Source organism: Achromobacter aloeverae (assembly GCF_004121055.1).
Taxonomy (GTDB): Bacteria; Pseudomonadota; Gammaproteobacteria; order Burkholderiales; family Burkholderiaceae_B; genus Bordetella_C; species Bordetella_C aloeverae.
Genome location: NZ_PYAL01000001.1, coordinates 515,591 through 630,933 on the forward strand (window position 1 = coordinate 515,591; position 115,343 = coordinate 630,933).

Annotated in this window: 84 protein-coding genes and 1 tRNA gene (2 of these 85 running past the window's edge); 38 read left to right on the plus strand and 47 right to left on the minus strand. The window is 66.8% G+C overall.

Annotated elements, in window-relative coordinates:
- The 4 genes from C7R54_RS02290 to C7R54_RS02305 all read left to right on the plus strand — a co-directional run.
- Positions 1-235, plus strand: the final stretch of a protein-coding gene (locus tag C7R54_RS02290; RefSeq protein WP_129148567.1) for a formate dehydrogenase beta subunit. The gene continues 1,427 nt to the left of window position 1, outside the view; only the last 235 of its 1,662 coding nucleotides appear in the window; its start codon lies beyond the left edge, outside the window; the stop codon is at positions 233-235.
- 25 nt (positions 236-260) lie between these two features.
- Positions 261-3,131, plus strand: a complete 2,871-nt coding sequence (gene fdhF, locus C7R54_RS02295; RefSeq protein WP_129148568.1) for a formate dehydrogenase subunit alpha — start codon at positions 261-263, stop codon at positions 3,129-3,131.
- A gap of 16 nt (positions 3,132-3,147) precedes the next feature.
- Complete coding sequence (locus C7R54_RS02300) at positions 3,148-3,420, plus strand: formate dehydrogenase subunit delta (protein ID WP_129149405.1); 273 nt, start codon at positions 3,148-3,150, stop codon at positions 3,418-3,420.
- 139 nt (positions 3,421-3,559) lie between these two features.
- Positions 3,560-5,227 carry an OFA family MFS transporter gene (locus C7R54_RS02305; RefSeq protein WP_129148569.1) on the plus strand — a complete coding sequence of 556 codons (1,668 nt, stop codon included), beginning with the start codon at positions 3,560-3,562 and terminating at the stop codon, positions 5,225-5,227.
- Positions 5,228-5,314: 87 nt separating this feature from the next.
- Here the strand turns inward: C7R54_RS02305 and C7R54_RS02310 are convergent, their stop codons facing one another.
- The 4 genes from C7R54_RS02310 to aceE form a co-directional block, all read right to left on the minus strand.
- Positions 5,315-6,538 carry a J domain-containing protein gene (locus C7R54_RS02310; RefSeq protein WP_129148570.1) on the minus strand — a complete coding sequence of 408 codons (1,224 nt, stop codon included), beginning with the start codon at positions 6,536-6,538 and terminating at the stop codon, positions 5,315-5,317.
- 65 nt (positions 6,539-6,603) lie between these two features.
- Positions 6,604-8,403 (minus strand): dihydrolipoyl dehydrogenase, encoded by a 1,800-nt coding sequence (gene lpdA / locus C7R54_RS02315; RefSeq protein WP_129148571.1) that lies wholly within the window; start codon positions 8,401-8,403, stop codon positions 6,604-6,606.
- Positions 8,404-8,415: 12 nt separating this feature from the next.
- Positions 8,416-10,098 (minus strand): dihydrolipoyllysine-residue acetyltransferase, encoded by a 1,683-nt coding sequence (gene aceF, locus C7R54_RS02320; protein WP_129148572.1) that lies wholly within the window; start codon positions 10,096-10,098, stop codon positions 8,416-8,418.
- An 11-nt stretch (positions 10,099-10,109) separates the two neighbouring features.
- Entirely contained in the window at positions 10,110-12,818 is a 2,709-nt protein-coding gene (gene aceE, locus C7R54_RS02325; protein WP_129148573.1) for a pyruvate dehydrogenase (acetyl-transferring), homodimeric type, read from the minus strand.
- A 259-nt stretch (positions 12,819-13,077) separates the two neighbouring features.
- On the opposite strand from aceE, the gene C7R54_RS02330 reads away from it, so the two are divergent.
- From C7R54_RS02330 to C7R54_RS02355, 6 genes are all read left to right on the plus strand, one after another.
- Positions 13,078-14,832: a PAS domain-containing sensor histidine kinase gene (locus C7R54_RS02330; RefSeq protein ID WP_129148574.1), complete on the plus strand. Its 1,755-nt coding sequence runs from the start codon at positions 13,078-13,080 to the stop codon at positions 14,830-14,832.
- A complete protein-coding gene (locus C7R54_RS02335) occupies positions 14,829-15,455 on the plus strand; it encodes a response regulator transcription factor (RefSeq protein WP_094854200.1) in 627 nt (208 codons plus the stop codon). The genes C7R54_RS02330 and C7R54_RS02335 overlap by 4 nt, the downstream gene beginning before the upstream one ends.
- Positions 15,452-16,300, plus strand: a complete 849-nt coding sequence (gene folD, locus C7R54_RS02340) for a bifunctional methylenetetrahydrofolate dehydrogenase/methenyltetrahydrofolate cyclohydrolase FolD (RefSeq protein ID WP_129148575.1) — start codon at positions 15,452-15,454, stop codon at positions 16,298-16,300. Before C7R54_RS02335 ends, folD begins: the two co-directional genes overlap by 4 nt.
- A gap of 104 nt (positions 16,301-16,404) precedes the next feature.
- On the plus strand, positions 16,405-18,480 hold the full coding sequence (locus tag C7R54_RS02345) for a M3 family metallopeptidase (RefSeq protein WP_129148576.1): 2,076 nt from the start codon (positions 16,405-16,407) through the stop codon (positions 18,478-18,480).
- 1 nt (position 18,481) lies between these two features.
- On the plus strand, positions 18,482-19,090 hold the full coding sequence (locus C7R54_RS02350) for an SCO family protein (RefSeq protein WP_129148577.1): 609 nt from the start codon (positions 18,482-18,484) through the stop codon (positions 19,088-19,090).
- Positions 19,091-19,204: 114 nt separating this feature from the next.
- Positions 19,205-19,453: a GlsB/YeaQ/YmgE family stress response membrane protein gene (locus C7R54_RS02355; protein ID WP_129148578.1), complete on the plus strand. Its 249-nt coding sequence runs from the start codon at positions 19,205-19,207 to the stop codon at positions 19,451-19,453.
- A gap of 106 nt (positions 19,454-19,559) precedes the next feature.
- On the opposite strand, the gene C7R54_RS02360 is transcribed toward C7R54_RS02355, so the two are convergent.
- Entirely contained in the window at positions 19,560-20,471 is a 912-nt protein-coding gene (locus C7R54_RS02360; protein WP_129148579.1) for a LysR family transcriptional regulator, read from the minus strand.
- A 90-nt stretch (positions 20,472-20,561) separates the two neighbouring features.
- On the opposite strand from C7R54_RS02360, the gene C7R54_RS02365 reads away from it, so the two are divergent.
- Positions 20,562-21,338, plus strand: coding sequence for an NAD(P)H-dependent oxidoreductase (locus C7R54_RS02365; protein ID WP_129148580.1), 777 nt, complete (start codon positions 20,562-20,564; stop codon positions 21,336-21,338).
- Positions 21,339-21,362: 24 nt separating this feature from the next.
- On the opposite strand, the gene C7R54_RS02370 is transcribed toward C7R54_RS02365, so the two are convergent.
- The 3 genes from C7R54_RS02370 to C7R54_RS02380 all read right to left on the minus strand — a co-directional run bounded on the left by C7R54_RS02370 (position 21,363) and on the right by C7R54_RS02380 (position 24,409).
- Positions 21,363-22,781, minus strand: a complete 1,419-nt coding sequence (locus C7R54_RS02370; protein WP_129148581.1) for a dihydrolipoyl dehydrogenase — start codon at positions 22,779-22,781, stop codon at positions 21,363-21,365.
- A gap of 248 nt (positions 22,782-23,029) precedes the next feature.
- Positions 23,030-23,764 carry a glutathione peroxidase gene (locus C7R54_RS02375; RefSeq protein ID WP_129148582.1) on the minus strand — a complete coding sequence of 245 codons (735 nt, stop codon included), beginning with the start codon at positions 23,762-23,764 and terminating at the stop codon, positions 23,030-23,032.
- A 444-nt stretch (positions 23,765-24,208) separates the two neighbouring features.
- Positions 24,209-24,409, minus strand: a complete 201-nt coding sequence (locus C7R54_RS02380) for a heavy-metal-associated domain-containing protein (protein ID WP_129148583.1) — start codon at positions 24,407-24,409, stop codon at positions 24,209-24,211.
- A 181-nt stretch (positions 24,410-24,590) separates the two neighbouring features.
- Here C7R54_RS02380 and C7R54_RS02385 point away from each other — a divergent pair, with 181 nt between their 5' ends.
- Positions 24,591-26,888: a heavy metal translocating P-type ATPase gene (locus C7R54_RS02385; RefSeq protein ID WP_129148584.1), complete on the plus strand. Its 2,298-nt coding sequence runs from the start codon at positions 24,591-24,593 to the stop codon at positions 26,886-26,888.
- On the plus strand, positions 26,885-27,274 hold the full coding sequence (cueR, locus tag C7R54_RS02390) for a Cu(I)-responsive transcriptional regulator (protein WP_129148585.1): 390 nt from the start codon (positions 26,885-26,887) through the stop codon (positions 27,272-27,274). Before C7R54_RS02385 ends, cueR begins: the two co-directional genes overlap by 4 nt.
- A gap of 45 nt (positions 27,275-27,319) precedes the next feature.
- Here cueR and C7R54_RS02395 read toward each other — a convergent pair whose 3' ends face one another.
- Both C7R54_RS02395 and cadR read right to left on the minus strand, forming a co-directional pair.
- Entirely contained in the window at positions 27,320-27,898 is a 579-nt protein-coding gene (locus C7R54_RS02395) for a nitroreductase family protein (RefSeq protein ID WP_129149406.1), read from the minus strand.
- Between the two features lie 118 nt (positions 27,899-28,016).
- The gene (gene cadR / locus C7R54_RS02400; protein WP_129148586.1) at positions 28,017-28,451 is read right to left on the minus strand and encodes a Cd(II)/Pb(II)-responsive transcriptional regulator; all 435 of its coding nucleotides are present in this window, start codon (positions 28,449-28,451) and stop codon (positions 28,017-28,019) included.
- Positions 28,452-28,526: 75 nt separating this feature from the next.
- Here cadR and C7R54_RS02405 point away from each other — a divergent pair, with 75 nt between their 5' ends.
- On the plus strand, positions 28,527-31,055 hold the full coding sequence (locus C7R54_RS02405) for a heavy metal translocating P-type ATPase (protein WP_129148587.1): 2,529 nt from the start codon (positions 28,527-28,529) through the stop codon (positions 31,053-31,055).
- 14 nt (positions 31,056-31,069) lie between these two features.
- Here the strand turns inward: C7R54_RS02405 and C7R54_RS02410 are convergent, their stop codons facing one another.
- From C7R54_RS02410 to pdxR, 8 genes are all read right to left on the minus strand, one after another.
- Complete coding sequence (locus C7R54_RS02410; protein ID WP_129148588.1) at positions 31,070-31,834, minus strand: GntR family transcriptional regulator; 765 nt, start codon at positions 31,832-31,834, stop codon at positions 31,070-31,072.
- Positions 31,835-31,844: 10 nt separating this feature from the next.
- Positions 31,845-33,287 (minus strand): AtzE family amidohydrolase, encoded by a 1,443-nt coding sequence (locus tag C7R54_RS02415; RefSeq protein WP_129148589.1) that lies wholly within the window; start codon positions 33,285-33,287, stop codon positions 31,845-31,847.
- Entirely contained in the window at positions 33,284-33,493 is a 210-nt protein-coding gene (locus tag C7R54_RS02420; RefSeq protein ID WP_129148590.1) for a DUF4089 domain-containing protein, read from the minus strand. The genes C7R54_RS02415 and C7R54_RS02420 overlap by 4 nt, the downstream gene beginning before the upstream one ends.
- A 50-nt stretch (positions 33,494-33,543) precedes the next feature.
- Positions 33,544-34,365, minus strand: coding sequence for an ABC transporter ATP-binding protein (locus C7R54_RS02425; protein WP_129148591.1), 822 nt, complete (start codon positions 34,363-34,365; stop codon positions 33,544-33,546).
- Positions 34,366-34,368: 3 nt separating this feature from the next.
- Positions 34,369-35,211: an ABC transporter permease gene (locus C7R54_RS02430; RefSeq protein WP_129148592.1), complete on the minus strand. Its 843-nt coding sequence runs from the start codon at positions 35,209-35,211 to the stop codon at positions 34,369-34,371.
- A 3-nt stretch (positions 35,212-35,214) separates the two neighbouring features.
- Entirely contained in the window at positions 35,215-36,228 is a 1,014-nt protein-coding gene (locus C7R54_RS02435) for an ABC transporter substrate-binding protein (RefSeq protein ID WP_129148593.1), read from the minus strand.
- A gap of 21 nt (positions 36,229-36,249) precedes the next feature.
- The gene (gene atzF / locus C7R54_RS02440; protein WP_377813580.1) at positions 36,250-38,007 is read right to left on the minus strand and encodes an allophanate hydrolase; all 1,758 of its coding nucleotides are present in this window, start codon (positions 38,005-38,007) and stop codon (positions 36,250-36,252) included.
- 301 nt (positions 38,008-38,308) lie between these two features.
- Entirely contained in the window at positions 38,309-39,790 is a 1,482-nt protein-coding gene (gene pdxR / locus C7R54_RS02445; protein ID WP_192903603.1) for a MocR-like pyridoxine biosynthesis transcription factor PdxR, read from the minus strand.
- 229 nt (positions 39,791-40,019) lie between these two features.
- Between pdxR and C7R54_RS02450 the strand changes: the two genes are divergently transcribed.
- The gene (locus tag C7R54_RS02450; RefSeq protein WP_129148596.1) at positions 40,020-41,282 is read left to right on the plus strand and encodes a 4-aminobutyrate--2-oxoglutarate transaminase; all 1,263 of its coding nucleotides are present in this window, start codon (positions 40,020-40,022) and stop codon (positions 41,280-41,282) included.
- Positions 41,279-42,754 (plus strand): NAD-dependent succinate-semialdehyde dehydrogenase, encoded by a 1,476-nt coding sequence (locus C7R54_RS02455; RefSeq protein WP_129148597.1) that lies wholly within the window; start codon positions 41,279-41,281, stop codon positions 42,752-42,754. The genes C7R54_RS02450 and C7R54_RS02455 overlap by 4 nt, the downstream gene beginning before the upstream one ends.
- 101 nt (positions 42,755-42,855) lie before the next feature.
- Here C7R54_RS02455 and C7R54_RS02460 read toward each other — a convergent pair whose 3' ends face one another.
- Entirely contained in the window at positions 42,856-43,632 is a 777-nt protein-coding gene (locus tag C7R54_RS02460; RefSeq protein WP_129148598.1) for an AraC family transcriptional regulator, read from the minus strand.
- Between the two features lie 265 nt (positions 43,633-43,897).
- On the opposite strand from C7R54_RS02460, the gene C7R54_RS02465 reads away from it, so the two are divergent.
- The 3 genes from C7R54_RS02465 (at position 43,898) to xth (ending at position 46,253) form a co-directional block, all read left to right on the plus strand.
- Positions 43,898-44,710, plus strand: a complete 813-nt coding sequence (locus C7R54_RS02465) for a sulfite exporter TauE/SafE family protein (protein ID WP_129148599.1) — start codon at positions 43,898-43,900, stop codon at positions 44,708-44,710.
- A gap of 176 nt (positions 44,711-44,886) precedes the next feature.
- Complete coding sequence (locus C7R54_RS02470; RefSeq protein ID WP_129148600.1) at positions 44,887-45,288, plus strand: coiled-coil domain-containing protein; 402 nt, start codon at positions 44,887-44,889, stop codon at positions 45,286-45,288.
- Positions 45,289-45,473: 185 nt separating this feature from the next.
- On the plus strand, positions 45,474-46,253 hold the full coding sequence (gene xth, locus C7R54_RS02475) for an exodeoxyribonuclease III (RefSeq protein WP_129148601.1): 780 nt from the start codon (positions 45,474-45,476) through the stop codon (positions 46,251-46,253).
- Positions 46,254-46,285: 32 nt separating this feature from the next.
- Here the strand turns inward: xth and C7R54_RS02480 are convergent, their stop codons facing one another.
- The 4 genes from C7R54_RS02480 to C7R54_RS02495 all read right to left on the minus strand — a co-directional run bounded on the left by C7R54_RS02480 (position 46,286) and on the right by C7R54_RS02495 (position 54,666).
- Entirely contained in the window at positions 46,286-51,220 is a 4,935-nt protein-coding gene (locus tag C7R54_RS02480) for an autotransporter-associated beta strand repeat-containing protein (RefSeq protein WP_192903570.1), read from the minus strand.
- 408 nt (positions 51,221-51,628) lie between these two features.
- The gene (locus tag C7R54_RS02485) at positions 51,629-52,438 is read right to left on the minus strand and encodes a GntR family transcriptional regulator (RefSeq protein WP_129148603.1); all 810 of its coding nucleotides are present in this window, start codon (positions 52,436-52,438) and stop codon (positions 51,629-51,631) included.
- Entirely contained in the window at positions 52,435-53,640 is a 1,206-nt protein-coding gene (locus C7R54_RS02490) for an amidase (RefSeq protein WP_240039341.1), read from the minus strand. The genes C7R54_RS02485 and C7R54_RS02490 overlap by 4 nt, the downstream gene beginning before the upstream one ends.
- 15 nt (positions 53,641-53,655) lie before the next feature.
- Positions 53,656-54,666 (minus strand): polysaccharide deacetylase family protein, encoded by a 1,011-nt coding sequence (locus tag C7R54_RS02495; protein WP_192903571.1) that lies wholly within the window; start codon positions 54,664-54,666, stop codon positions 53,656-53,658.
- A 345-nt stretch (positions 54,667-55,011) separates the two neighbouring features.
- Between C7R54_RS02495 and C7R54_RS02500 the strand changes: the two genes are divergently transcribed.
- The 3 genes from C7R54_RS02500 to C7R54_RS02510 are packed head-to-tail and all read left to right on the plus strand — an operon-like array spanning position 55,012 to position 59,653.
- The gene (locus C7R54_RS02500; protein WP_129148605.1) at positions 55,012-56,196 is read left to right on the plus strand and encodes an ABC transporter substrate-binding protein; all 1,185 of its coding nucleotides are present in this window, start codon (positions 55,012-55,014) and stop codon (positions 56,194-56,196) included.
- 35 nt (positions 56,197-56,231) lie between these two features.
- Positions 56,232-57,110, plus strand: a complete 879-nt coding sequence (locus C7R54_RS02505) for a branched-chain amino acid ABC transporter permease (protein WP_129148606.1) — start codon at positions 56,232-56,234, stop codon at positions 57,108-57,110.
- A complete protein-coding gene (locus C7R54_RS02510) occupies positions 57,107-59,653 on the plus strand; it encodes a branched-chain amino acid ABC transporter ATP-binding protein/permease (RefSeq protein ID WP_129148607.1) in 2,547 nt (848 codons plus the stop codon). Before C7R54_RS02505 ends, C7R54_RS02510 begins: the two co-directional genes overlap by 4 nt.
- A gap of 113 nt (positions 59,654-59,766) precedes the next feature.
- Here the strand turns inward: C7R54_RS02510 and C7R54_RS02515 are convergent, their stop codons facing one another.
- The 8 genes from C7R54_RS02515 to C7R54_RS02550 all read right to left on the minus strand — a co-directional run bounded on the left by C7R54_RS02515 (position 59,767) and on the right by C7R54_RS02550 (position 79,207).
- Positions 59,767-61,749: a bifunctional diguanylate cyclase/phosphodiesterase gene (locus C7R54_RS02515; protein WP_129148608.1), complete on the minus strand. Its 1,983-nt coding sequence runs from the start codon at positions 61,747-61,749 to the stop codon at positions 59,767-59,769.
- A gap of 18 nt (positions 61,750-61,767) precedes the next feature.
- Complete coding sequence (locus tag C7R54_RS02520; protein ID WP_129148609.1) at positions 61,768-62,451, minus strand: transglutaminase-like cysteine peptidase; 684 nt, start codon at positions 62,449-62,451, stop codon at positions 61,768-61,770.
- Positions 62,452-62,515: 64 nt separating this feature from the next.
- Complete coding sequence (locus C7R54_RS02525) at positions 62,516-72,898, minus strand: retention module-containing protein (protein ID WP_129148610.1); 10,383 nt, start codon at positions 72,896-72,898, stop codon at positions 62,516-62,518.
- Between the two features lie 110 nt (positions 72,899-73,008).
- A complete protein-coding gene (locus tag C7R54_RS02530) occupies positions 73,009-73,638 on the minus strand; it encodes a helix-turn-helix transcriptional regulator (RefSeq protein ID WP_129148611.1) in 630 nt (209 codons plus the stop codon).
- 34 nt (positions 73,639-73,672) lie between these two features.
- Positions 73,673-75,094, minus strand: coding sequence for an HlyD family type I secretion periplasmic adaptor subunit (locus C7R54_RS02535; RefSeq protein ID WP_129148612.1), 1,422 nt, complete (start codon positions 75,092-75,094; stop codon positions 73,673-73,675).
- Between the two features lie 2 nt (positions 75,095-75,096).
- Positions 75,097-77,271, minus strand: a complete 2,175-nt coding sequence (locus C7R54_RS02540; protein WP_129148613.1) for a type I secretion system permease/ATPase — start codon at positions 77,269-77,271, stop codon at positions 75,097-75,099.
- Positions 77,249-77,467, minus strand: coding sequence for a hypothetical protein (locus C7R54_RS02545; protein WP_240039342.1), 219 nt, complete (start codon positions 77,465-77,467; stop codon positions 77,249-77,251). The genes C7R54_RS02540 and C7R54_RS02545 overlap by 23 nt, the downstream gene beginning before the upstream one ends.
- A gap of 6 nt (positions 77,468-77,473) precedes the next feature.
- Positions 77,474-79,207, minus strand: a complete 1,734-nt coding sequence (locus C7R54_RS02550) for a TolC family outer membrane protein (RefSeq protein ID WP_129148614.1) — start codon at positions 79,205-79,207, stop codon at positions 77,474-77,476.
- A 776-nt stretch (positions 79,208-79,983) separates the two neighbouring features.
- Between C7R54_RS02550 and C7R54_RS02555 the strand changes: the two genes are divergently transcribed.
- Together C7R54_RS02555 and C7R54_RS02560 are read left to right on the plus strand one after the other, a co-directional pair.
- Positions 79,984-80,059: transfer RNA gene (locus tag C7R54_RS02555), tRNA-Ala, on the plus strand.
- Positions 80,060-80,226: 167 nt separating this feature from the next.
- On the plus strand, positions 80,227-80,418 hold the full coding sequence (locus tag C7R54_RS02560) for a plasmid stability protein stbC (protein WP_204524278.1): 192 nt from the start codon (positions 80,227-80,229) through the stop codon (positions 80,416-80,418).
- 305 nt (positions 80,419-80,723) lie between these two features.
- On the opposite strand, the gene C7R54_RS02570 is transcribed toward C7R54_RS02560, so the two are convergent.
- The 7 genes from C7R54_RS02570 to C7R54_RS02600 all read right to left on the minus strand — a co-directional run bounded on the left by C7R54_RS02570 (position 80,724) and on the right by C7R54_RS02600 (position 88,944).
- Positions 80,724-81,722, minus strand: a complete 999-nt coding sequence (locus tag C7R54_RS02570) for a Bug family tripartite tricarboxylate transporter substrate binding protein (protein WP_129148615.1) — start codon at positions 81,720-81,722, stop codon at positions 80,724-80,726.
- A gap of 252 nt (positions 81,723-81,974) precedes the next feature.
- Positions 81,975-83,174, minus strand: a complete 1,200-nt coding sequence (locus C7R54_RS02575; RefSeq protein WP_129148616.1) for a chromate transporter — start codon at positions 83,172-83,174, stop codon at positions 81,975-81,977.
- A gap of 23 nt (positions 83,175-83,197) precedes the next feature.
- A complete protein-coding gene (locus tag C7R54_RS02580) occupies positions 83,198-84,184 on the minus strand; it encodes a chromate resistance protein ChrB domain-containing protein (protein WP_240039343.1) in 987 nt (328 codons plus the stop codon).
- A gap of 164 nt (positions 84,185-84,348) precedes the next feature.
- The gene (locus C7R54_RS02585) at positions 84,349-86,634 is read right to left on the minus strand and encodes a phosphocholine-specific phospholipase C (RefSeq protein WP_129148617.1); all 2,286 of its coding nucleotides are present in this window, start codon (positions 86,632-86,634) and stop codon (positions 84,349-84,351) included.
- A gap of 67 nt (positions 86,635-86,701) precedes the next feature.
- A complete protein-coding gene (locus tag C7R54_RS02590; RefSeq protein ID WP_129148618.1) occupies positions 86,702-86,893 on the minus strand; it encodes a hypothetical protein in 192 nt (63 codons plus the stop codon).
- A 238-nt stretch (positions 86,894-87,131) separates the two neighbouring features.
- Positions 87,132-88,001 (minus strand): LysR substrate-binding domain-containing protein, encoded by an 870-nt coding sequence (locus tag C7R54_RS02595; RefSeq protein WP_129148619.1) that lies wholly within the window; start codon positions 87,999-88,001, stop codon positions 87,132-87,134.
- Positions 88,002-88,221: 220 nt separating this feature from the next.
- On the minus strand, positions 88,222-88,944 hold the full coding sequence (locus tag C7R54_RS02600; RefSeq protein ID WP_158021129.1) for a hypothetical protein: 723 nt from the start codon (positions 88,942-88,944) through the stop codon (positions 88,222-88,224).
- A 343-nt stretch (positions 88,945-89,287) separates the two neighbouring features.
- Between C7R54_RS02600 and C7R54_RS28790 the strand changes: the two genes are divergently transcribed.
- The 6 genes from C7R54_RS28790 to C7R54_RS02630 are packed head-to-tail and all read left to right on the plus strand — an operon-like array spanning position 89,288 to position 94,464.
- Positions 89,288-89,557 carry a phosphopantetheine-binding protein gene (locus C7R54_RS28790; RefSeq protein ID WP_158021130.1) on the plus strand — a complete coding sequence of 90 codons (270 nt, stop codon included), beginning with the start codon at positions 89,288-89,290 and terminating at the stop codon, positions 89,555-89,557.
- Complete coding sequence (locus tag C7R54_RS02610; RefSeq protein ID WP_129148622.1) at positions 89,554-90,123, plus strand: 3-hydroxyacyl-ACP dehydratase FabZ family protein; 570 nt, start codon at positions 89,554-89,556, stop codon at positions 90,121-90,123. Before C7R54_RS28790 ends, C7R54_RS02610 begins: the two co-directional genes overlap by 4 nt.
- Positions 90,120-91,337, plus strand: coding sequence for a beta-ketoacyl synthase N-terminal-like domain-containing protein (locus C7R54_RS02615; RefSeq protein WP_129148623.1), 1,218 nt, complete (start codon positions 90,120-90,122; stop codon positions 91,335-91,337). Before C7R54_RS02610 ends, C7R54_RS02615 begins: the two co-directional genes overlap by 4 nt.
- Positions 91,334-92,311 carry a hypothetical protein gene (locus C7R54_RS02620; protein ID WP_129148624.1) on the plus strand — a complete coding sequence of 326 codons (978 nt, stop codon included), beginning with the start codon at positions 91,334-91,336 and terminating at the stop codon, positions 92,309-92,311. Before C7R54_RS02615 ends, C7R54_RS02620 begins: the two co-directional genes overlap by 4 nt.
- Positions 92,304-93,590 carry a GNAT family N-acetyltransferase gene (locus tag C7R54_RS02625; RefSeq protein ID WP_129148625.1) on the plus strand — a complete coding sequence of 429 codons (1,287 nt, stop codon included), beginning with the start codon at positions 92,304-92,306 and terminating at the stop codon, positions 93,588-93,590. The genes C7R54_RS02620 and C7R54_RS02625 overlap by 8 nt, the downstream gene beginning before the upstream one ends.
- A 13-nt stretch (positions 93,591-93,603) precedes the next feature.
- Positions 93,604-94,464 (plus strand): crotonase/enoyl-CoA hydratase family protein, encoded by an 861-nt coding sequence (locus C7R54_RS02630; protein ID WP_275669686.1) that lies wholly within the window; start codon positions 93,604-93,606, stop codon positions 94,462-94,464.
- 50 nt (positions 94,465-94,514) lie between these two features.
- Here C7R54_RS02630 and C7R54_RS02635 read toward each other — a convergent pair whose 3' ends face one another.
- From C7R54_RS02635 to C7R54_RS02650, 4 genes are read right to left on the minus strand one after another with little or no spacing between them, the layout of a single operon-like run.
- The gene (locus C7R54_RS02635; RefSeq protein ID WP_129148627.1) at positions 94,515-95,948 is read right to left on the minus strand and encodes an amidase; all 1,434 of its coding nucleotides are present in this window, start codon (positions 95,946-95,948) and stop codon (positions 94,515-94,517) included.
- Complete coding sequence (locus C7R54_RS02640) at positions 95,941-97,575, minus strand: dipeptide ABC transporter ATP-binding protein (protein ID WP_129148628.1); 1,635 nt, start codon at positions 97,573-97,575, stop codon at positions 95,941-95,943. Before C7R54_RS02640 ends, C7R54_RS02635 begins: the two co-directional genes overlap by 8 nt.
- Positions 97,572-98,411 (minus strand): ABC transporter permease, encoded by an 840-nt coding sequence (locus tag C7R54_RS02645; protein ID WP_129148629.1) that lies wholly within the window; start codon positions 98,409-98,411, stop codon positions 97,572-97,574. The genes C7R54_RS02640 and C7R54_RS02645 overlap by 4 nt, the downstream gene beginning before the upstream one ends.
- Entirely contained in the window at positions 98,408-99,385 is a 978-nt protein-coding gene (locus C7R54_RS02650) for an ABC transporter permease (RefSeq protein WP_129148630.1), read from the minus strand. The genes C7R54_RS02645 and C7R54_RS02650 overlap by 4 nt, the downstream gene beginning before the upstream one ends.
- Before the next feature lie 146 nt (positions 99,386-99,531).
- On the opposite strand from C7R54_RS02650, the gene C7R54_RS02655 reads away from it, so the two are divergent.
- The 3 genes from C7R54_RS02655 to C7R54_RS02665 all read left to right on the plus strand — a co-directional run bounded on the left by C7R54_RS02655 (position 99,532) and on the right by C7R54_RS02665 (position 102,746).
- A complete protein-coding gene (locus tag C7R54_RS02655) occupies positions 99,532-100,305 on the plus strand; it encodes an IclR family transcriptional regulator (protein WP_129148631.1) in 774 nt (257 codons plus the stop codon).
- Positions 100,306-100,507: 202 nt separating this feature from the next.
- Positions 100,508-102,133 (plus strand): ABC transporter substrate-binding protein, encoded by a 1,626-nt coding sequence (locus C7R54_RS02660; protein ID WP_129148632.1) that lies wholly within the window; start codon positions 100,508-100,510, stop codon positions 102,131-102,133.
- A 301-nt stretch (positions 102,134-102,434) separates the two neighbouring features.
- A complete protein-coding gene (locus tag C7R54_RS02665; protein WP_129148633.1) occupies positions 102,435-102,746 on the plus strand; it encodes a DUF2513 domain-containing protein in 312 nt (103 codons plus the stop codon).
- Positions 102,747-102,890: 144 nt separating this feature from the next.
- Here the strand turns inward: C7R54_RS02665 and C7R54_RS02670 are convergent, their stop codons facing one another.
- Entirely contained in the window at positions 102,891-103,952 is a 1,062-nt protein-coding gene (locus C7R54_RS02670; protein ID WP_240039344.1) for a tripartite tricarboxylate transporter substrate binding protein, read from the minus strand.
- Between the two features lie 231 nt (positions 103,953-104,183).
- Complete coding sequence (locus C7R54_RS02675; protein ID WP_129148634.1) at positions 104,184-106,040, minus strand: phosphoenolpyruvate carboxykinase (GTP); 1,857 nt, start codon at positions 106,038-106,040, stop codon at positions 104,184-104,186.
- 387 nt (positions 106,041-106,427) lie between these two features.
- Between C7R54_RS02675 and C7R54_RS02680 the strand changes: the two genes are divergently transcribed.
- On the plus strand, positions 106,428-107,447 hold the full coding sequence (locus tag C7R54_RS02680) for a CorA family divalent cation transporter (protein ID WP_129148635.1): 1,020 nt from the start codon (positions 106,428-106,430) through the stop codon (positions 107,445-107,447).
- A 33-nt stretch (positions 107,448-107,480) separates the two neighbouring features.
- On the opposite strand, the gene C7R54_RS02685 is transcribed toward C7R54_RS02680, so the two are convergent.
- Both C7R54_RS02685 and C7R54_RS02690 read right to left on the minus strand, forming a co-directional pair.
- The gene (locus tag C7R54_RS02685; protein WP_129148636.1) at positions 107,481-108,455 is read right to left on the minus strand and encodes a Bug family tripartite tricarboxylate transporter substrate binding protein; all 975 of its coding nucleotides are present in this window, start codon (positions 108,453-108,455) and stop codon (positions 107,481-107,483) included.
- A gap of 71 nt (positions 108,456-108,526) precedes the next feature.
- Entirely contained in the window at positions 108,527-109,705 is a 1,179-nt protein-coding gene (locus C7R54_RS02690) for a M20 aminoacylase family protein (RefSeq protein WP_129148637.1), read from the minus strand.
- Between the two features lie 354 nt (positions 109,706-110,059).
- On the opposite strand from C7R54_RS02690, the gene C7R54_RS02695 reads away from it, so the two are divergent.
- The 3 genes from C7R54_RS02695 (at position 110,060) to C7R54_RS02705 (ending at position 113,607) form a co-directional block, all read left to right on the plus strand.
- A complete protein-coding gene (locus tag C7R54_RS02695) occupies positions 110,060-110,887 on the plus strand; it encodes a DeoR/GlpR family DNA-binding transcription regulator (RefSeq protein ID WP_129148638.1) in 828 nt (275 codons plus the stop codon).
- Entirely contained in the window at positions 110,884-112,482 is a 1,599-nt protein-coding gene (locus tag C7R54_RS02700) for a glycerol-3-phosphate dehydrogenase/oxidase (protein ID WP_129148639.1), read from the plus strand. The genes C7R54_RS02695 and C7R54_RS02700 overlap by 4 nt, the downstream gene beginning before the upstream one ends.
- Before the next feature lie 126 nt (positions 112,483-112,608).
- Entirely contained in the window at positions 112,609-113,607 is a 999-nt protein-coding gene (locus C7R54_RS02705) for an aldo/keto reductase (protein WP_129148640.1), read from the plus strand.
- 148 nt (positions 113,608-113,755) lie between these two features.
- On the opposite strand, the gene C7R54_RS02710 is transcribed toward C7R54_RS02705, so the two are convergent.
- Positions 113,756-114,667 carry an AraC family transcriptional regulator gene (locus tag C7R54_RS02710; RefSeq protein ID WP_129149411.1) on the minus strand — a complete coding sequence of 304 codons (912 nt, stop codon included), beginning with the start codon at positions 114,665-114,667 and terminating at the stop codon, positions 113,756-113,758.
- Between the two features lie 210 nt (positions 114,668-114,877).
- Between C7R54_RS02710 and C7R54_RS02715 the strand changes: the two genes are divergently transcribed.
- Positions 114,878-115,343: the 5' portion of an oxidoreductase gene (locus tag C7R54_RS02715; protein ID WP_129148641.1), read on the plus strand. It continues 368 nt past the right edge of the window; 466 of the gene's 834 nt are visible here — the first part of the coding sequence; its start codon is at positions 114,878-114,880; its stop codon lies off the right edge, out of view.

Here is a 115,343-nt window from a genome sequence, read left to right on the forward strand (position 1 = left end):
TTGCCGCATCGGTTCGACCCGCGGCATGGAAACGCTGGACCGCATCGCCGCCGGCGGCGCCGACCATGGGAAACAGGTGGTGCTGCTGCGCGACCTGTGCGACACCATGCTGGGCGGCTCGCTGTGCGCACTGGGCGGCATGGCGCCCTATCCCGTGCTGTCCGCGCTCAATCACTTCCCCCAGGACTTCGGTCTGGACAAAACAGCGCCGGAAACGGCACGCCAGCCGGCCTGACGGCCCCGCACCGGAGACAACGATCATGCTGGAAACTGTCGTCAAACGAGAACGCGACTACGGCACGCCCGCGCGCGTCGCGGAAGAAATGGTAAGCCTGACCATCGATGGCCAGGAGATCCAGGTTCCCGCCGGCACGTCGGTGATGCGCGCGGCCGCCGAGGCCGGCATCAATATCCCCAAGCTGTGCGCCACCGACAGCCTGGAAGCCTTCGGCTCCTGCCGGCTATGCCTGGTGCAGATCGACGGCCGGCGTGGGTACCCGGCGTCCTGCACCACGCCGGTGGAAGCCGGCATGGTGGTGCATACCGAAACGCCCAAGCTGCACGAACTGCGCCGCGGTGTCATGGAACTGTACATTTCCGACCATCCGCTGGACTGCCTGACCTGCCCCGCCAACGGCGATTGCGAACTCCAGGACATGGCCGGTGTCGTGGGCTTGCGCGACGTGCGCTACGGCTACCAGGGCGCGAACCACCTGCAAAGCGCCAAGGACGAATCGAACCCCTACTTCTCCTACGACCCTTCCAAGTGCATCGTCTGCAATCGCTGCGTGCGCGCCTGCGAGGAAACCCAGGGCACCTTCGCGCTGACGATTTCGGGCCGCGGCTTCGACTCGCGCGTGTCGGCGGGCCAGGACCAGCCCTTCATGGAGAGCGAATGCGTGTCCTGCGGCGCCTGCGTGCAGGCCTGCCCGACGTCCACGCTACAGGAAAAGACCGTCATCATGATGGGCCAGGCCGAACACTCGGTCATCACCACCTGCGCCTACTGCGGCGTGGGGTGCGCCTTCCGCGCCGAGATGAAGGGCCAGGAAGTGGTGCGCATGGTGCCGTGGAAGGACGGCCAGGCCAACCGCGGCCACTCCTGCGTGAAGGGCCGCTTCGCCTGGGGCTACGCGACGCACCAGGAGCGCGTGCTCAAGCCCATGATACGCAAGCGCATCAGCGACCCCTGGCGCGAAGTCTGCTGGGATGAAGCGATCGCCTACGCGGCCTCCGAGTTCAAGCGGCTGCAGGCCGCGTACGGCCGCGATTCCGTCGGCGGCATCACGTCCTCGCGCTGCACCAACGAAGAAACGTGGCTGGTGCAGAAGCTGGTGCGCGCCGCCTTCAACACCAACAACGTCGACACCTGCGCCCGCGTGTGCCACTCGCCCACCGGCTATGGGCTGAAGCAGACCCTGGGCGAATCGGCCGGCACCCAGACCTTTGACTCGGTGATGCAGGCCGACGTGGTCGTCGTGATGGGGGCCAATCCCAGCAGCGCCCATCCGGTATTCGCCTCGCGCCTGAAGAAACGCCTGCGCCAGGGCGCGCGGCTGATCGTCATCGACCCGCGCCGCATCGAGCTGGTGAGTTCGCCGCACATCAAGGCGGACTTCCATCTGCAGGTGCGGCCCGGCACCAACGTCGCGCTGCTGTCGTCGCTGGCCCATGTCATCGCCACCGAGCACCTGATCGACGAAGCCTACGTGGCCCAGCGCTGCGAGAAGAAGGCCTTCGACGAATGGCGCGCCTTCGTGTCGCTGCCGGAGAATTCGCCGGAGGCCATGGAGGCCGTGACCGGCGTGCCGGCCGCCGCCGTGCGCGGCGCGGCGCGCCTGTATGCGACGGCCGGCAACGGCGCCATTTACTACGGCCTGGGCGTGACCGAGCACAGCCAGGGTTCGACCACGGTCATGGGCATCGCCAACCTGGCCATGGCCACCGGCAACATCGGCCGCGAAGGCGTCGGCGTGAATCCGCTGCGGGGCCAGAACAACGTGCAGGGCTCCTGTGACATGGGTTCGTTCCCGCACGAGCTGCCGGGCTACCGCCACATCTCCGACGACACAGTGCGCGGCGAGTTCGAGCGGGACTGGGGCGTGACCTTGCAGCCGGAACCCGGCCTGCGCATTCCAAATATGTTCGAGGCGGCGCTGGGCGGGTCCTTCAAGGGGCTTTACTGCCAGGGCGAGGACATCGTCCAGTCCGACCCCAACACGCAGCACGTGGCGGCGTCCCTGGCGGCCCTGGAATGCCTCGTCGTCCAGGACCTGTTCCTCAACGAGACCGCCAAGTACGCCCACGTCTTCCTGCCGGGCTCGTCCTTCCTGGAGAAGGACGGCACTTTCACCAACGCCGAGCGGCGGATTTCGCGCGTGCGCAAGGTCATGGAGCCGAAGAACGGCAAGGCCGACTGGGAAGTGACCGTGGCCTTGTCCAACGCGCTCGGCTACCCCATGAACTACCGCCATCCCTCGGAGATCATGGACGAGATCGCGCGCCTGACGCCCACCTTCGCCGGCGTCACCTACGAGAAGCTGGACCGCCTGGGCAGCCTGCAATGGCCCTGCAACGACGAGGCGCCGGAGGGCACGCCCATCATGCACATCGACGAGTTCGTGCGCGGCAAGGGGCGCTTCATCATCACCAAGTACGTGCCGAGCGACGAACGGAGCACCCGCAAGTATCCCCTGCTGCTGACCACCGGCCGCATCCTGTCCCAGTACAACGTCGGCGCCCAGACCCGCCGCACGCCGAACGTCATGTGGCATGGCGAGGACGTGCTGGAGGTGCACCCGCAGGACGCCGAGGACCGGGGCATCGCCAGCGGCGATTGGGTGGGCGTGCAGAGCCGGGCCGGTGAAACCGTGCTGCGCGCGGTGCTTACCGACCGCGTGCAGCCGGGCGTGGTATACACCACCTTCCATTTTCCGGAGTCTGGCGCCAACGTGGTGACGACCGACAATTCCGACTGGGCCACCAACTGCCCGGAATACAAGGTGACGGCGGTGCAGCTGGTCCGGGTGTCGCAACCGTCGGAATGGCAGCGCCAGTGGAGCCGCTTCACGGACATCCAGCAGAAGCTGCTTGCCGAACGCGAACCCGCCCCGGCTGCCGCCGGCAAGTAAACCTATCTTCTCGACCATGGACCCGCACAACCTGATCCGCATGGCCAACCGCATCGGCGATTTCTTCGAAGCGATGCCGGACCGCCCCGAAGCGCTGGAAGGCATCGCCGGCCACATCCAGAAATTCTGGGAGCCGCGCATGCGCAATGAATTGCTGGCGTTCCTGCGGCAGCACCCCGATGGCGTGGATGGCGACGTCCGCCTCGCGCCCATCGTGCTGCAGGCCGTCACGCAGTACCACGACCGACTGCTGCCGCGCACCGCGGCGCGGACGGCGGGCACGGCCTGAACCGACGGCGCCCGGCTCACCCATCCGGGCGCCCCGGTCCAGGCCGCCATACAACCGCTACCTTCCCATGAAGCACCCGAGCACTCCGTACCCACGCCTTGCCGCATTGCTTGTATGAACGACAATTAAAGGAAATAAGATGAATACGGCAACCACGCTAGACCTGCCGGGTTCGCGACCCGGATTCCTCGACAAGGAACGCACCATCGCCGGCCCCGGCTTCAGCCGCTGGCTGGTCCCCCCCGCTGCCCTTGCCATCCACCTGTGCATCGGCATGGCCTACGGCTTTTCCGTATTCTGGCTGCCGCTGTCCCGGGCGCTGGGCGGAGCCGCCCCGAAAGCCTGCGGCGCCGACGTGAGCCTGTTGGACGAGCTTTTCACCACCACCTGCGACTGGCGCATCTCCAGCATGACCGGGATCTTCATCCTGTTCTTCGTGGTGCTGGGCTGCTCCGCCGCGCTTTGGGGCGGCTGGCTGGAACGCGCCGGCCCGCGCAAGGCGGGCCTGGTATCGGCCCTGTGCTGGTGCGGCGGGCTGGTGATCTCCGCGCTAGGCATCTACGTGCACCAGTTGTGGATGCTCTGGGTCGGCTCCGGCATCATCGGCGGCGTCGGGCTGGGGCTGGGCTATATCTCGCCGGTCAGTACGCTGATCAAGTGGTTTCCGGACCGCCGCGGCATGGCGACCGGCATGGCCATCATGGGCTTCGGCGGCGGCGCCATGGTCGGCGCGCCGCTGGCCAATGCGCTGATGCGCCACTACGCCGGCCCGGGCTCGCCCGGCGTGTGGCAAACCTTCCTGACCATGGCCGCGATCTACGCCGTCTTCATGGTCGCGGGCGCGCTGGGCTACCGCGTGCCGGCCGCCAACTGGAAGCCGGAAGGCTGGACCGCGCCGGCCGCGCAGACGCGCAACGCCATGATCACGCACGGCCACGTGCATGTGAAGAACATCTGGAGCGTGCCGCAGTTCTGGCTGGTATGGCTGGTGCTGTGCCTGAACGTGACCGCCGGCATCGGGATCCTGGGCATGGCGTCGCCGCTGCTGCAGGAAGTGTTCGGCGGCCGCCTGATCAACCAGGACAGCCTGGGCTTCGCGCAACTGAACAAGGAACAACTGGCCGCCATCGCGACCATCGCCGCCGGTTTCACCGGCCTGCTGAGCCTGTTCAACATCGGCGGCCGCTTCATCTGGGCGAGTCTCTCCGACAAGCTGGGCCGCAAGATGACCTACGCCGTGTTTTTCGTGGTCGGCATCGTGCTGTACGCCTCGGTGCCGTGGTCCGCCCACAATGGCCACCTGGCCCTGTTCGTCGGCGCCTTCTGCATCATCCTGTCGTTCTACGGCGGCGGCTTCTCGACGGTGCCGGCCTACCTGGCCGACCTGTTCGGCACGCAGATGGTGGGCGCCATCCACGGCCGCCTGCTGACCGCCTGGTCGGCCGCCGGCATCTTCGGCCCCATGCTGATCAGCTCCCTGCGCGAATACCAGTTGTCCATCGGGGTGCCGCGCGCGCAGGTGTACGACATCACCATGTACATCCTGGCCGGCCTATTGGTGCTGGGCCTGCTGTGCAACCTGGCCATCCGTCCGGTCAACCCCAAGCATTTCATGACGGACGAGGAACTGGCCACCGAGAAAGCGCTGGCCCATGAACGCGCCTCCGCGACCGCCGTGCATGGCCAGGGCACCAGCACCTTCCGCACGCCCGCCATCCTGGTGCTGTTCGCCTGGGCGTGCGTGGTGATCCCGCTGGCCTACGGCTTCTGGGGCACGCTGCAACAGGCGGTGGTGCTGTTCCGGTAGATCGCTGCCTTGCGGCAGCCGCCGCCAGAGCAGCGGCTCAGCGGCTCAGCGGCTGCCAGGGAAGTGCGTCAGCCCCTGGCCCAGGGACTAGCGCGCCCGCCATTGCGGGTGGGCGCGCAGATCGCGCAGCCAGTGCTTCAGGCGCTCGATGTCCTCCAGCAGGCGCAGCTCCGCTGACAGGGTGCGTATGTCGTCGTGCAGCGAGGCGATGTCCTTGCGCAGGCAGCGCAGGACGCTGTCCGGGGTGACAGCGGCGGACGGGCGGATGCCGTAGGCGCGCCGGTAGTCCTCCTCGACGTGGCGGATTTCCTCGTCAAGGTCGGCCAGCTGCTCCGTGAGGATCTGGTTGTAGTGCTGCAAACGGTCTTCGCTGACGCCGTTGGCCGTGCCTTGGCCGACCTGTTCGACCTCTAGCCGCAGCGACAACAGCTTGAGCAGATCCCGTTTCTCATAGGCACGGTTGGCTTCCTGCATCAGCGCCGTCTTGCGCACCCGCTCTTGCGGATCCGGTTCGCGGTCGGGATGCAAGGCGCTGGCAAGTTTGCGGTAGACCTCGCGCAAGGACTTGCTGGCTTGCGCCCGCGCCGCTTCCAGCAATGCCGCCGCCTGATGCGGCGACTTGCCCGCCGCATCAGGCGCTGCGTTCTCGAGGGATTTTTTCCGCGCGGCCTGCCGCGCCGCCCTGGCCTTTTCCTTGGCGGCTTCCCGAGCCAGGCGCGCCCGCGTCTCCGCCTGCTCGTAGCGCTGGAATTCGTCGCCGAAGGTATCGCTGAAGTTATCGCCGAATTCGTCACTGAATTCATCACCGAATTCATCGCTGAATTGGCCACTGATCGGATCGGCACCGGGATCACTCCCAGGGTCGCGCTGCTCCGGATCGACCGGCGGCGCCTGGACTCGCCGCGGTCCGCGCTTTCCACGGCCGGCCGCTTCTTCGTCCGCCCCGGCGTGCATGTTGTGGATGGCCTTCAGGCCAGCATCGCCGCTCTCGGCGACCAGGGGCTCCGCCATCCAGGCGATCAGTTCCGACAAGGCCCGCCGTTCGCTTTTGGCCAGGTGCCTGCTGTCGTACGCTTCGTTGAGCCGATAGACCATCTTCACGCGCAGGTCCGTCGATTCACGCGCCAGCGGCAACAACGATTCGACGTACTGCTTGTGAAAGACGGACTGCATGGTTTCCCACGCGCGCAAGCAGGCGCGGCGAGCCTGGATCTGTTCGGTCAGGGACCGGAACAGCTGTTGCGCGGCGGAAAGATCGGCCTCGCCGTGACCGGGCAAGAGATCCACTGCCCGTACGCTCGCCTTGTCCATGGAAGATGCCCGTCCGCCGCGACGCCGGGGGGCAGCACCTGTGCGCCCCCCAGCCCGCCTGCTTCTTACTTCTTCTTCACCGGCGGCAGGTCCGTGCAGACCCCTTCGGCCACTTCCGCGGCCATGCCCACCGACTCGCCCAGCGTGGGATGCGGGTGGATGGTCTTCGCGATATCCACGACATCCGCGCCCATTTCCACGGCCAGCGCCAGCTCGCTGATCAGGTCGCCGGCATGCGTACCCACGATGCCGCCGCCCAGGATGCGATGCGTTTCCGCATCGAAGATCAGCTTGGTGAAACCCTCGTCGCGGCCATTGGCGATGGCGCGGCCGGAGGCTGCCCAGGGAAACACGCCCTTCTCGATCTTCACGCCCTGTTTCTTGGCATCGTCCTCGGTCAGGCCTACCCAGGCCACTTCCGGATCGGTGTAGGCCACCGCCGGAATGACGCGAGCGTCGAAGAAGGATTTCTCGCCGAACGCGGCCTCGGCCGCCACATGGCCCTCGTGCACCGCCTTGTGCGCCAGCATGGGCTGGCCGACGATGTCGCCGATGGCGTAGATGTGCGGCACATTGGTGCGCATCTGCTTGTCGACTTCGATGAAGCCCCGATCCGTCACCGCGATGCCGGCCTTGTCGGCGCCGATCTTCTTGCCGTTGGGGCTGCGGCCGACGGCCTGCAGCACCAGGTCGTAGCGCTGCGGTTCCTTGGGCGCGCCCTCGCCTTCGAAGGTGACGTAGATGCCGTCCTTGCGGGCTTCCGCGCCGACCGTCTTGGTCTTGAGCATGATGTTGTCGAAGCGCGGCGCATTCATCTTCTGCCACACCTTCACCAGGTCGCGATCCGCGCCCTGCATCAGGCCATCCAGCATTTCCACCACGTCCAGGCGCGCGCCCAGCGTCGAGTACACCGTGCCCATTTCCAGGCCGATGATGCCGCCGCCGACGATCAGCATCTTCTTGGGGATGCTGCGCAGGAGCAGCGCGCCGGTCGAATCGACGATACGTTCGTCATCGGGCAGGAAAGGCAGGCGCACGGCCTGGCTGCCCGCCGCGATGATGGCGTTCTTGAAGCGGATGGTCTGGCTCTTGCCGTCGGCCGCCTTCACCGTCAGGTGATGCGGATCGGCGAACTCGCCAACGCCGGTCACCACGGTGACCTTGCGCATCTTGGCCATGCCGCCCAGGCCGCCGGTCAGCTTGCCGACCACGCTGTCCTTGAAGCTGCGCAGCTTGTCCAGGTCGATCTTGGGCTCACCGAAGGTAACGCCGTGATCGGCCAGGGCCTTCGCTTCCTCGATGACCGCCGCGACGTGCAGCAGCGCCTTCGAGGGTATGCAGCCCACGTTCAGGCAGACGCCGCCCAGCGTGGAATAGCGTTCGACCAGGACCGTCTTCATGCCGAGGTCGGCGGCGCGGAACGCGGCCGAATAGCCGCCGGGGCCGGCGCCCAGCACCAGCATGTCGCATTCCAGGTCGGCGCTGCCCGCGTAGCTGGACGCGGCCGGCGCGGGCGCGGGCGCGGCATTGGCGGCCGGCGGCGGCGCCGGCATCTTGGGGGCTTCCGCGGCGGGAGCCGCCTTGGATGCCGCGGCCGGGGCTGCATTGGACGCCGCGGCGGCATCGGCCGCCTCCAGCTCCAGCACCACCGACCCCATCGCCACCTTGTCGCCGACCTTCACCTTCACCGACTTCACCACCCCGCCTTGCGACGACGGGATCTCCATCGATGCCTTGTCCGACTCCACCGTGATCAGGCTTTGTTCCGCCTTGATCGTGTCGCCGGCGGACACCAGCACTTCGATGACTTCCACTTCCTTGAAGTCGCCGATATCGGGTACCTTGATTTCCACCGTATTGCTCATAGGGCTCCCCGGTTACAGCGCGATGCGGCGGAAGTCGGCCAGCAGCGCGCCCAGATAGGCATTGAAGCGGGCCGCGGCGGCGCCGTCGATGACGCGGTGGTCATAGGACAGCGACAACGGCAGGATCAGGCGCGGCACGAACTCGCTGCCATTCCACACCGGCTTGCGGTCCGAGCGCGACACGCCCAGGATGGCCACTTCCGGCGCGTTGATGATGGGCGTGAAGTGCGTACCGCCTATGCCGCCCAGCGACGAGATCGAGAAGCAGCCGCCCTGCATTTCGGCCGGCGACAGCTTGCCGTCGCGCGCCTTCTTGGCCAGTTCGGAAGTTTCCTTGGCGATATCGAAGACGCCCTTCTTGTCGGCGTCGCGAATGACCGGCACCACCAGCCCGTTGGGCGTATCGGCAGCGAAACCGATGTGGTAGTACTGCTTGAGCACCAGGTTGTCGCCGTCCAGCGAGGCGTTGAACTCGGGGAATTTCTTCAGGGCCGCGACCACGCCCTTGATCAGGAACGCGAGCATGGTGACCTTGATGCCGGCCTTCTCGTTCTCCTTGTTCAGCGTCACGCGCAGCGCTTCCAGGTCGGTGATGTCCGCTTCGTCATTGTTCGTGACGTGCGGGATCATGACCCAGTTGCGATGCAGGTTGGCGCCGGAAATCTTCTTGATGCGCGACAGCGGCTTGGCTTCGACCGGACCGAACTTGGCGAAGTCGACCTGCGGCCACGGCAGCACGCTCAGGCCACCGCCGGCCGCGGCCGGCGCGCCCGCGGCGGCGGACACGCCGCCAGCCAGCGCCTGCTTGACGAAATTGCGGACGTCGTCCTGCGTGATGCGGTCCTTGGGGCCCGAGCCCTTCACGCGGGCCAGGTCCACGCCCAGTTCGCGGGCGAACTTGCGCACCGACGGCGACGCATGGGGCAGTTGGCCGGGCTTGAGCGCGGACGCTTCCAGCGCGGCGGCCGGGCGGGACGCCGCCTGGGCAGCCTGGGCCGGCGCGGCCTCGGCTTTGCTTGCCGAAGCCTGGGCCGGAGCCGCCTCGGCCTTGGCCGCGGCAGCGCTGTCCGCCTTCGGCGCGGCGGCAGGCGCGGCGCCGCCGCCCTCGACCACCAGCAGCACGGAGCCCTTGGACACCTTGTCGCCCACCTTGACCTTGATGGACTTGACCACGCCGCCTTGCGACGCGGGGATCTCCATCGACGCCTTGTCGGACTCCACGGTGACCAGGCTTTGCTCGGCCTTGATCGTGTCGCCGACCGCGACCATCACCTCGATGACTTCCACTTCCTTGAAGTCGCCGATATCGGGCACGGTGACTTCAGCCTCGCCACCGCCCTGGGCCGGCGCGGCGGCCGGCGCGGGCGCTTCGGCCTTGGGCGCGGCGGGGGCCGCGGCAGCCTGGGCCTTGGGCGCTTCGGCGGCCGTGGCTGCATTGGACGTGGCGGCGGCGTCACCCGCCTCCAGCTCCAGCACCACCGACCCCATCGCCACCTTGTCGCCGACCTTCACCTTCACCGACTTCACCACCCCGCCTTGCGACGACGGGATCTCCATCGACGCCTTGTCCGATTCGACCGTGATCAGGCTTTGCTCCGCCTTGATCGTGTCGCCGGGCGCCACCAGGACCTCGATGACTTCCACTTCCTTGAAGTCGCCGATATCGGGTACCTTGATTTCCACCGTATTGCTCATCTGTCTGACCCTCAGGCGTATTGGGGGTTGGCTTTATTGGGATCGATGCCGTACTTCTTGATGGCTTCGGCGACCTTGGCGACCGGGACCGTGCCCTCGTCGGCCAGCGCCTTCAATGCCGACAGTACAACGAAGTGGCGATCCACTTCAAAGTGCTCGCGCAGCTTGGAGCGGAAATCCGAACGGCCGAAGCCGTCGGTGCCCAGCACGCGATAGTCGCGGCCCTTGGGCATGAAGGGGCGGATCTGGTCGGCGAACAGCTTCATGTAGTCGGTCGACGCGATGATGGGGCCCGTGGTCTTTTCCAGCTGCTGGGTCACGAAAGGCACCTGCGGCTTCTTGTCTTCCGGATGCAGCAGGTTGTGGCGCTCGGCATCCAGGCCGTCGCGGCGCAGCAGCGTGAAGCTGGTGACGCTCCACAGGTCCGAACCGATGCCCCAGTCCGCTTCCAGCAGTTCCTGGGCGGCCTGCACTTCGCGCAGGATGGTGCCGGAGCCCATCAACTGCACGCGCTGCTTGCCCTTGCCGACGCTCTTGAGCTTGTACATGCCGCGCACGATGCCTTCCTCGTCGCCGGCGGTCAGGCCAGGCTGCGGGTAGTTCTCGTTCATCACGGTCAGGTAGTAGTACACGTTCTCCTGGTTCTCGACCATGCGGCGCAGGCCGTCCTGGACGATGACCGCGAGTTCGTGCGCGTAGGTCGGGTCGTAGGGGACGCAATTCGGAATGGTCGCGGCCATCAGGTGGCTATGGCCATCCTCGTGCTGCAAGCCTTCGCCGTTGAGCGTGGTGCGGCCGGCGGTGCCGCCGATCAGGAAGCCGCGCGCCTGCATGTCGCCGGCGGCCCAGGCCAGGTCTCCGATACGCTGGAAGCCGAACATCGAGTAGTACACGAAGAACGGGATCATGATGCGGTTGTTCGTCGAGTAAGACGTGGCCGCGGCGATCCACGAGCTCATGGCGCCCGCTTCGTTGATGCCTTCCTGCAGCAGCTGGCCGTCGGCGGACTCCTTGTAGTACATGACCTGGTCCTTGTCGACCGGCACGTACTTCTGGCCTTCCGGCGCGTAGATGCCGATCTGGCGGAACAGGCCTTCCATACCGAAGGTGCGCGATTCGTCGGCCAGGATGGGCACGACGCGCGGGCCCAGCTGCTTGTCGCGCAGGATCTGGTTCAGCGTGCGCACGAAAGCCTGGGTGGTGGAAATCTCGCGCCCTTCCTGGGTCGGTTCCAGCACGGACTTGAAGGCGTCCAGCGCCGGCGCCTTGAGCTGCTCGTCGGCCTTGACGCGACGCGCGGGCAGGTAGCCGCCCAGCGCCTTGCGGCGTTCATGCAGGTACTTCATTTCCGGCGAATCCTCGGCCGGCTTGTAGTACGGCAGCTTTTCCAGCTGGTCGTCGGGGATGGGAATGCCGAAGCGGTCGCGGAATTCGCGGATCGAGTCCAGCTCCAGCTTCTTCTGCTGGTGGGTGGGGTTCTTGGCCTGGCCCACGTGGCCCATGCCGTAGCCCTTGATGGTCTTGGCCAGGATGACGGTGGGCTGGCCCTTGTGCGCCGTGGCGGCGGAGAAGGCCGCGTACACCTTGTGCGGATCGTGGCCGCCGCGATTCAGGCGCCAGATGTCCTCGTCGCTCATGCGCGCGACCATGGCCAGCAGCTGCGGGTGCTTGCCGAAGAAGTTCTCGCGCACGAACTTGCCGTCATTGGCCTTGTAGGCCTGGTATTCGCCGTCGACGGTCTCTTCCATCACGCGGCGCAGGATGCCTTCCTTGTCGTGGGCCAGCAGGGGATCCCAGTAGCCGCCCCAGATCAGCTTGATGACGTTCCAGCCGCTGCCGCGGAAGTCGCCTTCCAGTTCCTGGATGATCTTGCCGTTGCCGCGCACCGGACCGTCCAGGCGTTGCAGGTTGCAGTTGATCACGAAGATCAGGTTGTCCAGCTTTTCACGCGCGGCCAGGGCGATGGCGCCCAGCGATTCCGGCTCGTCCATTTCGCCGTCGCCGCAGAACACCCAGACCTTGCGGTTGGACGTGTCGGCAATGCCGCGGGCGTGCAGGTACTTGAGGAAACGCGCCTGGTAGATGGCGGTCAGCGGGCCCAGGCCCATGGACACGGTGGGGAACTGCCAGAACTCCGGCATCAGCTTGGGATGCGGATAGGAGGACAGGCCCTTGCCGTCCACTTCCTGGCGGAAATGGTTCAGCTGGTCCTCGGTCAGGCGGCCTTCCAGGTAGGCACGGCCGTAGACGCCGGGCGAGGAGTGGCCCTGGAAGTACACCAGGTCGCCGCCGCGCTCGGCGGTCTCGGCGTGCCAGAAGTGGTTCTGGCCGGTGCCTATCATGGTCGCCAGCGACGCGAACGAGGCGATGTGGCCGCCCAGGTCGCCGCCGTCGGGCGGGTTATGCTTGTTGGCCCGGACCACCATCGCCATCGCGTTCCAGCGCACATAGGAGCGGATGCGCGCCTCCAGCTCCAGGTTGCCGGGATGCGCCGGCTCCAGGCCAGGAGGAATCGTGTTCACATAGGCGGTGTTGGGCGAATACGGGATGTGCGCGCCGGAGCGGCGAGCCTCGTCGATCAGGCGCTCAAGCAGGTAGTGGGCGCGCTGCGGACCTTCGCGTTCCAGCACCGCCGCCAGGGCTTCGAGCCACTCCTGAGTTTCTAGGGTGTCTTCATCGTTGGCGGCCGTATAGGCGCCAGCCTGGGCGTTAGAGGACATCGTGTGTCTCCTGAAGGGTTGTGGCCGCGCGCTGCGATAGCGGAGCGGGCAAGAATAACCGGCCTGGACAGCCTTTTCCCTCGGGTTTATGACAGAGGAATATGGCCAGGCCGTGTCGTTTGAGCGGCATTCTAGGAATAAGAATAGTCGCTCGCAAGCAAAATTTCATGTTGCGGTACGACATTTCATAATGCGAAACCTGAAATTATCGCGATGCGAAATGACCGGCTAAAATGCCGGCAGTCTTTCCGGTACAGCCATGGCCAGCGCCCCCAAGTCGAACATCCCCACGCCGTTCCACGATCACGCCCGCCTGCGCCGGCGCGGTCTGTACTGGCTGACGCCCGTCCTCGTCCTGGTGCTCTATATATGTGTGATGGGGGTCTTTTTCTGGCTCCAGCGCATCCACGACGACAGCGTCATGTTTGTCACCATCGACCAGGAAATGCGCCAGCAGCGCCTGCTGTGGGTGGTGCTGGCCCTGTCCTGCGTGATCGTGATCAGCCTGCTGATGCTCTGGCGCTACACGCGCTTCCGCTCGCACGCCGAGGCTGCCCTGATCGCCGAGACCGGTTTTCGGCGCGCCATGGAAAACTCCATGTCCACCGGCATGCGCGTACTCGACATGGACGGCCGCATCTCCTATGTCAATCCGGCCTTCTGCCGGATGATAGGCTGGAACGAGGCCGACCTGATCGGCCGCAGCCCGCCCTTCCCCTACTGGGTGCCGGGACGCCACGATCAGCATCAGCACACGCTGGACATCCTGACGTCCGGCAAGACGCCCAGCAGCGGCCTGGAGGTCGAGGCGCAGCGGCGCGACGGCTCGCGCTTCACGGCGCGCATGTACGTATCGCCCCTGCTGGACCCCAACGGCAACCAGATCGGCTGGATGACGTCCATGACCGACATCACCGAACCCAAGCGCATACGCGAGGCCCTGACGGCGGCGCACGAGCGCTTCATGACGGTGCTGGAAGGCCTGGACGACGCCATCTCCGTGACCGCCGACACCCATGACGGCCTGGAGCTGCTATTCGCCAACCGCACCTACCGGCGCGTCTTCGGCGCCCAGACGGGCGGCCACGACGAGTTGCTGGCGGGCCGGCGCGGCCGTTTCACCGACGAATCCGTGGAGGTTTTCTCGCCCTCGGTGCAGCGTTGGTTCGAGGTGCATCACCGCATGCTGGCCTGGACCGACGGCCGCCGGGTGCGCCTGCAGGTGGCGCGCGACATCACCGAACGCCGCAACCACGAGGAAGCGTCGCGCGTACAGCAGGAGAAGATCCAGCTGACCAGCCGCCTGACCACCATGGGGGAAATGGCGTCCTCGCTGGCCCACGAGCTGAACCAGCCGCTGACGGCGATCGCCAACTACAGCATGGGCGCGGTGGCGCTGGTCAAGGCTGGCCATACCAACCCGCGCATGCTGCTGCCGGCCCTGGAGAAGGCCGCCGCGCAGGCCGAGCGCGCCGGCAAGATCATCAGCCGCATCCGCGAGTTCGTGAAGCGCAGCGAGCCGCGGCGCCAGCGGGTGGCGATCGGCGGCATCGTGGAAAACGCCATCGGCTTCGCCGAGATCGACGCCCGCAAGCGCCGCATCCGCATCGAAAGCTTCGTGCCGTCGAACGCGCCCGAAGTGCTGGCCGACCCCATCCTGATCGAACAGGTGCTGTTGAACCTGCTCAAGAACGGGCTGGAGGCCATGGAAAACAGTGAATCCGACGAGCTGAAGGTCGCCGTCATCCCGCACGAGCAGCAGCTGGAAGTGGCGGTGGTCGACCGCGGCCATGGCCTGGCCGACCCCGAACGCCTGTTCGAACCCTTTTTCAGCACCAAGTCCCAGGGCCTGGGCATGGGCCTGAATATCTGCCGTACCATTATCGAATCGCACCACGGCCGCCTTTGGGCGGATCCCAACCCGGCAGGCGGTACCATCTTCCGCTTTACCCTGCCCTGCGCCGCGCCACAATCGCAGTCGCAGACTGACCAGTCCGAGGAGCTCCACGCATGAACACCCCTATTCCGTCGAGCACGGTATACATAGTCGACGACGACGAAGCCGTCCGCGATTCGCTGCGCTGGCTGCTGGAGGCCAATGGCTACCGTGTGCGCGCCTATCCCAGCGCGGAGAACTTCCTGGAAGACTACGACCCCAACCTGGTCGGCGTGCTGATCGCCGACGTGCGCATGCCCGGCATGAGCGGCCTGGAATTGCAGGAGCAGTTGATCGCACGCCAGGCCCCGCTGCCCATCGTCTTCATCACCGGCCACGGCGACGTGCCGATGGCGGTGACCACGATGAAGAAAGGCGCCATCGATTTCCTGGAAAAGCCCTTCAACGAATCGGACCTGCGGGAAATCGTCGCCCGCATGCTGGAGCAGGCCACGCAGCGCGTGTCCAAGTTCCAGGCCCAGCGCGACCATGAAGCCATGCTGGCGCGCCTGACCGCGCGCGAGCAGCAGGTCCTGGAGCGCATCGTCGCCGGCCGCCTGAACAAGCAGATCGCCGACGACCTGGGCATCAGCATCAAGACCGTGGAAGCGCATCGCGCGAACATCATGGAAAAACTGGAAGTCACGACCGTGGCCGACCTGATGAAGGTGGCCCTGGCAAAACCCGAGGCACACGCATGACGGCACGTATCATCGACGGCGCGGCGCTGTCGCAGAAAATCCGCGAGGAGGTCGCGCAACGCGTGGCGAAACTGGCCGGGACCGGCGTGCGCCCCGGCCTGGCCGTCGTGCTGGTGGGCGAGGATCCCGCCTCGCAGGTCTATGTGCGCAACAAGGTCGCCGCCTGCGAGAAGGCCGGCCTGTATTCCAAGAAGGAGCAGTATCCGGCCAGCATGAGCGAGGCCGAACTGCTGCAGCGCATCGAAGTCCTCAATGGCGATCCCACCATCCATGGCATCCTGGTGCAGTTGCCGCTGCCGCCCCACATGGACAGCCACAAGGTGATCGAGGCCATCGCCGCGGACAAGGACGTGGACGGTTTCCATATCAGCAACGCCGGCCTGTTGATGACGGGCCAGCCGCTGTTCCGCCCCTGCACGCCCTATGGCGTGATGAAGATGCTGGAAGCGGAGAACGTGCCCCTGCGCGGCGCCGAGGCCGTCATCGTGGGCGCCAGCAATATCGTCGGCAAGCCCATGGCCATGCTGCTGCTGGCCGCGGGCGCCACCGTGACGCTGTGCAATTCGAAGACGCGCGACCTGGGCGCGCAGACCCGCCGCGCCGACGTGCTGGTGGTGGCCACGGGCAAGGCGGGCATCGTCAAGGGCGACATGATCAAGCCCGGCGCGGTGGTGATCGACGTGGGGATCAATCGCGGCGCCGACGGCAAGCTGTGCGGCGACGTCGACTTCGCGTCCGCCCGCGAAGTGGCCGGCGCCATCACGCCCGTGCCCGGCGGCGTCGGTCCGATGACCATCGCGATGCTGCTGGTCAACACGGTGGAAGCCGCTGAACGACTGGGCTGAACGACCTGGCTGAAATACAGGCCGCCACTGGGGCAGCCTGTACTTGCAGGAATCGCGATCGTCCCCACTTGAAGTACATCTTGTCTCCCCCGGAATCCGCCGTTATGAGCAGCAACCCCCTTCTCGCCCCCGTGCATGACCTGGTCGACTATGCGGCCATCCAACCGGCGCATGTGGTGCCGGCGGTGGATGACCTGCTGGAGGTGGCGCGCGCCGCCGTCGAGAAGGCCGCCGATCCCGCGCTGCCGGCGACCTGGGAAGCCGTGGTCGAGCCGCTGGATTCCGCCTCGGAGCGCCTGTGGCGCGCCTGGTCGGTGGCGGGCCACCTGAACGCCGTGGTCAATACGCCGGCGCTGCGCGAAGCCTATAACGCCGCCCTGCCCAAGGTGACCGAGTTCTCGACGTGGGTGGGCCTGCACGAGGGCCTGTACAAGCAATACCAGCGCCTGCGCGCCGCGCCGGACTTCGACAGCTGGAGCCCCGTGCGCCGCCGCGTCGTCGACCTGGCCCTGCGCGATTTCCGCCTGGGCGGCGTCGAACTGCAAGGCGAAGCGCGCGAACGCTATGCCGAGATCTCCGACCGCGAGGCCCAGGTCTCGCAGAAATTCTCGGAAAACGTCCTCGACGCCATCGATGCCTGGTCGCTGCTGGTGGAAGACGAAAGCCGCCTGGCCGGCATCCCCGCCGACGTCCTGGACGCCGCGCGCGAAGCCGCCCAGGCCGACGGCAAGACGGGCTGGAAACTGACGCTGAAGATGCCCTGCTATCTTCCCGTCATGCAATACGCGCGTGACCGCACGCTGCGCGAGACCCTCTATCGCGCCTACGGCACGGTCGCGTCCGAGCAAGGCGACGCACGCTACGACAACTCCCCGCTGATCGAAGAATTGCTCGGCCTGCGCGCCGAGGAAGCGCGCCTGCTGGGGTATGGCAATTTCGCCGAACTGCGCCTGCAGACCCGCATGGCGCGCAGCGCGGCCCAGGTCGCGGAATTCCTGCGCGACCTCGCCGGCCGCGCCCGCCCCTACGCGCAGCAGGACCTGGCGCAGGTGCGCGAGTTCGCCGCCAAGGAACTGGGCCTGACCGATGTCCAGCCCTGGGACCTGCCCTACGCCTCGGAGCGCCTGCGCGAGACGCGCTATGCCTACTCGGAAGACGAGATCAAGCAGTACTTCACCGAGCCGCGCGTGCTGGCCGGACTGTTCGACGTCATCCAGACGCTGTTCAACGTGCGCCTGCGCGAGACGCCCGTGTCGGCCTGGCACGCGGACGCGCGCGGCGTGCGCGTGGAGCGGCCCGACGGCGCCCTGGTCGGCTATCTCTATCTGGACCTCTACGCGCGCGCCGGCAAGCAAGGCGGCGCCTGGGTGGACAGCGAGCGCAGCCGCCGCGTTGCCGCGGGCAGCGTGCAGACCCCCGTGGTCTACCTGACCTGCAATTTCTCGCGCCCCGGCGCGGGCAAGAACGGCAAGGCCGCGCTGCTGACGCACGACGACGTCATTACCCTCTTCCACGAAACCGGCCACGCGCTGCATGCCTTGCTGTCGGAAGTGGACGAGCCGGGCGCCGCCGCGTTCGCCAGCGTGGAATGGGACGCCATCGAACTGCCCTCGCAGTTCATGGAGAATTTCTGCTGGGAATGGCCGGTGGTGCAACAGTTGTCGGCGCACGTCGAGACCGGCGAGCCGCTGCCGCGCGCGCTGTATGACAAGCTGCTGGCCGCGCGCAATTACCAGAGCGGCATGCAGACGGTGCGCCAGATCGAGTTCGCGCTGTTCGACATGCTGCTGCACGACAAGGCGCAGGGCGTGCCCATCGCCGACGTGCTGGCGCTGCTGCAGAAGGTCCGCGACGAGGTCGCCGTGTTCTCGCCGCCGGGCTGGCATCGCATGCCGCACAGCTTCTCGCACCTGTTCGCGGGCGGCTACGGCGCGGGCTACTACAGCTACAAGTGGGCCGAAGTGCTGTCGGCCGACGCCTACGAAGCCTTCGAGGAAGCGGCCCGCGCAACGGGCCAGGGCACCCTGGACGCCTCCACCGGCGACCGCTTCCGCCGCGAAATCCTGGCGGTCGGCGGCGCGCGCCCGGCAGCCGAGTCCTTCAAGGCTTTCCGCGGACGCGAGCCGCGCATCGACGCCCTGCTGCGCCACAGCGGCATGGCGACGGCGCGGGCGGCCTGAGATGGCGTCGCGCCGGCGTTGGGCTGCATGGATCCTGGCGGCGGCCGGCCTGCTGCCGGGCGTTTTTCCGGCCGCCGCGCTGGCCCAGGGCGCGCAGGCCGTCTATGACGTTGCCGGCCACCTGCCGGACCTGCGCTTTTCCCTGTCCGGCGCGCAAGGCCGGACCGTCACCGATGCCGATGTGCGGGGGCGCACGGTACTGCTGTTTTTCGGCTACGCCAATTGCCCGGATGTCTGCCCCACCACCATGGCCCAATTGACCGAGGTGCTCGGCCAGTTGGGCGAGGACGCTGCCAAGGTCCGCATCCTGTTCGTCAGCGTCGATCCCCACCGCGATACCCCGGATCGTTTGCAAGCGTATGTGAACGCCTTCAATCACTCGGCCATCGGATTGACCGGCACCGACACGCAGATCGCCGACCTCGCGCGCCGCTACCGCGTTTCCTACCAGATCGAAAAGCCGCGGCCCGGCGCGGACCCCGCGATCTACAACGTCGCCCATAGCCGCGGGGTGTTCGTCTTCGACGCGTCCGGCCGCGCGCGCCTGCTCCTGGCCGACAGCGCCAATACCGCGCAGATCGTGCAGAGCCTGAGGCCCTTGCTCAAATAAGCAGGCCGCCGCCACCTGCCATCGCGATTCCATTTATTACATCCCTCGGGCACGACCCGTGCGTATGATCGCGCTGTTTCTCCCTCCTCGCCAACCACATACCAGGAGCACGGCATGGACATCATCATCATGATCATTGTGGGTTTCATCGTCGGCCTGATTGCTCGCGCCATCATGCCGGGAGACCAGCCCATGGGCATCATCTTGACCACCATACTCGGCATCGTCGGCGCCGTCGTGGCCGGCTTCCTCGGGCGGACCCTCGGTTGGTACGCCCCAGGCGAGCCCGCAGGCTGGATCGCGTCGGTGGTCGGCGCCATCATCGTGCTTTTCGTCGTCGGCCTGGTCCGGCGCCGCGCCTGACCAGGCGCGCCAGCATGACAAAAGCCCGCCCTCCCACGGAAGGCGGGCTTTTCTTTTACCTGGGAGGCAGCAAGCGGCGTAAACCGCTTGGCGGGGGGCTGTTCTTTCAGCCGTCCTCGCGGACGTGGGCGGCGATGCGCTCCCGCAGCCATGCGTGCGCCGGATCCCGGTGGCTGCGCTCGTGCCAGAACATGGCCATGTCGTAGCCCTGCACCGCCACCGGCGGCGCCACCAGCCGCAGCCCCGCCGACGCCCGCGCCAGGCGCTCCGGCAACATCGCGACCAGGTCCGTGCGCGCCAGCGTCGCCGCCACGAAGAGGAAATGCGGCACCGACAAGGCGACCCGCCGTTGCATTCCCCGCTCCGCCAGCGCCCGGTCCGTGACCCCGTGAAAGCCACCGCCGTCTTGCGAAACGACCACGTGCTCCAGGGCGCAGAACTGTTTCAGGGTAGGCCGGCGCCGCAAGCCAGGGTGTCCGTCGCGGCCGGCCAGTACATAGCGTTCCCCGAACAGGAACTGCCGGTGCAAGCGCGGCGGGGTCTCCGCGTCATGCCAGATGTGGAAGCCCAGATCGATCTCGCCCCGCTCCATCTGGGCAGCGAGCCGCAGCGGCGCAAGCTCCAGCACGGCCACGCGCGATTGCGGCGCCGCAGTGCGCAAATCCGCCAGGAGCGGCAGCAGGACCGTGGTTTCGCTGTAGTCCGTGGCGGCGATGCGCCATGTCACGCTGGCCTGGACCGGTTCAAAGGACGCCGGCGGCGCGATCGTGCCGGCCAACACGCGCAGGGCCTCGCGCAAGGGTTCCCGCAAGGCCAGGGCGCGCGCCGTCGGGCGCATGCCGCGCGGCCCGGGCAGCAACAGAGGGTCGTCGAACACCTCGCGCAGCCTGGCCAGTTGCACGCTGACGGTGGGCTGCGCCAGGAACAGCCGCTGCGCCGCCCGCGTGACATTCAACTCCGCCAGCAAGGCGTCCAGCGTGACCAGCAGGTTCAGGTCGATACGCCTGAGATTGTCCATGGCAATACCTGGAATTTCAGAAATTCATTTCCAATATAGCTTGGAAATTCCTAAGCTGGGCGCATCGTCACTTCGCATTGGAAATGCACCATGAATATCCTCATCGTCCATGCCCACCCCGAACCCCGGTCGCTGAACGGCGCCCTGAAGGACTACGCCGTCCAGCATCTACGCGCGCAAGGCCATGCCGTCCAGGTGTCCGACCTCTATGCGATGCGCTGGAAGGCGACGCTGGATGGCGCCGACCGCCTGGACCGCGATCCGGACGCGCGCTTCGACGCGTCGCTCGATTCCATGCAGGCGTATGAAGGAGGCACGCAAAGCGCCGACATCGCCGCCGAACAGGACAAGCTGCGCTGGGCCGACGCCGTGCTTTTCCATTTCCCGCTGTGGTGGTTCTCCATGCCCGCCATCATGAAGGGCTGGTTCGAACGGGTCTATGCCTACGGCTTCGGCTATGGCGTCGGCGAGCATTCCGACCAGCGCTGGGGCGACCGTTACGGCGAAGGCATGCTGGCCGGCAAGCGCGCGATGCTGGTGGTCACGACCGGCGGCTGGGACTCGCACTATGGGCCGCGCGGCATCAACGGTCCGCTGGACGACCTGCTCTTCCCCATACACCACGGCATGTTGTTCTACCCGGGGTTCGACGTGCTGCCGCCCTTCGTCGTCTATCGCACCGGCCGCATGGACGATACGCGCTACGCGCGGACGACGGCCGCGCTGGGAGAACGCCTGGATGCCCTGTGGACGCAGGCGCCCATTCCCTTCCGCCGCCAGAACGCCGGCGACTACCTGATTCCGCAACTGACGCTGCGGCCGGACGTGGCGCCAGGCGTCAGCGGGTTCTCCGCGCATACGGCATAAGGCCGTACGGGAGCATCAGCGCGCTTATGCCGCCGCGGCCAACGGCGCACGGGCCGCGCGCAGCTTGGCCGATGCGTCGCGCAAGGCGGTGCGCAGGCCTTCTTCAACCACGGGGTGATAGAAGGGCATGTCCAGCATCGCGTCCACGGTCAGCTGCTGTTGCAAGGCCCAGGCCAGCAGGTGCGCCAGGTGCTCGACGCCGGGGCCGGCCATTTCAGCGCCCAGGAAGCGCCCGCTGGCGCGGTCGGCATAGACGTGCAGCCGGCCCTTGTTCTTCAGCATGACGCGCGAACGTCCCTGGTTGCCGAAGTCCACCTCGCCGGTCACGTAGCCGCCTTCATGCAGGCGGCCATGGGGCGTGCCGACCACGGCGATCTGCGGGTCCGAGAACACCACCGCCATCGGCGCGCGGCGCCGGCCGGGGGTGACGCGCGGATAATGGGCCGCGTTCTCGCCCGCGATGCGGCCTTCGTCGGCCGCTTCGTGCAGCAGGGGCACGTCGCTGTTCGCGTCGCCGGCGATGAAGATGGGCGACGTGCCGGACTGCATCGTATGACGATCGAATTCCGGCACCCCCGCCGGGTTCAGCTTGAGCGACGTATTCTTCAGATCGAGACCGCCCACGTTGGGCCGGCGGCCGGTCGCCACCAGCACGTAGTCGAAGGTCTCGGTGCGCTCGCTGTTGTCGAGGGCCACATAGCGTATCTTCACCGTATCGCCCTCGCGCGTCGTGTCCAGCACCCGCGCATCGGGGTCCAGGTAGAACTCTTCCTGGAAGGCCTTGCGGGCGCTGTCCCGCACCACGGGATCGGACAAGCCGCCAAGGCTGCCGCTGATGCCGAAGACCCGCACCCGCACCCCCAGGCGCGCCAAGGCCTGGCCCAGCTCCAGGCCGATGACGCCGGGACCGAATACGGCCACGCTGCGCGGCAGGTCGTCCCAGTAGAAGACGTCGTCGTTGACGACCACGCGGTCGCCCAGGGCCTTGAACGGCGGCGGCACGACCGGCGTAGAACCGGTGGCGATGACGACGCTGGCCGCCTGGATCTCGGTGTGGTCGTCCACGCGCAATACGGTATCGGAGACAAAGCGCGCGTAGCCGAGCAGCTTGTCCTGCGCCGGGATGCTTTCCACGCCTTCCACGACGAAACCGACGAAGCGGTCGCGCTCGCGGCGCACGCGGGCCATGACCTCGCGGCCGTCGACCCGCACCTTGCCGTCGATATGCACGCCAAACGGCGCACCGTGGTGGGCCGCATGGGCAGCCTCGGCCGCGGCGATCAAGAGCTTGGAGGGCATGCAGCCCACGCGGGCGCAGGTGGTGCCGTATTGGCCGCCCTCGATCAGCAGCGCGCGCTTGCCGGCGGCGACAGCCGCGCGGTAGGCGCCCAATCCGGCGGTGCCGGCGCCGATCACGGCGACATCGGTATGCAGGGTTTTCATGGTTATCCTTTTTGGCGTTGGGGCGTTGGGGCGTTGGGGCGGCACCGCGCCACGGCCGCGCGGAGATCGGGTGGCCGTGAGGGTTGCGAGGCGAACGAGCTTGGGGCGCCGCGCCACATTCACGCGGGCTCGCGTGCCGCGATAGCCGGGGGGCGGGGACGCGGCACGGACGGCGGGACGCGCGCCGGACGGCGGGGGCCGGCCACCCGCGGCGCGGGGACGCCGCGCCGCGGGCTGCCACGTCGCGATCAGGCGATGGCGAAGTGCGCCTTCAACTGGTCCAGGCCGCCGATCAGCGCGCCGTTGATGAACACCTGCGGCGCGGTGCCCGCGCCCGACACGGCGCCGATCACGCGGCCACGCACCTTGTTGTCCAGCGGGATATCAACGAAGTTGTAGCCCTTGTCTTCCAGGATGCCCTTGGCCTCGATGCAAAAGGGGCAGCCGACCTTGGAGAACACGACGACCTGGTCCGGCTTGGCGGCCGACGGCGCCAGGTAGTTCAGCATGGTGTCCGCATCCGAAACTTCGAAGGGGTCGCCTTCCTTTTCGGGCTCGATGAACATCTTCTCGATCACGCCGTCACGCACCAGCATGGAATAGCGCCAGCTGCGCTTGCCGAAGCCGAGGTCGCGCTTGTCGACCAGCATGCCCATGCCTTCGGTGAAGTCGCCATTGCCGTCGGGCAGCAGGTTGATGTTCGACGCTTCCTGGTCCTTGGCCCACTCGTTCATGACGAAGGTGTCGTTGACCGACAGGCAAACGATGCTGTCGACGCCATTGGCGAAGAAGGCCGGGGCCAGTTCGTTGTAGCGCGGCAGATGGGTGGACGAGCAAGTGGGGGTAAACGCGCCGGGCAGGGAGAACACGACCACCGTCTTGTTCTTGAACACGTCGTCGGTGCTTACCTGCTTCCATTCATTGCCTACGCGGATGGGGAAAGTGGCGTTGGGGACGCGTTGGCCTTCACGAGCTTGCAGCATGGGGGAATCTCCGGTCTGGGGTTTTTGAACTGTCGGCGTTGACGCCATGACCAAATAATAAATAATAACTATCTATTTATCTAATTTAATTAATTTATTCGATTGATAGCTTTGGATAATCGGAGATTTATTGGCGATAGCGTTTATTTTATCGCCGGCGGCCGACGACCGTTAGGGGGGGTGCCCGGCCGAGGCCGGGCACCATGCCGGACCGGAGGGCGCGTCGTCGCTGTGCGCGACGACGTGTTTTGCGGCTGGCCCGTACGGAAGCCGGTGACGGCCGGTCCCCCCTGCCCAGTACGGAATCCATGACAGCGGCCCGGGCGGAAGCCACGGCGACGGCTCTTGCCACCAACCCGGGCGGAAGCCACGATGACAGCTCTCCCCGCCGACCCGGGCGGAAGCCACGGCGACGGCTCTTGCTACGGCCTGGGCGGAAGCCAGTTACGCTGGCGTGGGGCTGTAGCCGGCGTCGCGGATGGCGTTTTCTACAGCGAATTTGTCGTCGGTGCCGGTGACGGTGACGCGGTGGTTGGCCACGTCCGCCTCGACGGCGGCGCCGGGGACCGCGGCCGTGACCGCGCCGGTGATGGTCTTCACGCAATGGCCGCACGTCATGTCGGGAACTTGGTATTGCAGGACCATGATGGTTCTCCTGTGTAGGTATTCCACAAACAAGCCCAGGACGGGCTTGAGGACCAATCGAGCATAAACCTTCCCCCAATGGGAGGGTCAAGCGCCGCCAGACAGCTTGCAACTGGCGGGCTTGACCTTACCATTATGGGAAGGATGACACTGACGCCATCCTGTCCATCCTCGCCCCATCATGAACACACCCGCCCTCCCCGCCACGGAACTGGATCTCGCCATCGAAGGCATGAGCTGCGCGTCCTGCGTGCGGCGCGTGGAAAAGGCCCTGGCCGCCGTGCCCGGGGTCAGCGACGCCAGCGTCAACCTGGCCACGGAACGCGCCCGCGTCGCCTGGCAAGGCGGCGTCGCGGATCCCCTGCTTGCCGCCGTCGCCAAGGCCGGCTACGCCGCGCACGTCATCGAGGACCCCAGCCGCCAGGCAGCGCAATTGAACGCGCACCGCGAGGCCGAGGCGCGCCGCCTGCAACGCCGCTTCTGGCTGGCGCTAGTCCTGGCCCTCCCCGTCTTCCTCCTGGAAATGGGCGGCCACCTCTTTGCGCCCGTGCACGGCTGGATCGACGCCCACCTCGGCATGCGGCAAAGCTGGCTGGTACAGGCCCTGCTGACAACCGTGCTGCTGGCCGGCCCGGGCCGCGACTTCTTCCTGCTGGGCCTGCCGGCGCTGTGGCGGCGCGCGCCGGACATGAATTCCCTGGTGGCCCTGGGCGCGGGCAGCGCCTGGGGCTATTCGCTCGTGGCGACCTTCCTGCCGGACGCACTGCCCGCCGGCACCGGCGCCGTCTACTTCGAGGCCGCCGCGGTCATCGTCACCCTCATCCTGCTGGGCCGCATGCTGGAAGCGCGCGCCAAGGGCCGCACCGGCGCGGCCATCGCCCGGCTGGCAGCCTTGCAGCCCCGCACCGCGCGCGTAACAAGGGCGGGCGCCACGGTGGACCTGCCCATCGCCGAAGTGCGCGTCGGCGACCAGGTCATGGTGCGTCCCGGCGAGAAAATCCCCGTCGACGGGGAGGTCATCGACGGCGGGTCGTATGTCGACGAATCGATGATCACGGGCGAACCCGTGCCGGTGGAAAAAGCGCGGGGCGCCGGCGTCACCGGCGGCACGCTCAACACGACGGGGGCGCTGACCCTGCGTGTCACCCATACCGGCACCGATACGGCGCTGGCCCGCATCGCGCAACTGGTCGAGCAGGCCCAGGGCGCCCGCCTGCCCATCCAGGCACTGGTGGACCGCGTCACCTACTACTTCGTGCCCGCCATCCTGTGCGCCGCCCTGCTCACCTTCGCCGCGTGGCTGGCGTGGGGTCCCGCGCCCTCGCTGCCGCTGGCGCTGGTGCACGCGGTGGCGGTGCTGATCGTGGCCTGCCCGTGCGCCATGGGGCTCGCCACGCCCATGTCCATCATGGTCGGCACGGGACGCGCGGCCGAGCTGGGGGTGCTGTTCCGCCAGGGCACGGCGCTGCAAACCTTGCGCGACGTGGATGTGGTGGCCTTCGACAAGACCGGCACGCTGACGGTCGGCAAGCCGTCGCTGACGGATATGCAACTGGCCCCGGGCCTGGCACGCGACGACGTGCTGGCGTGGACCGCCGGCGTGCAGTCCGCGTCCGAACATCCCATCGCCGTGGCCATCCTGGCGGCGGCGCGCGATGCACGCCTGGACATTCCGCCCGTGCGCGACTTCGAAGCGCTGACCGGCGCCGGCGTGCGGGGCACCGTCGGGGAGCGCCAGATCCTGCTGGGATCGGCCGCGCTGATGCGCCAGGCCGGCGTGGACATCGCCGTCTTCGGCGACCTTGCCGACGCCTGGGCCAGCGCCGGCAAGACGCCCATCCACGTGGCCATCGATGGCCGGGCGGCGGCGCTGATGGCGGTGGCCGACCCGATCAAGCCGGGCGCCGCCGGCGCCATCGCGGCCCTGCATGCGGCGGGCGTGCGCACCGCGATGATCACCGGCGACGATCGCCGCACCGCGCAGGCGGTGGCGCGCGAGCTGGGCATCGATGATGTCTACGCGGAGACCCTGCCGGCCGACAAGCAGCGCCTGATCGCGCAATTGCAGGCGACCGGCCGCGACCAGGCGCACGGCCGGAACCAGCGGGTGGCCTTCGTCGGCGATGGCATCAACGATGCCCCGGCCCTGGCCGCCGCGGATGTCGGCATCGCCATAGGCACCGGCACGGACGTGGCGCTGGACGCCGCCGACGTGGTGTTGATGTCCGGCGATCCGCAAGGCGTGCCGCGCGCGATCGGCGTCAGCCATGCGACCTTGGTAAACATCCGCCAGAACCTTTTCTGGGCCTTTGCCTACAACGTCGCCTTGATTCCGTTGGCGGCGGGCGTGCTGCAGCCGCTGGGCGGCCCCGCCCTGTCGCCGATCTTCGCGGCCGCGGCCATGGCCCTGTCCAGCGTCTTCGTGGTGGGCAATGCCCTCAGGTTGAAACGCTACGGCGCCGGGAGGAAAGCATCATGAATATCGGACAAGCCGCGACGGCCACCGGCATCAGCGCGAAGATGATCCGCTACTACGAAAGCATAGGCCTGATCGACGCCGCCGGCCGCACGGATGCCGGCTACCGCGTCTATACCGACCACGACCTGCACACGCTGCGCTTCATCCGGCGCGCGCGCGACCTGGGCTTCAGCGTCGAGGTGATGCGGGACCTGCTGGCGCTGTGGCGCGACCGCGGCCGCGCCAGCGCCGACGTCAAGCGCATCGCGCTGGAACACGTGGCGGAACTCGAGCGCAAGGCGGCCGCCCTGCGGCAGATGGCGGACACCCTGCAACACCTGGCCGCCCATTGCCATGGCGACCAACGGCCGGATTGCCCCATCATCGACGAACTGGGCGCGCCCTGAGAAAATCGGCCGCGCCACGACCCGCCGCCGCAACGACTTACGCGATTACGCGACCGGACCGGTCCACTCCGTGACGAACTCGCGGAAGTCCGGCCGCTGCACGGCGGGCACCGCGCAGGCAGGCGTGCCGATCGCCAGGTAGCCAAGGAAGCGGTAGTCCAGCGCATCGAAACCCAGCGCCTGCTGGACCTCTTCCACGTACGTGCCGACGCCCGTGCTCCAGAACGCGCCATAGCCCAGCATGTGCACGGCGTTCAGGATGTTCATGACCGACGCGCCCGCCGCCAGCATCTGCTCGTGCTCGGGGATCTTGCCGTGGTCGATCTTTTGCGCGACCGCGATGAACAGGGGCACGCCCGCCATCCACTCGCGCACCGACTTTTCCTTTTCGGGCGTCATGCGCGGATCGCCGCCGCGCTTGACCGCATCCAGCGCCAGATCGGCCAGTTTGGCAATGTTCTCGCCACGGATGATGGCGTAGCGCCACGGACGCAGCGAGCCATGGTCCGGCGCCGACATGCCGGCCTGGAGAATCTGGGCCAGTTCGTCGGGCGACGGCGCGGGGCCACGCAGGAACTTGGTGGAACGGCGGGAGTACAGCGCGTGCAAGGGCGCGGAAATGATTTCAGGGGAGTTCATGCTTCGGGATTTCTCTCGTAACGGTTGAGTGGAGCGCGTCACTGCAAGGCTGCACGGCGCATCGTCATGCGCGACGACGCGCGGCCGCCTCGCGGCCCCGGAATCAACCCAGATGGGTATGGCGTTCGGGACGCTCCTCGACTTGCATTTCGGCCAGGCCATGCAGGATGCCGCAATTTTCGGCATGCGGCCTGGCCGAAAGACATCGCTGGCGCAGTTCGCCCAGCTGCGTCTTCAACTGCGTCAGCTCGGCGATGCGCTCGTCGACGTGGGTAATGTGGGCATCGAAGATATCGTTGATGGGCCCGCAGTCGGCCGCGTGACTGTCGGCCAGCTGCAGGATGGCGCGGATTTCCTCCTGCGTCATGTCCAGCGCCCGGCAGTTGCGGATGAGGCGCAGGCGGTCGACATGCTGCGGCCCATAGCTGCGGTAATTGTTGACACCCCGCTCCGGGGCCGGCAACAGGCCTTCCTTTTCGTAATAGCGCACGGTTTCCACCGTAGTGCCGGCGGCCTTGGCCAATTCACCGATTTTCATAGTCCAGCCTCCGCGTGTGGCACGTTGCAACGCAACGCTTGACCCTATAGTAACCCCAGGGTGTGGAATGCACCCATGAAGACCACATTCCCGCCTATTGTTTCCGCCAAAACCGGGGACGGATATCGCCCTGAGCCCGGCGCCGCCCACGACCATGACGACTGCCGCGGCCACGACGCGCCGGCGGCGAGGCAGGCCGGTCACGATCATGACCACGGTGACGGCCACGGCCATTGCCGTGAACACGACCACCATGCGCACGGCGCCGATGGGCATGCCCACGCGCATGGCGAAGACAACCATCTGCACGGCCATGGCGGCAAGCACGCCCACGGGCACGCCGCGCATGGCGGCGACCACGGCCCCGAACATGCCTGCTGCGGTCACGACCATGGCGCGCGCCCGGCGTCGGCGGAGCCCGACCTGCGCCCCGCGTCCGGCGAAACGCTGACCCGCCTGCTGATCGACCAGATGGACTGCCCCACCGAGGAAACGCTGATACGCCGCAAGCTTGGCGCGATGCCCGAGGTGCGGCAGTTGCACTTCAACCTGATGCAGCGCGTGCTGACCGTGGTCCACGCCACGCCGGCCCTGGCATCCGTGCAAGCCGCCATCAAGGACCTGGGCATGACGCCGTCGGTGCTGGAAGGCAGCGCCGCTCCGACGCCCGCCGCCGCGCCCACGCGCTGGCGCGGCCTCATCGCGGGCGGCGTGCTGGCGGCCCTGGCCGAGGCGGTGCACTTCGCCGGCAACCCGCTGCTGGGTCCGGTGCCCGTGTCGGCGGCGCTGGCGCTGCTGGCCGTGCTCGCCTGCGGCCTGACCACCTACCGGAAAGGCTGGATCGCCATCCGCAACGGCAACCTGAACATCAATGCCCTGATGAGCATCGCCGTCACCGGCGCGGCCGCCATCGGCCAGTGGCCCGAAGCCGCGATGGTCATGTTCCTGTTCAACGTGGCGGAACTGATCGAGGCCCGGTCGCTGGACCGCGCGCGCAACGCCGTGCGCGGCCTGCTCGATCTGGCGCCGGCGCAGGCCACCGTACGCCAGGCCGACGGCAGCTGGCAGGACGCGCCAGCCGCCAGCCTGAAGGTGGGCGACGTGGTCCGCGTCCGCCCCGGCGAACGCATTGCCGCCGACGGCGTGCTCGTCGCCGGCGCCTCGGCCGTCGACCAATCGCCCATTACCGGCGAAAGCCTGCCGGCCGAGAAGACCGTGGGCGACCCCGTCTATGCGGCCACGGTGAACACCCATGGCGCCTTCGAATACCGCGTCTCCGCCGCCGCCGCGGACAGCACGCTGGCGCGCATCATCCACGCCGTCGAGCAGGCCCAGGGCGCGCGCGCGCCCACGCAGCGCTTCATCGACCGGTTCGCCCGCATTTACACGCCGGCCGTGGTGGCCCTGGCCTTGCTGGTGGCCTGCGTGCCCCCCCTGGCGCTGGGCCAGCCCTGGCTGGTCGCGATCTACCGGGCGCTGACCCTGCTGATCATCGCCTGCCCATGCGCGCTGGTGATCTCGACGCCGGTCAGCGTGGTGAGCGGGCTGACGGCGGCGGCGCGGCGCGGCATCCTGATCAAGGGCGGCGCCTACCTGGAAAACGGCCGCCGCCTGCGCTGGCTGGCGCTGGACAAGACCGGCACCATCACCCATGGCCGCCCAACGCTGACGGACCTGCTACCCCTGGATGGCACGCCGGAAGCTGCCGCGCGCCGTGCGGCCGCCAGCCTGGCGGCGCGCTCGGACCACCCCGTCTCGCTGGCCATCGCCGCCGGCGCGGCGGTCGCGGGCCCCCTGGCCGAAGTCGAGGAATTCGCCGCCCTGCCCGGACGCGGCACCCGCGGCCGCATCGACGGCGTGACCTATCACCTGGGCAATGCCCGCCTGATGCGCGAACTGGGCCTGGACACGCCGGCGCTGGCGCAGGCCCTGGACGCACTGGAAAGCCAGGGCAAGACGGCCGTGGTCCTGGCGGACCCGCAACGCGCCCTGGCCATCGCGGCCGTGGCCGATACGGTCAAGCCGGCCAGCCGCCAGGCCATCGCGGACCTGCATGCGCTGGGCCTGCGGACCCTGATGCTGAGCGGCGACAACCAGGCGACCGTGCGTGCCATCGCCGACGAGGTGGGCATGGACGCGGCGCTCGGCGAGCAGTTGCCCGAGCACAAGCTGCAGGCCCTGGAAGAGCGCGCCGGCGAGGGCCTGGTCGGCATGGTGGGCGACGGCATCAACGACGCCCCCGCGCTGGCACGCGCCGACATCGGTTTCGCCATGGGCGCGGCCGGCACCGGCACCGCCATCGAAACCGCCGACGTGGCGCTGATGGACGACGACCTGCGCAAGATCGGCGAGTTCGTGCGCCTGTCGCGTGCCACCCATCGCGTGCTGGTGCAGAACATCGTGTTGGCGCTGGGGATCAAGGCGGTCTTCCTGGCGCTGACGCTGGCCGGCGCAGCGACGCTGTGGATGGCGGTTTTCGCGGATGTCGGCGCCAGCCTGCTGGTAGTGGCCAATGGCCTGCGACTGCTGCGCACGGGCGATGGCCGGCTGGCGCGGGGCCACTCGATAGACGCCGACGCCGGACTCAAGGCCGCTCGGGCCTGAACGGCATACGCCCGTCAGGCCATGCCGTGCGCCTGACGCGCCAGATACACCTCATGCAAGGTAATCTTGCGCACCTCCGCCTGGCTGGACGCGATATGGGCCGACAGCAGCCGGCAGGCCTCGTCCGCCCGTTGCGCCAGCACGGCGCGCAGGATACGGGCATGCTCGTCATAGGTGGCTTCCACGCGGGGACGCTGCGTGAAATCCAGGCGGCGGATGATGCGGATGCGCTCGGTGATCTCACCATGCACGCGCGTCATTTCATCGTTGCCGGCGGCGCGCACCAGCGTGCAATGGAAAGCCTCGTCCCATAGCCCTACCTGCGCCATGTCCTGGCAGCGGTCCGCGGCGGCAACCAGCCAGATATCGGCAAGGCCATCGAGCGCCCCGCGGTCGATGCGCGGGGATCCCGTGCACAAGCGCCGCACGGCCTCCGACTCCAGTACCAGGCGCAGGTCGTACAGTTGCTCGAATTGCTTGAAGTCGAAGGGCAAGACCCGCCAGCCGGCACGGAACAGGACCTCGACATAGCCCTCCTGTTGCAGGCGAAACAGGGCCTGCCGCACCGGCGTGCGCGACACGCCCAGGCGGTCGCTGATTTCGCCTTCGGTGAAGCGGTCGCCGGGCACCAGGCGAAAGTCCGCGATATCGCGCTTGAGCAAGGCATAGACATCCGCCGCGCGGCTGCGGCGCTCCGCGAGAGCCGGCGCTGCCGGGTCGCGCCGCCGCGTGCCGGCAGCGCGGCCTTCCCCCTGCTCCGCAGCATTGCGTCCCTTCATGCCGGCGCCTCTACAGCGCCGCCCGGCGCAAGCCGGCGACGCCGGCACGTTCCAGGGCACGCGCGGCGCGCAGGGCGAGGTCCTCGCGCCAGGGCGCGGCGATGACCTGCACGCCCAGGGGCAAGCCTTCCGTCCCGTCCGGCCACAAGGGCGCCGCGACGACGGGGCAACCCGCAAAGGAAACCGGCTGGGTCAGCAATCCCATCGCGGCGCGGGCGGGCTGCGTGGCGCCGTTCACGTCCAGCCATTCGGTGCCGATCGGCAAGGCGGACACGGGCGTCGCCGGCGCCAGCAGCACGTCCCACCGCCGGAACAAGGCCAGTACCCGCTCCCGGTAGACCCGGCGAAAACGATGGGCGCGCGCCACCCAATGCGCCGGCTGCAACGCGCCCGCGATGAAGCGGTCCACGGACAGGGGCTCGAAATCGTCGGCCCGGCGCCTCAGGTCGTCCAGGTGCAGGCTGCCGCCCTCGCTTGCCGTGATGATGAACGCGGCAACGCGCGCCAGGCCCGCATCCGGCCATTCGACCAGGCCTTGCGAGCCCAGTGCCCTGCCCGCCATGCGCACCGCGGCGCGCGCCGGGTCGGTGGCGTTGTCGTCGAAGTAGCCATCGAGCACCCCCACCCTCAGCCCCTGCACGCCCTGTCCGACGACAGGCGCGACAGGCTGGACGGCGCGCGCATGGCAGGCGGGATCCCGCGCATCGACGAATTGCAGCGCATCGTAGACGCGCGCCAGCAGCGTCGCCGAGTCGGCGAACGGTCCCAGGTGGTCGATGCTGTGGACGAAGGGATAGGTGCCGCGCCTGGACAACCGGCCGAAGGTCGGCTTCAGGCCCCACACGCCGCATAGCGACGCGGGCACGCGGATGGAGCCATTGGTGTCCGAGCCCAGCGTCACCGGGACTTGCCCGGCCGCCACCGCGGCGCCTGATCCGCCGGACGACCCTCCGGCGATGCGCCGTGGATCGTGCGGGTTGCGCACCGGCCCGTCATGGGTGTTCTCGGTGGTAAAGCCGTAGGCGTACTCGTCCATGTTCAGGGCGCCCACCAGCACCGCGCCCGCCTCGCGCAGGCGCTGCACCAGCGCCGCATCGGCGGCGGCTGGCGCATGCTCGCGGTTGATGCGGGAGCCGGCGACCGTGACTTCGCCGTCGATGTCGTACAGGTTCTTGACCGCGTAAGGCAGCCCGGCCAAGGGCGGCAGGGTCTCGCCGGCCGCCCGCCGCGCATCGATGGCGTCGGCCTCGCGCCGCGCACGGTCGAGCGTGCGAAGGGTAAAGGCATTGACGCGGTCATCCACGGCGTCCACGCGCGCGATGCACTGTTCCAGCCAATCGCGGGCCCGCAGCTCACCGCGCGCGACGGCCGCCAGGCGCGCCAGGGTGTCCCCGCCATCCAGGAAGCCGGCCGCATCCGCGCCGGCGTGCCGAAACTTCCCCGCCGCGCTCATGCCTGCACCTCCGGAAAAGGCGCCGGGCAGAACAACGCCACGGGCTCGTCGTCCACGCCCAGGGGCACGGCGTCCAACAGCGCCGCCATGGCCTGGGTACGCCCCAGGTGGGCGGCCACGCGGCGCGCGCGGGCGGGGTCCAGCGGCAGGTCCAGCAAGGCCGCGCTGGCATGGACATAGTCCAGGATACGGGGGTCTTCCGTCATTGCGTTTCTCCTTCCTTGCGTCTCGCCAGGGAGCGCGCCTGGCGCCGCGCTCAGCGCCGGACTTCGCGCTGGAATATCTCCAGGCTCAATTTCTTGGCCGCCACGAAACTGGGTTGGGACAAGGTTTCCACGGTGCGCGGCCGGGCGTCCGTGTATTCCAGGATCTCCGCCACCTTGGTGGGCCGCTTGGTCAACAGCAGGATCTGGTCCGCCAGGTAGACGGCCTCTTCCAGGTCATGCGAGACCAGCAGCATGGTGGTGCCGGTCTGGATGAACACCTCCTGCAGCTTCTCGCGAATGAACAGCGTCATCTCGAAGTCCAGCGCGGAAAATGGCTCGTCCAGGAACAGGACCTCGGGCCGCGGCGCCAGCGCCCGCATGATGGACGCGGTCTGCTGCTGGCCGCCGGACAGTTCATACGGATAGCGGTTCAGGTCGAACTTGACGTCGAAGGAGGCCACCAGTTCATCCATGCGGCGGTCTACTTCGGCCTTGCCCTTGCCCTCCAGCAGCAAGGGATAGGCAATGTTGTCTATGGTCCGCATCCAGGGAAACAGCGCCTCGCGGTAGTTCTGGAAAACATAGCCGATGCGGGTATCCTTCAGCGACTTGCCGTCGAACAGGATTTCGCCGCGATCGATCGGGATGAGCCCGGCGATCATGTTGATCAAGGTGCTCTTGCCGCAACCGTTGGGGCCGAACACCGACACGATCTTGTTCTTGGGAATGTCGAGGTCGAAGTTCTCGTACAACGGCCAGCCGGCGAAGTATTTCGTCAGGCCCCGGATGGTGATGTGGGTGCCCACGGGCCCGGGCTGGAAGCGCGGCTTGGGCACATCGGCGAAGGCTGGGGGGTTCAACACGGTACTCATGGCTTATCTTCCGCTCCAATGGACCACACGGCGTTCCAGCACCAGGAACAGGATGTTCAGGACATAGCCCAGCGCGCCGGCCGCGAGGATGGCGGCGTACATGGTCTTGACGTTGAGCACCTGCTGGGCGTCGATGATGGCGTGCCCCAGGCCGTTCTCGGACCCGATGAACATCTCGGCGACGATGACGATGACCAGCGCCATCGACACCGCCGACCGCAGCCCGACGAAGCTGGGCTGCAGGCTCTCCCACAGCAATACATCCTTGAAGATGCGCCAGCGCGTCGCGCCCATCACGCGGGCCGCCATTACCCGCTGCTTGCGTGCGTTGATCACGCCGTACGCACTGTTGAAGACGACGATCAGCAAGGCGCCGAAGGCCGCGATGGCCACCTTGTTGATATCGCTCACGCCAAAGATCAGCAGAAAGAGCGGTATCAATGCCGATGACGGCGTCGAACGAAAGAAGTCGATCAGGAACTCGACGCTGCGGTAGGCCCGTTCGTTGCTGCCCAGCACGACGCCCAGCGGCATGCCGATGACGGCGGCGATGACAAAGGCCTCCAGCGTGCGGACCACCGTGACGGTGAAGTCCGTCAGCAACGGTCCGCCGGCCAGGCCGGTGACCAGGGCCACCAGCGTATCGGCCGGACTGGGCAGCAGGATCGCCTTGATGAGGCCCGCCCGGACCACGAGGTCCCAGATGACGAATAGCACGACCGGCCCGACAAAGGGCAGCAAGCGGTCGCGCAGCGGCGGCCTGGGCGCCGCCGCGTCACTGGAGGCCGGGGGCGCCCAGCCTGCCGGGGCGCCCGGGGCCGGGGCGGGTGCGGATGCCTTGGACATGATTCAAGCCTTGTAAAGCAGTTTCGTAACGTCGACCTTTTGCGAGAAGATGCCCTTCTCCGTGAACAGGTCGTAGAACTTCTGGAAGTACTGGACGTCGCTGGGCTTGAACTCGTCGTAGGTCATGTACGCCGCCAGCGGCACTTCCTTGGTCAACGGGCCCTCGATCGCGGTATAGCCCTTCATGTACTGGCGCGCGTCCTCGGGATGCTCGCGCACCAGCTGGATGCCGCGCTTGTAGGCGGCGATGTACTTGGCGGTGGCCTCGGGATACTTCTTGATGAAGTCGGTGGTCAGGCTGGCCGCGCCGCCATGCCACGGCGCCATGGGATCGCCCAGGATGTAGTGCGCCACCACGCCTGCCTCCAGCACGCGCGTGGTGCCGTTCAAGCGACCCACCGTGCCGGTCGGCTCCAGCGTGTAGACGCCGTCGACCTGGCCGGCGGCGATGGCCGCCACGTGCTGGCCGATCGGCAGTTCGACCACCGAGGCGCCGGTCGCGCCGGCCCGTTCCAGCATGGTCTTGGCCAACGTCACGTTCTGGATGCCGGGACCGCAGCCTATCTTCTTGCCCTTGAGATCGGCCACCGTCTTGCAGGGGCTGTCCTTGGCCACCACGAATTCTTCCAATACGTTCGCGGCGTTGCTGGGATTGGTGCAGAAGATCTTGAACATGCCCGGCTGGGCGATCTCGCCGATGGCCAGGTTGGCCGCGCCGACGCCGTTGGCGCTGCCGTCGCAACGGCCCGCCAGCATGCCCTCCATGACCTGCTGCGCGCCTGCGAATTTCTGTACTTCGACGTCCAGTCCGGCGTCCTTGAAATAGCCCTTCTCCACCGCCGCGAAGAAGGGCAGCGCCGCCGCCACGGGCCAGAAGCCGATGCGGATCGTCGGCGCGGAAGCCGCGCGAACGAAGGCCGGCGCCGCCAGCGCGCCCAGGACGGCGGCGCCGGTCAACAAGGTGCGGCGGCGGCCGGCGACGGGCATCGCGGCGATCTTGACGAGGGGCTTGGTCATGTTCAACTCCAATGGTCGGGATTAACGGTCAGCGGGAATAAGGGGGGAGGAAAGCGATGCCAGGTATGCGCGCCAACCGCCGAAGGCGGTGATATCGCGCGCGGCCGCCAGTGCGTGGCCTTCGCAGACGAAGCCATGCTCCCAGCGGCCGTCGGCGAGCTCGACGCTGCCCAGGGCCAAGGGGGCCGGCACCAGCGCCAGGAAGCTGCCGACAGCCTCCAGCGGCACCTGCCATACCTCGACATCGATGGCGGCGCCGCCGGTGTCCACGCGTTGCAAGCCAGGCTTGGGCGGCACGGTATCGGCCAGCGCGTACAGTCGATAGCGCGGGGCGGTTGCCGCGCGCCGTTCGAGGACGGCGCCGCGCTCGGTCAATTGGCCGTTCAGCGGCAAGCCGCTCAGATGCGCGCCCACGACGACCAGCGCGAGGTGCGTTGCCGATGACGGCGCCGGCGCGCACGCCGGCCGCGCCAGCGCGGCGATCGGTTGCGGCGCCGGCAGCGCCACACCGGTCGCGCCCTGCGCAAGGCCGGTATCGTGGTGGAACCGTTGTCCCAGGTCAGCCAGTTGCCAGTCGCTGCCCGCCGGTCCGATCAGGGTGATGCCGAAAGGCAGGCCGTCCGGCCTTATGCTGGCCGGCACCGATAAGGCGGCATAGTCCAGCAGATTGACGAAATTCGTGTACTGGCCCAGCTCCCGGTTGCGCTGCACCGGATCCCGTGCCATGGCTTCCAGCGTGCAATGCGTCGGCGCGGTCGGCACGCAGAGCACATCGATCCCGCGCCACATCGCGGCGGCCTCCTGGCCAAGCGCGCGCAGGCGGTGCTGCGCCTGGAAGACCTGGGCGGCGTCATAAGACCGGCCCGCGGCGAGTATGGACCGCACCGGCTCGATCACCGCGTCCGCGCGCGCGTCGAAGAAACCGCGCACGGCGGCGTAGCGCTCGGCCACCAGCGCGCTTTCATAGAGCAGGCCGGCGGCCTCGGCCAGCGGCGCATAGTCCACGGGCACCGGCACGCCGCCCAGCGCCACCAGGCGGGCGACGGCCCCGTCGAACGCGGTGCGCGCGAGCGCGTCGCCGAAGAACTCCAACTGGGCCGGCACGCCGAAACGGAAAGCAGCCGGGAACGGCCGCGTCGCCATGGCCAGCTCACGCGAATACGGATCGCGCGCGTCGTATCCCATCGCCGCCTCCAGCACCCGCACCGCCGTCGAGACCGTGCGCGCGAGGATGGACACGCAGTCCACGCTCTGCGCGGCCGGCACCACGCCACGCGCGGAGATCAATCCCTTGCTCGGCTTGAGACCGACGATATTGTTCAACCCCGCCGGCACGCGGCCGGAGCCGGCGGTGTCCGTCCCCAGCGCGAAATCGCATTCGCCCGTCGCCACGACATAGGCGGACCCCGAGCTCGAACCGCCGCTGACATAGCGCGCGTCGAAGCTATTGGGCACAGCGCCATAAGGCGAACGGCTGCCGTTCAGCCCGCAGGCGAACTGATCCAGGTTGGTTTTTCCGGTCAACGCCGCGCCGGCGTCGAGCAGCCGCTGGACCACGACCGCATGTTCGGCCGGCACATAAGCGAAGTCGGGGCACGCGGCGGTGGTCGGCACGCCCGCCGCATCGATATTGTCCTTGGCGGCGAAACGCAGGCCGGCCAGGGGCCCCGCGGCCGTCGTCGTGAACGGGGCATCGAAACGCGTGATCCATGCGCAGGCTGGCGTGCCCGAAGCGACGGATGCCGACGGCGCGGGAGGGAAAGGGAAAGCGGAAGGAATAGAAGCCACGTTGTCTCGCACGGAAAGACGGATTCGGGAAACCTGAAATCCAAACTTGTGTACAAGACGATCCAAAGCAAAGGCTGTGCCAACTTTTGCACGGCCGGTGACGAGGGTGTCATGCCCGGGGACGATCCGCGGGGTCTCGCGGCGGCGCTGACGCCGCGCACCGTGACCGTGCCCATCCGCGCACCAGGGTGGGTGTGACGCACCAGCGAGGTGCGCCTGAACGGGTCCGCCTCCATGGATCCGCGACGAACCTGCCGTCCCCGACGAACCTGCCGTCCCCGACGCACCTGCCTTAACGCGGCAGGCAGGCCCGCAAGGTATGAAAGGCCGGTGCGATGTCCTTTTCATGCACGCAGGCATACCCCAGCAGCAATCCCCGCCGCGCCCCCGGATGCATGTAATAGCGCGACAACGGACGAGTGAGGACGCCGCGCGCCTGCGCCGCCGCGCTGATGGCCACGTCGTCGCAGTCCGGCGGCAGGCGCAGCACCAGGTGCAGGCCGGCATTGCTCGACTGGGGATCCAGGTAGTCCGGTCCCAGGTAACGGTTGATCAAGCCCTCCAGCAAGGCGCGCCGGCGCGCGTACAACACCCGCATGCGGCGGATGTGCGCCGCGTAATGTCCCTGCTCCAGCAACTCGGCCAGGGCGGCTTGCGTCAGGGCGTGGCCTTCGCGATAGAGGTCCGCGTGCGCGGCGCGAAACGGTTCGGCCAGGACGCGCGGTAGCACCATGTAGCCCACGCGCAGGCCGGGGAACAAGGTTTTGCTGAAGGTCCCGATATAGATCACGGGCGCGTCCTCCTCCAGCCCCTGCATGGCGGGTATCGGTCGTCCGGCGTAGCGGAACTCGCTGTCGTAGTCGTCCTCGACGATCCAGCTGCCCGACGCCCGCGCATACTCCAGCAACTCGCGTCGCCGCGCCAGGCTCATCACCAGCCCCAATGGATACTGGTGCGACGGCGTCACGAAAATCAGCCGTGGCGGCACCTTGCCGGCGGGCCATCCGCTGCCCTCCGCTTCCACGCGCAGCGGCTTGACCACCGCCGATACCATCTGCAGGACCTTATGGAAGCCCCAATAGCCGGGCTCCTCCACCCAGACGGTTTCGCGCGGATCGACCAGCATGCGAAGGGAGAGATCGACGGCCTGGTGCACGCCTTCGGTCACCAGGATCTGGCTGGGGTCGCAACGCACCGACCGGGCCACCCGCACATGTTCCGCGATGGCGGCGCGCAAGGCCGGATGGCCGCCGCCATGCGCGTACGTCAGCAGCTGCGGCGCCGGATCGCGCCACAAGCGGGACAGGATGCGGCTGAAGTGCCGGTTGGGAAACTGCGTCACGTCCGGCACGCCCGGCATGAAAGCCCCCCACTGGGCGGGCGCCGCCGACACATTGGACAGCAGCGCCTGGGCGCGCCGGGCCAGCCGCGCCGGCGCGCCGGCGGCGCTAGGCTCGGCGGCGGCCGCCTGCAGGCCCTGCATGCGTTCGGCGCTCAGGTAGCTGTCCGGCGCCGTCTCCGCCACGAAGGTGCCGCTGCCCACGCGGGCATGGACGTAGCCTTCGGTGCGCAGCTGTTCGTAGGCGTGCAGCACCGTATTGCGGGACATGCCGATCTCGCGCGCGAGATCGCGCGACGCGGGCAGCGGGCTGGACGGCGGCAGGCTGCCGTCGAGGATGGCGCCGCGCAGGCATTCATACAGCTGGCGATTCAGCGTGCCGCCGCCCGCGGGCGCCAGGCGTTGCAGGACCAGGTCGGCGCAGATCGACTTGATCAAGGCTGCTTCCGCGATCTGGCAGTGCCACGACATAGCGCATGACAACGCGCGCGATCTGGCAAGGACAACATCTTGGGCAAGAGGGCTCCGTCCGGGGCAAGGGGATGCATTTCCTGGGCTTTTCCAGATTGGCCCCATCAATTTGAACGAACTGGATCTTTCGGAAGGGGCCAATTCGCCATTAAATCAGGTTTTCCCCGAACCACCTACCTGAAACGCTTGCACCATGAAAAACGCCGATCTGCAGTCCCGCCGCCTGGCCGCCACCCCGCGCGGCGTGGGCGTGATGTGTGACTTCTATGCCCAGCGCGCCGAAAACGCCACCATCTGGGACGTGGAAGGCCGCGAGTTCATCGACTTCGCCGCCGGCATCGCCGTGCTGAACACGGGTCACCGCCATCCGCGCATCGCTGCCGCCATCGCCGCGCAGCTCGACAGCTTCACGCACACCGCCTACCAGATCGTCCCCTACGAAAGCGTCGTCACGCTGGCCGAGCGCATCAATGCCGCCGCGCCGATCAAGGGTCCGGCCAAGACCGCCTTCTTCACCACCGGCGCCGAGGCCGTCGAGAACGCCGTCAAGATCGCCCGCGCCTATACCGGTCGTTCGGGCGTCATCGCCTTCGCCGGCGGCTTCCATGGCCGCACCATGATGACCCTGGCGCTGACCGGCAAGGTCCAGCCCTACAAGGCCGGCTTTGGCCCCTTCCCCGGCGAGGTCTATCACGTGCCCTTCCCCAGCACGCTGGGCGGCGTCACCCCGAAGGACTCGCTGGCCGCGATCAACCAGCTGTTCAAGGCCGATATCGATCCCAAGCGCGTGGCCGCCATCATCATCGAGCCGGTGCAGGGCGAAGGCGGTTTCAACGTCGCCCCGACCGAACTCATGCAGGGACTGCGCGCCCTGTGCGACGAGCACGGCATCGTCATGATCGCCGACGAAGTCCAGACCGGTTATGGCCGCACCGGCAAGCTGTTCTCGATGGAGCACCACGGCGTGCAACCCGACCTGATCACCATGGCCAAGAGCCTGGCGGGCGGCATGCCCCTGTCGGCCGTCTGCGGCCGCGCCGAAGTGATGGATGCGCCCGCGCCCGGCGGCCTGGGCGGCACCTATGCCGGCAACCCCTTGTCCGTGGCCGCCGCGCATGCCGTGCTGGACGTCATCGCCGAGGAAAAGCTGTGCGAACGCGCCGCCGCCCTGGGTGAACGCCTGGTGGCCCGCCTGCGCGCCGCGCAAAAGGCCCACCCCGGCATCGCCGACATCCGCGCCCAGGGTTCGATGGTGGCCATCGAGCTGCGCACCGCCGCCGGCGAGCCGGACGCCGACGCCGTGCGCCGCATCCAGCAACGCGCCCAGGAGCGCGGGCTGGTGCTGCTGAGCTGCGGCATGTATGGCAACGTCATCCGCTTCCTCTACCCCCTGACCATTCCCGATGCGCAATTCGAACGCGCCCTCGGCATCCTGGACGAGGCCCTGCAAGCATGAGCGCCGTCACCACCACCAGCGCCATCGAACTGGCGCGCCCCGACCTGCTGCGCGACCGTTGCCTGATCAACGGTGAGTGGGTGGGCGCCGACAGCGGCCTCACCCTGGCCGTGACCGATCCCGCCACCGGCGCCCAGGTCGGCAACGTGCCCTATATGGGCCGCGCCGAAACCGAACGCGCCATCCTGGCCGCCGACGCCGCCCTGCCCGCCTGGCGCGCCCGCACGGCGCGCGACCGCGCGGCCGTCCTGCGCCGCTGGAACGACCTGATCCTGCAGCACCAGCGCGACCTCGCCATGTTGATGACGCGCGAGCAGGGCAAGCCCCTGCCCGAAGCGCAAGGCGAAGTCGCCTATGCGGCATCGTTCATCGAGTGGTTCGCCGAGGAAGCCAAGCGTGTGGACGGCGAAGTGCTGCAAGGCCAGCGCGCCGGCCAGCACATCGTCGTGCTGAAGCAGCCGATCGGCGTCTGCGCCGCCATCACGCCGTGGAATTTCCCGGCGGCGATGATCACCCGCAAGGTCGGCCCGGCCCTGGCCGCCGGCTGCACCATGGTGGTCAAGCCCGCCGAACTGACGCCGCTGACGGCCCTGGCGCTGGGTGTGCTGGCGATCGAAGCCGGCATTCCGGCCGGCGTGCTGCAATTCGTCACCGGCGATGCCGCGGCCATCGGCCAGGCCCTTTGCGAAAGCGATATCGTGCGCAAGCTCAGCTTCACCGGGTCGACCCACGTCGGCCGCCTGCTGATGAGCCAGTGCGCGCCCACCATCAAGAAGCTGTCGCTGGAGCTGGGCGGCAATGCGCCGCTGATCGTCTTCGACGACGCCGACGTGGACCGCGCGGTCGAAGGCATCATCGCGTCCAAGTTCCGCAACGCCGGCCAGACCTGCGTCTGCGCCAACCGCATCTATGTGCAGGCGGGCATCCACGACCGCCTGGTCGAGCGCCTGGTGGCCGCGGTGGGCGCCATGCGCGTGGGCAACGGCCTGGAGCCCGGCGTAACGCAGGGGCCGCTGATCAACGACAAGGCGGTCGACAAGGTGCGCCAGCACATCGACGACGCCCTGTCGCTGGGCGCCAAGGTGGCGGTGGGCGGCACGCCCAATCCGCTGGGCGGCACCTTCTTCACGCCCACGGTGCTGACCGGGGTCACCCAGGCCATGCGCGTGGCCCAGGAGGAGACCTTCGGCCCGATGGCGCCGCTGTTCCGCTTCGAGACCGAGGAAGAGGCGGTGGCCCTGGCCAACGATACCGAGTTCGGCCTGGCCGCCTACATCTTCACCGAAGACCGCCGGCGCATCTGGCGCGTCTCCGAAGGCCTCGAAACGGGCATGGTGGGCGTCAACACCGGGCTGATCTCCAACGAGGTCGCGCCCTTCGGCGGCGTCAAGCAATCCGGCCTCGGCCGCGAGGGCTCGCGCCATGGGATCGAGGAGTATCTCGAACCCAAGTACGTCTGCATGCAGGACTGACCCGGCGGGCGCCCTGCCCGACGCCATAAGCGCACCAGACAGGGAATGGCCAGGCCATGGCCATTCCCCCGCTCCCCCATGCCGGTCCGCGCAGGCCCGCGTCAGTGCTGCTGGCGGTCGGGTCCGTAGGCCGACGGCGGCTGCCCCAGGCGCTTGCGGAACATCGTCGAGAACGCCGCGGGGCTGTCGTAGCCCAGCTCCAGCGCGACCGACGTCACCGGCTGCCCTTCCGCCAGGCGCGACAACGCGGCCAGCAGGCAGGCTTGCTGGCGCCATTGCCCGAACGCCATGCCGGTCTCCTGGCGAAACAGGCGGCTGAAGCTGCGCTCGCTCTTGTGCAGGCGGCGCGCCCAATCGGCGGGCAGGTCGCGTATGCCTGGCTGGCGCAGGAAGGCGACGCATAATGCCGCCAGGGCCGGATGCCGCGGCAGCGGCGCGAAGAACGGCAAGGACGTGGCGCGGGCGACCTCGTGCAGGACCAGCCGCATCAAGGCCCCATCGCGACCCTTCGCGTCATAGTCCGCCGGCACGTCGCCGCTCGCGAGCAGCAGCTGCCGCAACAGCGGCGAGACTTTCAAGACCTCGCACTGGTCGCCCTTGCGGGCCGCCGCGGCGGGTTCGATGTAGAGGCTGCACGTGCTGACGCCGACCATCCTGACCCGGTGCGGCTTGCCGGCGGGTATCCACACGCCGCTGTCCGGCGGCACCACCCAGGCGCCATCGTCGGTGCCCACCTCCATCAGCCCGGTCGCGCCGTAAAGAAACTGCGCACGGCGGTGCGTATGGGTATCGAGCAGCAGGCCTTGCGGATAGTCCGTGCTGATCGCCAGGACCGGCCGCGCCACGGCATCGACGGAATCCAGGGGAATGTTGCGCATTCGATGCAGGGTGCGATGGATGAAAGTCGAGCATTATCGGCGGACCGGGGCCAAGGCGCCAAATCGCCCGCGACGGCTTTCCCGGCGGTCCGCCATGGGGGGCGCGGGCGACGGACATGCCCCGAAGGGACGCGATGGCGGAAACGGCGGTATTCGCAGCATCGATGGCTGAAATTCGAATATGTACGGCGGACCCTAGCAAGCCGTCCGCTCCGTGCGCCTGTAGGCTGTCCGGGTCTTCATGCCATATCCGTTCCAGTCATACATGTCGCTCTATCTACTCCTGGCCATCTTCGGCTGCCTGGCCGGCGTCACCACGGTCCTGTTCGGTTTCGGCGGCGGCTTCGTCGTCGTGCCGCTTCTTTACAAGCTGCTGACACTGACGCATCCGCCGGGCAGCCCGGCGGCGACGGCGGCGATGCAGATCGCGGTCGCCACGTCCACCTGCGTCATGATCTTCGGCGCCGCCATGGCGACGCGGCGGCATCAGCGGGCGGGGAACATCGAATGGCCGCGCGTGCGGCCCTTGCTGGCGCCCATCGCCATCGGGGCGGCCTGCGGCGCGGCGGCCGCGACCTGGGTGGACGGCGGCAGCCTGCGCTGGGCCTTTGCCGGCTACCTGGCCCTGACCATCCTGGATTGCGTGCTGCGGCCGGGCTTCCTGGCGCGGCCGGCCACAGCCGCCAGGCGAGCGGGGGCGGCCGCGAACACGCCTGTCGGCCTGGTCATCGGGGTGATCGCCGCCTTCCTGGGCGTCGGCGGCAGCGTCATGACCGTGCCCCTGATGCGCCGGCGCGGCGCCGACATGACCCGCGCCACGGCCATGGCCAATCCCCTGTCCCTCCCCGTCGCCCTTGCCGGCGCCGGCGCCTACGTCGTGCTTGCGTGGCGCGCGCCGGCGCTGGGCGACTGGCATATCGGCTATGTCGACCTGCGCGCCCTGTTGATCCTGGTCGCCGGCTCCTGGATAGGCATCCGGCTGACCACGCCTTTCATCGGCAAGGTGCCGGATCGCATCCACGCGCGGGTCTACATCGCCTTGCTGGTTGTCGTGCTGGTGGCGATGCTGGCCCGTTGATATACCCAGCTGCCTGTCGGCGTCGCCCTTGCCTCGCCCGTGTTTTTTCGACGCGCCTGGTATGGATCGCTTGCCCGTTAAAGGACACTGACTCGATCCGTACGCTGTGATCCATTCCGGAGGGCGCGTACGGGGCAGCGTGGGGGGCGTATATGGCAAGCGATGGCCATGAATTCATGGACGGAACGGACGAGACCGCACTGCCGGGAGTCTTGTTGCGTCTTGGTCACTTGGAAAATCGCGTCGATGCCATAGAGATCCGTCTCGGGCGCATCGAAGAGGACGTTGCCGTGCTCAAGACGGATGTGGCAACGCTGAAGACCGATGTGGCAACGCTGAAGACGGATATGTCGGCGCTAAGAACCGATGTTTCTTCCTTGAAAGTTGCGATGGCCGCCCTCGATGCAAAACTGGATATTTCCAAGCTGCGCCAGGATATCGAGAAATCGCACACGGATATCTACAAGTGGGTAGCCACGATCGTCATCATGGTCGTCAGCGTCTACTTCAGTCTGCAAAAAGCGAATTCGCAGATTGCCGCCCCGGCGCAGCGCGCCAGCCAGCAGGTTGGCCATTGACAGCCGGCCTGCGCGGCCAGTCCGCGAGTGGCACGCCGCGCCGGCGCACCGACCGGAGCGCGTTATCATCCTGCAATTCGTCCGGCGCCATGTCCGCCGCCCGCGGGCTGAATGCCCGGCCCGATAGCGTGCCTCGGCCGGTCGAATGCGCCCGAAGCCGCCCGGACACTGGACTCACGAAAAACATGAAACTCGCCACCTGGAACATCAACTCCCTCAACGTCCGCCTGCCGCAGGTCCTGGACTGGCTGCAAGCCAATCCGGTCGACGTCCTTTGCCTGCAGGAGCTGAAGCTGACCGACGACAAGTTCCCGATGGACGCGTTTACGCAGGCGGGCTACCACGCGGTGTGGGCGGGACAGAAGACCTATAACGGAGTGGCCATCCTGTCGCGCCAGCCGGGTACCGGGATGATACGCAACATCCCCGGCCTGGAAGATCCGCAGCAGCGCGTGCTGGCCTTGACGGTGCCGGCGCCGGGCGGAGATATCCGCGTCATCTGCGCCTATTGCCCCAACGGGCAGGCGGTCGGCACCGACAAGTACGAATACAAGCTGCACTGGTTCGCCGCCATGCGCGAGTGGCTCAAGGGCGAGCTGGACCTGCATCCGCGCCTGGCCGTGCTGGGCGACTACAACGTGGCGCCGGCCGATGCCGACGTGCACGATCCGGCCAAATGGGAAGGCCAGGTGCTCGTCTCCGGCCCGGAGCGCGAGGCCTTCTTCGCCCTGATCGACCTGGGCCTGGTCGATTCCTTCCGGCTGTTCGAGCAGCCGGAAAAGACCTTCTCGTGGTGGGATTACCGGATGATGGGTTTTCGCCGCAATGCGGGCCTGCGCATCGACCATATCCTGCTGTCCAACATCCTGGCCCAGGACTGCACGGCTTGCGTCGTGGACAAGGGGCCGCGCGGCAATCCCCAGCCGTCGGACCATGCCCCGGTCATCGCCACGCTGAAGGACTGACCCCCTGCCCCGGCCCACGGCCGGATTCACAGTCAGAACCGATACGACACCCGCAAGCTCCCTTGCTGCGCCGACGCGCCGCCGGTATTGATCAGCGCGTCATAGTCCAGGCTGACATCGAGGTTCTTGCGCGGATGCAGGGTAAAGCTGGCACCCGCGGTGAGTGACCCGCGCGGCAGTTTCGCGCCCGTGGCCGTAAAGGGCGTGCCGTCCTGCGCGGTCACCCCGACGGCCCGTTTGGCATCGAGCGTTTCGTAGGCATAGCCCACCCTTACCTGGGCATTCATCGGTTTCGCATCGTCCCCGAACGCCTGGTCTAGCGCCAGTCCAGCGTACGGTTGCAGGCTATGGATATTGTCCGTGCCCACGTCCAGGTTCTGGCCGCCGGCGCCGCTTTCGCTGAAACTGTCGGCATGCAGGTAGGCGTAGCGCAAGCCCAGCTTGGGCGTCAGCAGTGTGCGGGCGGTCAATTGCAGGGGCAGGCCCGCTTGCAGGCCCAATGTCGCCTCCTGGCCCGTATGGTTACCCTCGGCCGTGCCGAGGGTATCGAAGGACCGCTTCTGCGACAGGAAATTCACCCCCACGCCCGCCGTGGCGCCCAGCACCACGGGACCCGCCGCGCGGCTGCCGTATACGCCCAGGCGCAATGTATCGATCTTGCCTGAGCTGTCCGTGCCGCGCTCCTGTATGTCGGCATGGTCATAACCAAAGGCCACGCCGAGTACGCCCGAACCCATCGGCCGGTCATGACCGGTCAGGAAACCATAGCGCTGGCTCTGGAAGCCGTGGGCGCCGCTGTTGCCATCCACCCGCGTATAGTTGCCCGTGAGCGTGGCCCATAGCGCCGAACCCGGCGCCATCGTGCCCGAATCCGAACCCAGGCCCGAATCCGCGCCCGATCGGGCATCCAGCCGCGCGCCCGCGCGATCCAGCAAGGCCTTGCTGGTCGACTGCGCGCCCAGCAGGGCCGTCGTGCCCAGCGCCGTGTAGATGCTGGTCTGCGTGGGCGCGACGACCACGGTCCCTGGGGTCGAGGTCACGGGCGTCGCCGGCTCCGCCAGCACCAGGTCCACCGTATTGGCGCCGACCGCCACCGTCTGCGCCAGCGTGCCCAGCGCCGCCGTCCCCGTGCTGCTGACCGTGCCGAACGTTCCGTTGACGCCGCCCGCCGCCGACACGATGGTGTACGAGCGCGCGGTATAGGTACCCGGGTCATAGACCAGCGCCAGCGTACCCGCCAGGCTGGCCGTGCCGCCGACCTTCAACTGCGAAGCCTGCGTCGGGCTGACCTCGATTTGCAGCGTACCCGTGCTGGCCTGCGTGTAGTTGCCGCCCACCGTCAGCGTGCCGATGGAGCCGCCCGGCGCCACCGTGCCCGTGCTGCTCACATTGCCCAGGATGGTGCCGTGCCCGCGCAGGACGGCCGCATCGGAGACCGCCACGTTGCCGCCCAGCACCGCCGAGGGCGTATCGATGTCGCCCACCTCCAGTTCGCCGCCCGCCACGGTGGTAAGCCCGGTGAAGACCGAACTGTTGCCATTCAGGATCAACAGACCCCCGCCCTGCTTGAGCAATCCGCCGCTGCCGCTGAACGTGCCGCTGTAGGTGGTGCTGGTGCCGTCGCCGCCGGTCGCCAGGGTACCGGTGCCGATCAGCACCTTGCCCGCGCCGGCCAGCGAACCGATGGCCTGGTTGGTGTTGCCCACGTCCAGCGTGGCCGCGCTCTCTATCGTCACCGCGCTGTTGGCGCTGAAGGCGTTCGTGGCGCCGGCTTGCAGCACGCCGGCCCGCACGGTCGTCGGGCCCGAGTAATCGCTGCCGCCCGACATCGTAAGCGTGCCCGCGCCGTCCTTGATAACCTGGCCCTGGCCTTTGATCGCCCCGGCGTAGCTGCCGCTGGTCGCCTGGTCCACCGTGAGCGTGCCGCCGCCCAGGGCCACGGTGCCGCCCGTCCCCGTCAGCGAGGACGCAAGCAGGTCATAGCCATGCAGGTCCAGCGTCCCGCCATTCACGATATAGGCGCCGTTCTGGACGAAAGCGTTGGCCGCGCCCTGCGCCAGCGTGCCGTCCAGGACCGCGGTCGGACCGGTGTAGTGGTTGGCGCCCGCCAGCGTCACGGTGCCCGCGCCCGCTTTCACCAGGGAGCCGCCCCCGCTGATCTGGCCCGCATAGCTGCCGTCGCTGGCCTGGTTGATGATCAGCGCCGCATCGGTGGCGACGGCGATGTCGCCGCTCAGCGTGTCCGTGGTGGCCTGCACGGCGCCGTCGCCGATGCTGGTGCCGCCGCCGTAGCCCTGCACGGCCGTGAAGACCAGCGTGCCGTTGCCGGTCTTGCGCACACCGCCCGCGCCCGAGATCACGCCGGAGTAGCTGCCGTCCGCGTTCTGCGCGAAAGTGATGTAGGCCCCGCTATCCACCGTGGCGTCGCCCGGCAGGCTCGCGGCCGTCGCCACCAGTTCGCCGCCCAGCACCAGCGTGCCGCCTTCGTAGCTGTTGGCGCCGGTCAATGTCAGCGTGCCCGCGCCCTGCTTGGTCAGGCTGCCCGTGCCGCTGATGGCGCCGCCGTAGGTCTGCGCGCTGCCGTTGTCGAACACCAGGACCGCGTTGTCGACGATGTCGCCAGTAACGCTGCCGTTGCTGGTCCCGTCGCCCAGTCGCAACGTGCCCGCGCTGATGGTCGTGCCGCCGTCATAGGTGTTCGCGCCCGTCAGCGTCAGCATGCCGGCGCCCAGCTTGGTCAGGCTGCCGCCCGCGCTGGCCAGCCCGCTGGCGAAGGTAACGCTTTGCCCGTTGGTGTCGATACGGTATTGCTGGTTGGCGGCGGTGCTGAAATGCGCCGAGTAATCCTGGGTGTTGTTCGCCGAATACCGCAGCGCGCCCCCACCGAAGCTGATCTGTGCCAGCGGGTCCAGCGCGGTGGCGGCGGCAAGCGCCAGCGTTCCGCCGTTGATATTGGTCCCGCCGTCGTAGGTGTTGGTCCCGAACAGCGTCAGCGTCCCCTCGCCCAGCTTGGTCAGGCTGCCGCCCGGGCTGTCCAGCCCGCTGGCGAACGTGACGTCCTCCCCGTTCGTATCGATGCGGTATTGCTGGCCGGCAGCGCTGCTGAAACGCGATGAATAATCCGTGGCATTGGCTGCGGAATACTGCAAGGTGCCGCCGCCGAAGCTGATTGTGCCCAAGGTGCCCAGCGCGCCTGGCGCACCCAGCGACAGCGTGCCGGCAGCGAGGCTGGTTCCCCCGTTGTAGGTATTCGCGCCGGAAAGCCTGAGCGTGCCCGCGCCCTGCTTGGTCACGGTTCCCGTGCCGCTGATGGCGCCGTTGTAGGTCTGCGCGCCGACGTTGTTGAAGACCAGCGCAGCGTTATCGACGATGTCGCCCGTGACGCTGCCATTGCTGACGCCGTCGCCCAGCCGCAACGTGCCGGCGCTGATAGTCGTATCGCCGTCATAGGTATTCGCGCCGGTGAGCGTCAGCGCCCCCGCGCCCAGCTTGGTCAGGCTGCCGCCGGAACTGGCCAGTCCGGTGGCGAAGACGACGTTCTGCCCGTTGGTGTCGATGCGGTATTGCTGACCGGCGGACCGGCCGAATTGACTTGAATAGTCCTGGCTGCCGGCCGAGGAATACTGCAGCGTGCCCCCGTTGAAGTTGATCGACCGCGTCCCGGCCAGTGCGAGGTGACCGCCGAGCGCCAGCGTGCCCGCATCGAGGTTCGTGTCGCCGGTATAGACGCTCGACCCGAGCAGGGTAAGCGTGCCCGCGCCGGTCTTGGTCACGCTGCCGGTCCCGGCGATGCCGCCAAGATAGATATCGTCCGCGGCGTTGTTGATGACCAAGGCGCCGTTGTCGGTGATATTGCCCGCATAACCGTACAAGGCGTTGACTTTCAGCGTGCCGCCATTGATGAAGATGTTGCCTATGAAACCGGGGGAAAGGCCATTCGACAACGTCAGCGTCCCATTGCCGTCCTTGGTAAGGCTGTCCGCCGCCGGGTCCAGGAGAGCGGCGAAGGTAACGTCCTGGCCGTTGGTGTCGACGTGGTATTGCTGCCCGGCTGCCGTGCTGAAACGGGACGAGTAATCGGTGGTGTTGGATGACGAATACTGCAGCGTACCGCCGCCGAAGCTGATCGTGCCCGTCGTGCCCAGCGCGCCCGCGGACCCCAGCGCCAGCGTGCCCGCATTGATGTTCGTGCCGCCGGAGTAGGTATTGGCGCCGCTAAGGGTGAGCGTGCCCGCCCCCGCCTTGGTCAGGCTGCCGGTCCCGCCCAACGGCGTAGCGACGGTGATGGTGTAGCCATTGCTGTCGATGACGCCACCGCCCGCGCCGAGCGTCACGTCGCCGGCACTGAAACCGGAAAGAAAAGCAGTGGAGTCCTGGGCTGCCTGCAGGACACCGCCGTTGCTGAAATTGATCGGCGCCGAGCCCTGGCCTTTGATGATGGAGCCGGTCAGCAACGTGCCGCCGGCAAGGGACAGGGTGCCGCTGCTGCCAATCTCATCCGAGAGCAGGACAGAAGTCGTGCTGATGAGCCCGCCGCTGCCAACAGTCACCGTGCCGCTGCCGGTAAGGCGACCGACAATAATCGTGCCACCCGCGAACGTTCCGCCGGTAGCGACGGTGAGCGTACCAGTCGTGGCCGCTGAGCCTACCCACACCCCATTCGCAGCGTTCCATGTGGCGCCAGCGCCGGTCACGGTGACGCTGCCGGGCACCGCTACGCCGATGATGCTGACGTTTCCTCCATCGCCGCTATCGTTGACCACCGCGCCAGCCTGGATGGCGAGCGAACCCGGAGTCGAGGTGCCTATGTACAAAGCGCCGGGCGTCCACGGGGACCCACTGCTTCCCGTGAAGGTTCCGCCACTGGGAGCGACCGTGTTGCCGGTCGTGTCGATATAGGTGACGGCCCGTGCCGGCAGGGCAGCGAAAACCGAGGCCAGCGCCATCGGCCACGCGGCGACGGTCATCCCCCTTCCCCGGCCTTTCCTGGCCCTACTCACCGCCATCGCCGTCACGGCCTGCCATAAACCCAGCGAACGGAGATACAAAGGCCGGTGACCCAGAGACATGCTTCGCTCTTTAAATGTAAGTTTTAATCGGGGCGCGCAGGGGCGTTATCGCAGGAGCATATTTCAAAACCACACAAAAATAGACTAATAAGCGCGATTTTTCCACTGCAACGTGCAGATGTGTGCCCTCTTGTTACCACTCCACACGGATGTCGCGCGGTTTCCAAGAGCCCATGGAAAAACAGCCCACGTTGAACCCAAATTTCAGAATTGCGCGACATAGGCGGAAGTCCCCTCTGCCGTCATTCGCGCTAGCGTGGACGATTAGTTACATTTTTTGATACAAAACCGACATATTCGCCGAGTTCACCCCAATCCCAACATATCCGCCAGGCTGCGTCCCGCGGGTTCCTCGACCAGCTGGATGTGCGATTCCAGATCGCGCAGGTGCGCGTCCATTTCGGCGACGGCTTCCTTCACCTTGCCCCGTTCCAGGAAATCGACCACCCGCGCATGCTCATCGTGTTCGCATGCGGCGTTGCCGGGAGGCTGGAAGATGGCGACGACCAGCGCGCAACGCGAGATGACTTCCATCAGGTAGCGGGCAAGCAGCGGATTGCCCGATAGCTCGCCCAGCTTGAGATGGAACGTGCTGGCCAGGCGTGCCCACTCGGTCTGCGGCGCGCTGTGCATGGCGTGATGCTCCTCCCGCAACTGGCGTCGCAGCATCGCGAAATCTGCCTTGGTGGCGGATTGCGCCACCAGCGGCAGGATGGCGCCCTCCAGCGCGCGCCTGGCCTCGAACAGCTTGACCACCTCCTCCCGCGTGGGCATGGCCACGACGGCGCCGCGGTTGGGGCGCAGTTCCACTACGTGATCGTGGGCCAGCCGCTGCAAGGCCTTCTGCACCACGCTGCGCCCCACGCCGAACAGTTCGCACAGCGCGGCCTCGGGCAGCTTGGTGCCCGGCAACAGGCGCTGTCCCATGACGCCGCCCAGCACCGACTGGTAGATGCGGGTCTCGGCGTCCCCGGCCGTGTCGGCCGCGACCAGTGCGCTGGGACGCACCTTGGGCCGGCCCAAGGTCGTGGCGGTCTTGGTGGATGTCCTGGCGGCAGCTTGGCCACGGGATTCGGTCCGGCCCCCGGTGCGCCCCTTGTCCTTGGCCTGCTTCATGAATGAGCACCCAAGGCGGAAAGCGCCCGACCGACCGAGACGGCCAGCCGGATCAAGGCCGCATCGCTGCCTGCCGGCCCCAGCAAGGAGATGCCGGCCGGCAGGCCATCGCCGCCGATGAAGGGGATGTTGACCTGGGGCAGCCCCGCCAGGCCGGCGATCGAAGTAATACGGAAAGTCTGGGTCCGGATCGCGTCCACGGCCGCCGGGTCCGCGTTGCGCGCGATCGCCGCGCTGGAGGCCGACGGCAACACCGCCACGCGGTCCGCGCCCAGCAGCTCCCTCACCTCGGCACGCAAGCGTGCCTGCACGGCCCCTGCCTCGGCCGCCTCGCCGGCGCGTATCGCGGCCGCGGCCCGCCAGCGCCCGGCGATGGCGGGCGCGAACGCCGGCTGCTCGCGTGTGATCCAATCGCGGTGGGTCTGCCAGGCATCGTAGGCCGACACCGTCACGTAGGCGCGACGCCACGTTTCAAGGTCCGTGCAGGATGCGGGCGCGCGTGCCACGGGCAGGCCGGCCGACTGCAAGGCGCCCGCCACGGCGTCGACGAGCGGACCGAAGACAGGGTCGGCCTGCGCGCACGCGTCGGTCAGCACGATGGCCTCGCGCCAGGAGACCTCGCGCGGTGGCCCGAGCAATACGTCGCCCACGCGCGTAAACACCGCGTCGCGCGCGGCCAGCCAGGTCAAGGTGTCGAACAGGGGTGACAAGGGCACGACGTGCTGCGTGCTCAGCAGGCCGTGCGTGGTGCGCAGGCCCCACAAGCCGCAATAGCTGGCCGGCACGCGCGTGGATCCTCCGGTATCGCTGCCCAGCGCGAAATCGACCAGCCCGCCCGCCACCGCCGCGGCCGACCCGCTGGACGACCCGCCGCATACGCGGTCGGGCGCGCGGGTGTTGCGCGGCGTGCCATAGTGCATGTTCTCGCCCTGGATGCTGTAGGCCAGTTCGTCCGTGATCACCTTGCCGTGCAGCGCGGCGCCCGCGTCCAGCAGGCCCGCGACCAGCGGGCTGGTCTGGGTCGCAGGCGGATGCGTGCGCAGCCAATCGGGATTGCCCGCGCCCGTGCGATGCCCCGTCACGTCGTAGAGGTCCTTGGCGGCGAAGCCCAGGCCATCGAGCGGCCCGCTGCCGGTGGGGCCGACGCTGAAATGTCCATGCGGCACCCAGGCGCCCACGGTGTCGTCGAAAGGCAATGTCATATCGTCAAGCTCCATTCAGGGCGCCGCCGCATTCAGGGTGGCTATATTGGACGCGGCTATATCCGGCGCGGCCATATTCGACGCGGCCTCCGTCGCCGGGGTCTCATCCGGCACGAGCCCGCCTCGCGCCGCCACATGTTCGCAGATCTCGCCCGGCGTCGTGAACCAGATTTCGCCGCTGTCGCGCCGGGCCGCGATATGCGCCAAGGCGCGGCGCAGGTGGCGCAGCCGGTAAGGCTGTCCCACCAGGTAGGGATGCAAGGCTATCCCCATGACCAGCGGCTGCCGCCGCGACTGCTCCAGCATCTCGTCGAAATTGTCGATGATAAGCTGGGCGAAGTCCTTGCCGTCCATCTGGCGCGCCACGATCATGGGAATGTCGTTGACCTCCTGCGGATAGGGCACGGCCCACAGCGGCGCGCCGCCGCGCGTGCGCATGAGCGTGGGCTGGTCGTCATGCGACCAGTTCAGCGTATAGCGGTAGCCCGTCTCCGCCAGCAGGTCGGGCGTAAGGCGCGACTCGGCGATCCAGGGCGACAGCCACCCCGCCGGCCGCTTGCCGCCTACGCGTTCCAGCGCCTGGGCGCAATGCGCGAGCAGCGCGCGCTCGGCAGCCTCGCTGTAGGCGCCCTGGTGCACCGCATTGGCATGTCCATGCGCGATCAGCTCGTCGCCGCGCGCCACGCAGGCCTCGACCAGTTCCGGGCAGTGATCCAGCAAGGCCGTATTCACGATGGCGCCGGCCGGCAGGCGCAAGGCATCGAACAGTTCCAGGCAGCGCCAGGCGCCCACCCGATTGCCATATTCGCGCCACGCGTAATTGAGAACGTCGGGTTCGCCCAGGTGTGGCCCCAGCCTGGCGCCCAGCCCCGCCCCGAAGGCGAAGTGCTCGATATTGAATCCCAGGTAGACCGCCAGGCGCGCGCCATTGGGCCAGGCATACGCGGGCCGCCGGTGTATGGGCATATATCCGAAGCGGCCATGCGTGGCCAGCGGGCCGAAATCCGGCATGTCGGCGCCGCTCATGACGCCGCCAACCTTGCCCGGGTCGACGGCCGCTCGGCCCCGGCGTCCCGCAATGGTGCTTGATGCATCGTTTTCTCCCATATCCTGCGCCAACTTGGTGCGCCCGTTGCGCGGCGTCGATCTTGCGAGGCTTGCGGCCGCAATGCCCCGCAGCGAATTTTCGCCGCCAGTAATCCGACAAATTGCCGTCAATAAATAGAGCGACTTGACGACAAAAACCCTCCCTTCACCAAGCAAAAGCCATGCCAATATTGCAGGCAGAAATTCATTTTTGGCATGGGTTTTGCTTTGACTCCCGATGCAGCCGATCCGGCCTTCGCACAACGACATCATCGGGAGAACTCCATGTCGCGCCTTTCTCGCCGTACCTTCGTCCGCACCTGCCTGGCCCTGGCCTGCGCCGGCCTCGGCCACGCCGCCCAAGCGGCCGAACCCATCAAGATCGGCCTTATCACGGCGCTGTCGGGCCAGTCCGCGCTGGCCGGCGAATCCATTACGCGCGGCATGCAGGTGGCCATCGACGAAATCAACGCCCAGGGCGGCCTGCTGGGTGGACGCAAGCTGGAGCTCGTGCGCCGCGACGACGAGGCCAACCCCGCCAAGGGCGTGACGGCCGCGCGCGAACTGATCTACAAGGAAAAGGTCGCCGTGATCTTCGGCGGGCTGGACACCCCGGTCTCCATGGCCATCGTGCCATTGGTCAACCAGGCCAAGATGCCCTTCATGGGGCCGTGGGCCGCGGGCACGCCGATCACGAAGAACGGCGCCAATCCCAACTACGTGTTCCGGGTCTCGGCGGTCGACGAGCAGGTCGACGCCGGCATGGTCGACTATGCCCAGAAGACGTTCAAGAGCGCCAGGTTCGGCCTGATCATGGTCAACAACCCCTGGGGTGAATCGAACCAGAAAGGCATCGTGGCCGCACTGGCCGCCAAGGGCATGCAGCCCGCGGGCGCCGAGAAGTTCGACGACACCGCGGTCGACGTGGTGCCGCAGCTCACCCGCCTGAAGGACGCGGGCGCGGACACCCTGCTGCTGGTCGGCAACGTGGGCCCTTCGGCGCAGGTGGTCAAATCGCTCGATCGCATGGGCTGGAAGGTGCCCGTGGTGTCGCACTGGGGTCCGGCGGGCGGTCGCTTCACGGAACTGGCCGGCCCCAATGCCAGGACGGTGCACTTCGTGCAGACCTACAGCTTCTTCGGCAAGCAGTCGCCGGTGGGCGACAAGGTCATCGCCTCCATGAAGGCCAAGTATCCCGACGTGAAGGGTCCGGAGAACATCACGCCGGCCGTGGGCGTGGCCAACGCCTACGACGCCATGCATCTCACCGCGCTGGCCATCGCCAAGGCCGGTTCAACCGACGGCGACGCCATCCGCCAGGGCTACGAACAGATCGACCGCTATGACGGGCTGATCAAGTCGTACCGGCATCCCTACACGCCCACCCAGCACGATGCGCTGGGCGCGCAGGACTATATCTGGGCGCAGTTCATCGACAACCGCATCCTGCCCGTGGGCATGGTCAACTAACCAAGCAAGCACGTAACCAAGCGGCGGAACCCTCCATGCAGTTGTTGGCAGCGCTCATCAGCGGCCTGGGCCTGGGCAGCATGTATGCCCTCACGGCCCTCGGCTTTCACGTCACTCATGCCGTCTCGGGGACGGTCAATTTCGCCCAGGGCAGCTCGATGATGCTGGGCGCGGTGCTGTGCTTCACCTTCGCCCAGACCCTGGGCTGGGGCATGGGGCCGGCCATCGTGCTGTCGTTGGCATGCTGCGCGCTGTATGGCCTGCTGGTGGAGTTCCTGGCGGTGCGGCCCTTCGCCTCGCGCGGGTCGAATGCCTGGCTCATGTCCACCGTGGCGCTGGGCATCGTGCTCGACAACGTGGTCATGCACACCTTCGGCAAGGAGCCGCGCAGCCTGCCTTCGCCGCTGGCGGTGGCGCCCATCGAGGTCGCCGGCCTGGGCCTGGGCGTCTATCCGCTGCAACTGCTGATCCCCCTGGTGGGATTCGCGCTGGCGGCGGCCCTGCACGTAACGGGGCGCCGCACGCGCTGGGGCACGGCGCTGCTGGCCGTCTCGCAGAACCGCGACGCCGCGCGCTTGATGGGCATACCCATCAGGCGCGCGGTGGCCGCGGCTTTCGCGCTGTCGACCTTGCTGGCCGGCGTCGCGGGCGTACTGATCGCGCCGCTGTTCAACGTCAATGCCGACATGGGCACGCTGTTCGGCCTGAAGGCCTACGCGGTGGCCATCCTGGGCGGTATTTCCAGCGCGTGGGGCGTCATGTTCGCCGGCCTGATCTTCGGCGTGGCGGAGGCCGTGGTGACGGTCACGCTGGGCTCGGGCTATACCCAGATCATCACCTTTTTGCTGGTCATCGTGGTCCTCGCCGCGCGACCCAATGGCTTGTTCGGCCGCGCGGAGGTCAAGAAAGTATGAACGCCAAGTCTCTCGTCCTCGGGCTGGCCGTGGCGGCCGCGGCCATCGTCCTGGCCTTCACGCTCAACAGCTATTACGTCTTCGTGCTGGCCCAGATCGCGCTACTGGCCATCGTCGGCATCGGCCTGAACGTGCTGCTGGGACTGACCGGCCAGGTCTCCTTCGGCCACGTGGGGTTCTATGCGATCGGCGCCTACACGGTGGCCATCCTCACCACCAAGGCCGGCTGGAGCTTCTGGCCCGCCTGGGCCGCGGGCACCTTGCTGGCGGCGGCATCGGGCGCCCTCCTGGCGCTGCCCGCCCTGCGCGTGAAAGGTCCCTACCTGGCAATGATCACGATCGCGTTCAGCTTCATCGTCCAGCATGCCGCCATCGAGATGGACAGCATCACCGGCGGGCAGAGCGGCATCATGGGCGTTCTGCCGCCGAGGCTGGCGCAAGGATGGGGCGCCGAACAGACGATCACCGTGCTGGCCGTGGCAGCCGCCGCGGTCGTGCTGGCGGCCTACTGGCGCCTTGCGCGCGGCGCCTGGGGCGCCGCCATGCGCGCCGTCAAGGATAGCGAGACGGCCGCGCAATCCATCGGCCTGAATCCCCTGGTCATCAAGACGGTGGCGTTCACCCTCTCGGCTGGCGTGGCCGGCCTGGCGGGAGGCCTCTTCAGCCCGCTCTCGGGCTTCGTTACGCCCGACACCTTCAATTTCATGCAGTCCATCCTGTTCGTGCTGGCGGTCGTCATCGGTGGCGCCGGCACGGTGGCGGGGCCGGTCATCGGCGCGGTGATCGTGGGCGCGCTGCCCGAGGTGCTGGCGTCCTTCGAGGACTACCGGCTGCTTTTCTTTGGCGCCCTGTTGCTGCTGGTGCTATGGGTGGCGCCGGAGGGGCTGATGGGGCTGGGCCGCCAGATGCGCGCTCGCGCCTGCGGCCACGGCGCTGCCGCCGGTGGTGCCTCCGATGGTGCCGCTGAGCGTACCCCTGATGCCGCCGCCAATGCCGACACGCACGCCGCCGGCGCGGCAGCGGCTGTCCACGATGTCGCCTTGCCCCGCCGCCCGCGCGCGACGCTGGCCGCGCGGGACCTGGGCATCACCTTCGGCGGCGTGCACGCCGTCAGCGGACTGTCCATGCAAGTGCCGGCCGGCGCGGTCACCAGCCTGATCGGTCCCAACGGCGCGGGCAAGACCACGGCCTTGAACATGCTCAGCGGCTTCTACCGACCCAGCGCCGGCGACGTCCTGCTGGGCCAGCGCCCGCTTGGCGGACGGCCGGCCTTCCGCATCGCGCGCAGCGGCGTGGCCCGCACCTACCAGACCTCGCAGTTGTTCGATACGCTCAGCGTCGAGGACAACGTCATCCTGGCGATGGGCCGCGGCCGCCTCGGCGGCCTGCTGGCGAACCGCGATGCGCGCGGCGGACAGGCACGCGGCATGGCGCGCGCGCTGCTGGCCTATTGCGGCTACCGTGGCGCGCCGTCGGCGGCGGCCGGCGACCTGGCGCACGTCGACCGCCGCCTGGTCGAAATCGCCCGCGCCCTGGCCACCGATCCCGACGTGCTGCTGCTGGACGAGCCGGCTGCCGGCCTCTCCCGGGAGGACAAGGGCATGCTCGCCGCGCTGTTGCGCCGCATCGCCGACGCAGGCATCGGCGTGGCCATCGTCGAACACGACATGACCCTGGTCATGTCGATTTCCGACCAGTTGGTGGTGCTCGATGCCGGCCGCCGCCTGGCCGTGGGAACACCCGCTGACATCCGCAACGATCCGGCGGTCAGGCAGGCCTACCTGGGCGAGTCGCTCGACGTCAGGGTGGACGCGGTCCGCGCCCCTCGGACGCCAGGCCCGGAACTGCTGGGCGTGGCCGACCTGGTGGCCGGCTATGGCGCCGAGCCGGTGCTGCATGGCATCGGCCTGCAAGTGCGCCAGGGCGAAATGGTGGCCCTGCTGGGCGCCAACGGCGCGGGCAAGTCCACGTTGATGCGGACGCTCGCGGGCCTGCACCCAAGCCAGTCGGGCGCCATGCATATCGACGGCAATACCATCGAAGGGCGCCCGGCCGAAGCCGTCGTCGGCCTGGGCCTGGTGCTGGTGCCCGAAGGCCGCCAGGTCTTTCCCGAACTGTCGGTGCTGGACAACCTGCGCCTGGGCGGTTTCCTGCACCAGGCGGGACGCGAGGCACGCGTGGAGGAAATGCTCGATCGCTTTCCGCGCCTGCGCGAACGCCTGCACCAGCGCGCCGGCCTGCTCTCCGGCGGCGAACAACAGATGCTGGCGGTGGCCCGTGGCCTCATGAGCCGCCCCCGCGTGCTGCTGCTGGACGAACCGTCGCTGGGCCTGGCGCCCAAGGTGATCGCCGAGCTGTTCGCCTCGCTCGACCGCCTGCGCGCCGAGGACATGACGATATTGTTGGTGGATCAGATGGCCGGATTGGCGCTGGCCCTGGCCGATCGCGCCTACGTCCTCGAAAGCGGCCGCGTGGTGGCGCAGGGCACGTCGGCCGAGATCGCCGCGGACGACGCGCTGGCCAATGCCTATCTACATGCCTGAGGCAGGGCCGGCATCCCGGGCCCGCACGGGCCGGGATGCCGTGACCGAAGCGGAAACCGAAACGGAAACCGAAACACGGACCGAAGCCCCGGGCCGTGGCGTACGGTTCATGATCACGCCACCACGCCGGCCGCGGGCGGCTGCTGCTGCAATCCCGGCCCGCTCATGATGTTGATGCCCAGGTTGGCCAGGATGTTCCGCGTCACCGCATCCGGCACGTCCTCGGCATAGACGGCGATATTCAAGGCGCGGGCGGTCTCCAGTACCGATACCGTCAACTGCTGGCTGCCGATGCTGTGGGCCATGCCGCCGACGAAGCCGCCGCCCAGCTTCACATAGGCCAGCTGCAGATTGTGCAGCTGGCTCAGGGCGTTGAACTGCTGCGCCAGGCGGCGCACGCCCACGCGCATTCCGGACTTTGCCGCCACCCGGCACAGCGCCGCCACTTCGGCATGCCGCTCGACCAGGGCATGCGCATCGATCTCGACCAGCAGGCGACTGGCCTGCGTGCGCTTCTCCGCCAGCATGCGCTCCAGTTGCAGCAGGAAGTTCTGGTGCCCCAGCGAAGGCATGGACAGGCGTATCGTCAATTCGCCCGGGTTCATCATCAGCCAGCTCAGCGCCAGGCGGACGGCCTGGATGTCGCAGTCGGCCGACAGGTCCAGGCGGATCGCCGCCGGGATGAACAGCCGTGCGGGTATGGGCTCGGACGCATCCTCGCTATGCAGCATCAGCGTGGCCTCCTGCCGCACCACCTGCCCGTCCAGGAAGGACAGCGGCTGCAAGGACAGCGTGAAACGTTCGCGCTCGATGCCGGCCGTGATGACTTTGCGCCAGGAAGACTCGCTATTGGCCGACAGCATCGGCTCGTCGTCCGAGGTCAGTTGCACGTGATCGTCGCCCGAACTTTCACCGCGCATCAGCGCATAGTCCAGGCGCCCAAGCAGGTCTCCCACCTGCGCCCCCGGTGCATAGTCCGCCAGGGCCTGCACCCATCGGCACAGGCCGCCCTCGCCCACCGGAATACGTGCCGCGCGCAGTTCCGCGCGCAGGCGCTCGGCCACCATGATGGCCTTGGGCGCCGAGCAGCGCGCCAGCAGCAAGGCAAAATCCGATCCGTTCAGCCGCGCCAGCACCGGCTCGCCCACCTGCATGTTGTCCAGCATGGCGCGCAGGCGATCGACCAGCGTGCGCAGCCACTGGTCGACGAATTCGCGCGGCATGTGGCGATTGATGGCGCCTAGATCGCGCTGGCGGAACACCAGGATATGGCCGCCCGGCGTACCGGCATCCGCACCCGCATCCGCCTGCGCGCGCGAGGGGTCCAGCTCGCGCAGGAATTCGTTGATGAAGTACTTGCGATTGGCCAACCCCGTCACCGGGTCCTGGTTGACCTCGATCTGCAGGGACTCGATCTTCGCGTTCTGCTCGTCCGAGGTTGCGCGCAGCTGTTCGCGCGTCTGGTTCAGCGCATCCGTGATGCCGCTGAATTCGCGCACGCGCGGAGCCAGGTGCTGGCCCCACTGGCCGCGCCCGATGGCACGCATCTGCTCGCCCACCTCGGCCAGCAGGCGCTTCTCTATCCAGCGCACCAGCGCGAAGGCGAACAGCGCCCACAGCACGCCGGCGGCGACCACCAGCCCGATCATGCGCAGGCTGCTGCCCCACAGGGTCTCCCAGGCATAGACATCCGTGGCCGTCAGCGTGACCTCGCCCAGCTGGCGCCAGCCGTCGGTCACCACATGCGTCGCCGACTTGGCCGACAGGGGAACCAGGCGCTGGAACCAGCCCGGCACGGCGGCCGCCGCGTCCGAGCTGCGGGAAATCACGACCTTCCCCTGCGGGTCCATCAGCTTGACCAGGGAAAAATGCCCGCCGTCGAACAAGGCGGACACCAGCAGCTCCTGCGTGATGCGGTCGCTGTTCGCGGGTTGCGACAGCGACAGCGCCAACGATACCGCGGCGTCGTTGCTCTGCACCTGCAATTGTCCGGACAGGTAGTCGCGTGCCGCCGTCACGCTGAGGGCCAGCGTCCCCAGCAGGATGATGGCGATGGCCAGCGTGATGCTCAAAAGAAGTTGTCGGAGAATGGACATAGTTCGCTTTCCGCGGGCTTACTGTCGGATGCCTTCGCGCTCCATGCGCTGCAGCAGGTTGCGCCAGCGGCCGATACGGTCGACCGGGGCGGCTTGCTTGCCGTCGACGTAAACGCCGTCGGCATTGAAACTGAAGACGGGAACCAGGTCGCGCCGCTGCGACGCCGGCAGGATGCCGGACACCAGGCTGTCCAGCACCAGGGGCATGGCGTTGGGCGATGGATAGTAGCCCAGCACCATGTGCGCCACCTGCTCGGAACTTTCGGGGCCGCCGATACGCGCCCGCACGTAGACGAAGCGCAGCCGGCTGGTGGGCACGCCCAGCTTGATCAGGGAAAAATACTTGCCGATGACGTAGTCTTCACAGTCGCCGGCGCCCTTGCCCAAGGCTTCCATCGGCGTGGCCCAATAGTCGGGCACGCCCCACACGACCTGGTCCTCGGCCTGGGCGACATTCCGGTTCCAGAAGTCGTTGACGCTGGCCAGCTTGTCGGCTTCGGCCATGTCGCGGTCGTCCTGCAGCAATTGCAGCCACGCCGCCACCCGCTCGCCCCCGCGCGCGCCATAACGGCTGGCCGCCAGGCTTTGCAGCCGCTGGGTGTCCAGCTCCAGCGCAGCGCTCATCCCCCAGCCACAGACCAGGAAGATCAGGGCCGTCCAGCACAAGGCGAGGACGGCGCGCAGGCGCAGGTATCTAGGCATCGTGAAACATAGTGTAACTCCGGGTACCCCCTAGCAGGGGGCACCCGGACCTACTTGCCTGCCATCAGTCGTGGACGTGCAGCTTCTGCTTGGTAAGCAGGTCGTTGATGATGGCTTGGTCGGTTTGCGTACCGCCGTGCGTCAGGTCCACGTTCTCCAGCACGATCTTCTGGTCGAAGGTCTGGGCCGCCCCTGCCGCGAACTGCCCCGTCGTGCTCACCTGGATCACGGTGCTGCCGTTGGCGCCCTGGACGAAGTGCAGGTACTGGGTCAGCGAGCCCGCATCCGCGGTGGGGTTGTGCAAGAGGCCGGCCAGGTCAAGGACATCGCCGCCGTCCGCCGCCGCGGCCGTGGAGAAGTCCTTGATGGTGTCCACTGCCGGGCTCGACGTCGTTCCCTGATCGTTGAGCGCCCACTTGAAGGTATCGCTGCCGTCGCCGCCATACAGGGTATCGTTGCCCGCCCCGCCCACCAGGACATCGTTGCCCGCATCGCCGTACAGGGTGTCATTCCCGCCCTGGCCGTAGATGATGTCGTTACCGGCGCCGCCGTGGATGGTGTCATCCCCGCCGCGCGTATCCCCGCCCACATTCAGCGAATCGCTATGCTGACTGATGTAGTTGTAGATATCGGTGTCGGTGGCGTGACCCTGCGTATCGTTCAGGTAATCAACCAAGCCCTGCAAGCCCGCACCGTTATGGGTGCCAGCCGCATGGTTGGCGCTGTTCAGGGCGTCGGTGTTGATGGTGTCACCGAAGATGATGTCGTGGCCATCGCCGCCGTTGATCACGTCGCTGCCGACGGGGGTCGGGTTCGTCGTGGTGCCGCCGTTATGCAGGACGGTGGTCAACTGGTCGGGTTGCAGGACGATATCGACCTCGCCCGTCGGCGCCGTGATGTCGCCATGGTCGGTCACCATGGTGATATCGCTGACCGTCACCGACAGCGCCTTGCTGGACGTATTGTCGTCGACGCCGATTTCCAGGCGATAGGTTCCGCCATCCACCGCATCGGTCGTGATCGTATGGTTGCCGGAGTCGGTGACCATGCCGCTCTGGACGGTAGTCCAGTAAGAGGTATGGGTGGCCGGATTCGTTACATACTCCTGCAGATACCACTTCACCGTATCGTTGCTTTGATAGTTGGACGCCTTCATGTTGAACGAGAACGTCGCGCTCTCGCCGTTCGCGACAATCAGGCTCGTCTTGCTGGCGTACACCGTTTCCGCGCCATTGCTGGTCGAATCCGAAACCGTGATCGAATGGGTGTTGGAGGAGCCGCTGATGCTGCCGCCGCCATTCTGGACCAAGGCCCAGCCGCTGGTCGAATCAAGGTTGTAGGTCGACGAAGTCGACAGGTTGACCGTGCTAGTGTCCGTCCCGATGACGCCCGTGCCGGTCACGTTGGTGTTGTCGAAGAACTTCAGGATGTCCTGGTTGACACCGCTGCCGATCCCGATGCCATACACCGTGCTGACATCGCTCAGCGAGGCGAACGCATCGACCGAGTGCTGCATGACCGACGAGCTGCTTGTGCTGGAATCGCTGTTATAGGCGTTTGGATCGCCGTCGGTCAGGAAGAACGTCAGGTTCTGGTAGCCGTTGGCCGTCGTATACCCTTGGTTCGCCTGCGAACTGAACCACGTGGTCGCCGTATCGAAGGCGTCTTCGTAGTTGGTGCTATTTCCCGAAGCCGACAAACCGTTGATGGCCTTGATAAGCGCATCGGTGCTCTGGTCGACATCGCTAACCTTCAGGTCATGGATGGTCAGCAGGTTCGTGGCCGTCGTGCCGAAACCGATCAGCGTCAGGTTGATCGTGCCATCGTGGCTGGCAAGCTGTCCGACGAAGCTCTTGAGCGCGTCGATCACCAGTTGCATCCGCGTCTCGCCGCCGATGTCCGAGCTCATGCTCTTCGATTCGTCGATCACCAACGCGACGTTGTAGCTTTGCCCCGGGGTTGTCGTGGTGACGATGCCGCCCTTGTCGCCCAGGATGATGTTGTCGCCCGCGCTGCCCGGCGTACCGATGGCGCTGCTGCTGTTGTCGCCCTGCACCAATTGGTCCGTCACTGCCGAGAAGGTGTAGCTGCCCGATGTATCCTGGCCGCCGTGGGCCGTGCCGCCATTGTCCTGCACTTCGAAGGTAAACGTGCCGCCCGAACCCGACGCGCTGTTCTGGTACGAGAGGTGGCCAGCCGCGATATCGGCCGCCGAGATCGTGGCGCTGCCATTCTGGAAGGTCACCGCCACGCCGTTCAGCATCAAGGTACCGCTGGTAGGCTGGTGCACGATCACGTTCAGCAGCGCATCGTTCTCGCCATGCGTGGTGCCGTTGAAGCCGAAGTCGCTCGTCTGGAAGACGTGCACTTCTCCTGCGCCCAGGTGAGCCGAGAAACTTGCCGCCGCCGGGGCGTCGTTGACCGGGTTCACCGTGACATTCACCGTGGTGGTCGTCGTGCCGCCGTGGCCATCGCTGACCTGGACCTTGAAGCTGTCGCTACCGTTGTAGTCCGCCGTCGGGTTATACGTGAAGGTGCCGTCGCTGTTGACCGTCACCGTGCCGTGCTGTGGCCCGTTGGCCGCGCCCGCCGCCAGACTGTAGGTCAGCGTGTCGTGATCGGCGTCCGAGCCGGTGACCCTGGCGTTCAGGCCGGTCAGCGGCGTATCTTCGTTGGTCGTGAAGCTGAACGACGGGCTGGTCGTCGGCGCCTCGTTCGTCGTCGAGAACGTGTAGGTGCCCGACGTGTTCACGCCGCCGTTGGCCGTACCGCCGTTGTCGACCACTTCGAAGTTGAACGCGCCGGTCGCGCCCGACGCATCGCCCTTGTAGGACAGGTGGCCCGCGGCGATGTCGGCCGCCGAGATCGTGGCAAGGCCATGGCTGTCGAAAACCACCGCCGCATTGTTCAGCAACAGGGCGCCGGTCGTCGGCTGATGAACGATCACGCTTTGCAGCGCATCGTTCTCGCCATGCGTCTTGCCGTTGAAGCCGAAGTCGCTGGTTGCGAAGACGTGCACCTCATTGGCGCCCACATGCGCCGTGAAGTTCGCCGCCTCGGGCGCGTCGTTGACCGGATTCACCGTGACGTTGACCGTGGTCGTCGTCGTACCGCCATGACCGTCGCTGATCAGCACCTTGAAGCTGTCCGAGCCGTTGTAGTCCGCCTTCGGCGTGTACGTGAACGTACCATCCGCATTGACCACGACAACGCCATGCTTGGGCAGCGTATAGGTATCGGGGTAGCTGATGTTGCCATTCTCATCGACGGTCGGGCTGCCGGAACTGGGCGCCAGCGCGTAGGTCAACGTGTCGTTGTCGGCATCCGACGCGACGATCTTGCCATTGGTCAGCGGCGTATCTTCATTGGTCGTGAAGGCGAGGGTCGGATCTATCGTCGGCGCATGGTTCGTGCCCGTCACTTCGATCGTCAACGTGGTCGTGGAAACGCCGCCCTGGCCGTCGCTGACCTGGTACGTGACCGAAGTGCTTTGCTTCTCGCCCACCTGCAGGCCGGCGAAGGCGTTACCCGCGTCAAACGTGTAGGTACCGTTCGCATTGATGGTGAACGTGCCGCCGTGGTCGCCGGCGACGCTCGTGCCGACCAGGTCGCCGTGGCCGTTGACCTGGCTGACGTGCAGCGGGTCGCCGTCCGGGTCCGTGTCCTGCCCATGGCCGAGACCGTCACCGGTAATGACATTGCCCTGGGCGCCGCCGTCGGCGGCGGCCGTATTGCTGTCGGCAAGCGCGGTCGGCGCCGGATTGCTGACATCCCACGTGAACGTCTGCGAGACAGGCGCGTTGCTCGCGTCGGTGGCGGTCACCGTCACCTGGTACACGCCGTGATCACCGCCCTGCGACGCCGAACGGTCGATCGTGCCGCTGATCACGCCCGTGTTGACGTCGATGGTCAGCCCATCGGGTAGCCCCGTGGCGCTGAACGTCAGCTTGTCGCCGGTGTCCACGTCGTGGAAGTACTGCGACATATCGACATTGACGTCGTGCTGGGCATCGACGCCGGTCAGGTCCGAAGCCTGGCCGACCAGCACCGGCGCGTCGTTGGTGCCCGTCACCGTGACGGTCAGCGTGGCCGTGGACGTGCCGCCTTCGCCATCGGAGACGGTATAGGTGATCGACGTCGTCGCGGTCTGGTTCACGCCCAGCGCGTCGAAGTCCTTGCCCGCATCGAACGTGTAGTGGCCATTGGCGTCGAGGATGAACGTGCCGCCGTGATCGCCGGCAACGCTCGTGCCAACCAGGTCGTCGTGGCCGTTGACCTGGCTCACGCGCAAGGCGTCGCCGTCCGGATCCGTGTCCTTACCCTGGCCCAGCGTATCGCCGGTGATCACATTGCCGTCGGCATTACCGCCCTGCTGCGTCCCGACGCTGTCGTTCGCCGCGGTCGGCGCGGGATTGGCGACATTCCAGTCGAAAGTCTGCGACACCGTACCGCCTTGGCCATCATTGGCCGTGACGGTGATGTGGTACGGCCCGCCGACCGAAGCGGAGTGGTCGATGGTGCCGCTGATGATGCCCGTGTTCTTGTCGATCTGCAGGCCTTCGGGCAAGCCGGTAGCCGTGTAGGTCAGCTTGTCGCCATCCGCGTCATGGAAGTACTGCGACATATTCAGGTTGGCGATCGTCTGGGCGTCGGCGCCGCTCTGGTCGGGCGTGTGGCCCACCAGGATCGGCGACTCGTTGGCGCCGGTCAGCGTGATCGTCACGGTCTGGGTGTCGAAACCGCCATGGTGATCGCTCACCAGCACCGTGAAGGTTTCCTTGACCGTCTGGCCGCCATGCAGGGCCTGGACCTTGGCGTCGTTGGCCAGGTAGGTCCACTGGCCGTTCTGGTCGATGGTCAGCACACCATACTTGCCTTGGTTGCCGCCCACGATGGCCCAGCTGTGCGTGTCCAGCGTATCGACGTCGTTGACCTGCAACTGGCCGCTGACCGACGGCGCCTGCCCTTCGGTCAGCGCACCCGTGGCGGTGCCGTAGATATGCGGCTGATCGTTGGTGCCGACGATGGTGATGGTGACGTTGGTCGTCGTGCCGTCGGCGGTCTTCACCGCATAGGTCTCGACCAGCTTCTGCCCCGCCGCCAGCGCCTGCACGTCCGCGTTGCCGTTGTTCAGCTGGAAGGACCAGAGCCCGTTCGCAGCGACGATGAACGTCCCGTGCGCCGCCACGATCTTGTCCGCCTGGAACGACGACTGGCCCGCGTCCGCATCCTGGATGTTCAGCTTGCCGGCCGTGTATTGAAGCAGGCCGCCGTCCTCCACCACCAGGCCGACGCCCGAACCCGTGATCACGGGCGCGTCGTTGACGCCGGTCAGCGTGATGGTCACGACTTGCGTGTCCGTGCCGCCATGATGGTCATCGACCAGGATGGTGAACGATTCCGTCACCTGCTGGCCGTTGGTCAGCGCCTGCACGGCCTTGGTGTTGACGTTGTAGGTCCACTTGCCGTCCGCGTCCACGCTGATGCTGCCGTACGCGCCCTTGTTGGTGCCCTGCACCGACCAGCTGTGCGTGTCGCTGGTGTCCAGGTCGGACACCGTCAACTGGCCCGACACGGACGTGGCGGCGTCCTCGGTCAGCGCGCCGGCATGCTCGCCGCTGATCACCGGCTGGTCGTTGGTGCCGTCGATGGTGATGACGACCTGCGTTTCCGTGCCGTCCGCGGTGACGACCTTGAACGTTTCCGTCAGGTGTTCACCCACCGCCAGGTGCTGGACGGCCAGGTTGTCGTTGTCCAGCGTGTAGGCCCACTTGCCGTCGGACGTGATGGAGAACGACCCGTAGCTGCCGTCCGTATGGCCCTGGGGCTTGAAGGACGATTCGCCGGCGTCGGCATCCGTGATACCGATCGTGCCGTTGACCGACAGCTTGGTGTCTTCGACGACCGTACCCTGGTCGCCCGCCAAGGGGTTGGCGGGATCGACCGGGTTGCTGGGGGTGAGGACCGGCACGTCGTTGGCGCCCGTCAGGGTGATCGTCACGGTCTGTGCGTCGAAACCGCCGTGGTGATCGCTCACCAGCACCGTGAAGGTTTCCTTCACCGTCTGGCCCTCGCGCAGCGCCTGGATCTTGGCGTCGTTGGCCTGGTACGTCCACTGGCCGCTCTGGTCGATGGTCAGCACGCCATACTTGCCCTGGTTGCCGCCCACGATGGACCAGCTGTGCGTATCCAGCGTATCCACGTCGCTGACCTGCAACTGGCCGCTGACCGACGGCGCCTGGTCTTCGGTCAGCGCGCCCGTGGCGGTGCCGTAGATATGCGGCTGGTCGTTGGTGCCGACAATGGTGATGGTGACGTTGGTCGTCGTGCCGTCGGCGGTCTTCACCGCATAGGTCTCGACCAGCTTCTGCCCCGCAGCCAGCGCCTGCACGTCCGCGTTGCTGTTGTTCAGTTGGAAGGCCCACAGCCCGGTGGTGCCGATGACGAACGTCCCGTGCGCGGTGACGATCTTCTCCGCCTGGAACGAGGACTGGCCCGCATCCGCATCGCGGATGTTCAGGTTGCCGGCCGTGTATTGCAGCAGGCCGCCGTCTTCCACCACCAGGCCGGCGCCCGAACCCGTGATCACGGGCACGTCGTTGACGCCGGTCAGCGTGATGGTCACGACCTGCGTGTCCGTGCCGCCATGATGGTCATCGACCAGGATGGTGAACGATTCCGTCACCTGCTGGCCTTCGGCCAGCGCCTGCACCGCCTTGGTGTCGACGTTGTAGGTCCACTTGCCGTCGGCGTCCACGCTGATGCTGCCGTACGCGCCCTTGTTGGTGCCCTGCACCGACCAGCTGTGCGTGTCGTTGACGTCCACGTCGGAGACCGTCAACTGGCCCGACACGGACGTGGCGACGTCCTCGGTCAGCGCGCCGGCATGATCGCCGCTGATGACCGGCAAGTCATTGGTGCCATTGATCGTTATCGTGATCGTGCTGGTGGCCGAACCGTCGGCACTGGTCACGGTGTAGGTCTGGACGATGCTCTCGCCCTGGCCCAGCCCCTGCACGGCCGCGTTGCCGTTGTTCACCAGGAACGAGTACGAGCCGTCCGGCAGGAAGACCAGCGTGCCGACTTCCTTGCCGTTGCTGGCCGTGGTGCTGTCGAAATGCGCGCCCGGGCGGAAGAAGCTCTGGGCAAAATCGACGTCGCTGATCGTCAGGTGCCCGGTGGTGCCCAGGTAGCCGTGATTGACGTTGGTGTCTTCCGTCACCGAGCTTGCGCCGCTGCTCAGGACCGGCACGTCATTGGTGCCGTGGATGGTGATGGTAATGGTGCTGACGGCCGTACCGTCGGCGCTGGTCACCGTGTACAGCTGGACGATGCTCTGGCCGGCGCCCAGCGCCTGCACCACAGGGTTGCTGTTGTCCACCGTGAACGTGTAGCTGCCGTCGGTGTTGAAGTCGAGGTGTCCGATCTCCTTGCCGGCCGACCCGATGACGAACTTGGCGCCGTCCTTGAAGCTGTTCTGGCCCGCATCCACGTCGGTGATGGTCAACTGGCCCGTGGAGGTCAGATGGCCCGCCTGGTCGACATTGACGTCCTCGGTTACGGAACCCTTGCCGGAGCTCAGCGTGGGCACGTCGTTGGTGCCGTTGATCGTGATGGTGATCGTGCTGGTGGCCGAGCCGTCCAGGCTGGTCACCGTATAGGTCTGGACGATGGACTGGCCGGCGCCCAGCGACTGCACCGCCGGGTTCTTGTTGTCGACCGTGAACGTGTAGCTGCCGTCGGCATTGAACACCAGTTGGCCCAGCTCCACGCCGCCGTTGCCGGTGCTGCTGTCGAAATGCGCACCCGGCTGGAAGCTGCTCTGGCCCGCGTCCACATCGCTGATGGTCAGGTGGCCCGAGGTCGTCAGGTTGCCGCCATGGACGTTCTTGTCTTCGGTCACCGCTCCCGCGCCGCTGCTCAGCGTCGGAATATCGTTGGTGCCGTTGATCGTGATCTCGATGGTGCTGGTAGCCGTGCCATCCAGGCTGGTGACGGTGTAGGTCTGGACGATGGACTGGCCGGCGCCCAGCGACTGCACCGCGGGATTCGTATTATCGACCGTGAAGGTGTAGGAGCCGTCGGCATTGAACACCAGGGTGCCCAGTTCCGTCCCGCCATTGCCCGTGCTGCCGTCGAAGTGCGCGCCGGGCTGGAAGCTGCTCTGGCCCGCATCGGCGTCCGTGATGGTCAGCTGGCCGGACGTGGCCAGTTGACCTTCATGCACCTCGGCGTCCTCGGTCACCGCCGCCGTGCCGCTGCTCAGCACGGGAATGTCATTGGTGCCGTTGATGGTGATTTCGATGGTGCTGGTCGCCGAGCCGTCGGCGCTGGTCACCGTGTAGGTCTGGACGATGGTCTGGCCTTCGCCCAGCGCCTGCACCGCGGGATCGGCGTTGTTCACCGTGAAGGTGTACGTGCCATCGGCATTGAACACCAGCGTGCCCACTTCCGCGCCGCCATTGCCGGTGCTGCCGTCGAAGTGCGCGCCAGGCTGGAAGTTGCTCTGGCCCGCGTCGACATCGGTGATCGACAACTGGCCCGACGTCGTCAGCACGCCGTCATGGACCTCGGCATCCTCGGTCACGACGCCCTTGCCGCTGCTCAGTTCCGGCACGTCGTTGGTGCCGTTGATCGTGATGGTGATGGTGCTGGTGGCCGAGCCGTCCGCGCTGGTGACCGTGTAGGTCTGCACGATGCTCTGGCCTTCGCCCAACGACTGCACCGCGGGATTGTCGTTATCGACCGTGAAGCTGTAGGACCCGTCGGTGTTGAACACCAGCGTGCCCAGTTCCGTGCCGCCATTGCCCGTGCTGTGGTCGAAATGGGCTCCCGCCTGGAAGGTGCTCTGGCCCGCGTCGACGTCGGTGATGGTCAGCTGACCGGACGTGACCAGCTTGCCCTCGGCGACTTCGACGTCCTCGGTCACCGCATTGACGCCGCTGCTGAGCTCGGGAATATCGTTGGTGCCGGTGACGGTCACCGTCAGGGTAGCGGTCGACGTGCCGCCTTCGCCGTCGGAAACCGTGTAGGTGATCGACGTCGTCGCGGTCTGGCCCTCGGCCAGCGCGTCGAAGTCCTTGCCGGCATTGAAGGTGTACGAACCGTCGGCATTCAGGGTGAACGAGCCGCCATGGTCGCCGGCCAGGGCCTTGCCTACGTTATCGGCCTGGCCGTTGACCTGGCTGACGGACAGCCTGTCGCCGTCCGGATCCGTGTCGGCGCCCTTGCCCTGCGCGTCGCCGGCGATGACGTTGCCGGACGCGCTGCCGCTTTGCAGCGTGGCGGCGCTATCGTCGGCCGCGGTGGGGGCCGGGTTGCTGACGTTCCAGGTGAAGGTCTGCGAGGACGTCGCGCCGCTCGTGTCGGTGGCGGTCACGACTACCTGGTACTGCCCATGGTCGCCGCCCTGGGAGGCCGAATGATCGATATTGCCGGAAATCACGCCCGTGTTGGGATCGATGGTCAGTCCGGGCGGCAGGCCGGTGGCGCTATAGGTCAGCTTGTCGCCGTTGTCCACGTCGGCGAAATGGCTGGCGGTGTCCAGGCTGATGCCCTTCTCGGCGTCCGTGCCGGTCACGTTGCCAAAGGCGGTCGACGTCGGCGCGTCGTTCACGCCGTTGACGGTGACGGTCAGGGTCGCGGTCGACGTGGCGCCGAACGGATCGGTCACGGTATACGAAACCGACGACGTGGCGCTCTGGCCGGCGCCCAGCTGATGGAAGGCGTCGCCCGGGTTGAAGACGTAGCTGCCGTCGGGGAAGACGGTGAAGGTGCCGCCGTTGTTGCCGGCCACGGTGACGCCGCCGGTCACCATGTTGGAAGTGCCCACCGACACGATGGCCAGGGCGTCGCCGTTGGGATCGGTGTCGTTGGTCAGGATGTTGCCGCTGACGGTGGATTTCTCGGTGGTGACCTGGGTATCGTTGCCGGCGTTGGGGGAATCGTTTGCAGCGGTCGCCGCGCTGCCGGCATCCGCCAGGCCGATATTCAAGCCTTGTGCGGCGGGCACGCCGTAGGACAGGTCCAGCGGGCTGGTCGTTTCGACGATGCGGGCCAGGCGCACGAAGCTGCTGCCGCCGCCGTCACCGCCACCGGAGATCAGGGCCGCCGTCGGTTCGAGGTTGTCGAACGGATCCTGGCCGGAGTTCAGGGCAGCCAGCAGGCGGTCGGAATCGGTGCCTTGCGGCGGCGCCACGCTGGCTTCCTTGGCGTCAACCGGCTGGCCGGCCATGTCGGCATTGAACGAGACGTCGCGGTTCTCGCCGATCACCAGGGGCAATCCATCGTTGACCTGCAGGGCGACGGTGCCCCCCGTGGCGGTCACGATATCGCTATCGGCGGGCACGCGGCTGCCGACATGCAGTTCGGTCAAGGAACCATCGCTATTGCGGATCCAAGCGCGTCCGGTGACTTGGGTGACGACTGCGGGTTGGGTATTGGCCATTTGGATTGCTCCGGTTTTAGATGGAGTAATACTAAAGACGGCCCGTCAAGGACGGTATTGTCCTCAAGGACAGGTTTCGGAAATTTCTTGCAGCAGGTGGGGGCGCGCCGTCAGGCCCGCGAAATGCCATGCACGCGCAGGGCCAGTTGCAGGCGGTCGCTGACGCCCAGCTTCTCGAAGACGGCGGAAAGATGCGCCTTGACCGTGCGCTCGGTAATGCCCAGGGCGGCGGCGATTTCCTGGTTGCTGTCGCCTACCGCGGCCTGCCGGGCCACCATGCTCTCGCGCTCGGTCAGCAGGTCGTTGTGCCAGGTCTCCTGCTTGCCGGCACGGCTGTCGACCAGGCGCAACAGGCGCTGCACCAGCGACCGCCCCATCCAGATCTCCCCTGCCCCGACCACGCCCAGCACCTGCGCCAGCGCGGCGACGGGGGCATGGGTATGGCAGTAGCCCACCGCCCCGGCGGCCAGGGCCTTGGTGCCCTGTTCGTCATGCGGCCGCGGGCTGGCCACCACCACTCTCAAGCCGGCGATGGCGTCATTCCACTGCTCGCTGCCCATGGTGGGCAGCCGCGGCACGTCCAGGTCTATCATCGCCAGGCCGCGGCGCTGTTCGCGCCAGCGGGCCAGGTCGGCCAGGGTGCGGCCGCGCGCGGGCAGCCAGCCCTGCGCATCCAGGCCAGACCAGTGTTTCCAGAGCAAATCATCGTGCGTGACGCACAGGACGGGTGTGACTTGCATCGCGAGCTGCCTCTCGGATCCTTGACTCGGACCCTTAACGTTCCGTGAATGCGTTGGACTTGGCGCGCAGGATGGGCTTGAGCAGGTACTGCAGGACAGTGCGCTTGCCCGTCAGGATATGCACTTCGGCCACCATGCCGGGGATGATGGGCATGGTGCCGTTGCCCAGGCTGGATTTCTCCGTGCGCACGCGGATCACGTAGTAGGAATTGCCGCGTTCGTCCGTGATGGTATCGGCGCCGATGGTCTCCACCTGCCCTTCCAGCCCCCCATAGATGGCGTAGTCATAGGCCGTGAACTTGACCTCGGCCTTTTGCTGGGCGTGCAGGAAGCCGATGTCGCGCGGATTGATGCGCACTTCCAGCAAAAGGGTGTCGTCCGTCGGCACGACTTCCAGGATGTCCTTGCCCGGCTGCACCACGCCGCCCACGGTGTTGTTCAACAGCGTCTTGACCGTGCCGCGCACGGGCGACCGGATTTCCGACAGCTTGACCTTGTCGGCCAGCGCCAGTTGCCCTTCGCGCAGGGTCGCCAGCTTGGTATTGGTATCCGACAGATCACTGCGTGCCTGGTTGCGGATGTTCAACTCCGCCTCCTGGACCTTGCTTTGCGCCTCCTTGATCGAGGCCTGGATACGGTCGATCTGCGCTTCCGCCGCCTTGGCGTCGCCGCAGCTCTTGGTGACGTCGCGCTGCAGGCGCAGCAGGTCCACTTCCGACACGGCGCCGCTCTTGAGCAGGGGCTTGGTCACCGCCATTTCGCGCGAGGTCAGCGAGCAGGTCGTCGCCGCCTGGTCGCGCTTGGTCTCGGTTTCGCGCAATTCTTCCTGGCGCTGCTTGACCTGCTCCTTGGCGACGGCGACCGTGGCGTTCAGCTCGTTGGTGCGCTGGATCCAGGCGTTGCGTTCGCTTTCCGCGGCGGCGGGCAGCTTGGCCACCACCTCCGGCGGCGCCTGGAAGACCTCGCCGGTGGCCAGGGCGTGCAGACGCGCGGCCTTGGCCAGCAAGGACAGGTACTCGGCATTGTTCTCGCCCAGCGAAGAATTGAAGCGCGTCGGGTCGATACGCAACAGCACCTGGCCGGCCTCGACCTGCTGGCCAGGTTTCACCAGGATCTCCTTGACGCTGCCCCCGTCCAGGCTCTGCACCACCTGGACCTGGCGTGACGGCACCACCTTGCCGTCGCCGCGCACCACTTCGTCGATGAAGCCGAAGTAGGCCCACGCCAGCAGGCCGGCCACCACCAGCAGGGACGTCCACAGCAGCACCCGCGCGCCGCGCGCCTCGGCCTGGTGGATGGCCCATTCGGCATTGCCGGCGTAGCCTGTGGTGACCTTGGGGTGCCCGCGCTCGCTGCCGTGGATCAACAGGTCGAACAGCCAGATGAAGGGCAGGAAAGGCAGGCGCAGCAGCGCCCCCAGGAAAGAGCGTTGCGGCTTGATGGCGTCGGTGTTCATGTTCAGCTCCCCCGACCCACGCGGCCCGCGCGCAAGGCCTCGACGACCTGGTCCTTGGGACCGTCGGCCACGATGCGGCCGTTGTCGATGACCAGCAGCCGGCCGACCAGGTCCAGCAGCGCCGTGCGGTGCGTCACCAGCAACAGCGTCTTGTTCGCGCTGGCGGAGGCCAATTGCGCGCGCAGCCGCGATTCGCTCTGGTGATCCATATTGCTGCTGGGTTCGTCCAGCAGCAGCACGGGGGGATCGTTGATCAGGGCCCGCGCCACCGCCACCGACTGGCGCTGGCCGCCGGACAACGACTCGCCGCGCTCGCCGATCAGCATATCGAAACCGTTGGGATGGACGTCGGCGAACTCATGCACGCCGGCGACCTGGGCGGCCGCCAGGATGCTGGCGTCGTCGGCGAAGGGAGCGCCCATCGCCAGGTTGTACTTGAGACTGCCGTAGAACAGCACCGGATCCTGCGGCACGTAGCCGACGGCCCGGCGCAGGTCCGCGGGGTCGATCTGGCGCACGTCCACGCCATCGAGCAGGACGATGCCCTCCTGCGGCTGGTACAAGCCCAGTATCAGCTTCTCCAGCGTCGTCTTGCCCGAGCCGATGCGGCCGATGACGCCGATGCGCTCCCCGGCCGCCAGCTTGAAGGAAACGTCGCGCAGCGCCGGTTGGGCGGCGCCCGGATAGGTGAAGGTGACGTTGCGGAATTCCAGCGTGCCCTTGAATACGGGGCGATGCAGGAACTCGGCCGACGCCGGCCGCTCCACCGGCAGCTGCATGTAGTTGTCGATGGAGCCCAGCGAGGTGCGTGCGTTCTGGTACTGCATCAGCAGCCCGGCCACCTGGCCCAGCGGCACCAGGCAGCGGCCGCTGATCATGGACGCGGCGATGATGCCGCCCATGGAGATGTCCGAGTCGTGCGCCAGGTATACGCCGATCACGACCACGGAGATCGAGACCAGCTGCTGCAAGGCGGAGACGAAGCCCACGGTGGTGGAGGAAATCAGCTTCAGCTTGCCACTGGCCTGGGCGATGAATTCGGTGGACCGCTCCCAGTTGCGCTGCATGGCGCCCTGGGCATTGAGCGTCTTGACGGTCTCGAAGCCGGACAACGCCTCGACCAGCGTCGCATTGCGCTGCGACGACGCCTGGTAGGTCGACATCGTCAGGGCTTCCATGCGTGCCTGCGCGGCCAGCGAGACCAGCAGGATCAGCACGATCGCGACCAGCGGCGGCAGGATCATCCACGGCGAGATCCAGGACAGCACCAGCAGGAACAGCACGATGAACGGCAGGTCGACCAGCGTGGTGATGCTGGCCGAGGCGATGAAATCGCGCACCGATTCGAAGGATCGCAGGTTGGCCGCGAAGGAGCCGACCGACACCGGCTTGCCTTCCATGCGCAGGTCCAGTACCCGCTCCATGATCTGCGACGACAGCCGCACGTCCACCCGCTTGCTGGCGCTGTCGACGACGTGGGCCCGCGCGGTCGTCAGGACGGTGTTGAAAACCACCACCAGCGAGATCCCCACCACCAGCACCCACAGCGTTTCGATGGCGTTGTTCGGCACCACGCGGTCGTACACGTTCATCGTGAACAAGGGCATGGCCATGGCGAACACGTTGATCAGCAGGGCCGCCAGCAGCGCATCGCGATACAGCCGCCGGTTCTCCAGTATCGCCGCCCAGAACCAGTGCTTGCTGCGCACCTTGCCGACCTCGGGCGAGCGCGCATCGAAGCGGAACTGGGGCCGCACGAAACACGCCAGGCCGATGTAGTCCTGCGCCAGCTGCGCGGCATCGACTTCCACCGCGCCGGCGCCCAGCTCCGGATGGCTGATCAGGTACTTGCCGTCGCGTACCTCCAGCAACAGGCAAGCGCGATCGCCCCTGAGGAACAGGATGGCCGGCAGCAGATCCGCCGGGATATCCCGCAGCGTCCGCTTCACCACGCGCGCCGACAGTTGCGCGCGGGCCGCGGCGCGCGGCAACAGGGCCGGCGTCAGGCGCTGGTCCACCAGCGGCAGCCCGGCCGACAGCGCCTGCGCCGTCGACGGGACGCCATGCACACGGGTCAGCTCGACCAGGCAGTCCAGCAGGGGATCGTCGTGCGTACTGCGGGGGTCGACACGCCAGGAAGCATCCAACGCGGGATCAAATAACTTGTCCGTCTTCATCGCCAAGCAAATCCAGATGTTCGGATAAGCGCGCCCGCTGCTGTTTGCGTCGCGTCAACTTCTGCTGCGCCTGGACCGGAAGATCCGTCAGGCGCAGCGTCCCGTTGGCAATCAGGACGTCGATAAGGTCTTCCAGGACGCGGACAAAATCCGCGTCCAACCTCGAAAAATCATCCTCGCCGTCTTCGATCGCCACGATGGATCACCACTTCCCGCCAGCCGGCGCGTCAGCCTTGGCCGGCACGAATTCCGGCGGCGTGCTGCCCTTGCCATACTCGACCTTGATCGGCTGCAGGCGCGCGTCGTCCGGCACCGTCGAATTGCAGGTCTTGATGATGTCGTCGGTCATGGCCAGCTTGCCGTTCTCTTCCGGCGTTTCGTCCTTGGCGGCCCGGATGCCCAGGGCCGGCAGCAGCTTGTGCGACAGCGCCAGCCACTTGAATTGCGCGGCTTGCAGGTCGTACAGCGCGTTGGTCAACGACCGGCGCGATTCGAACAATTCGTTTTCCGTATCCAGCAGGTCCAGCAGCGTGCGCTGGCCGATCTGGAATTGCTGGCGATAGGCGTCGCGCACCTTGGTGGTGGCCACTTCATGGTCGCGCAGGAAAGGCAGCGACTGGCGCAGGTGGTTGATGTTGTTCCAGGCCACGGCCAGGTCCTGCTGCACGTTGCGGCAGGTGTAGTCGCGCACGTCGCGCGCGGCGTAGCCCTGCTCCGCGGTCTGGCGCAGGCGGGCGGAGTCGCCGCCGCCGCGGTACAGGTTGTAGGACATCACGACCTGCACGTTGGAGCTGCGCACATTGCGGTAGTCGCTGCCCGGCTGCGAGGTGTCCGTGCCCGACGACGCGACAAACTCGAACTTGGGCGAGAACGCGCCCTTGGCCGACTGTTGGCCGGCCTGGGCCGCCTGCAACAGCGCCTGCTTGGACAGCACGCTGGGGTTGCTGCGCAGCGAATCATCGAAATTCGACGGTTTGGTGGGCAGCTTGTCTTCCACCTTGGGCGTAGCGGCCAGCGTCGTGGGCGCGCTCATGCCGGTCACGCGGCGAAAGCGCGACGTCACGTCGTTCAGGTTCGCGCTTTCCGTCATCAGGTTGGTCTGCGCCAGCGACAGGCGGCCACCGGCCTGCTCCATGTCCACCCGGCGGCCCACGCCCGAGTCCGCGCGCTCGCGGATCTGCTTCAGCGTGTCCTCGTGCAGGCGGTAGTTGGTGCGGGCCAGCAGTTCCAGGTCGCGATAGCGCTGCAGGTCGATATAGGCCTGCACGGCGTTCAGGGCCATGTCGTCGCTGGTGGCCAGCAGGTCATAGAAGCGGGACAGCTTTTCGAAGCCGGCCTGCTTGACGTCGCTGCTGGTCTTGAAGCCGTCGAACAGCAATTGGCGCAGTTCGACGTTGTAGCCGGGACGGTTCCAGTTCTGCGACGACTGGTCACCGGGCAAATGGTTCTGCCACTCGTGGCCGTAATAGCCTTGGGCATTGACCTGAGGCAGGAAGCCGGCGCGCGCCACGTTCTGGCCCTCAAGGCTGGCGCGGAAATCGTGGTAGCGGGCCTGGATTTCAGGGTTGCTGAGCAGGGTCTGTTCGACGACCTGGTAGATCGTCGAACCGCCGCCGGGCGTGGCGTCCGATGCGGCGGCCACCGGGGGCTTGGCCGGCGCCGGTGCAGGCGCGGCTGTCCTCGCCGGGGTCGCGACGGGCGCGCTGGACTTGGCGGGCGCCGCGGCCGGGGTGGCGGTGGTGGCCGGCGCGGCTACAGGCGCGGCCGTGGGGGTCGATGTGGACGTGGGCGAAGTCGACTTGCCGAAGTTCTGCCAGGTTGCCGGCTTCGCGGCGCCGGGTTGACCGGACGGGATCGGTGCTTTCTGCGCGACGGCGGCGCCGGACAGCGCCAGGACCACGAGAGCCACCGAGGATTTCAGACGAAAAGGAGACATGACATTCCCTGAATAGCCAAAAAACAAAACGTGTCTTATGTAACGACTGAATTCCCCATGGCAACATCCAGACGATGGTCCTGACCGGATGAACCGGTAATTTTTGTTAGTCCATACGAACGACGGGAACCCGGGCGAGCAGTGGGGCGGGATTTTGCGACCAGAGAGGGGGACGCATCAACTGCGAAGAAACGCGTTTTATTGCGCTCTTTTTCTCCACATTTATGTATATGCCTGCTGCACTTTTTCTTTATGTGGAATGATTCTTGCGGTGGGCTGAATCGGAATTTTGCGCACTTCTGGCGACATTTGGGGCCTTCTTTCTTTTATTTGCACGAATTTTGTGAGTTATCGCACGGAAGTCAGATTTTTCCCTGAATAAATACACATTATTTCGTTCACAATTACGTTCATTTACATTCATCGCCAATTGCAAAATATTCCTTAGTGCTGCTATCTGGTCGACTGTATGGCGCGGTTACCTATGGCGACCCGAATTGAATCGCCATCCTCCTGGTGGATGAGCGTGTAACACTGCCCGACCGTTACAAATTAGTGACCTGGAAACACGGATGGCGTGACCTAATCCGCGAAATAAAACACGGACGCCGCCACTACGTGCTCCCGAAAAACCACAGTGGCGTACCGGGGCTGGACCGCCGTGCACCCGCCGCGCCCCCGCCCCCTGGAGGCCCTCCGCAACCTGCCTAAAATTAGTGTGCGTAAAAGCGGGACGGCTCAAGGATTTCTGGTATAGTTGCGGTCTTGCTTGATGTGGGGCGGTAGCTCAGCTGGGAGAGCGTCGCGTTCGCAATGCGAAGGTCGGGAGTTCGATCCTCCTCCGCTCCACCAGAATTCCCTGTAAGAACAACGCACTACGGTTGCTACTGTAGTGCGTTGTTTTGCTTTAGGCGGTATGCTTTCGCGCTCTGGGCGCGGCAGATTTGTGGCAAGCCACGACTTATGATGTGAGCCTTGCAGGCTTGGGGTGCATGCTATCCAAACACTGCTGAACAGGAATGCACGACCAAACCACCGAGGCCGAAGACAGCAGCATTTTGGAGCAAGCCCCCAGGCCCGAGGGCGGCTTGAAGCTCGGTTTGCTGCTGGCCTTCATCGCCCGTGAGGCCGGCGGCCTCACCGACGCCGAAGCCGAGACTATCAACGAGCTCCGCGGCAAGACGCCGGCAGAACCCATGAGCTTTGAATGATCGCTCTCGATACCAACGTCATTTCCGAGCTGCGGAAGGAAGATCGCACCCGCGCCGAATGTCCAGACCTGGATCGATGCGCAGATGATCGAAACGCTGTCCCGGTCGGCCATCACCGTGACCGAACTGCGCTTCTGAAGCGATACCGTAAGCCAGTGCCGTAGCTCTTCGATGAATTCTTGCCGTTAATTTTTGACCGAACATAGGAACAGCCTCGGGACACACCGTGTCTCCAAGGCTCTTTCGTTCCCACAAGAATGGCACTGTGGTGCCGCAAGAACGATCCCGCTCAACCCCTGCCTCGACTAGTGCAGCGGGGCCGCGATTTTCCATTTCTCGATCAGCGTGCCCCAACGCTCCGACTCTTGCGCCATCAGTTGCCCAAAAGACGCGGCGGTGTTCGGCAGGGACGGTGGAGCAAAACCACGAAGCTGCAATGCCTCTTGAAGAGACGGCATGCTCAAGACCGTGTTAAGGGACTTGTTCAGCCTCTCGATCACCTCTGGCGGCGTTCCCTCGGGCGCTACCAGTCCCTGCCACGAGTCGACATGGAGGTCCGAGGGCAGGCCCAGCTCCTCCACCGTGGGGATATCCGGTGCCATCGCCGAACGCTCAGGAGAGAAGACAGCAAGCGCACGGACCGATCCCGCCTCTAAATAAGGAGTGGCGACCGCGAGAGACATGAATAACGTGTCGACCCTGCCTCCAATCAAATCCGCGAACGCAGGGTCCGGACTTCTATAGGGAACTTGTAGAAGCGATACGTTCGACTTCATCTGGAACAACTGATAAAGCAGATGGCCGGTCGTCCCCGGAGCGGGGGTCGCGCATTTTATGGCGCCGGGATCTTCGCGTGCCCGCCTGACGAGCTCATCGACGGACTTCAGCTCAGTGTGGCGGCCAGTGAGCAAGACCATGGGTACACGCGCGACCAAGCCGATAGGCCGGAAGTCCTCGCGCATGTCATACCGGAAACTGCCATAAACCGCCCGATGGATGAGGTTGGGCCTGCTTGCCAAAAACAGCGTATAGCCATCTCCCTTGCTCCGCGATGCCTCCCTGGCCGCAATACTGCCACCCGACCCACTGCGATTTTCCACGATTACCGCCTGGCCCAGGTCCTTGGCCATCTCTTTCCCGACCAGGCGCGTCAGTATGTCCGAGCCACTGCCGGCCGCGAATCCCACCACGATCTTTACCGGCTGCTCCGGGTACGCCGCAATGGCGTCCTGCCAGGAACCGCACATCGGGACCGCACTGCCAGCCGCCAGAACGGCGCACAGGCCACGCTTGCTCAACGTCATCGTCGTCTCCTTCGTTTGTGAGTTTTCCCCTCCGCTTTTTTTGAGATGTTCGAGTAAGTGCGAGGCACCCAATGATGGTTCCGTCCTACGTCGTCTCCCATTCCCGCACTCTCGGCGCGCGCCCCGTAGGCGCACTGATCACTGCCCTTATCGCTGCGCGGTACGGGATGTCGATGTGCATTCTTGCTGCGTTCAACGGGTTCGGCGTCCAGCGCGCGGGCCGACCGGAGCCCGCCATTGCCCACACCGCCCTTAGTTCAGCAGCGGGAAAACCGCCAGGCCTATCACCGCCGCGCCGAGAACGACCATCGGCTCGGACAGTTTCTTGAACCGCAGCAGCAACAGCACCGTGGCGACCGCCAACAGCAATGTCGGCACATCGACGATGGTGCGCCGGGCGATCACGATGACCGCGCCCGCGATGGCGCCGACCGCCGCGGCGGTCACGCCGTCAACGAAGGCAAGAATACCGGGCAGCTTGCCGTACTTCTTGAAGTACGGCGCCGGGATGATGGTGAACAGGTAGCACGGCAGGAAGGTAGCCAAGGCCGCCACGCAGGCACCCGGCAGGCCCGCGACCAGGTAACCGATGAAGCCGACGGTGATGACCACGGGACCTGGCGTTATCATCGCCACGGCTACGGCATCGACGAATTGCTTATCGTCGAGCCAGTGAAAGTCGGTCACCACGCCGCCATAGAGAAATGGCACGATGGCCAAGCCCGAACCGAAGACGAAAGCCCCGGCCTTGGCGAAGAACAAGCCGATCCGCGAGAGCAGCGGCCAGTCCAGCGTGCCGAGCGTAACCCCCGTCGGCACGGATACCGCGACGAGCGCCGAAAGATGACCTGACTTCAGCCACCTGGGCGGCGCGCGCCTGAACCAGGCTAGCAGGCCCGCGGCGAGAAACAGCCAGGCAATCTCGGATTCGGTGATGACGGTGACGGCGGCCAGCACCAGATAAATGGCCCACAGCAGTTTGTCCTTGCCCACGCTCTTGACGGTGAGCTTGTAGCCGCTGATGGCAATAATGCCGATCACGGCGGCGCTCACGCCGTAGAACACGGCCTGCATCCAGGTCAGTCCGCCAAAATGCACATAGGCCCAACCCAGCACCACGACCATGAAGAAGGACGGCAGCACGAAAGCGATGCCCACCAGCGTGGCGCCAAGGATGCGGTAATGCACGTAGCCGAGGTAGATGGCAAGCTGCGCGGCCAGGGGCCCCGGCGCGAGCTGGGCCAGCGCCAGCCCTTCCTTGTAGTCGCCGTCGGTGATCCAGGCCCGCCCTTCCACCAGGTCGCGGCGCATATAGCCGGCCAAGGCAACCGGGCCGCCAAAGCCCAGCGCCCCCAGCCTGATGAAATACAGGACGAGCTGCCAGAGGGTATAGGCGGGTGGCGACACTGGCGGCGCCGCGCCATCGCGGGTGGATTCTTGGGAAGGAGTCATGATGTGCCCCTGAACGGGAGGACTCAGGTCTTGTGGCGGCCACTGGAAAAATGGGCATACAGGGAATCCAGCACGGCGCCGGTTTCGGCCAGCAAGGCATCGTCGTCGGGCAGGCGTTTGCGAGCGCCGGCCAGCATGGCCTCAAAGCCGGCCGCTTCGGGCACCGCCACGCCACCCACGTCCAGCGCATGCACCAGGGCCCCCAGTTGTGCAAGGCCGCGATTGTCGTCGAGGCCGAAGCTGGCAAGCAGGACCTCGAACGACACCCGTTCGCCCACATGCGTGAACGCGGCGCCGTCGAAATCAAAGCCCAGGGCGTCGGCCGGGCAGTCCGCGGGGCTTTCCAGCCACAGGAATCGGGCGGCAGGATCGATGAAGCGTTGAATCAACCAGGCGCAGGCAATGCGATCGACCCAAAGATGGCGCCGCGTCGCCCAGCGGCGGCCTTGGTAGTGGACGGGATCGCGGCGGACGATACCGCCTTCCGCCATGTGAGGTTCGCCGGGCGACAGGATCGCCTCGATGGCATTGGAGAAATCCTGCCACTGCGCCTGCGCGCGCAGCGACGTTTCGTTGGGGAAGAAATCGATCCGGCGCAGCGCCTGGTAAGTGCGCTGGTGCCGGCGCAGCAACCGGTTCAGCTCGGCCGCGCTCAGCGTAGCCAGGTTCTGGCGCGCCTCGAACAGGTCGGCCAGCCAGTCGTCATAGTCAGCCGTGCGATCGAACAAGGCCTGAAGTGCCGCCGACTCCTCGGCATTCCGGGCCTGGACGCGCAGCAACCACGACTGCCCGCCCTCCTCGCTGGTCTCGGCGGCCAGGTCGCCCAGCTGGGCCGCTTGCTCTGCATGCGATGGCAACAGATACGCGCCGTCGCGCAAGGCAATGCAGCCCTGCGCCTTGAGCGCACGCCAGATGCGCATGCGCGCCGTGGCGCCGCCGGTCGGCAGGCTGACGATGAGCAGAAGCCAGGGAGAAGCGGACGGGGTTTCCATGGCAGGTAAGATAGCCATGTAGTTCTATCTCTGCAAGATTGTAGAGGTCGCTACACAACCTACCCGTAGCCGGGATGGTCGAAAACCCGGCCGACACTGGGTCTGTCCCGCCCCCGGAACGACAAGACGCCCCGCCGCCTCGAAAGAGACGGCGGGGCGTTCATGGGATGCCGGCCTCCCGCCTACGCCTGGGTGGCGCCCGTCCCCATCGCCGGATCGGACACGGAGTCCTTGCCGATTTCAACGCGGCCCGCGTAGCGGCGCTTGAACGACGCCGCTCCCGTGCAGGTCACGACGAAGTCGTACCAGTTGCCGCTATCGCCCAGGGACCAGCTCAATTCGCCGACCTGACCCGCTTGCACGGTGGCCGTCCAGGGACCGTCGTTGCGATAGGCCTTGGCCGTCGCGGTGAAGACGCAGGCCGCGTTGCCATTGTTATGGAGCTTCACCACTACCTGGGCCGGATCGCAGACTTCGTAGCAGACCTGGATTTCCGGCCCTCCCGACGCCTGCTGTTCGTTGAGATTGCCGACGAATTCCCGGTGATAGCCATTGGGCCCCAGCACCCACAGGTCATAGGCGCCGCCGTCAGTCACCGGCACCGTCCATACCCCGTCCAGCGTCTTGCCCGCCTCGACCACATAGCGGCGCGGCGCCAGGTCCAGGTGATGCTTGTCGTAGACATGGAACACCGCGCCCGCGCTGCCATTGTTGGCAAACGTCAGCGTAACGGTACTGGCCCCGGCGGCGACGTGCGCGGTGGTGTGCAACTCATAGGGCAGCGCGCGCGACGGACGGGTTCCGGTCGCTTGCGCCGGCAGGACCGAAGCGGTCGTCGCGGCCGGAATCGTCACCGCGGACAACGCGGCCTGCGCCGCCGCCAGGCTGTCGGCCGTGGCCTTGTCGGTTCGCCCGGAAAGCGTCTCCAGGGCATCGACGTTGGGGCTCACGAAGTTGAAGCAGGACGTCAGGTCGCCGCATATCGCGCGGCGGTAATTGCTGATCTGCGGCTCCTTCACGCCAAAGCGCTTCTCCAGGAACATCAGCGTAGAGGTGTGATCGAATACCTGCGAGTTCACGTAGCCGCCGCGGCTCCATGGCGATACCACCCACATCGGCACGCGCGGGCCGGGACCGAACGGGCGTCCGTCCACCGTCGGCTGCGTGGCGTCGATGGGCGTGTAGTTGTGATACTCCACCGCCATGTCCGGGTCGGACAGCGTCGAACCGCCCGCCACGCTGCCGTCGGCGAAATGCGAGGGCGCCGTCGGCGGCGGCAGGTGATCGAAGAAGCCGTCGTTCTCGTCATAGTTGATCAACAGGACCGTCTTGCTCCAGACCTCGGGGTTGGACGTGAGCGCGTCCAGCACTTCCTGCACGTACCAGGCGCCCTGCGTGGGGCTCGAAGGGCCCGGATGCTCGCTGTAGATCGACGGCGGAATGATCCACGAAACCGACGGCAGCTTGCCATTGGCGATGTCGTCGCGGAAGCTTTCAAGGAAGCCGTAGGGCATGGTGTTGCCGAAACCCTTGGCCAGCGGGCTGAGGGCGTCGTCGATGGCCGGATCGTAGAACGCGCCGGCCGCGCTGGGCGCATTGTTCTTGATGTCGGTCGCCGCCACGTACACCGGGCGGCGCGCGACGGGCATGTCCTCGATGGCCTTGCGCCAATGACGGAAACCCATCATCTCGTTGCAGCCGTAGTTGTCGACCAGGCTCTGGTAGACCTTCCACTTCACGCCGGCCTTTTCCAGCCGGTCCGCATAGGTGGTCCACGTCCAGCCGGCGGTCGATGCGCCGATGTCGTTACCGCCGTTGAATTCATTGTTCAGGCCGGCGGTAGGCGTATACGTGCCGCCATTGGGATCCGTGCCGTTCGGACCGTTGGTGCCGGTCCAGTAGAACAGGCGGTTGGCGATGGTGCCGGTGTGGATCCCGCAGTGATAGTGGTCGCACAGCGTGAAGGCCTCCGCCAGCGAGCGCTGGAAGGGGACTTCCGCCGTCTCGTAGTAGCCCATGGCCAGCGGCTTCTTGGCATCCGGCCAGTTGGCCATGCGGCCGTTGTCCCAGGCTTTCTGGGAGTCGACCCAGGTGTGGGGCGTGCTGCCGGCGCGGATGGCATTGCCCGCGGCCTCGTCCAGGTGGTAAGGGATCAGCGTGCCGGCCCCCGGCGACGCGGTGCCGGTATAGGCCTGGTAGAAAACGTTGGGCGTGGCGGGCGTGGGAATGGGAAAGCGGTCGCCATAGCCGCGCACGCCCTTGTAGGTGCCGAAGTAGCTGTCGAAGGAGCGGTTCTCCAACATCAGCATCACCACGTACTCGACGTCGTTGATGGTGCCCGTGACGTTGTTGGCCTCGATGGCCAATGCGCGGCGGATGGCCGGCGGAAAGGCGGTCAGCGCGACGGCCGCGGCGCCCGTGCCGAGCGAATTTTGCAGGAACCTGCGTTTCGATGAATTGAAGCTCATGCTGTGTCGTGTCGCTTGAATCTTGCGTTGCCGCCTGGACAGGCGGAAAAGGAATCGGAAGTTCCGGTCAGGGCGCCGGCGCGCAATGCATCGTGGTGCACTGTGCCGGCGTCGAGGTATCCGGCGGCGTACTGTCCGACGGGTTGGAAGGCGTCGGCGTCGTCGCAGGATCCGGGTCGGAATCGTGCGAGCTGCCGTCGAAGCAGCCGCCCAGCGTAACGATCAACGCGAACCCGCACACGAGCCGCACTACGGTCATAGGTTTCAATTTGCACCCCAGTCATATGGCAACCCGGCGGCATGGTTCCACCGGGCATGCGCATTGTGGACACGCGGCAAGACGCGGGAATGTCATCTCGGCCAAGCTTGCCTATAGGGCCATCAGCCGTTTGCGGGGTCAGTTCCAAACGGCAACAAGCGTGACGCGACATTACACATTTCCGTGCATGTGCGCCAGGGAATAGGTAAATAAAAAAAGCGCGGAAGTCGCGGAAAAACTAGTGGATCGAAGCGCCGGGCAGGCTGGCGATGAAGGCCTCCGCCAGGGGCATGGACGCGCGCTCCCGCATGCAGTAGAGATACACGCGCAGCAGCGGTGGATCGGGCTCGATGGCGACCGTTCGCAGGTTGTCGTCCCGGGGCACGTCCCGCACGGGCATCAGCGTGCAGCCCAGGTTGTGCTGGACGGCTCGGCAAATCATCTCCCGGCTGCCCATTTCCAGCACGGCGCGGGGCCTGACGGCCTGCGCGTTCATGGCCTCTTCCATGAGGCTGCGGGTCCACGAGCCCTGCTCGCGCAGCAACAGCGTGTGCGCGGCCAGGTCGCGCAATGCGATCCGGCCCCGCCCGGCCAGGGGGTGGGCGCGATGCGCGACCAGCACCAGCGGGTCGGTCGCGATCTCGCAGCGCAGCAGGCGCGCGTCGTTGAGCGGCTCGGAGGCCACCGCCAGGTCGACGCGCGCGTCGAACAAGGCTTCCAGCACGGAGCGCGAATTGCCGACCTCGATGCCTATCCGCGCATCCGGATACTGGTCGCGGAATCCGCAGATGATGGATGCGATGTAGTTGGGACCCGTGGTCCCGATATGCAGCGCCCCCGACAAGAGCTGCCTGCCGTTGCGCAGCTTGAAATCGATGTCGTGCTGGATCTGCATCATCTGCCGGGCCAGCGGCATCAGTTCCGTGCCCGTGCGCGTGAGCGCCAGGCGGCCGCCGCGCCGGTGGAACAACTCCACGCCGTAGTCGGACTCCAGCTGCTGGATGCGCGCCGTCACCGTGGGTTGGCTGACCTGCAGCTGCCTGGCCGCGGCGGTCATGCTGCCCTGTCGCGCGGTTTCATAGAACGCAGCCAATAGAAAGGGAAGCATGGAATGCACGGCGCGCGGCGCCGCGGGCAGGGCCGCGGCAGGAGACGGAAGGATATCGAGTTATACGGCCTGAGCTTGACACTGGGATGAAAGCCCGCTGTCTGTTTCCTGACTACCCCGTCCTGAAACCCGTCCCGCCACCCCGTCCTCCTCGCGCCGTCCTCCTCGCGCCGTCCTCCTCGCCCCGCCCTCCTCCCCCGGCCAGACTGCCCCGGCCTGATTACCTCGCCGGCGCGGCCACGGGCGCAGTGGCGGCCGCCTGGGGTACGGACATGGGCGTGGCAGCAGCCGTCTCCGGCGCGGCATCGGCCTCGTTGACTATCATCCGCGGCTCGGTGTCGGGAGTAGTGACTACCGGCTCCGGCACGGTGGCGGGCGTGCCATAGACGCACACGGTCACGCCGAAGGTCGAATGCCCGTCGTCCCTGCCCGCCACCCGGACCTTTACGGCCTCTTGGCCCAGCTTCACCAGATAGCCCTTGGCCATGTCGGCGACCACGCCCGACAGGCGCCGGCTACCCATGACGTGCCCCTGGATCAGGATCTGGTGCACCTGCAACTTCTCCAGGTCGGGGCGCAGCTCGTCCAGCCATCGGTGCAGCGTGGGCCGCAATTTTTCCAGCCGCTCGCGCACCTCGGCGCCATACCGTTCCACGTGCTTCGCCGGGGACATGCTGACCACGGAACTGCCGCGCATGGCGTAGCGCCGCGTCAGCCTGGGTCTTTCCTGCGAGGCATCCATCGATACGGTGCACGCCGCCTGCGACTCCGCGGTACCCCCCAGCGCAAGCCGCGTCAGCGCGGCTTCGTCGGGTTGACCCGCCGGCCCCGCCGCCACGGCCAGGATGTCCCCGGCGCCGCCATCCACGCTCAACCCGTGGGCATACGAACTGAAGCTCAGATGGCCGGGATCAGAGAGGAAATTCAGGCGGTCAAGGGACATAGGGACGCTCCATGCGGGTTGTAGTGGACGCTCTGCGGCAAGACGCACGAACCGGGCACGAACCCGTCAGAAGGGGACCGGTATGCGCGCATACATGCGAGAGGTGCCAGTCAGTTACTTAACCTACTTGATTGTTCCGCAGTGTCTCCTTTTATTTACCCCTGCCTCGGCGTGGCGCAAGTCGGTCCGGCCCATCCGGAACCAGAAATATCGTTCTTCTACTCAAGAAAAATTCCAGGCCCGGCCACCAGCGCGGGCACTCCATCGACCTCGTCTGCGTCGTGCGCGCCGCGGCAATACGCCCGCGGACCCATGGCGGCCAGACACCTTCTTGAACGGGACCATGATGATCAGTATCGAGCCTGCCGATATAAAGGAAATAGTCGAATTCGCCCTGGACCGGGAGATCGGTGCGTTCTCCATGAGCGCCGACCTTTACGACGACTACGACTTGGACTCCCTCGGCTCGGTAGCCCTGGTCGTGGAAGTGGAAAAGCGCTACGACCTGCGCATTCCCGACGAACGCATGCCCGACGTGCGCACCGGCGAGCTGCTCAAGACGGAAATAGAAAGATTGCTGGCCGAACGCGCATCCGGGGAGGCCCGGCAATGACGGCGGATGGCGGCGACATCCGCTATCCGCAGCAAATGGACTATCACCAGATCCTGCGCCTGGTGCCCTACCGGTCGCCCTGGCTGCTGCTCGACCGCATGCTTGCCTGGCACGGCCACGGCATCACGGTGCAGAAATCCATATCCGGTGCGGATCCCCTGATGGCGGCGCATCTCGCCGGTGGCCCGTCCATCATGCCCGGCGTCCTGTACATCGAACTGGTCGGCCAGGCCACCCTGCTGCACGGCGTGGTCAGCGGCAGCAGGACCGAGCGGGACGGCGCCGCCGTGCTCGGACGATGCAAGGGCGAGTTCCTCTCTCCCGCGTTCATCGGAGAAACCATCACCGCCGAGGTCACCGTCAACGAAAAGATCGCCGGAAAGACTGTATATGAAGGCGTGGTGCGGGCGGGTGACCGCCTGGTCTGCCGCGTTTCCGGAATGGGCGCGGTGATCGATGCGCCCTCTTCCCTGTCCTCTCCCCTGTCCTCTCCCCTGTCCTCTTCACAGTCCCCGTCCCAATCCACTCCCCTCCCCCTCTCCCTGCCAGGCGGCCCAAGACCATGATGACCTCCTATCCGCAATCCATCGCGGTCTCGCGGCAGTGCTGCGCCATCGCGAATATCGGAAGCTCCTGGGACGAATGCTGGAACCAGTTGCTGGCCGGACGGCGCGCATTCTCGCGTGGCGCCGACCTGATCGCCGGCTGGCCGGACAGCCCACCCCTGGCCGCAATCACCACGTTTCCGGGGCAGGCAGGCCCGCCACCGTATGCGCGACGCACGGACTGGCTCGCACGCCTCGTCGGCGAGCAGATGCGCGCGCCGGTCGACGACCTTGCGCACGCGCACCCCGCCGCCACGCTGTCCTTGATCGTGGCCACGTCCCATGGCAATCCGGGACCGCTGTCGGCCATCGCCGATGCCGAGCACGCGCGTGTCGACCGCTCCAAGATAACGCAAGCGCTCTGGGAAGGCCTGGTCGTCGACAAGCTGGTAAGGGAAGTGAATGCCGGCCTGGGGCGCGAGTTGCCCGGCGTCACGATATCCGGCGCCTGCGCGTCGTCGCTGGTGGCGATATCCTATGCAGCCGACCGCATCGGCGCCGGCCTGTCCGACGCCGTCCTGGTGGTCGCCATCGACACGCTTTCCCGTGTAGCGTCGGTCGGCTTCGACAACATCGGTGCCATGTCGCGGCTGGGCTGCCGTCCTTACGACAAGCGGCGCGACGGCACCACGGTGGGCGAAGGCGCCGCCGCGGTGCTGATGGCCAGGCCCGAACTGCTGCCGCGGGAAGACCGGTGGGGCGCGGTTGCCGGCACCGCGGTCCATTGCGACGCCGGCCATATGGTCGAACCGAGTCCGGCCGGGATGTCCAGGGTCATGCAAGGCGCCCTGCAACAGGCCCGCCTCCTGCCCGTGGACGTGCAAGGCGTCTTCTGGCATGGCACGGGAACGCGCCAGAATGACAAGACCGAAGCCGAGGCCTCCCGCATGGTCTTTGGCGAGCGCTCCCCGCCATGCACCTCGACCAAGGGATCCCTGGGACACACGATGGGCGCGTCCGGCATGTTCAATGTGCTTGCGGCATGCGAGGCGCTGAGCCGCGGGGTGCTCCCGCACATCGCGGGGACCGACGATCCCGAGTACGGGAACCTCGACCTCGTGCTGCACCAGCCCCGGCCGGTCGCGTCCGGTCCCATGCTGGTCACCGCCCTGGGATTCGGCGGCATCAACGCAGCCGTCACCCTCCTGCCCCAGGAGACCTCGGCATGGGCATGACGATACTTCGGGACGGCCCCTATCTCCGCGCAATCGGCTGGCTGTGCGGGCAAGATCACGCCGCGCGGGTCGCAACGACGCGGACATGGGACCAATTGGCCAACCCTGTCGACTTCACGGACGATGGCGGCTATCGCCTGCGGGCGGACACGGAGGCCGGTGTTCCAGCAAGCCCCTGCGCCGCCGTCATGCAGGGCAGCGGCGTCGCGCGCGCGCGCTCCGCGGCCAAGTCCACGGTATACGCGGCGTTGCTGGGCAGGCGGCTGTTGGACACGGTCGCGCCGCGCGACGGCTATCACGGCGACCACGTAGGCGTCGCGGTCGCATCCGGCTCGACGATCACGCCCATCGCCTGGGACTTCGAAACAACGGGATTGCGCAAGGGGTGGCGCAAGACCGACACCCTCCTGCTACCCAGCTCCATCCCCAGCGCCATCGCCACCCAGGTGTCGGCCGCGCTGGACACGCACGCGGCGGCGCTTGCCTTCCAGGACGGCGCCCTGGGCGTGTGCGCCGCGTTCGAATATGCGCATCTGGCATTCGCGCACCGGCGGGCGGACTATTTCCTGGTCATGGGCGCGGACGAGGTCTCCCAAATCCAGGGCGATGCGCTTGCCGCCCTGGGGGATACGCGGCCCGTGCTCAATGGCGCCAGTGGCCTGGTCCTCGGCCGCACGCCCCATGGAGACCAGGATTGGCAGTTGCGCCTGTGCGCCCATGTGGACCGGAACGCAGGGGACGTAGGAGTCGCAGGGGACGTAGGCGCCATGCTGCCAGGCGACTGGCCGCTGGCCGTCTCGCGCGACATCGGCATCAAGGACAATCCGACGCTTTTTACCGCGCCGCTGCTTGCCTACGCGCTACACGACTTGCTGCGCCATGCGGGGCGCAAGGCGGTGCTGACCTGCCGCCTGCCCGGCAGGGGCGCCTACGTCCTGGGCTTTTCCCGGCGCAAGAGCAATGACGATGACTGACCCGTGCGTGCAAGCGGACGACAGGAAGCGGCTGTTCCCCGTCTGTTTCATGTTCCTCTGCTTCGGCAACCTGATCCTGAGCCTGGCCGCCACCTTGTTCATCCCGCCGGCGTCGGCGTACGCGCTCTGCACTGCCTTGTACGCCGCGCTGGTCGTCATCGAACTGCGCTGCGGCATCCGGTCCCCGATCTCCATTACGCTACTGCTCCTGTATGCCGGCCTGCTCGTCCTTGCGTTCAACGGCTACCCCGTCAGGGACTACGCCGGCGTCCTCATCTTCTCCTGGCTGACGCTGCTCACCGGCGTGCTGCTGCTCCGGAAAAAGCCCTTCACGATCTTCTATTCGAAAGCCAGGGGCATGAAGCCGCTGCATTACACCGTCTCCACCTTGTGGTGCACGGTCTACGCCTGCTGCCTGCTCTGCCACGCCTTGCGCTTTCCGCGCGCGTACTTCCTGGTGGTGCCGTACCTGCTGTGCATCGCCTGCGCCTTGTGCACGATATTCCTGCACCTGTGCTGGTTCGGCCGACGCCATGCGTTGCAATCGTCCTTTGCCATCGGCGCCTACCGGTTTCGCCGCGTGCATGTCGATGCCGACGGTTTCGACCGGTTCTGCCGTTTCTACGCACGGCAAATCGTCCCCCCGGACGACAATCGGAAGGCCGACGACCTCGCCCGCGCCATCGCCGCCATGGAGCGGGAGCTGGGCCGGGACGCCTGCATCTTCATCGCGGAACGCGGGCAGGAAATCGTGGGCTGCATACGCTGCATCCTGGACCGGAAGCAGCGTCCCTTCCCGATGGAAACGGACATGCGGCTTTGCTTCGCCCCCCTGCGCCGCAGCGGCCGGCTCCTGTACATAGGACGCCTGGCAGTGGATGCCGCCTACCGGGACCGGCCCGATGTGCTGAATGGCCTGTTCAAGTGCTTCGTGGACCTGGCGCTCAGCAGGGATATTTCCTTCGTGGTCGCCGAGGGGCTCGCCAGCCGGCTGCCCGCCTATCGGAAACTGGGCTTCGAACCCATGTTCGCCAGCACCGACCCACGTCATTCGATCAGGATGTCGCTGGGGTATGACTGCCACCCGATATACCTCAATTTCGCCAGGCTGGTCTTTCTGCAAGGAAGCGCGGCGCCTGACAGGTATGGATTCGCCGGCTTCGTCAACCGCTACCTGGCCGAGCGCTGGTTCAAGCGCAAGGCATTGGCGAACATCCTCCGGCCGTCCGGCCGCTGGCCCTGGCGTTTCGACCTGAAGCAGATCCACGCGGCACGCTAAGGACCCGACGATGATGCATACCCCGCCCCCGGGCCGCGCGGAAGTAGCGGGACCCACGGTTGAGTCGGAACGATATACGTTGGATTTCGATGAGCGCCATGGCGTGCTTTCCCTGAACTGGAAGCGGGGTTGCCCGCCCTATTTCAGTCCGGCCCTGCTCGCCGACATGACGCGCGAACTGTCGGTCATCGAATCGAGCGACGCCGACGGCCCCAGCCCGCTGCGTTATTTCGTCCTGCAATCCGGTCACGAGAACATCTTCAGCCTGGGCGGCGATCTGGCGTTCTTCCAGAGGATGATCCTGTCCAGGGACCGCCCGGGCCTGCTCGCCTACGCCACCCAGTGCGCCCACCTGATGCATGCATTGCACAGCGGCTTCCGCAATCGCGTAACCACCATCGCCCTGGTGCAGGGCAAGTGCATCGGCGGCGGCTTCGAAGCGGCCGTCGCGTGCGACTGCATCGTCGCGGAACGCCATGCCCGGTTCTGCTTCCCTGAAATCCAGCTGGGCATCTTTCCCGGCATGGGGGCGCTGCCCCTCCTCGCGCGACGCCTGGACAGGCGCGACTACGAGGAGATCTGCCATTCGGGCCACACCTTTACCGCCGACGACCTGGCGGACAAGGGGCTGGTCGACATCGTCGCCGATACGGGACAAGGCAAGCGCGCGACCGACGCCTGGATACGCAAGCGCCACCACGCCTTCCAGGCGCACCGCGAAATCGCCGCCATGCGGCGCTCGGCCGCGGCCCTGACCCGGGCGGATTTCGAAACCTCGCTCACGCGCTGGGTGGACCTGGTCATGTCCCTGGACCAGCGGCGCCTGGCGATGTTGTCGCTGGCGATCCAGAAACAGCAGTCGGAATCGCGGTGACGGCGACGGCTGCGCCAAGGCCCAGCCATCGCTATCCCTGCGCAGCGGCGTCAGGCCGGCTGGGCAATGCGATGCGCCCAGGGCTGCACCCGCTCCAGTTGCGCCGACAGTTGCAGCACCAGGTCCTCGCGGCCAAAGCGGCCGACCAGTTGCACGCCAACCGGCAAGCCGGCGTCCGTCCACAATCCCGGCAAACTGGCGGCGGGCTGGCCCGTGGCGTTGAAGATGGCCGAGAACGTGCCGTACCGGCCCACCTTGCGGCGAAGCTCCATGAAGGTGCCTTGCTGCATGGTGAGATAACCCAGCTTGGGCGGCAGCTGCGTGAGCGACGGCGTCAGGATGATGTCGTAATCCTGCATATAGTTCTCCAGCGTCCGGCCCACCGCATGGAAACGGTTGATGCAGCCGATGTACTGCGCGCCCGTAAGGGTCTTGCCGTACTCGTAGCCATCACGCATGGCGGGTTCCAGGTCGTCGTCGGCCAAGGCCTTGCCGGTCAGGCCCAGGCGCGTATCGACGCTGACCACGATGTTGGACGCCAGCACGTTGGCGTGCGCCTGCACCAGCGCGTCATAGTCGATGTCCGGCGGCGCGCTGTCGATCACCTCATGGCCGGCGGCGCGCAACAAGGCCGCCGTCCGGTCCACCGCGGCCACGCATTCCGGCGCCACGGGGATGTCGTTCCAGGCCTGGCGCCAGACGGCGATACGCAGGCGTCCGGGCGCGCGCTTGATCACGTCGAGGTAGGAATCCGGCGCGGGGGGCGCGGCATAAGGCGCACCCGTCTCGTAGCCACCGATCGCGTCCAACGCCGCCGCGGTGTCGCGCACCGTGCGGGACAGCACGCCGTCGGTCGCCAGGCTGCCCCAGCCCTCGCCGCGAAAGGGTCCCATCGGCACGCGGCCGCGCGAGGTCTTCAAGCCATAGACGCCGCAGGCGGCGGCGGGAATGCGGATCGAACCGCCGCCGTCGCTGCCATGCGCCACCGGCACGATGCCGCAGGCGACCGCCGCCGCCGCGCCGCCACTGGACCCGCCCGACGACCGGGTCCGGTCCCAGGGGTTGAGTGTCGGCCCGCCATTGCGCGCGGCCTCGGTGGTCGGCGCCATGCAGAACTCGGGCACCGTACTGCGGGCGAACGCAATCAGGCCGGCGCTTTCGAAGCGTTCGGGCAGCGTGGCATTGCGCGCATAGGTCGTGTCGTTGAGCAGGCGCGAACCCAGGCTGGACGGGAACCGCACGTGCGCCACGCCCGAATCCTTGAGCAGGAAGGGGATGCCGCCGAAGGCGCCGCGCGGCGTCCAGTCGCGCGCGACGGCCAGCGACTCCTCGTACCGTTCGTAGCACAAGGCATTCAAGGCCGCGCCCCGGGTTTTCGCCAGCTCGATGGCGCACGCCATCAATTCCTCGGAAGTCACTTCCTTACGCGCCAGCAGGTCGGCCAGCTCCAGTCCATCCCGCGACTGGTATTCCACATCACGCATGCTCTTTGCTCCTGATCGAGTCGTTCTCGGTCGCCGCCAGATCCGGTTTTTCCCAGGACTTTCCGGGAATGGAATCGATCAGGCGGCGTGTGTATTCATGTTGGGGGTGATAGAAAATCCGGGCGGCACGGTCCAGTTCCACAAGTTCGCCCTGGCGCATCACGGCAATGCGGTCGCAGATTTCCGCGGCCACGCGCAGGTCGTGGGTGATGAACAGGACGGACAGGTCGAACTGGCCCGACACCGACTTCAACAGCGCCAGCACCTGGGCCTGGATGGAAACGTCCAGCGCCGACACGGCCTCGTCGGCGATCAGCAGGCGCGGCTTGAGCGCCAGCGCGCGGGCAATGCCGATGCGCTGGCGCTGGCCGCCGGAGAATTGGTGCGGATAACGATTGCCGGCATCGCCGCCCAGGCCCACCAGTTCCAGTAGCTCGCGCGCTTCGCGCAAGGCCGTCGCGCGGCTCGTGCCGAACGCGACCGGTCCCTGCGCGATGGCATCGGCGATACGGTGGCGCGGATTCAGCGACGCATAGGGATCCTGGAACACCATCTGGATCTGGCGCCGGTAGGCGCGGAATTCGCGCGCGCCCAGGCCGACCAGCTCCTGCCCGTTCATCTTGACGCTGCCGCCATCGGGCTTGAGCAAGCCCACCAGCGTCCGGCCCAGGGTCGACTTGCCCGATCCCGACTCGCCCACCAGGCCCAGCGTTTCGCCCTGTTGGATGTCCAGCGTGATGTCGCGCAGCGCGGCCACGCTGCGGCCGCCGGTGGTGAACAGCTTGCGCAGGCCGCGCACCTGCACCAGGGGCGAGCGGCCGCCCTCTTCCGGCTTGCCTTCGGGCTTGTGCGGCACGGCCGCGATCAACTGGCGCGTATAGGGATGCTGGGGCCGGTTGAGGATATCGGCGGCATTGCCGGATTCCACCACGCTGCCCTTGCGCATCACGACGATGCGCTCGGCGATGTCCGCCACCACCCCGAAATCGTGCGTGATGAAGATCACGCCTATCCCCATGCGGCGCTGGATGTCCTTGATCAGCGCCAGGATCTGCGCCTGCGTCGTCACGTCCAGCGCGGTGGTGGGTTCGTCGGCGATCAGCACGTCCGGCTCCAGCGCCAAGGCCATGGCGATGACCACGCGCTGGCGCTGGCCGCCGGACAACTGGAAGGGATAGGCGTCGTAGATGGCCGCCGGATCGGGCAACAGCGCCAGGCCGAACAGTTCCAGCACGCGCTGCTTGCGCGCCGCCGGGTCCATATCGGTATGGCGCTCCAGCACCTCGTCGACCTGGCGGCCTACGCGCATGATGGGGTTGAGCGCCGTCATCGGTTCCTGGAACACCATGCCGAAGGACTTCCCGCGCAGGGCGTACCAGTCGTTCGCCCCCAGGCCAACCAGGTCGCGGCCCTGGTAGCGGATGGCGCCCCGCGCCACGCGCAGCTGGTCGGCCGGCAACAGGCCCATCACGGCGTGCGCGGTCACGGACTTGCCGGAGCCCGACTCCCCCACCACGCACAGGATTTCATTGCGGTTCAGCGTATAGGACACGCCCTCGACGACGCCCAGGCCGCCGTGCGTGGTCACGACATTGAGATCGCTGATCTCCAACAGGGCTTGCGTCATGCGGTCCTCCGGCGGGCCAGCTTGGGATTGAGGGCGTCGTTCAAGGCCTCGCCGATCAGGTTCAGCGACAGCACCGTGAGCAGGATGGCGATGCCGGGGAAAACGCTCATCCACCAGGCGTCGCGCAACACGCTGCGCGACGCGCCGATGATGTAGCCCCAGGTCATGGCGTTGGGATCGCCCAATCCCAGGAAGCTCAGCGCGGACTCCAGCAGGATGGCGCTGGCCACCATCAGCGAGCCAGACACGATGACCGGCGACAGGCTGTTGGGAAGGATCTGCGTGAAGATGATGCGTGCGTTGGACTGTCCCGACAGCATGGCGGCCTGCACGAATTCCCGATTGCGCAGGCTCATGAATTCCGCCCGCACCAGCCGCGCCAGCGGCGGCCATGACACCACGGAAATCGCCAGCACCACGGTCTGCGTGGTCGGGGTGAGGATGGCCACCAGCACCACCGCCAGGAAGAAGCTGGGTATGGTCTGGAAGAGTTCGATGATGCCCACGATCGCCTGGTCGACGCGGCCGCCGTAGAAGCCGGCCAGCGCGCCCATGGCGATGCCCAGTACGATCGATACCGCCGTCGCCACGGCGGCCAGCATCAGCGTGATGCGGGCGCCATAGGCGATGCCGGTGGCGATGTCGCGGCCCAGCGTATCGGTGCCCAGCAAGGCGCCGTCGGACAAGGGCGGCTGGAACGGCGCATTGGCGATGTCCCACGGGCTGTCGGGGAAGAACCAGCTGGCTGTCAGCGCCAGCGCGGCCACGGCGAGCAGCACGACCAGGCCGGCCACTCCGCCCTTGTTGCGGCAGAATGCGTGCAGGAAGTCTTTCATTTGAGTTCTATCCGGGGATCGGCGACGGTGTAGAGGATGTCGGTGATGATGTTGATCACGACCACGATCACGGAGGCGACGAAGAACACCCCCAGCAGGACGCTGTAGTCGCGCTGGATCAGGGCGTCGAAGGCCAGCCGGCCGATGCCGGGCCACGCGAACACGGTCTCGACCAGCAAGGAACCGCCGATCAGGCCGCCGGCCTGGATCCCCGCGTAGGTGATCACCGGCAGCAAGGCGTTGCGCAGCACGTGGCGCCGCATCACGGTGTTCTCCTTCAAGCCCTTGGCGCGCGCGGTCTTCACGAAGTCCAGCTGGCTCACTTCCAGGATGGACGCACGGGTCAGGCGGGCATACACCGCCATGTGGAACAGGCCCAGGGTGATGGCCGGCAGGATCAGGTGCCGGGCCACGTCCAGCGCGTGGGCCAGGCCGGTCAGGTTGGCGCCGACGGTTTCATAGCCGAATGCCGGCAGCCAGTCGAGCCGCACCGAAAAAAGCAGCACCAGCATCAGGCCCACCCAGAACAGCGGCGTCGCGTAGGCCAGCATGGAGAAAGTGGTGATCAGCGTGTCGCCCCATCGGCCGACGCGCGCCGCAGCCTGAGCGCCCAGGCTGATGCCGACCGCCAGCGCGAAGGCGAACGCCGTCAGCGTCAGCAGCAGCGTGGCCGGCAGGTGTTCGAGAATCAGGCTGCCCACCGGCGCCTGCTGCCGGACCGAATAGCCCAGGTTGAAGGTGGCCACGTCCTTGAGGTACGTGGCCAACTGCACCGACATCGGCTGGTCCAGGCCGAAGTCATGGCGCAGCTTCGCCAACGATTCCGCGTCCACGGCGCCGGACTGGCCGGCCAGGATGACCGCCGGATCGCCAGGAGCGGCTCGCACCAGGAAAAAGTTGAACAGCGCGATTACCAGGAGCACCAGCACGCCCTTGAGCAGCCGGCTTCCCAGGAAGGGAGCGAATTTTTTCATGACACCTTCATGGCTATATAAGTATCAATTATTGATACTTAAATATCGATTAATGATATGATAGATTCCATCAAAGCCGCGCATCAAGCTGCGGGAGCTGGGGGATTACCCTAGGCTCGCCCCACATCACTCTGGAGTACATGGCGATGGCCACCTCGGAAACCCGCTACAACCAATCCCTGGCCAAGGGGTTTGGCATACTCGAAGCGTTCTCCGGCCACCCCGGCCCGCTCAGCCTGAACGAACTGATGGAGTTGTCGGGCCTGGACCGCAGCTCCACCCAGCGCATGCTGCACACCCTCGTCGCCCTGGGGTACCTGGAAAGGGGCAACAACCAGCGCGGCTACGTGCTGGGCAAGAAGATCCTCGACCGCACGTTCGATTTCCTGCGCGGCCATCCCCTGCTGGAACGCGCCACGCCCATCATCGAGCAGTTGCAGCAGGAAACCGGCGAGCGGGTGGACCTCAGCCTGTTCGATGACCTGACCCTGGTCTATGCGCTGCGCCGCCAGACCAAGCGCCAGACCTTCTTCGCCACCTTGGTAGGCCGCCGCATGCCGACTTTCAGCTCCTCCGGCGGGCGCGCGATGATGTCGCAGCTCAGCGACGAGGAGGTCGACGACATCCTGGCGCGCAGCACCCTGAAGCCCTTGACGCCCAAGACCATCATCGATCCGGACGTGATCCGGGCGCGCGTGCGCCAGGCCCGCGAACAGGGCTACGCGCTGAGCCTGGAGGAAAGCATGGTCGGCGAGATCGTGCTGTCCAGCGCGGTGGTGGACCACGAGGGCAGGCCCATTGCCGCCATCCACATCTCCGGCCTGCTGGCCGAATGGACGCCGGAGCCTTTCGTACAGCGCTTCAGTTCGCTGGCCGTGGCGGCCGCGCGTTCGCTGAGCGGCCGCCCCAGCCGGGTCTGAAACCCCGCTTCTTGCGCCGACTCAACGCGTGCGGGACCTGTCCATCAGGACGGGAAAACCCCGACGCCCCGCGCTTGCGCGACGTCCGGCCATGCTTCACCATATTGCTGATGGAAACTTAAGTATCAATATTTGATACTTAAGTTCTTTTTCATGATAGGCCGCCCCGACCGGGGCTGGCCGGCCCAGCAAGGAGAAAGCCTTGAAGTACGATCCCGCCCGCCGCGCCCTCATGCAGGCAATGATGGCCGCCACCGTTACCGCCGGCCTGCCCGCGTTCGCCTATGCCGCCGAGGCCGCCAGCACCGACGCCGGGGCGCCCCAATACGGCGGCGTGCTGACGGGCATCATCAATCCGGAACCGCCCAACCTGAACATCGCGATCCAGCAGGTGGCCAACTCCCAAATGGTGGGCGGCAAGATCTTCGAAAGCCTGCTCACCTATTCCTTCGATCTGAAGCCCTTGCCCAGCCTGGCGCAATCCTGGGACGTGTCCGACGACCAGCTGGCCTACACCTTCCACCTGCGGCCCAATGCGCAGTGGCATGACGGCAAGCCGTTCACGTCGGACGACGTGATCTTCTCGTACAAGAAAGTGCTGGCGAACACGCCGCGCACCCGCACCCTGATGGGATATGTGAAGGACATCACCGCGCCCGACGCCCACACGGTGGTCTTCACGCTGAAGGAGCGCTATTCCGCCTTCCTCTATGCCTTCGATATCGGCGGCGGCGTGATCCTGCCCAAGCACCTGTACGACGTCGATACCCCCATCGCCCAGAACCCCAACAACAACGCGCCCATCGGCACCGGCCCGTTCAAGTTCAAGCGCTGGGAGCGCGGGTCCTTCATCGAGCTGGTCAGGAACGAGCACTACTGGAAGACCGGCCGTCCCTACCTGGACGGCATCATCTACCGCGTGATTCCCGACTCGGCGTCGCGCCGCCTGGCCCTGGAACAACGCACGGTGCAGCAGGCCTGGCTGCAGGACATCGAGCCTTTCGACATCCCGCGCGTCAGCAAGCTGCCGCACCTGAACGCCGTGCAAAAGGGCTACGAGTACTGGTCCACGCTGCACTGGATCGAGCTGAACGGCTCGCGCAAGCCGATGGACGACAAGCGCTTCCGCCAGGCGGTGATGTACGCCATCGACCGCGACTTCATCGCCAAGCGCATCATGTTCGGCCTGGGCACCGTGGCCACGGGCCCCATCCACCACAACACCCGCTTCTACGACGGCAACGTCAAGAAGTATCCCTTCGATCCCAAGAAGGCCATCGCGTTGCTCGATGAAATGGGCCTGAAACCGGACGCCAACGGCGTGCGCGTGAAGCTGGGCTTCATCCCCATCCCCTACGGCGAGATGATGCGGCGCGTCGCCGAGTACATCAAGCAGTGCCTGGGCAAGGTCGGCATCGCCATCGAGATCGAGAACGTCGACGTGGGCGGCTGGACCACGCGCATGGGTAACTGGGACTTCGACATGGCCTACAACGGCGTGTTCCAGTATGGCGATCCGGCCATAGGCGTGTCGCGCACCTACGTCAGTTCCAATATCAAGAAGGGACTGCCGTTCACGAACACCTCGCAGTATCGCAATCCCAAGGTGGACGAACTGTTCGACCAGGCGGCGACGGCGACCACGGACGCCGAGCGCCAGAAGCTGTATACGGAAGTGCAGCGGATCCTGGTCGAGGACGTGCCGGTGGCGTGGATCGACGACACGAACTACATCACCTTCCTGGACAAGCGCGTGCACAACGCGATCACTACCGGCCTGGGCGCGATCGACTCCTACGCCGATGCCTGGATGGAACCGGCGAAATAAGCGCCGGCGCCGCGCGGCGGACGCCGTTCGCCGCGCCGGGCGTCCCGCCCGGAACGGGCCTGAAAAAGCAGGTCTTATTGTTGCAGGGTGTTTGCATTGCAATGACAGGACGATGGCGACGCGCCGGCACTCCTCTTGCGTGCCGGTTTGGTCGCACGGCCGTGGTGGGCATCTGCTATGGTTGCGGGGAAGCGCCAGCCTGGGTTTTTCCGCGATGTCCTTTCATCGCTTTCCCATCGCGCTTTTTCCACCGCGCTTTACCCACCGCGCTTTTCCCACCGCATTACGCAAGAGGTGCCCCATGCAACGCGATTTTGATCTGGTAGTAACCATCCTCGGCTCGTTCCGCGACGCCGACGCGGCAACGCTCACCGGCCAGGAGGTCACCCAGGCCGTCCAGGAACTGGCCGAAGGCGACCTGCCGGCGGCGGTGGTCGAACATCACCTGGAAATCCTGGCCGACGCGGGCCTGGCCAAGAAGCTGACCGAAGGCACCACCGGCCAGGATGCCGTCTGGCGCATCACCTGGAAGGGCTACGACGCCCTGGAACAGGACGAGGAAGACGAAGAGGAAGAAGAGGACGAGGACGATCTCGACTACGACGAGGAATAAGCCGCGGCGGGCGCCTGTCCCGCGCGACGGTTCTCCCGTATCCTCGGCCGGCCATGCATGGGCCGGCTTTTTCATGGGCGGGCCTTTTTCCTTGTTGAGACATCCACGCCACGGTGCGTCGGCGGCGGTCTTGCCGCCAGCGGCTTACTTCTTCGCGTCGGGCTTCAGGATGTCATGCCACTTCCGCGTCTGGTCGGCGATGAAGGTCTTGAAGTCCGCCGGGCTGTTGCCGCCGGCATCCGCGCCTATGGTTTCCAGCACCTTCTTCATCTGCGGATCCTGAAGGATCTCCTTGACATCCTGGTACAGCGTCTTCTGCACGTCGGTGGGCGTGCCGGCCGGGACCATCAGGCCGTACCACGTGGCGAAGGTATAGCCCGGAAGGCCGGACTCGTCGATGGCGGGTATGCCCGGGAAAAAGCTGCTGGGCTTCTCGCTGCTCACGCCCAGCGCCCGCACCGTACCGGCACGGATCTGCGCGATGGCGGATCCGCTGGTTTCCACCGCCATCTGGATCTGGCCCGAGATCAGGTCGGCCATCATCGGCGCGCCGCCCTTGTAGGGTACGTGCGAGATATCGATCTTGGCCATGGAACGGAATAGTTCGCCCGCCAGGTGCTCGGTGCTGCCGATGCCGGCCGAACCGTAGTTGAGCTTGCCCGGGTTCTGCTTCGCGTACTCGATCAACTCGGGCACGGTCTTCACCGGCAGCTTGTTGTTCACGATCAGCAGGTTGGGCGAGGACGCCACGATGGTGATCGGCGCGAAGTCCTTCTGGAAATCGTAGGTCAGCTTGTCGTAGGTCGACGGCGCGATGGTGTGCGCGATGGTCGCCAGGAACAAGGTATAGCCGTCCGGCTGCGAACGCGCGACATACGCGGCCCCTATGGTGCCGCCCGCGCCGGCGCGGTTGTCCACGATGACCGGCTGCTTGAGCTTTTCGCTGAGCAGTTGCGCCAGCGGACGGCCCACCATGTCCGTGGTGCCGCCGGGCGGGAAAGGAATGACCAGGGTAATGGGCTTGTCGGGCCAGGCGGCCTGGGCGCCCGCCGCGGCGGCGCAAAGCAGGCCGCCGGCCAGCAGCTTCGCCAGGGGCGAAATGCCGGGGATTTTTATGCGCCGACGGGCCGTCCCAAGGCGGGAAGCATTTTCCTGGGAAGCGGCAAGCGGCATCGCCGCGTGATGTGTGGGCATTTGTGTGGGCATTTCTTGACTCCTCTGCGGGGTACGCGATTGTCCGATCGTTATTGGAATTTCCGATGGCTGTGCCGCCATTTGGGAAATCATGTAGGGCGCGAACCTGCCGGCGGATTGTATACCTTGGTGTGCGATCCCGGGATGCAAGTGCAGGCGCCGAAAACGACACGGGCCGCATGCGCGGCCCGTGTTGCTTGCGTCGGCCGCGGCGCTGGCGCCGCGGCGGGATCACCCGTCAGCTCACGCCGACAGTCTCTCCTCGATCGCCTTCTTCGTGCGCGGCAGGGCCGCGGGCAGGCCTTGCTTCAGTTGCTCGAAGAGGTCGGCATGCAGCTCCAGCTCTTTCTGCCAGGCCTGTTTTTCCACCGAGCTGACCAGGTCGAACTTCTCGCGGCTGAAATCCAGGCCCTGCCAATCCAGGTCCTCATAGCGCGGCGAGACGCCGAACACGTGCTCCTGGCCCTGCGCCTTGCCCTCGATCCGTCCCAGCATCCACTTCAGCACGCGCATGTTTTCGCCGAAGCCCGGCCACACGAACTTGCCGTCCGGACCCTTGCGGAACCAGTTCACGCAGTAGAAGCGCGGCAGCGTGGCGCCCTTCTGCGCCAGCTTCTCGCCCAGCGCCAGCCAATGCTGGAAGTAGTCGCTCATGTTGTAGCCGCAGAACGGCAACATGGCGAAAGGATCGCGGCGCACCACGCCCTGCTGGCCAGCGGCGGCGGCGGTGGTCTCGGAGCCCATGGTGGCGGCCATGTAGACGCCTTCTTCCCAGTTGCGCGCCTCGGTCACCAGCGGCACGGTGGTGGAACGGCGTCCACCGAAGATGAAGGCATCGATGACCACGCCTTCCGGGTTTTCCCATTCGCTGTCGATGGAGGGGCACTGCGATGCCGGCGCGGTGAAGCGCGCGTTCGGGTGCGCGGCCTTGCGGCCCGTTTCCTTGGCGATCTCCGGGGTCCAGTCCTGGCCCTGCCAGTCGATCAGGTGCGCGGGAACCTGCTCGGTCATGCCTTCCCACCACACGTCGCCGTCATCGGTCAACGCGACGTTGGTGAAGATGCAGTTGGCGTGCAGGGTGGCCATGGCATTGGGGTTGGTCTTCTCCCCCGTGCCCGGCGCCACGCCGAAATAGCCGGCTTCCGGATTGATGGCGTGCAGGCGGCCGTCGGCACCCGGCTTGATCCAGGCGATATCGTCGCCGATGGTGGTGACCTTCCAGCCGTTCAGGCCTTGCGGCGGGATCAGCATGGCGAAGTTGGTCTTGCCGCAGGCCGACGGGAACGCCGCCGCGACATGATGCTTGCGCCCTTCGGGCGTGGTCACGCCAAGGATCAGCATGTGCTCGGCCAGCCAGCCTTCGTCGCGGCCCATGGTCGACGCGATGCGCAGCGCGAAGCACTTCTTGCCCAGCAGCGCGTTGCCGCCGTAGCCCGAGCCGTAGCTCCAGATCTCGCGCGTGGCGGGGTAATGAACGATGTACTTGGTGGGGTTGCACGGCCAGGCCACGTCAGCCTCGCCGGCGGCCAGGGGCTTGCCGACCGTGTGCACGCACGGCACGAATTCGCCGTCGGTGCCCAGCACGTCGTAGACCTTCTTGCCCATGCGCGTCATGATGCGCATGCTGACCACCACGTAGGGACTGTCGGTCAGCTCGACGCCGATATGGGCGATGGACGAACCCAGCGGACCCATCGAGAACGGCACGACGTACAGCGTGCGGCCGCGCATGCAGCCGTCGAACAGGCCGTTCAGCGTCTTGCGCATTTCCGCGGGCGCTGCCCAGTTGTTGGTGGGACCGGCGTCCTCGGCCTTGTCGGTGCAGATGAAGGTGCGGTCCTCGACACGCGCCACATCGCCCGGATCGGACAGGGCCAGGTAGGAATTGGGACGCTTCTGTTCGTTCAGCTTGCGCAGCGTGCCCGCCTGGACCATCTGCGCACACAAGCGGTCGTTCTCTTCCTGGGAACCATCGCACCACACTACGCTGTCCGGCTTGGCGAGCGCCACGAACTCCGCCACCCAATCGACCAGGCGCCGGTGCTGTACGAAAGTCGGCACGTTGAGCGCGGCCTGCGGGCCATCAAAGGGTCGGTTCATAGGTCTCATCTCCAAAGTGATTTATATGAGGCTGAATAAGGGACAGGCTCTGGCCTGAAATGAAAAATTGGGACCACAGCGGGGCCATCCGGGGCCGGCTCGACATTTCGCCATGTGGGTTAGACAGCCATCATACCCGGCTGGCGCGCCCGGCCGTCAACCCATCCTCATGGGGGAAACAGGGGAAACCCTAGCGCGCGAGGCGGGTATCGGCGGGTTGCCGGCGCGGCGTGCCCCGCGACGATAGCCGCGATCGGCCGGCATCTGGTGTCAATTTTGGGCAACTCGTCACGAAATTGTCATTTGACCCGGCTATTGGTGTCGCCGTTGACTGCCACGCCGTTGGCCGCCCTTCCCCCGACGAATTTTTTTGAATATTCATCGCTCATGACCCTGCCCGCCGCCCAAAGCCGGCTGCTTTCCCTGTCCGCCGGCCCCGGCGGGCTGATCTGCGCCTTCCGCTTCCAACCCGATACGGCCCCCGTCCGCCTGAACTGGCACGAGGTGCAGGGCGCGCCGCCCCCCGAATCGGGCGCTTTCCACTGGATACATGCCAAGACCGCGGACAGCCGCATCCAGGATTGGCTGGAGCACGGCGCCGACGTGCCGGAAGAAGCGCGCGCCTTTCTCGCGGGCCGAGATACCCGGCCCTGCCTGCACGTGTCCGAGGAAGGCGTCCACGGCCTGCTGGTGGATCTCAAGATGGACAGCGAAGCGGACGACGCGGAAAAAGGCGTGCTGCACTTCTTCATGAACGACGGCTTGCTGATCACGGTGCGCACCCGGGCGCTGCAATCCACGGACCGCCTGCGCCGCCGGGTCGAGGACGGGCGCAGCTATGGCTGTACCGCCGCCCTGCTGGGCGACCTGGTGGAGTGCCTGGCCGAAGGCTATGCGGCGCGCCTGGAAATGCTGACCGACGAGGTCGACGATATCGAGGCGTCGGTCCTGTCCGACCGGCGCGAGCGCGACCGCGGCGCGTTGAGTTCGGTGCGCCGGCAACTGGCCGAGCTGCGCCGCCAGGTGCATCCGGAGCGCCACATGCTCGGACGCCTGCCCGCCCTGCGCCATGCCTGGGCTGAACCGCAGGCGCTGGACCATCTCGCCGAGGGCGTGGATACGCTCGGCCACCTGTCCGCCTCGATAGAGTCGCTATACGAACGGGCCAAGCTGCTGCAGGAAGAGATCGCCGCGCAGATGTCGGAGGAAATGAACCGCAACCTGCTGGTGCTGTCGGTGCTGACGGCGATGCTGATGCCAGCCACGCTGCTGTCCGGGATCTTCGGCATGAACGTGGCCGACCTGCCGGGCTTGCAGACGCCCGGCGCCTTCTGGTGGGTGCTGGGGGTGATGGTGGCGCTGGGGCTGGCGACGCTGGGGTTCCTCAAGCGCCTGCGGCTTTGGTGAAGCGCACGCCGGCCCCGCGGCGCCATTCGATCGCTATTCGATCTTGATGTTCTCTTCCTTGACCAGGCGTCCGTTGTTTTCGAACTCCTGCTTCACCTGCTTGCGGAAGACGTCGCCCGTGCCCGTGCCGGGTTGCAGGTAGTACTTCTTCAGCATGTCCTGGTACTGGGGCGTGACGATGGCCTTGTCGACCGCGGCCTGCAAGGCCTGCGCGGTCTCGGGCTTCATGCCCGCGGGGGCGAACAGGCCGAAGTTGGAAAAGTACTGGATCTTCGGCAGCTTCAGTTCGGCCATGGTGGGCACGGTCGGCCATGCCTCCAGGCGCGTCGGCGCCATCACCGCCAGCGGCTTCAACGCGCCCGACGCGACATGCGGCAGCAGGACATCGGTATTGAGCACCATCAGGTCCACCACGCCGCCCAGGCCATCGGTCAGCGCCTGGCTGCCGCCGCGATACGGCACCTGCATCATCTTGATGCCGGCCTGCCGGCTCAGGGCGGCCATGCCCAGGTGCGCCACGGAGCCGAGGCCCGGCACGGCGAACGTCACCTTGCCGGGATTGCTCTTGGCGTAGGCGACCAGGCCCGCGAAATCGTCGACCTTCAGGGCCTTGGTGGCCACGATCGCCACCGGCCCCACACCGACGCTGGCGATGGGCGTGAGACCGGTCATGGGATCGTAGGGGGTGCCCGCCAGATGCGGATAGATGGTGACCGGACTCGTGGACGCCACCAGCAGCGTGTTGCCGTCGGGCTTGGCGCGCGCCACGAAATCCGTGCCCAGCGTGGCGCCCGCGCCCGGCTTGTTCTCGATGATCACCGTCGTGCCCGACGCGCGCAGCGCATCGCCCAGGCCGCGCGCCAGCGTATCGGCCGTGCCGCCCGCGGTATAGGGCACGATCAACGTGATCACCTTGCCCGGCCATGCGGGCTGCGCGTGCGCCGCCGTCGCGGCCGCCGACAGGGCCAGCGCGCCCAGGAGCTTTCCGCACGTCATCATTTTTTTCATGGCTATCCAGGTTGTAAGGAGTAATGCGCCCGCGGCCGGTGGCCGCGGGAAAATGGCTCGATGCGCGGCGCTCACGCCAGATACCGCTGTACCAGGCGGATCCAGTACGAGGCGCCGACGGGAATGAGGTTGTCGTTGAAGTCGTAGCTGCCGTTGTGCAGGGCGCATGGCCCCAGTCCGTGGCCGGCGTGGCGGTGCCCGCCCTCCCCCGCGCCCAGGAAAACATAGCAGCCCGGCTTGCCCTGGAGGAAGAAGGCGAAGTCCTCCGACGCCATCACAGGTTCGACGATATGCGTGTTGCTTGCGCCGACGACATCGCGCATGACGTCCAGGCAGAATTCGGTTTCGGCACGCGAGTTGACGAGGGCGGGATAACGGCGTTCGAAGTAGACGTCGGCCTCGCAGCCGTGCGCGGCGGCGATGGGCGCGGCGATTTCGTTCAGGCGCCGCTCGATGAGGTCGACCACCTCGGCGCTGTATGCCCGTATCGATCCGCCCAGCCAGCATGTGCCGGGAATGACGTTGGTCACGCTGCCGCCGGCCTGGACCTGGGTGATGGAAATCACCGCGGCGTCGAGCGGACGCTTGTTGCGGGTGAGGATGGTCTGGATGGCCGTGCCGATGGCGAACAGCGCGGGGACGGGATCGGCGCAGTCCTGCGGCGCCGCCGCGTGGCCGCCACGGCCGTTGACGGTGATCTTGAAAGCGTTGGCGGCGGCCATCATGGGGCCCGCGCAGACGTTGAAGCTGCCGGCGGGCATGCCGGGCCAGTTATGGATGCCGAAGATCGCCTCGGCGGGGAAGCGCTCGAACAGCCCCGCTTCCATCATGGCGCGGGCGCCGGCGCCGCCGTTTTCCTCCGCTGGCTGGAAGACGAAATAGACCGTGCCGTCGAAGCCGCCGGCGACCTTCAGGTGGCGCGCCGCCGCCAGCAGCATGGCGGTATGGCCATCATGGCCGCAGCCGTGCATTTTTCCGGGGACGCGGGAGCGGTGTTCGAAGCGGTTGTCCTCGGACATCGGCAGCGCGTCCATGTCGGCGCGCAACATGATGGCCTTGTCCGACGTACCGCGCCTGAGCACGCCGACCACGCCGGTCTTGGCGATGCCCGTGTGCACCTCGATGCCGCAGTCCGCCAGGTAGTCCGCCACCACCTTGGCCGTGCGGACTTCCTCATAGGCCGTTTCCGGATGGGCATGGAGGTCACGCCGCAAAGCGACGATTTCTTCGAGATTACCGAGTTCGATCACTTCGATTCCTGTGCGGAGGTGCGTCGGGGTGGGGTGTCCCCATTAATTGCAAAGCATTATCACACGCGCTTGACGGCGAGTTGAACGCCTTCCCGTCGGGGTTATCCCCCGGTCCACGCCCCATCCCCGCTCGCCCATGCCTGGCCCCCACTCCCGCCCTGACCATGGCTCCGGCCGTCTCCGGACGGTGCCCCTGGCCCCGCCCGTGCCGCGGCCTTGAATCACATACCCCCGGCAAGCCTCCCCCGGCGTCAGCCCGGGGAGTAGTTCCGCCACCCTGGAGACAAAAACGAACACTAACGAACCAAAACCTTCCCCTATCATTTTCGTTTTTGTTGCTTTATGATCGTTTACATGGCCCTCAATCCCCGTCAATCCGCCCTCATCGACGCCGTCCGCGAAAGCGGCGCGGCCACGATCGAAGCCTTGGCCCAGCGCTTCGGCGTCACGCTGCAAACCGTGCGGCGCGATGTCAACCTGCTGGCTCAGGCCGGCTTGCTGGCGCGCTTCCACGGCGGCGTGCGCATCGAGGCGTCGACGACGGAGAACATCGCCTACCAACAGCGCCAGGCCCTGCACGCCGACGCCAAGCGCCGCATCGGCCTGGCGGTGGCCCGCCACATCCCGGAAGGCTGCTCGCTGATCCTCAACCTGGGCACCACCACCGAGGCCGTGGCGCGCGCGCTGGTCCAGCACCGCGGCCTGCGCGTCGTCACAAACAACCTCAACGTGGCCGACATCCTGTCCGCCAACCCGGACTGCGAAGTGATCATCGCCGGCGGCGCCATGCGCGCGGGCGACCGCGGCATCATCGGCGAGGCAACCATCGAATTCATCCGCCGTTTCAAGGTGGACATCGGCGTCATCGGCATCTCCGCCATCGAGGCCGACGGCACCCTGCGCGACTACGACCTGCGCGAAGTCAGCGTGGCGCGCGCCATCATGGCGCAGTCGCGCGAAGTCTGGCTGACGGCCGACCACAGCAAATACCAGCGCCAGGCGCTGGTGGAGCTGGCCAATCTTTCCCAGGTCCACCGTTTCTACACCGACCTGCCCCCTCAAGCCCCGCTCGCCCGCGTGATGAAGCAGGCCGGCGTGCGCTGCGAAATCGCCAGCGCCCCGGCCGACGATACGCCCCATGCCGGCGCGGCGACCACCGCGCGACCCGCCCTGCTGCCATGAACGTCCATCCCAAGCCCATCGTCCCCCCCTCGCGCGACCGCATCCTGGCGCAGCTGGATTCCGTCGAACCCTGGGACCTCATCGTCATCGGCGGCGGCGCCACCGGGCTGGGCACGGCGGTGGACGCCGCGGCGCGCGGCTATCGCACGCTGCTGGTCGAAGCCGAGGATTTCGCCAAGGGCACGTCCAGCCGGGCCACCAAGCTGGTGCACGGCGGCGTGCGCTACCTGGCCCAGGGCAACATCAGCCTCGTGCGCGAGGCCCTGCACGAGCGCGGCCTGCTCGCGCGCAATGCGCCGCACGTGGTGTGGCCGCTGGGCTTCGTCGTGCCGGCCTACGGCCTGCTGGACCAGCCCTTCTACGGCATCGGCCTGAAAATGTACGACCTGCTGGCCGGCCGCCTGAACCTGCAACCCAGCCGCCTGCTGTCGCGCGGCGCCACCCTGGCCGAAGCGCCGACCCTGGCGCCCAGCGTCGGCGGCCATGCGCTGCGGGGCAGCGTGCGGTATTTCGACGGCCAGTTCGACGACGCGCGCCTGGCCGTGAGCCTGATGCGCACGCTGTTCGACCTGGGTGGCCTGGCGCTGAACTACCTGCGCGTGACGGGGCTGTCGCAGAACAAGGGCCGCATCGACGGCGTCACCGTGCGCGACCGTCTCAATGGCGCCGAACTGATGCTGCGCGCCCGCTGCGTCATCAACGCGACCGGCGTCTGGGTCGACGAAATCCGCCACATGGAGGACCGCAAGGCCCCCGTCATGGTAGCGCCCAGCCAGGGCGTGCACCTGACCCTGCCGCGCGACTTCCTGCCCGGCAACCGCGCCATCCTGATCCCGAAGACCGATGACGGGCGCGTGCTGTTCGTGGTGCCATGGAATGGCCATACCATCGCCGGTACCACCGACACCGCACGCAACGACCTGCCGCTCGAACCCGACGCGACGCGCCAGGACGTCGACTTCATCCTGGCCACGGCCGGCCGTTATCTGAACCGCCAGCCCACCCGTTCCGACGTTACCAGCGTGTGGTCCGGCCTGCGTCCGCTGGTCAAGGCCACGGGCGTGGGCAACACCAAATCGCTGTCGCGCGAGCACACCATCCTGGTGTCCAACGCCGGCCTGGTCACCGTGACCGGCGGCAAGTGGACCACCTATCGCCGCATGGCGCAGGACGTGATGGACACGGTGCTGCGCGAACGGATGCTGCCGTATGCGCCCGGCCAGACCCAGAACCTGCCGCTGCATGGCGCGGGCGGCATGATGCCGGCCCGGGACGTGCCGCTGTCCACCGATGCCTACTACGGCAGCGACCTGCCGGTCCTGCGCGCCCTGCCCGGCGCCGACCGCATGCTGGTCCCGGCCAGCGGCCTGACCGAAGCCCACGTGCGCCATGCCGCGCGCTGCGAACTGGCGCGCGGCGTCGAGGACGTGCTGGCGCGGCGCAATCGCGCCCTGTTCCTCGACAGCCGCGCGGCACTGGACGCCGCGCCGGAAGTCGCGCGCATCCTGGCCGAGGAGCTCCATCGCGACGAGGCCTGGCAGAACAAGACCTTGCAGGCATTCGCCATCACGGCCGCGCAATACCAATTGGACTGATCCCAATTGGACTGACCTTATTGGCCTGGGCCGGCGCGCCCGCCTCCAAGCCTGCCGTCAGTTATCGAAGCGTAGAATCATCCGCGTCCCGCGGCTTCGGCCGCGCATGCCCTGGAGATATGCGCGATGGCTATACCCAAGATACCCTTCGGCCGCACCGGCCTGAAAGTCTCCCGCCTGGCGCTAGGCACCATGACCTTCGGTTTGCAGACCGACGAAGCCGTGGCCAAGCGCATCCTCGACAAGGCCGCCGACGGCGGCATCAATTTCCTCGACACGGCCGACGTCTATCCGCTGGGCGGGAGCCTGGACACCGTCGGGCGCACCGAGGAAATCCTCGGTCGCTGGCTCCAGGGCCGGCGCCAGCACTACATCGTCGCCACCAAGGCCGTCGGCGTGACGGGCCCGAACGATTGGGACAAGGGCGCCTCGCGCAAGCATCTGCTCGACGCCATCGACCGATCGCTCAAGCGCTTGCAGACGGACTACGTCGATCTTTACCAGTTGCACTCCGACGACGACGGCACGCCGCTGGACGAAACCATCGAAGCGCTGGACGTCATCGTGAAGTCGGGCCGGGCGCGTTACGTCGGCGTGTCCAATTTCCTCGCCTGGCGCCTGGCCACCGCCCTGGGGCGCGCCGATTTCCTGCGCCTGACGCGCTTCGTCAGCGTGCAGCCCCGCTACAGCCTGTTGTTCCGCGAGATCGAACGCGAGCTGCTGCCGCTGTGCGAAGCCGAAAATCTCGCGGTCATTCCCTACAACCCCCTGGCCGGCGGCTTGTTGACCGGCAAGCACAAGGCTGGCAGCGCGCCCACGCCGGGCACCCGGTTCACGCTGGGCACGGCCGGCGGGCGCTACCAGGACCGCTACTGGAACGAGCGCGCCTTCGAGTCCGTGGCGCAGCTGGGCAAGCTGGCCGACCAGGCCGGCGTGTCCCTGACCCGCCTGGCGCTGGCCTGGGTCCTTGCCAATCCGCTGGTCACCGCGCCGCTGCTGGGCGCCAGCAAGCCCGAGCAGTTGGACGAGACCCTGGCGGCGGCGGACTACGTGCTGGACGCGGACCTGAAGGCCGAGCTGGACAAGGTGACGCACGAGTACCGGTACGGCGATTCGGTCCGTTAGGACCCTAATAAGCCTCGCCTGGAGAAGCCCCGCCTGGCAGGCGCGCCTGCCGGCAAAGGCGCGGATGCGGATGCGGATGCGGATGCGCCGACGCACGCACGCACGCACGCACGCACGCGTGCAGCGTCGGCCGCGCTGGCGTACGCCGTCAATGCGATGACACGTAGGCGGACGCGGCGTGCGCCGGCGGCACGGCGAAATTCGCGCGCATGCGCCGCGTTTCCGCCGCGGGCGTGCGTCCGAACAGGCGTTTGAATTCGCGGTTGAATTGCGATGCGCTGGCATAGCCGACCGCATGGCAGGCGGCCTCCACCGTCATTCCCTGGCGCACCATCAGCAGCCGCGCCTGGTGCAGCCTGGTCGACTTCACATACTGCATGGGCGACGCGCGCGTGATCGCCTTGAAGTGGCTGTGGAAACTGGGCACGCTCATGCCGGCTTCGCGCGCCAGCGACGGCAGGTCGAGGTCCTGCGCGTAATGGGCATGGATATGGCGCAGCGCGCGGCCTATCCGGCCGAACCGGCCTTCCATGGCCAGGGCCGCCCTCAGCGCGTCGCCCTGCGTGCCGGTCAGGATGCGGAAGTACACCTCGCGCAGAAGCGCCGGTCCCAGCACCGCTGCCTCAAGCGGGCGGTTCATGGCCTCCAGGAAACGCAATACCGACCCGCGCAGGTCGGCATCCATGGGACTGGAGATCATGCTTTGCGGCGCATCGTCGCGCACGGGCCTGCCATGGCGGTCGATCTGGATCGTCACCTCCGCGGCCAACTGGAAATCCAGGTGCAGGTAGAGCGCCAGCAAGGGATGCTCCGGCGTGGCGTCCGTCTCCATCGTGAAGGGCACGGGCACCGAAACCGCCAGGTAATGCTGTTCATCGTACAGATAGACCTGCTCGCCGAAGTAGCCGCGCTTGCGGCCCTGGCAAACGATCACGATGCCGGGGTCGTACAGCACGGGCGTGCGAGCCAAGGCGCGATCCGAGCGCAGGATGCGGACATCGGGAAGCGCGGTCAGGTTGTAGCCCTCTTCCGGCGCCAATGCGCGCACCAGCGCCGCCATGCGCGGCTGATCCGGCGCGGTGGGCACGGTGGGAGCCGTGGATACGACGGGAGCGACGGGCGCCGCCGCCGCGAGGGGCACAGGGCGCGCATCCCTCCCGCTTCCACCCTTCATAGAATTAGGCATGAAAAATAGACGATTACGCCTTAAAGACCACCAACACTATAACTATTATGCATTTTTCCAGAACCCATTCATCAGGAAATCCGCATGTCATCGACCAAGACCATTCTTGTCACCGGCGTCAGCAGCGGCCTGGGCCGCGCTTTCGCGGAACAGGCGCTCGCCGCCGGCCACCGCGTCATCGGCACCGTCCGCGCCGAGCCCGCCAGGGCGGCGTTCGAGGCGCTGGCGCCTGGCGCGGCCTACGGCCGCATCCTGGACGTCACGGATAGCGACGCCATCGCGCGCGTCGTGGCCGGCATCGAAGCCGACGTCGGCGCGCTGGACGTGCTGGTCAACAACGCCGGCTATGGCCACGAAGGCATCATGGAAGAGTCGCCGCTAAGCGAGATGCGGCGGCAGTTCGACGTCAATGTGTTCGGCGCCGTCGCCATGATGAAGGCCGTCCTGCCCTACATGCGCCAGCGGCGACGTGGCCATATCCTCAACATCACGTCCATGGGCGGCTTCATCACCATGCCGGGCATCGCCTATTACTGCGGCAGCAAGTTCG

What these genes read in the sequence shown, in the direction of transcription:
- fdhF (WP_129148568.1), top strand. Translation starts at nt 261, where the DNA reads ATGCTGGAAACTGTCGTCAAACGAGAACGCGACTACGGCACGCCCGCG.
- C7R54_RS02300 (WP_129149405.1), top strand. Translation starts at nt 3,148, where the DNA reads ATGGACCCGCACAACCTGATCCGCATGGCCAACCGCATCGGCGATTTC.
- C7R54_RS02305 (WP_129148569.1), top strand. Translation starts at nt 3,560, where the DNA reads ATGAATACGGCAACCACGCTAGACCTGCCGGGTTCGCGACCCGGATTC.
- C7R54_RS02310 (WP_129148570.1), bottom strand. Translation starts at nt 6,538, where the DNA reads ATGGACAAGGCGAGCGTACGGGCAGTGGATCTCTTGCCCGGTCACGGC.
- lpdA (WP_129148571.1), bottom strand. Translation starts at nt 8,403, where the DNA reads ATGAGCAATACGGTGGAAATCAAGGTACCCGATATCGGCGACTTCAAG.
- aceF (WP_129148572.1), bottom strand. Translation starts at nt 10,098, where the DNA reads ATGAGCAATACGGTGGAAATCAAGGTACCCGATATCGGCGACTTCAAG.
- aceE (WP_129148573.1), bottom strand. Translation starts at nt 12,818, where the DNA reads ATGTCCTCTAACGCCCAGGCTGGCGCCTATACGGCCGCCAACGATGAA.
- C7R54_RS02330 (WP_129148574.1), top strand. Translation starts at nt 13,078, where the DNA reads ATGGCCAGCGCCCCCAAGTCGAACATCCCCACGCCGTTCCACGATCAC.
- C7R54_RS02335 (WP_094854200.1), top strand. Translation starts at nt 14,829, where the DNA reads ATGAACACCCCTATTCCGTCGAGCACGGTATACATAGTCGACGACGAC.
- folD (WP_129148575.1), top strand. Translation starts at nt 15,452, where the DNA reads ATGACGGCACGTATCATCGACGGCGCGGCGCTGTCGCAGAAAATCCGC.
- C7R54_RS02345 (WP_129148576.1), top strand. Translation starts at nt 16,405, where the DNA reads ATGAGCAGCAACCCCCTTCTCGCCCCCGTGCATGACCTGGTCGACTAT.
- C7R54_RS02350 (WP_129148577.1), top strand. Translation starts at nt 18,482, where the DNA reads ATGGCGTCGCGCCGGCGTTGGGCTGCATGGATCCTGGCGGCGGCCGGC.
- C7R54_RS02355 (WP_129148578.1), top strand. Translation starts at nt 19,205, where the DNA reads ATGGACATCATCATCATGATCATTGTGGGTTTCATCGTCGGCCTGATT.
- C7R54_RS02360 (WP_129148579.1), bottom strand. Translation starts at nt 20,471, where the DNA reads ATGGACAATCTCAGGCGTATCGACCTGAACCTGCTGGTCACGCTGGAC.
- C7R54_RS02365 (WP_129148580.1), top strand. Translation starts at nt 20,562, where the DNA reads ATGAATATCCTCATCGTCCATGCCCACCCCGAACCCCGGTCGCTGAAC.
- C7R54_RS02370 (WP_129148581.1), bottom strand. Translation starts at nt 22,781, where the DNA reads ATGAAAACCCTGCATACCGATGTCGCCGTGATCGGCGCCGGCACCGCC.
- C7R54_RS02375 (WP_129148582.1), bottom strand. Translation starts at nt 23,764, where the DNA reads ATGCTGCAAGCTCGTGAAGGCCAACGCGTCCCCAACGCCACTTTCCCC.
- C7R54_RS02380 (WP_129148583.1), bottom strand. Translation starts at nt 24,409, where the DNA reads ATGGTCCTGCAATACCAAGTTCCCGACATGACGTGCGGCCATTGCGTG.
- C7R54_RS02385 (WP_129148584.1), top strand. Translation starts at nt 24,591, where the DNA reads ATGAACACACCCGCCCTCCCCGCCACGGAACTGGATCTCGCCATCGAA.
- cueR (WP_129148585.1), top strand. Translation starts at nt 26,885, where the DNA reads ATGAATATCGGACAAGCCGCGACGGCCACCGGCATCAGCGCGAAGATG.
- cadR (WP_129148586.1), bottom strand. Translation starts at nt 28,451, where the DNA reads ATGAAAATCGGTGAATTGGCCAAGGCCGCCGGCACTACGGTGGAAACC.
- C7R54_RS02405 (WP_129148587.1), top strand. Translation starts at nt 28,527, where the DNA reads ATGAAGACCACATTCCCGCCTATTGTTTCCGCCAAAACCGGGGACGGA.
- C7R54_RS02410 (WP_129148588.1), bottom strand. Translation starts at nt 31,834, where the DNA reads ATGAAGGGACGCAATGCTGCGGAGCAGGGGGAAGGCCGCGCTGCCGGC.
- C7R54_RS02415 (WP_129148589.1), bottom strand. Translation starts at nt 33,287, where the DNA reads ATGAGCGCGGCGGGGAAGTTTCGGCACGCCGGCGCGGATGCGGCCGGC.
- C7R54_RS02420 (WP_129148590.1), bottom strand. Translation starts at nt 33,493, where the DNA reads ATGACGGAAGACCCCCGTATCCTGGACTATGTCCATGCCAGCGCGGCC.
- C7R54_RS02425 (WP_129148591.1), bottom strand. Translation starts at nt 34,365, where the DNA reads ATGAGTACCGTGTTGAACCCCCCAGCCTTCGCCGATGTGCCCAAGCCG.
- C7R54_RS02430 (WP_129148592.1), bottom strand. Translation starts at nt 35,211, where the DNA reads ATGTCCAAGGCATCCGCACCCGCCCCGGCCCCGGGCGCCCCGGCAGGC.
- C7R54_RS02435 (WP_129148593.1), bottom strand. Translation starts at nt 36,228, where the DNA reads ATGACCAAGCCCCTCGTCAAGATCGCCGCGATGCCCGTCGCCGGCCGC.
- C7R54_RS02450 (WP_129148596.1), top strand. Translation starts at nt 40,020, where the DNA reads ATGAAAAACGCCGATCTGCAGTCCCGCCGCCTGGCCGCCACCCCGCGC.
- C7R54_RS02455 (WP_129148597.1), top strand. Translation starts at nt 41,279, where the DNA reads ATGAGCGCCGTCACCACCACCAGCGCCATCGAACTGGCGCGCCCCGAC.
- C7R54_RS02460 (WP_129148598.1), bottom strand. Translation starts at nt 43,632, where the DNA reads ATGCGCAACATTCCCCTGGATTCCGTCGATGCCGTGGCGCGGCCGGTC.
- C7R54_RS02465 (WP_129148599.1), top strand. Translation starts at nt 43,898, where the DNA reads ATGTCGCTCTATCTACTCCTGGCCATCTTCGGCTGCCTGGCCGGCGTC.
- C7R54_RS02470 (WP_129148600.1), top strand. Translation starts at nt 44,887, where the DNA reads ATGGACGGAACGGACGAGACCGCACTGCCGGGAGTCTTGTTGCGTCTT.
- xth (WP_129148601.1), top strand. Translation starts at nt 45,474, where the DNA reads ATGAAACTCGCCACCTGGAACATCAACTCCCTCAACGTCCGCCTGCCG.
- C7R54_RS02480 (WP_192903570.1), bottom strand. Translation starts at nt 51,220, where the DNA reads ATGACCGTCGCCGCGTGGCCGATGGCGCTGGCCTCGGTTTTCGCTGCC.
- C7R54_RS02485 (WP_129148603.1), bottom strand. Translation starts at nt 52,438, where the DNA reads ATGAAGCAGGCCAAGGACAAGGGGCGCACCGGGGGCCGGACCGAATCC.
- C7R54_RS02490 (WP_240039341.1), bottom strand. Translation starts at nt 53,640, where the DNA reads ATGACATTGCCTTTCGACGACACCGTGGGCGCCTGGGTGCCGCATGGA.
- C7R54_RS02495 (WP_192903571.1), bottom strand. Translation starts at nt 54,666, where the DNA reads ATGAGCGGCGCCGACATGCCGGATTTCGGCCCGCTGGCCACGCATGGC.
- C7R54_RS02500 (WP_129148605.1), top strand. Translation starts at nt 55,012, where the DNA reads ATGTCGCGCCTTTCTCGCCGTACCTTCGTCCGCACCTGCCTGGCCCTG.
- C7R54_RS02505 (WP_129148606.1), top strand. Translation starts at nt 56,232, where the DNA reads ATGCAGTTGTTGGCAGCGCTCATCAGCGGCCTGGGCCTGGGCAGCATG.
- C7R54_RS02510 (WP_129148607.1), top strand. Translation starts at nt 57,107, where the DNA reads ATGAACGCCAAGTCTCTCGTCCTCGGGCTGGCCGTGGCGGCCGCGGCC.
- C7R54_RS02515 (WP_129148608.1), bottom strand. Translation starts at nt 61,749, where the DNA reads ATGTCCATTCTCCGACAACTTCTTTTGAGCATCACGCTGGCCATCGCC.
- C7R54_RS02520 (WP_129148609.1), bottom strand. Translation starts at nt 62,451, where the DNA reads ATGCCTAGATACCTGCGCCTGCGCGCCGTCCTCGCCTTGTGCTGGACG.
- C7R54_RS02525 (WP_129148610.1), bottom strand. Translation starts at nt 72,898, where the DNA reads ATGGCCAATACCCAACCCGCAGTCGTCACCCAAGTCACCGGACGCGCT.
- C7R54_RS02530 (WP_129148611.1), bottom strand. Translation starts at nt 73,638, where the DNA reads ATGCAAGTCACACCCGTCCTGTGCGTCACGCACGATGATTTGCTCTGG.
- C7R54_RS02535 (WP_129148612.1), bottom strand. Translation starts at nt 75,094, where the DNA reads ATGAACACCGACGCCATCAAGCCGCAACGCTCTTTCCTGGGGGCGCTG.
- C7R54_RS02540 (WP_129148613.1), bottom strand. Translation starts at nt 77,271, where the DNA reads ATGAAGACGGACAAGTTATTTGATCCCGCGTTGGATGCTTCCTGGCGT.
- C7R54_RS02550 (WP_129148614.1), bottom strand. Translation starts at nt 79,207, where the DNA reads ATGTCTCCTTTTCGTCTGAAATCCTCGGTGGCTCTCGTGGTCCTGGCG.
- C7R54_RS02560 (WP_204524278.1), top strand. Translation starts at nt 80,227, where the DNA reads ATGCACGACCAAACCACCGAGGCCGAAGACAGCAGCATTTTGGAGCAA.
- C7R54_RS02570 (WP_129148615.1), bottom strand. Translation starts at nt 81,722, where the DNA reads ATGACGTTGAGCAAGCGTGGCCTGTGCGCCGTTCTGGCGGCTGGCAGT.
- C7R54_RS02575 (WP_129148616.1), bottom strand. Translation starts at nt 83,174, where the DNA reads ATGACTCCTTCCCAAGAATCCACCCGCGATGGCGCGGCGCCGCCAGTG.
- C7R54_RS02580 (WP_240039343.1), bottom strand. Translation starts at nt 84,184, where the DNA reads ATGGCTATCTTACCTGCCATGGAAACCCCGTCCGCTTCTCCCTGGCTT.
- C7R54_RS02585 (WP_129148617.1), bottom strand. Translation starts at nt 86,634, where the DNA reads ATGAGCTTCAATTCATCGAAACGCAGGTTCCTGCAAAATTCGCTCGGC.
- C7R54_RS02590 (WP_129148618.1), bottom strand. Translation starts at nt 86,893, where the DNA reads ATGACCGTAGTGCGGCTCGTGTGCGGGTTCGCGTTGATCGTTACGCTG.
- C7R54_RS02595 (WP_129148619.1), bottom strand. Translation starts at nt 88,001, where the DNA reads ATGCTTCCCTTTCTATTGGCTGCGTTCTATGAAACCGCGCGACAGGGC.
- C7R54_RS02600 (WP_158021129.1), bottom strand. Translation starts at nt 88,944, where the DNA reads ATGTCCCTTGACCGCCTGAATTTCCTCTCTGATCCCGGCCATCTGAGC.
- C7R54_RS28790 (WP_158021130.1), top strand. Translation starts at nt 89,288, where the DNA reads ATGATGATCAGTATCGAGCCTGCCGATATAAAGGAAATAGTCGAATTC.
- C7R54_RS02610 (WP_129148622.1), top strand. Translation starts at nt 89,554, where the DNA reads ATGACGGCGGATGGCGGCGACATCCGCTATCCGCAGCAAATGGACTAT.
- C7R54_RS02615 (WP_129148623.1), top strand. Translation starts at nt 90,120, where the DNA reads ATGATGACCTCCTATCCGCAATCCATCGCGGTCTCGCGGCAGTGCTGC.
- C7R54_RS02620 (WP_129148624.1), top strand. Translation starts at nt 91,334, where the DNA reads ATGACGATACTTCGGGACGGCCCCTATCTCCGCGCAATCGGCTGGCTG.
- C7R54_RS02625 (WP_129148625.1), top strand. Translation starts at nt 92,304, where the DNA reads ATGACTGACCCGTGCGTGCAAGCGGACGACAGGAAGCGGCTGTTCCCC.
- C7R54_RS02630 (WP_275669686.1), top strand. Translation starts at nt 93,604, where the DNA reads ATGCATACCCCGCCCCCGGGCCGCGCGGAAGTAGCGGGACCCACGGTT.
- C7R54_RS02635 (WP_129148627.1), bottom strand. Translation starts at nt 95,948, where the DNA reads ATGCGTGATGTGGAATACCAGTCGCGGGATGGACTGGAGCTGGCCGAC.
- C7R54_RS02640 (WP_129148628.1), bottom strand. Translation starts at nt 97,575, where the DNA reads ATGACGCAAGCCCTGTTGGAGATCAGCGATCTCAATGTCGTGACCACG.
- C7R54_RS02645 (WP_129148629.1), bottom strand. Translation starts at nt 98,411, where the DNA reads ATGAAAGACTTCCTGCACGCATTCTGCCGCAACAAGGGCGGAGTGGCC.
- C7R54_RS02650 (WP_129148630.1), bottom strand. Translation starts at nt 99,385, where the DNA reads ATGAAAAAATTCGCTCCCTTCCTGGGAAGCCGGCTGCTCAAGGGCGTG.
- C7R54_RS02655 (WP_129148631.1), top strand. Translation starts at nt 99,532, where the DNA reads ATGGCCACCTCGGAAACCCGCTACAACCAATCCCTGGCCAAGGGGTTT.
- C7R54_RS02665 (WP_129148633.1), top strand. Translation starts at nt 102,435, where the DNA reads ATGCAACGCGATTTTGATCTGGTAGTAACCATCCTCGGCTCGTTCCGC.
- C7R54_RS02670 (WP_240039344.1), bottom strand. Translation starts at nt 103,952, where the DNA reads ATGCCCACACAAATGCCCACACATCACGCGGCGATGCCGCTTGCCGCT.
- C7R54_RS02675 (WP_129148634.1), bottom strand. Translation starts at nt 106,040, where the DNA reads ATGAACCGACCCTTTGATGGCCCGCAGGCCGCGCTCAACGTGCCGACT.
- C7R54_RS02680 (WP_129148635.1), top strand. Translation starts at nt 106,428, where the DNA reads ATGACCCTGCCCGCCGCCCAAAGCCGGCTGCTTTCCCTGTCCGCCGGC.
- C7R54_RS02685 (WP_129148636.1), bottom strand. Translation starts at nt 108,455, where the DNA reads ATGAAAAAAATGATGACGTGCGGAAAGCTCCTGGGCGCGCTGGCCCTG.
- C7R54_RS02695 (WP_129148638.1), top strand. Translation starts at nt 110,060, where the DNA reads ATGGCCCTCAATCCCCGTCAATCCGCCCTCATCGACGCCGTCCGCGAA.
- C7R54_RS02700 (WP_129148639.1), top strand. Translation starts at nt 110,884, where the DNA reads ATGAACGTCCATCCCAAGCCCATCGTCCCCCCCTCGCGCGACCGCATC.
- C7R54_RS02705 (WP_129148640.1), top strand. Translation starts at nt 112,609, where the DNA reads ATGGCTATACCCAAGATACCCTTCGGCCGCACCGGCCTGAAAGTCTCC.
- C7R54_RS02710 (WP_129149411.1), bottom strand. Translation starts at nt 114,667, where the DNA reads ATGGCGGCGCTGGTGCGCGCATTGGCGCCGGAAGAGGGCTACAACCTG.